Raw genomic sequence first — 115343 nt, 5'->3', positions numbered from 1 at the left:
ACCAGAACGCGCACTTATTTAATTACCGGGATTATTTAGCAAAGCAAAACATTTACTGGGTGATGTCAGCTGATACGGTGATTTTAAAAGGGGATTTAGAGGATGGTCAATATTGGCTGGCCAACAACAGGCAAGCTGTAACGAATTGGCTAGGCAACTTGGCTAATTCAACTGTTTCAGCTTATGCCTTATCGCTCTTTTTTAACCAGATGGATGCGCTTGAAGGAGAAGTTTTAAAAGCTTATCAAATGATTGGGTTAATTCATTTATTCTCTATTTCTGGCTTTCATGTGCAATATTTTCTAACTTTTTTAAAGAAAATACTCCTTCGAATCGGTATGACAGTGGAAGTCTTTGATTACTTTGCCATACTAATATTACTGATTTATACCATCTTTTTGGGTTGGCCATATGGGATGATTCGGTCTTTTGTAGCCTATACTTATAACGTTTTAAAGAAAAGGCGAAATCAACGGCCGTCATCTTTGATCGGTACCTCTTGGTCCATGATCATATTACTCCTCGTAGATCCAAGAGTCATTTTTACTTTGTCTTTTCAACTAACCTATGCATTAGCTTATACCGTACTGTTCTCCGGGAAATATATCCTAGCAAAATGCAAAAATGTCATACAAGTGGAATTATGGCAAAGTTTTATCTGTAGTCTTGTGACCATTCCATTTTTAACGACGACTTACTTTGAATTTTCATGGGTATCCCTCATTTTAAATTTTACTTATTCTTTTATATTTTCAAGCTTTTTATTTCCTGGATTATTACTGATCTTACTCATCCAACTGATAGGGTTAGGCCCTTACTTTACCTGGCTACAAGCTGGGCTGGCTTATTTGATTCAGGGGATAGAAATGCTTGCTTTGTTTGCCGAGAAATGGACATGGTTTCAATGGGTGACGGGCAAGTTAAACACGTGGGTATTGGTTTTCTTTGTGGTTAGTTTACTGCTTTATTTGGCAAACTTATCGACAACAATTAATAAACGTAAAGACTTGCTGATAAGGTGTTTACTAGCCGTTAGCTTGTTTTTTATTTACCTAAATCCTTATTTACACAGCTATGGGCAAGTAGCCATGTTAGCTGTTGGACAGGGGGATAGCTTTTTTATCGAGACGCCATACCAAAGGCAGGTTTATCTAATTGATTTAGCGGGTAAGATAAACTTTACCGATATATCAGCAGAAGCAGATCCTAGTAAACATTGGCAATTACGGGATAGTGACAGTCTCGCAGAAAGACAAATTATCCCCAGTCTAAAAGCTGCCGGCACTAGAACAATTGCCGGTGTCTTTTTAACTCATGGAGACTTTGACCATATTGGGTCATTTGAAGAAGTAGCCAAGACGTTTAAAATTCAAAAACTATACTTACCTATCGGTATGCAGGAGGACAAAACATCATTAAAGACCATACAAGCCGCCATAGCAACAGGGCGGAACCCTGATATGCAGGTTATTTGGCTTAAAAGTGGCGATCAGGTGACATTAGATAAGACAAGTAGACTACAAGTTTTAGCGCCTAAGAAAATAGGAGAAGGAGAAAATGCTGATTCCCTAGTTTTATATGGTAAAATAGGGCTTCATCATTTTCTATTTACTGGAGACATTGAAGGCGTAGCAGAGGATGATTTACCCACGCTTCCAGTGGATATTTTAAAGGTTGCCCACCATGGATCAGAACATTCAAGTTCAAAAAGCTTCATTGAGCGAATGGATCCTAAAGTTGCTTGGATTTCAGTAGGTAAGAATAATCGGTATGGCCATCCAGCAGATCGAGTGGTAGCTGACCTTGAAGCGAATGAAAGCAAAATTTACCGGACAGATACAATGGGCGCAAGCCACTATATTTATTGGTCCAAATCCGCTAAAATAGAGCATGTGCAATCAAAATAGGAGGTAGGTTATGGAATTACAAAAGGCTATACAGGCGCTGAATAAGGGGCAAATTGACCCTATATATGTACTACAAGGGCCTGAAACCTACTTAATCAACCGGTTTTTAACAACAATTGAAAGCCAGTATTTACAAGAAGATGCTAATGCGATGAATTATATCTCTTTTGATATGGAAGAAGATAGCTTAGCTGACGTCATGATTGAAGCCAATACCATTTCATTTTTTAATGAACCACGGCTGATTTTAATGCGACAACCCGCGTTTCTAACCGGGACACAAAAGAAAAATGCCATGAAACAAGATGACAGTTCACTACTGGAATACTTGGATAACCCAGCAGAAGGTGTTGTTTTAGTGATCGTGGCAGATTATGAGTCATTAGATGGTCGTAAGAAAATCGTTAAGCAATTAAAGAAAAAAGCGACATTTGTAGATACCTCGATAATGACTGAGCCACAAGTAAAAGATTACATACAAAGATATGTCGCTGCTGAAGGTGTGGATATGACACGCGAAGCTTTGGCATTATTTTTGAAACGAACCAATTATCAATTAACACAATCGATTCGAGAAATGGATAAGTTAATCTTGTATGTTGGCGAAGAGAAAAGGATCCACCAGCGAGATGTAGACTTATTGGTGACACCGTCATTGGATGACAATATCTTCCATCTGACAGACCATATTATGCGCCAAGATTCGGCATCCGCTTTGCGCTTATACCGTGAATTAATCGCACAAAAAAATCAACCAATTGCAATCCTTGGCTTATTACAGTCTAATTTCCGTTTATATACACAAATTATTCAACTGAAAAAAGCTGGGTATGACCAGGGGTCCATGGCGCAAACAATTGGTGTACATCCTTACCGGATTAAGATGGCTGGACAGGCGATTAATCCCTATTCACCCAATTTATTGATGGTTGGTTATATGAAGTTGGTTGAATTAGACTTTGATATTAAACAAGGGAAAGTAGACCAAAATCTGGGGATTGAGTGGTTTATTTTAGATTTTTGTTCTGGTAGTGTAGCTAGTTAAGAAAAAGAAGGTAAGAAAAAAGCAGGAAAATGCGTACGTCATTTTCCTGCTTTTTATAATGATCAATTTTGGTAACACCATTTACCAATGTTGATTATACTTTTTTTGCTAAGCGAGCTTTTTCACGAGCAGCTTTGTTAGCGTGGATTAATCCTTTGCTAGCAGCTTGATCTAACATTTTAGAAGCGTGACGTAATAATTCGTCTTTGTTATCTGCGTTTTCTGCAACTGCTTGTTCAAAGTGTTTCATAGCTGTACGTACAGAAGCGATTTTCGCACTGTTACGAGCGTTAGCAGTTTCGTTTTGACGAGCACGTTTGATTGCTGATTCAATATTTGGCATTAAAAACACCCACTTTCCTGTCAAATTATAAAAGTGAACTTGTCACTAACAGACAATATTATACAGAAATAACAAGGGATAAGTCAAGGTAAATTTGTGATAGTAGGGAATGTGGTTACGTATTTCTAAAAATTGACTACTAGTAAGAACTGCAACGTTACTTTGTATACGCATATCAACAAAAAGGGTTAACCAAGTCGCGTGCCCCCTTTTTCAAGGGGTAAAGTTTCGGCTTTATTGGGATAGGTGGTATAATAAAAAGGTATGAAATAGTGTATTTTAAAAGGAAGAGAGGTTCATGATGATAGACCAATTCGATTTAGTTTCGGAATATGAACCGAGTGGTGACCAACCGGAAGCCATTAGAAGAATTGTAGAACAGGTGGAGGCGGGCGACAAGGCACAAGTCCTATTGGGTGGTACGGGTACTGGGAAGACCTTTACCATGGCGAATGTGATCCAACAAACCAATCGACCGACTTTGGTATTAGCCCATAATAAGACCCTTGCTGGGCAATTATACGGGGAATTAAAAGAATTCTTCCCGAATAATGCGGTAGAATATTTTGTGTCTTATTATGACTACTATCAACCAGAAGCTTATGTGCCATCAAGTGACTCCTACATTGAAAAGTCAGCTTCTGTGAACGATGAGATAGATAAGTTGCGGCATTCGGCAACGTCTGCTATTTTGGAGCGTCGTGATACGATTGTAGTAGCTTCTGTTTCTTGTATATATGGGTTGGTGAATCCTACAGAATATCGTGATCATGTCATTTCTGTTAGACAAGGACAAGCATTATCTAGAGATGACTTTATGCGTCGTTTAGTTGAAAATCAGTATGAACGAAATGATATTGACTTCCAGCGTGGGACTTTCCGTGTACGTGGGGATATTGTGGATGTTTTCTTATCATCTCACGATTCTTCATCTGTTCGAGTGGAGTTTTTTGGTGACGAAATTGACCGCATTCGTGAAGTCGATGCTTTAACAGGTGAAGTTCAATCTGAAGTAGAACATTATCCTATTTATCCGGCGACGCACTTTGTGGTGGACCATGAACAAGTGGAAAAATCAGTCAGATCGATTGAAGCTGAATTAGAAGAACGTTTGAAAGAGTTGAACGATGAAGGGAAGTTGCTTGAGGCCCAGCGACTTGAACAACGTACCCGCTACGACATGGAAATGCTCCTTGAGATGGGGTATTGTAATGGGATTGAGAATTATTCTCGCCATATGGACGGACGTAAACCTGGGGAGGCACCTTATACCTTGCTAGACTTCTTCCCGGATGATTTCCTATTAATGGTGGATGAGTCACATATGACCATGCCACAGGTGCGTGGAATGTATAATGGGGATAGGGCTAGAAAACAAGTTTTAATCGACCATGGCTTCCGTTTACCTTCAGCCTTAGATAACCGACCATTAAAATTAGAAGAGTTTGAAGAAAAATTAAACCAGACCCTATACGTATCTGCGACACCAGCGGATTATGAAGTAGAGAAATCTGGTCAAGATGATATTGTAGAGCAAATCATTCGACCAACCGGCTTGCTAGATCCTACTGTGGAAGTACGCCCGATTGAAAGTCAAATTGATGACATTATTAGTGAGATTAATGATCGGATTGAACGAGAAGAACGGGTATTTATCACCACTTTAACGAAACGAATGGCAGAAGACTTAACAGATTATTTGGAAGAAGTAGGCATTAAGGTAAAATACCTGCATTCAGATATCAAGACTTTAGAGCGGACGGAAATTATTCGTGACTTACGTTTAGGTGTCTTTGATGTATTAATTGGGATCAACTTGCTACGTGAGGGGATTGATGTGCCAGAAGTATCTTTAGTCACGATATTAGATGCAGATAAGGAAGGTTTCTTACGTAATGAACGGTCACTAATCCAAACTATTGGACGGGCAGCACGTAATCAAAATGGGCATGTTATTATGTACGCTGATGAGGTCACCGATTCAATGCGACGGGCCATAGATGAGACAGCTCGTCGTCGTAGTATCCAACAAGCCTACAATAAGGAACATGGCATTGTACCGCAAACCATCAAGAAAGAAATACGTGATGTTATTCGAATTACGCACGTAAATTCTGAAGAAATGAGTAATTCTTTAACAGAGCAATTACGGGCCTTAAAACGGGATGATAGAGAACAGGCCTTACGGAATGTGGAATTAGAAATGCAACAAGCTGCCAAGGACTTGAACTTTGAAAAAGCTGCTGAACTTCGTGATATTATCATGGAATTAAAAGCAGAAATGAAGAAATAGCGATTACTTGACTTAGCTACAAAGAAGAGTCGCTCGTGTTAATTATAGGATAGAATTTTGAATAGCAAAAAAGGCATCGCTTTGTGTGCGGTGCCTTTTCTATGAGCTATTTTTCTTTTAAGTGCGCTGTTTGTATATCATTTTCCGCTGATGTTTTATTTGCGATAAATAGATTAAAGTAATTCAAGCAAAGGATGAACCAAGTCGCGCCTATAGACCAACCGGCGATGACATCAGAAAGATAATGGACACCAAGGTATAAGCGAGATGCACTGATGGCAACCGCCATGAATACGCTAAAACCAATTAAGTAGGGCATCATTTTTGGATACCGATCTTTAAAATAATACCAAGTTAAGAAAGCTAGGGTTGCCCATGTGAGTACTGCACCAGTTGCATGTCCAGAAGGGAAGGCATAACCACCTTGGTCGACAAGATGTGTCAAGTAGGATGGACGCGGTCTTTGGATAATATTTTTAATGATGTAAACAACAGGACCAACGCCAACTAGAATAGTGAAAACTGTCCAAAGTAACACTTGCCATTTTCGGCTGATATAATAGAAAGCACCAGCTATCACCAACGTGAGGGGAATGATTCCTTGGGCATTACCAATAAGCGTAAAATATTGTACAAAGCTTGTAAAAGGTGCTGGGCCCCAGTGATAGAGATGTTGGCCAATATTTTGGTCGATAACTGTCAAAAAATCAATGTCAATCATTGCGGTTAAACAGATTAAAATAAAGGGTATTGCAGTGATGGCGGACGCCATTAAATAAGGGTGAATTGGATCTTTTTTCATTGCCTGCCTCCATGTCGATATTATGCTCTATTGTATATATAGTATGAATATTTCGCAAGAGACTAAAGGCTGAAATTTACCTAAAGAATTTATTTGCATTCAAAGCTTACGGTGTGTATAATGTTTAATGACCGTTTACTTCGCAAGTTGAATCACCAACGCTTGGCGCGGTTTACGGCGAATATGAAGAGAGAGGTGTTGTCACATGGCAATTTCAAAAGAACGTAAAAACGAATTAATCCAACAATTTGCGCGTCACGAAGGAGATACTGGTAGCCCAGAGGTGCAAATCGCTATCTTAACTGAAGAGATCAATGCGCTTAACGAACATGCACATACGCACAAAAAAGACCACCATTCATACCGTGGTTTAATGAAAAAAGTTGGTCACCGTCGTAACTTGTTATCTTACTTACGTAACAAAGATGTTCAACGTTACCGTGAATTAATCAAAGCTTTAGGCTTACGTCGTTAATACTTATAAATATAAATTTAAAGCGAGATGCGTTTGTGTCTCGCTTTTATTGATTTTTCATCCTTTTTATAGGAAAATGGACAGGTATGGAATAAACACGCCAACAGTTGATTACTACTATACAAATTTGTGAGCATCAAAACTTGATCTTAGAAATTTGTTTAGTAGCAAACTTGTTGGCAGTAAGCAAGTAAAGGAGCATGTTAAGACATGGAAGAAAAGCAAGTTTTTAAAATGAATTGGGCTGGTCGCCCATTATCAATTGAATACGGTCAAGTAGCTAAACAAGCTAATGCAGCAGTCTTGGTTCGTTACGGGGATACTGTCGTATTAACTGCCGTAGTAGGGGCGAAAGAAGCTAAGCCAGGGCAAGACTTCTTCCCATTACAAGTGAACTATGAAGAAAAAATGTACGCAGTAGGTAAAATTCCTGGTGGTTACATTAAAAGGGAAGGACGTCCAAGTGAACATGCAACATTAACTGCACGATTGATTGACCGTCCAATTCGACCAATGTTTGATGAAGGATTTACCAACGAAGTGCAAGTTATCAATACTGTTTTATCAGTGGATCCAGACTGTTCACCAGAAATGGCTGCAATGTTTGGTTCATCAGCGGCGCTAACAATCTCTGATATTCCTTTTGACGGTCCGATTGCAGGGGTAAATGTTGGTCGTGTAAACGGTGATTTTGTCATCAACCCAACTGTGGAACAACAAGCCCAATCTGACTTAGATTTAATTGTTGCAGGTTCTAAAGATGCCATCAACATGGTAGAGTCTTCAGCTGCTGAATTATCTGAAACAGAAATGCTTGAAGCCTTAATGTTTGGACACACTTCAATCCGTGAATTATGCTACTTCCAAGATGAAATCCGTGAAAAAGTTGGCCAAGAGAAGATGGATGTCCAATTAAATACACCGGACCATGTATTGGTTGCTGAAGTAACAGCACAATATAACCAACAAATGGTAGAGGCGATCCAAACCTTTGATAAATTGGAACGTGAAGAAAGCATTGAAGCAGTGAAAACGGCAATTATTGATTACTACAGTGAATTATATGCAGAACATGAAGATGTTGAGACCTTAATGGATCAAGTCCGTCAAATTGCTGATCAATTAGAATATAAGGAAGTTCGTCGTTTAATTACTGACGATAAAGTACGTCCTGATGGTCGTAAAATTGACGAAATCCGTCCCCTAGCTTCAGAAGTAGGCTTATTACCACGTACTCACGGTTCTGGTTTATTCACTCGTGGACAAACCCAAGCTTTATCAGTAGCGACATTAGCACCATTATCTGAAGAACAACGTATTGATGGTTTATCTGGTGATGTTACCCAACGTTTCATGCACCACTACAACTTCCCTCAATACTCTGTGGGTTCAACTGGTCGTTACGGTTCACCTGGCCGTCGTGAAATTGGTCACGGTGCTTTAGGCTACCGTGCCTTAAACGAAGTATTGCCGAGTGAAGAAGACTTCCCTTATGCCATCCGCTTAGTTGCTGAAGTATTGGAATCTAATGGTTCATCATCACAAGCATCTATTTGTGCAGGTACTTTAGCGCTTATGGACGCAGGTGTGCCAATTAAAGCGCCAGTTGCTGGGATTGCTATGGGGCTTATCATGGATGAAGACGAAGAAAACTATACAGTCTTAACCGATATCCAAGGTCTAGAAGATCATTTAGGAGACATGGACTTTAAAGTAGCTGGTACAGAAAATGGTATTACTGCTTTACAAATGGATATCAAGATTAAAGGTATTACAGAACAAATCTTACGGGAAGCTTTAGACCAAGCCCATAAAGCACGTATTGAAATCTTAGGTCACTTAGCGACTGCAATTGATGCACCTCGTAGTGAATTAAGTCCTTACGCACCAAAAATTGAGCAAATGCAAATTGATCCAGAGGACATTAAAGTGGTTATCGGTAAAGGTGGCGATACCATCAACAAAATTATCGATGAAACAGGTGTTAAAATTGATATCGACCAAGAAGGTAGTATCAATATCGCTTCAGATAACGCAGAAATGATTCAACGCGCTAAAGAAATTATCGCTGAATTAACCCTGAAAGTTGAAGCAGGACAAGTATACGAAGGTACTGTCAAACGCATTGAAAAATTCGGTGCTTTTGTAGAAATTGCTAAAGGTAAAGACGGTTTAGTGCATATTTCTCAACTACAAAAAGAGCGTACCAACAATGTTGAAGATGTTGTTTCACTAGGCGATAAAGTCCGTGTGAAAGTGACAGAAATCGACAACCGTGGTCGTATCAACTTGACAATGAAAGATCTAGACGCAGAATAATAGGCGAATATTTTAGTCCGCATCCAATTTTTATTGGGTGCGTTTTTTATATTGGGATATTGAAAATAGCGCATCTTTTGTGTTATTTGAGTGTTTTCTCATTTTTATTTCATAATTTTGTCATTTTCATTGAGAAATAGACTAAGCTTTGATAGAATAATAAAGTGAATGCGCATGCTATCGAATATAAATAAAAGGATGAATCAATTATGGCAAAAGAGTATAATGTAGCAATTGTTGGGGCAACAGGTGCAGTTGGGGAACAATTACGGCACTTACTTGCAAAAGCAAATTTCCCAGTAAAAAATATTAAATTATTAGCATCAGCACGTTCAGCAGGTAAAACGTTACCAGTAGGCGATAAGCACTATGTTGTTGAAGAATTGACGAAAGATGCTTTTGAAGGCGTGGATATTGCCTTTTTCTCAGCTGGTGGAGACCGTTCAATTGAATTTAGTCAAGCAGCTATTGATGCAGGTGCAGTTGTAATTGATAATACATCTGCCTTCCGTATGGATGAAAATACGCCGTTAGTAGTGCCAGAGGTAAATCCACAAGCATTGAAAGACCATCATGGCTTGATTGCGAACCCTAACTGTTCAACCATTCAAATGGTTGTGGCTTTAAACCCAATCCGGGATGCTTTTGGTTTAGACCGTGTGATCGTATCTACTTACCAAGCGGTATCAGGTGCAGGGACGACAGCTATTGAAGAAATGCGTCAACAATACCGTGATATTGAAGCAGGTAATGACATTCAATCTCCTGGTATCTTACCAGTTGGTGGTGATGAGAAACATTATCAAATGGCTTATAATGTATTGCCGCAAATCGATAAATTCCAAGACAACCACTATACTTATGAAGAAATGAAGATGACCAATGAAACCAAAAAGATCTTAGGTGATGATACAATAGGGGTATCTGCAACATGTGTGCGTGTACCGGTTGTTTATGGTCACTCAGAGTCTGTTTACTTTGAAGTAGATAAGGATGACGTGACAATTGAAGATATCCAAAATGTTTTACGAAACGCACCTGGTGTTGGATTGGAAGATGATATCAACCAACAACTTTATCCTCAAGCGGTGAATGCTGAGAAGAAAACTGAAACATTTGTTGGGCGAATCCGTAAAGATTTAGACTTCCCACGTGGATTCCATATGTGGGTTGTTTCTGACAACTTATGGAAGGGTGCAGCGTTGAATTCAATTCAGATTGCAGAACAAATGGTAGCTGATAAATTAATCTAGTTTATGTTATACTTAAACTAGCGATGTGCGGGCAATGTAGCGAAGCGTCATTGCACCGCATTTTTTTTGAGTGAAGAATATATCCAAGCTGACTAACAATTTGCGTCAGCTTGGATACAGGTTGCATTAACTATTTAGCGTGCAGCCAGACTTAATTAAAAATCCAATATATTAGGAGGCAAAAGGATGAGTGATATCAATATCATCGCTCTGGGTGGTGTCCGTGAAAACGGGAAAAACATGTACCTAGTTGAAGTTGACGAAGCAATCTATGTCTTAGATTGTGGTCTTGTATACCCACCAGATGAATTATTAGGAATCGACATGATGATTCCAGACTTTACATACTTAAAAGAAAACCAAGACCGTGTAGCAGGGGTATTTCTAACCCACGGTCATGCGGATGCTATTGGCGCTTTACCGTATTTACTAAAAGATATTCAAGTACCTGTGTTTGGTACTGAATTAACGATTGAATTAGCGAAAATTCAAGCAAAGAAAATTGGTTTGAAGAATTATCAAGATTTTCATATTATTTCAGAAGAGAATGAAATCGATTTTGGTAATGTCGTGATTAAATTCTTTAAAACCACCCATTCTGTACCTGAATCAGTAGGAATTGAAGTCGTTACACCAGAAGGGTCAATCGTTTATACTGGTGACTTCAAGTTTGATATGACCGTTTCAGATGCCTATAAAACAGACTTTTCTCGTATTGTTGAGATTGGTCGTGACGGCGTATTCGCCTTACTATCCGATTCTAATGCAGCAGAAAATATGAGACCAAACGCCACTGAAATTGAAATTGAACAAGGTTTGTTGACGGAAGTGCGTAATGCTAAAGGTCGTGTGATCGTTGCGGCAGTAGCTTCAAACTTGATGCGTATTCAACAGGTTCTAGATGTTGCAAGTAAACTAGGGCGCCGTGTTTTCTTAGATGATACTGAACTAGAGGAAATTATCGACGTTGCTATTCGCTTAGGCAAACTATCGATTCCGTCAAAAGACTTGATTGCCAACTTAAAGGACCTGGATCGTTTTGAAGATGATGAGATTATTTTCCTAGAAACTGGAAAATCTGGTGAACCATTAATCACCTTACAAAAAATGGCTTCAAATCGCCACACAACAGTCTCTATTAAAGACGGGGATAAGGTTATTATTGTGACAACACCTTCTTATGATATGGAGAAAGTGGTCGCAGAAACGAAAAATGATGTCTACCGTGCAGGCGGTGAAGTGGTTGAATTAGCGCAAGCTTACGCATCAAGTGGCCATGCGAGTCCAAAAGACTTACAATTAATGATTAGCTTATTGAAACCACAATATGTGGTGCCTATTTCAGGTGAATACCGTCTAATGTCAGCCCATAAACATTTGGCGACAGAGGTAGGTATTCCAGAAGACCATGTCTTCTTATTAGACAAAGGGGATATCTTGACCTATAAAGACGGCAATATCCATATTGGTGGTGTTGTACCGGCTTCAAATGTACTGATTGATGGTTCTGGTGTCGGCGATATTGGCAATATTGTTCTTCGTGACCGCCGTATTTTATCTGAAGACGGTATTTTCTTGGTTGTTTTAACCATTTCGCGTCGTCTAGGTAAGATTTTATCTGGTCCAGAAATTATTTCTCGTGGTTTTATCTATATGAAGGCTTCTGAAACCTTATTAGATGAATCAAAAGCGGTGGTCGTTGAAGTGACAGAGGAAAATCTTAAAGACAAGAACTTCGAATGGTCTAAATTGAAAGGTGACATTCGTGATGCACTAAGTAAGAAATTATATAGTGAAACACAACGTCGTCCGATGATTTTACCAGTCATTATGGAAGCTTCAAACTATCATCCTGACAAAAAAGATAAGAAAAAAGGGAAACATCACTAAGGGGGTTCGGTATGAACGCGTCACAAAAATTAGTCGTCTGGGTTGAAGGATTATTATTTGTCATCCTAGCTTTATTAATTGAAAGCATCTTCCCAGAGACCATTACAAGTGCCAATATTACCGTAGCGATTTCATTAACCCTATTGGTTTTCTATTCATTTAGAAGAGGATCAACAGCAGGCTTTATCGCTGGTTTTGTACTAGGTGCAGTAGTGGGGTATTTACAAGTAGAGCATGTAGAAACAGAGTGGATGGTGCTAGTGGCTAATGCCATTCAAACATCTATGGTTGGATTATCAGGTAAGTTTGCCCGAAACTTACAGCGAACTTTATTTAACCGACGTATGTCTAGTGTATACCTAAACTTGATTACTGGGACAATCATGACTTTTGCCGCATTTTTCATCCTAAAATTCATCTTTAATCAATATGTACTAAATGTCGGTCAAGTGGCTGATGGTACATATGCGATGAGTATGCTATGGTCATTCTTGGCTAACTTAGCTTTAGCTTTAATTATCCTAGTATTGATTTTAAACATTTCCGCGAAATATTGGATTCCCAAAAATACACCATATATTTCGCGCAAAGAACGTTCACGTTTATTAAATGATTAAGTGAACTTAGTCTAAAGATACGTTGTCATAATCAATAATAAGAAAGAGCAAACAACCAGTCTTTGAAATTCTCAATCGACCATTTTGTTTGCTCTTTTACTTTTCAAAAAGGGGAAAATATGGGTTTATATATTTATTATGGTATTTTAATTTTATTTGTATTAAATACGATTGCGGCAGTAATTACAGTCTTGAGACAGCAACGTCCAGTAGCGACAATTTGGGCTTGGTTATTGGTGCTCATATTATTACCAGGTATTGGTTTTATCATTTATTATTTTGTCGGCCGAAAAATTTCTGATAAAAATATCTTTAGAATCCGTAACCAGGAAGTCTATGGTTTAAACGGACTAAAAGAAAAGTACTTGAATGGAAATGGTAAGCAGAAAAATGTTGGCCACTACCCACGTGATATTCAAAAGATGATGCGGCTTTTATTCAAGAGTGATTACTCAATCCTCACTGAGAATAATCAGGTAGAAATCTTTATTAATGGTCAAGAGAAAATGGATAGACTAGTAGCAGATATCTATGCTGCAACAGATTCAGTTCACGTACAGTATTACATCTTAACTGATGATGAAGTGGGGATGCGGGTAGTAGAGGCTTTAATCGACCGAGCAAAAGCGGGATTAGAAGTTAAACTGATGGCAGACGCTGTGGGGAGTCGATCATTAAGTAAGAAATCGATTAAAAGAATGGAAGAAGCAGGGATACAGTTTGAAAGTTTCTTCTCAAAAAGTCCCTTCTTTATTTTTAACTTTCGCCTAAATTGGCGTAACCACCGAAAAATTGTGGTCATCGACGGGTTAGTTGGTTATGTTGGCGGATTTAATGTGGCCAAGGAATATATTGGTAAAGGGCCTTTAGGTTATTGGCGTGATACGCATTTTCGCCTTACAGGAGACGCTGTAAAAACTTTACAAAGTCGTTTTATGGTAGACTGGTTTGCTTCTAAGAAAGCTAAACCAAGTGACTTTGACCATGAATACTTCCCGGATCCAGAAATCACGGGTGATACTGCGATGCAGATTGTCTCATCTGGTCCAGACGAAGAATCTGACCAAATTAAAATGGGTTATCTACAGATGATTAACATCGCTGAAAAATATATTTATATTCAAACCCCTTATTTTATTCCTGATGAAGCCGTATTTGAGGCAGTGGAAATGGCCGCCTTGTCAGGTGTAGAAGTACATATTATGATACCTTCAAAGCCTGATCACCCATTAGTGTATCGGGCTACGGAATACTATGTAAAATCTTTATTACCAGCAGGGGTTCATGTGCATAAATACCGTGAAGATGGCTTTCTACATGCCAAAACAGTGTGTGTTGACGGTCATGTGGCTAGCGTTGGTACGGCAAACTTTGATATTCGGAGTTTTTCTTTGAATTTTGAAATCAACGCTTTTGTATATGACCAAAAGCTTGTGACTAAACTAGAAGAAATTTTCCAAAATGACCTAAAGGTATCAACACATGTAGATATGGAACATTTTGAAAACCAAACTAAATGGAAGAAATTCCGTCAAGGATTCTCGAGATTGTTCTCACCAGTCCTATAATAGTCAAAAGAAAAACCAGCTATCTAATGGCTGGTTTTTTGGTCCTATAAAGTTGTTGGTGATAATGTTTGTTCTTTTATTCGGTATAAACAGAACGAACAGCCATGATTTCATCTACTTTAATGATTCGCATCACATCATTATCCACGTCTTCAAATAGTACAATGTCTTTATCCGTATATTTTGAACGGAAGATACCAAATAAAACATCTTTGGTATTCAAAGAACCGATTTGACGAGTGACAGTAATATATAGGGGTTCAGCTAATTCATTTGAATAGTTGATCTGTTGAATAATGTCTTTGATGGGCATAATTGTTGAAAGTACGTTGCTTTTTTTGTTCGTTTTGCGTTCTTCACTATTGAAAGAAAGGATATTGGACTGACTAGATTGTTCAGCATCAAGCAACATTGGATCAACTGGAATGAATAGACTACGGATGGAGTGATAAGATAATGGGTTTTGCATGATAAGCCTCCTCATATTGAACAGTAGTTAGAAAAATGGATACGTCTTGACGTCATTCACTTAAGCAAACGTCTGTTCGCTTTACAATTTACATTATAAAGAACGTCAGTTCGGTATGCAAGTCTTTTTCGAACATTTGTTCACTTTTTACTTAGGGGCTTAAATATGGTATGATTTTAATTGAAAATTAATCCGAACATTAAAGAAAATCTTCAGGACATTGAGAAAAATAGTAAAATTTGTGGTACTATTAATGCTATATAAAAATGTGAAGGGTGAAAGGTGTTCTATGAAATCGAAAGGACTATTAGTTGTATTATCCGGTCCCTCTGGTGTGGGGAAAGGAACAGTGCGCCAAGCGCTGTTTGAGACTGATACAAATCATGATCAGTTTTATTATTCAGTTTCTGCAACAACCCGACAACCACGTCCAGGTGAAGAAGATGGGAAGGACTACTTCTTCGTATCGCGTGATCAATTCGAAGGTATGATTGAAGACGAACGTTTATTGGAGTATGCTGAGTATGTAGGGAACTACTATGGAACACCCCTTCAATACGTTGAAGAAATGACTGAACAAGGTAAGGATGTTTTTCTTGAAATAGAGGTTCAAGGGGCCTTGCAGGTTAAACGACGTATGCCGGATGGCGTATTCATTTTCCTTGCACCACCGACTATGCATGAGCTAGAATCTAGAATAGTGAATCGTGGAACTGACGCACCAGAAGTTATTGAAAAGCGGATGCGTCAAGCACGAGAAGAGTTACAACTAGTCACACAATATGACTACGTTGTAGAAAACGATAATGTGCAATCAGCTGTAGAACGTATTCAAACGATTATTAATGCTGAACATTTAAAAACAGACCGCTTTATCGACGATATTGTAGAAAATTATTTAAAGGAAGGCGACGAAATATCATGATCATCTATCCATCAATTGACAAATTATTAGACCGTATCGATTCAAAATACTCATTAGTGTCCATTGCGGCAAAACGCGCAACTGAATTACAAGTTGAGAAAAATCCAATGTTAAATGAATACCAATCACCTACATATGTAGGTCAAGCTTTAGAAGAAATCGCTTCTAACGACTTAGTGGTTGACCCAGATTCTTTATCACAAAACTAAAGATTCCTTTTATAAATATAACCTTCTTTAAGCCAAGTAGCTTCCCGTTGCTTGGTTTTTTGCTTATGTAATTTAGATATCTGAAGTGACTAAGCCAAAGCTAGTGAATGACAGCAGCGAAAAAAGAGGTGTAACTATCAAGATAATCACGCCTCTCATTAATGGATGATTATTTTTCAAATACTAGCTTCCCTTGGACATATACTTGTTGGATATTAACTGGGTTAGCTAGGTATAGGATTTTTTCAAAGATTTGTTCTAGATCTTCAAAGACACCAAATCCTTGGATAGGGTTTTCTTTGGCTTTCGTATCAATAACTTGGAAATCAGCTGTATACCCTTCTTTGATTAAACCAATAGGTAAGTCAAGCGCTTCACCACCACCAAGCGTTGCTAGAGAAAAGGCCTCTACAATAGAAATGCGAGAATCTGGCACACCACGTTCAGTTTGTGGTAAACGCGTATCGACCCCGTCTTCTAATTGGCGTGAACTCATCACAGCTTGTTTAATCCCGTCATATAAAGAAGGAGAGAAACCACCTGAAATATCCGTTCCTAACCCAACTTGTACGTTTAATTCTTTTAGGTGTTTAATAGGAATAATACTATTCGCAAAATAAACGTTAAAAATCGGGCAGTGGGCAACCGCTGTTTGGTTTTCTGAAAAAATTGCGGCATCATTGTCATTAATAAAATTAGAATGGGCCATCACTGATTTTTTACCGAATAAACCAAAGTCTCTAAGGGCTTCTGTGTCGGTTTTACCAAAGCGGTCATAAGTAAAATCATGTTCCCATTGGCCTTCGCTACAGTGGGTATGGACATGGGTATCATATTTTTTGGCTAAAGCGCCTAGACCAGCCAAGGCTTCATCCGTACAAGACGGGGCGAAGCGCGGCATTACGACAGGGTAAACACCTTGGATAACGTCTTTCCCGAAGGCAGTCACTTCTTGGATGAATTCTTCAGTTTCTTTTAAGGCGCTTGCTGTTGACGCATCTCGGTAAAAATCAGGATTAGCTTGTGGGTCGTCCATCACTACTTTCCCAACTAAAGCGCGTTGACCTTTCTCTGCAGCAATCTTCACCAATTCAAAAGAAGCTTCTTTATGAATGGTGCCAAAATATAAAGCGGTTGTCGTCCCACGAGCCAGCAAGGTCTTTACTAAGTCTGTGTAAACTTCTTTGGCAAAGTCGATATCGTTATATTTAGCTTCTAATGGAAAGGTATGTTCATTTAACCAAACATCTAATGGGGCGTCTAATGCAATACCCGCTTGCGGCCATTGTGCGGCATGAATATGGGTATCAATAAAACCTGGTAACAAGTATTGGTTGTCTGTTAGGCGAATTAAAGTGCCACGTTCTTCAAATAATTGAATGAGCGGTAGATAATCCCCGTCATCAGCCTGTACAATTCTATCGATTACCCCATCTTGATTAATGGTAATGAGTGCATCTTTTTGGTATTCAAGTCGACCATATACTGGCGTATGAAAAAATGTCCCTACGATTGCTTTTTCTAATCCAAACATATTTTGCTCCCTTTAAATAAAATATTGCTTCTTTGTCATTCTAAGCTAAATTAACGAACAAGTAAATAGGATTCATGTATAATGTTCGTAAATAACTCATATAACACGTTTTGAAAAATAATAACTTAAAAATTTCATAAAATTAACGAACAAATATGCGAAATAAATAGAATAATGTATACCACAGGCAATTAATGTTAAATTGCAATCAAATATTATACAATAGGTAGATGAATACGATAAAGGAGGCGACTGGAATGGTAGCGGCAAATGTGATAGAAGTGATTGTGGATGTCCCCACCATGCAGACGGACCATCCTTTTGAATACCAAATCCCTGAAGAAATGGTGAATATTATTCAACCAGGCATGCGGGTACAGGTGCCATTTGGCCAACGTAACCTCTTGGGTTATGTCATTTCACCAGCTAAAAAAGAGGCTGATTTTACCGGTGAACTGAAACCCATCACGGCACTGCTAGATGACGAACCAGTATTAAATGAAGAAATGTTGCAATTAGGGAAGGATATGGCCAAGCAAAATTTTTCTTTCTTAGTTGAAGCCTATCACACCATGTTGCCTAACTTGCTCAAGGTTAATTATGAAAAGTTCTTCCTGCCAACGCCTGAAATAGCTTATCTTGACCACCAGCATTACTTCGATGACCTTAGTGAAATCGCCTGGTCACAAGCAGAGAAAAAAGGTGTCCTCACTGAGCTGATTGCCCTTAAGAACAAAGGCCACGTCACCATCGACTACCGGGTAGAAGACCGCAAGCGCTATAAAACTCAACAATGGGTACAACCCTTGATGGATTTTGACCAACTAGAAGAAGAAGCCACCAGCATTCGAAAAACAGCTAAGAAACAGCTTGCCTTGGTGGAAGTATTAATGGAGCTGGACGGGAAGAAAGTACCTGTTAAATACTTACGAGATGAATTTGATTTGCATACAGCTACCTTAAAAGTGGGGAGTGAAAAGGGTTGGCTGAAACTATACGACCAACAAGTAAACCGTGATCCTTATGCAGACATAGCGATTGAAAAATCCGAAAAGCTTCCCTTACAGACCCAACAAGAAATTGCCTTTAATGCGGTGAAACAAGCCATAGATAACCATGCAGACGAAGTATTCTTACTTCAAGGGGTAACAGGGTCAGGAAAGACAGAAGTTTACTTGCAATTGATTCAAGAAGCATTAGATATAGGTAAAGACGCCATTTTACTGGTACCAGAAATTTCTTTAACGCCGCAAATGGTCAATCGGTTGAAGAGTCGCTTTGGTAATCAAGTAGCGGTTTTACACAGTCAATTATCCACTGGGGAACACTTTGATGAGTGGCGCAAATTAAAAAATGGCCAGGCTAAAATCGCCGTTGGAGCGCGGTCGTCTATATTTGCCCCACTAGAAAATATCGGGTTGATTATTTTGGATGAAGAACATGAAGCAACCTACAAACAGTCAGATAATCCTCGCTATCATGCAAGGGAAGTAGCCAAATGGCGTGCGACTTACCATCATTCGCCAGTAATTCTAGGATCAGCAACCCCTAGTCTAGAATCTAGGGCACGCGCTCAAAATGGCGTTTATCAACTGCTTGAAATGCCTGAGCGGTCAAATCAAAAGCCACTACCGCCTGTTAAAATTATTGATATGCGTGAAGAATTTAAGCACAAAAATTATTATCAATTTTCTAGGCAATTACGTGATCAAATGCAGGCTACAATGGATCGTGGTGAACAGGTGGCTTTGATGTTAAACCGGCGTGGTTTCGCTAATTTCATGCAATGTAGGGACTGTGGGTATACCTTCCAATGTCCAAATTGTGATGTATCACTGACTTATCACTACCACGACAAGCAATTGCAATGTCATTATTGTGGCTACAATGAAGCAAGACCACAGCGTTGTCCAGATTGTGGGCAAACGCACTTAAGAGAATTTGGTACGGGAACAGAAAAGGTGGAGCAAGAAATCCATGAGCTGTTCCCAAATAAAACCGTGGTCCGGATGGATATGGATACTACTCGACGTAAAGGGAGTCATGAACGGCTATTAAAGCAAATTGCAAATAAGAAAGCTGATATTTTATTAGGTACTCAGATGATTGCGAAGGGATTAGACTTTCCAAATATTACTTTAGTAGGCATCATCAACGCCGATACGACGCTCTATTTACCGGATTTTAGGGCAGCCGAACGGACTTTTCAGCTCTTGACCCAAATGTCTGGACGGGCAGGGCGAGGAGACCTAGATGGGCAAGTGTTGATTCAAACTTATAATCCAGACCACTATGCCTTAACCTTGGCTAAAGATCATCATTATGACCGCTTTTATCAAACGGAAATGCAATACCGGAAACGCAACCAGTATTCGCCGTATTATTATACGGTTCGCTTTACCATTTCGAATTTTGATGACCATACCACCCAGGTAACAGCCGCTAAGGTAGCTAGTATTTTACAACAGGCCGATATTCAAGGGACTAAGGTAATTGGCCCCGCTCAGTCAACTATTTCAAGAATCAATAATCAATACTATTACCAACTCTTGTACCAGCACCGAGGCAATCAAGATATCCAAGCTGTTTTACAAGTCATTCAAGACAAGGCGCAAGATTGGGCTAAGGATAAAATTTACGTATCCATTGACGTAGACCCACAGAGCTTTATGTAAAAGAGGGCAAGTAATTTCAAGCGAAATCTAACGTTGATCAGAGAAAATCTCAGCTTGAAATATTGGTATAGAAATAATGGTATAATAGGACAAAAGCACAGGATTTATTTAAAGGAGACACATTTGAAACGTATTGTATTTATGGGGACACCCGCATTTTCAGTAAATATATTAGAAGCACTCGTTGAAAAAAAGGACGAATATGGATTGGTGGCCGTGGTGACACAGCCCGATCGTCCAGTAGGGCGTAAACGGAAATTAACACCGTCACCCGTTAAAGAAGCTGCATTAAAACACCATATTCCCGTTTATCAACCAGAAAAAATTGGACAAGACCAAGAAGTAAAAGACCTATTAGCGGATAACATCGATTTAATTGTAACGGCTGCTTTTGGTCAATTTCTACCAACTAGTATTTTAAATGCACCAAAATACGGTGCGGTAAATGTTCACGCATCATTATTACCTAAATACCGTGGTGGTGCACCAGTTCACTATGCCATTTGGAATGGGGATAAGGAAACAGGCGTTACCATCATGCGGATGGTGAAGAAAATGGACGCAGGGGATATCTTAACGCAGGTAGTCGTACCTATCGAAAGCGATGACACAGTGGCCACGATGTTTGATAAATTGTCACTTGCAGGGACAGACCTATTAATCGACACACTACCGAAATTATTTGCCGGTGAAATTGAACCGCAGGCCCAAGTTGAGGAAGAAGCGACCTTTTCCCCAAATATTACGAGCCAACAAGAACAAATCGATTGGCATCAAGAAGCGAGACAAATAGAAAACCAAGTTCGCGCTTTTAATGCTTGGCCTGTTGCCCATACAAAGGTGAATGGTCAACGTTGGAAAATTTGGCAGGTGAAAGCACTTGACGAAGAAACGAGTGAAGCGAAACCAGGTACAATCATTAAGATTCAAAAGAAACCGGCGCAATTTTGGGTAGCAACTGGTAAGCAAACTGTCTTAGCTATTGAGCAATTGCAACCAGCAGGTAAAAAACAAATGGATGTGGCTTCATTTATTAATGGTGGTGCAGGGAATTTAACAGTTGGTGATACATTTGACCAGGTGGAGGTAGCAGATGGCGAATAATCAAGCACAACCAGGGTCAGATGCACGTAAGGGAGACCATACCAAGGGGGATAAAACCCCTTTAAAATTATCAGCACGTTTTCAAGCGATGGCATCAGTGAATCAAATTATACGTCACAACCAATTTATCAACCAAGAAGTCAATCGCGTGTTGACGTCTGAAGCTGTAATCGAAACAGACCGGAATTTATATACGAATTTGGTTTATGGCTCCGTACAAAATTACTATACATTAGATGCTTTTGTACGCGATTTTGTGGCAAAACCCAATAAGGTGAAACCATGGCTTTGGTCATTGTTAGTGGTCTCAGCTTACCAGATGTATTATTTAGATCACATTCCAAATTATGCCGTTGTTGACGAAGCAGTACGGATTGTACGAAAACGTGGCAACCAAACGTTAGCTAAGTTTGCCAATGGGGTCTTACGGAATTTTACCCGTCGTTATGAAACCATGGCTGACTTTATTCATACGAAAACGGATCCCAAAGAACGCTTAACGCTACAAGCTTCATTACCGCCTGTTTGGGTAGATTACTTTGTGGATCGTTTTGGTTTAGTAGAAGCGGAGAAGTTAGCAAATTCATTAAATCAAACGCCTTTTATTACGGTACGTGCAAATAATAGATTAAATCATTTAAACACCGAAAAGATGGCTGAGTATCAAAAGATATTAGAAAGAGAAGGGTATATAGTATCACCTAGTCCCATATCACCATTTGCCTTACGGGTACTTAAGGGGAATCCAGCTCATTCATCCTTATTTATGAACGGAGAAATCACCATTCAAGATGAATCAGCACTGCTGGATGTAGAGGCTTTGAACCCACAAGTAGGCGAAACCGTCTTAGATGCCTGCGCCGCACCAGGCGGGAAGACGGTGCAAATCGCTGAAGCCGTTGGCCAAACTGGTCATGTGATAGCTTGTGATATAGCAGAAAATAAATTGCCACTCATTCAAGAAAATGTCGACCGGATGCAGGTAGCTGACCAGGTAGAAATTCTCCACCAAGATGCAACAAAATTACAAGAGCGTTTCGGGGCGAATGGTAGCGAACCAAGAAGCTTTGACAAGATTTTAATCGACGCACCATGTTCAGGTGTTGGCCTATTCCGTCGTAAACCGGATACGAAATACCATAAAACATTACAAGATTTGGATGCCTTACATGACATTCAAGTAACAATTATGAATCAAGCATTACCTTTATTGAAAAAGGGTGGCGTGATTACCTATTCAACATGTACAATTACAAAAGAAGAAAATGAAGATGTGGTCAAAGCCATCTTAGACCAACATCCAGACCTAACATTGAAATCATTTAAACATTGGCGAGATAATCTTGATCAGTCAATAGGTAAAGATGGAACGATTGAAATCTTACCGCATACCTATATGTCTGATGGTTTCTTTATCGCCAGCTTTGAAAAAAACTAGCGAAGGAAAGTGAGCATACATGGAAATCGCAAGCAAAACTGATGTCGGTGTTGAACGAAAACAAAATCAGGACCAAGTGGGCGTTTTTTACAATCAAGACCAAGTAGCTATCTTATTACTTTGTGATGGGATGGGTGGTCATAATGCAGGAGATGTTGCTTCCGAAATGGCTATTTATCATGTAGGACATGCTTGGGAAAGCACTGAAAACTTGACAGATGCCCATATCATTTCTGATTGGTTAACCGACCAAATCAAGGCAGCCAATGCCCATATATTTGACAAAGCCAACCAATACCATGATTTATCAGGTATGGGGACAACAATCGTTGCAGCTGTGCCATTAGAAGATTTGGCACAAGTGGTTTTAGCCCATGTAGGGGATTCACGTATTTATATCCATCAAGTGGATGCATTTAAACAAATTACTAAAGACCATTCATTTGTCCAAGAATTATTAGATATGGATATGATTACGAAAGAAGAAGCAGAGGTACATCCGCAAAAGAATATCGTGACCCGGGCAGTGGGTATTGCTGCTGATGTTGAAGTAGATATTGAAGTTGTGGACTTTTTATTAGGTGAAACATTATTATTATGTTCAGACGGCTTAACCGATATGATTGAGGAAAAAGAGGCTTTGACTATTTTGAGTGATACAAGTCTTACTATTGAAGCAAAAGCAGATCAATTAATTGCGCTTGCCAACGACCATGGAGGCCGAGACAATGTTTCGGTGGTTGTCGCACATAGAATACAAGCAAATTTAAAACAGGAAGAAACATACGCACATGACATTAAAAATGAAAGAGGTGAAATCTAATGAAATCTGGTCAAATCATTGATGAACGCTATGAAATTGTGAACCATATTGGTTCAGGTGGTATGGCGGATGTATACCTTGGTTACGACCCTATTTTAGCGCGTGATGTAGCCATCAAGTTCTTGCGTGTAGGGAAAACAGATGCCATGGATGCCACCAAACGATTTGAGCGTGAAGCCTTATCTGTGTCAGAATTAAACCATCCAAACGTAGTCAGTTTATTTGACGTTGGTGAAGACGAAGAAGGTAAGTTTATCGTCATGGAATATGTGGACGGTTTGGACTTAAAAGCTTATATCCGTGAAAATCATCCCATTCCAGTAGATATTATCCAAAACTTGATGATTCAAATCTTATCAGGGGTCCAAGCTGCCCATAATATCGGTATTGTCCATCGGGATTTAAAACCACAAAATATTATGGTCAACCATGATGGTACAATTAAAATTATGGACTTTGGGATTGCTATGGTGACTTCTGAAACCAGTATTACCCAAACCAATTCGATTATTGGTTCTGTTCATTACCTATCACCAGAGCAAGCACGTGGTTCAATGGCAACCAGTCTCTCAGATATTTACGCATTAGGTGTGGTTTTATTTGAAATGCTCACAGGTCGTGTGCCATTTGACGGTGAATCAGCTGTCTCCATTGCCTTAAAACATTTCCAAGAGCCACTGCCACCAATCGAAGCCTACCGGGATGATGTGCCGCAAAGTCTAATGAATGTAGTGGCCAAAGCAACAGCTAAAGAACCATCTGCTCGTTATCAAACGGCACAAGAAATGATCGACGACCTAGAAACAGTCTTTTCTGATAACCGGAAGAATGAGCCCGTATTCGTCCCAGCTAACATGGCCAATGAAACGATTGTCATGGCCAAGGAAGATATCGAAAATCAAATGCGTCTAGCAGAGTCCGATGAAGAACAGTTACTGGCAGCTGGTGAAAAAGCAGTTGATGACGATACAGATCCGGGTACGACAGATGAAAATGATGAAGATACTGTTTTAGATGATTCAGATGAATATGATATTTCTGATAAGGGTGGCTTGGCTGCGAGCGCTGGTTTAGCTGGCGCTGCCTTAGCGGGTCAAGGAACGGCAAAAGCTGCTGAAAATACAGGTAGTGTTGATGATTTACACTCAGAACCATCTCCAACCACCAGTGAGAATAGTAGCGATAATGGCGATGGCAACCAGCCAACAAGTCAATCGAATCAAAAAGTTGGAAAAGCAAGTCATAAACAGCCGAAAAGTCGTAAACCACTTGCCATTATTGCTGGCGTGATTGTCGGACTTATTTTAATTGCTTTCCTTGGTTTTAACTATATGGCCGGTCGTAATATTGCTGTACCTGACTTAGCGGGTATGACAGAGCAAGAGGCATCTTTAACTTTAGAAAGTTTAGATTTAGTTTTAGGAGATGTCACGGAAGTTTATGATGAAGAAGTTGAAGTTGGTCGTGTGATCAATTCAAGTCCATCAGCAAATACAGAAGTAAAACATGATACGGCAGTTGACGTCAATATTTCCAAAGGTCCTGAGCCTTATGAAGTAAAGGATTATACTGGGCAACCATTTACGAAAATTGAAAAAGAATTAACAGCTTTAGGTTTTACCGTCACCCAAGAAGAAGACTACTCTGATTCCGTTGAAGCAGGCAACATCTTGAGTCAATCTATCGAACAAGGTGAAGCCGTTATACCTGGTGAAACAACGATCAATTTTGTGGTTTCTGCTGGAGTTGAAACCTTTACGATGGCTGATTTATCTGGTTGGAACAGAGCGTCAATTCAACAATATGCTGAATCAAATGGTTTGATTGTTTCATTTGATTCACAATATTCAGGATGGGTACCGGATGGTGTGATGATCTCCCAATCCATTACACCAGGTACGGAATTTGTAGCAGGAGATGAATTATATATTGTGATGTCTGATGGACCAGAACCAGTATCAAGTTCATCAAGCTCATCAAGCTCTTCAACTTCGTCTTCATCTCGAAGCTCATCATCCAATGATGATAATGATGAAGATGATGATGAGAGTTCATCTTCATCATCTAACAGTAGTTCAAGTTCTTCAGCATCAAGTTCATCATCAAGTGCTAGTTCATCATCTAGCCAACGTGAAAGTTCAAATGTAGAAGATTAGGAAGACAAATACCAATCAGTGCAAGGCGTAGACATCATTGTTTACGTCTTTTTTGGAATTATGTAGTGATAAAGTATTTTAGTAATCTAGAAGCGTTTGGATGCTGATTTCACTATAGATCACTAAGATTTGCTGATTTAAATTGTGTTGGAGTGTTTTTTATAGGGAATTTGGGGTAAAATAGGGCATAAGTATCCAGACACAAATTTCATAGCGATTAAAGGTATATACAATTGACCCAATAAGGAGGTATTATTCCAAAGCATGAAGAAACAAACCACACAAAATCCATCCAATACACCAACTTATACCGGCCAAATTATTAAATCCCTATCTGGTTTTTATTATGTAGAAGAAAAAGAAAGCCAAGCAATTTATACAACACGAGCACGTGGCCAATTTAGAAATACCCAAACCACACCATTGGTAGGTGATTTTGTGGAATTCCAAGCAGAAAATCCCCATGAAGGCTATGTGATGAAAATCTTACCACGCTATAGCCAAATGATAAGACCAGCAGTAGCTAATGTGGACGTGGCCTTATTGGTAGCATCTGTTACAGAACCCCAGATACAACCAAAATTATTAGACCGTTTTTTAGTTTATTTAGCGTCAGAGAACATTGAACCGATTCTTTATTTCTCAAAAATGGACTTAACTGACCAAGCTAGTCAAGAGGATAAAGAGCGGATCAACCAGTTTATTCAGATATACCGTGAAATTGGTTACCAAGTGATCTTATCAACCGACCTAGACGAAAATCTGAATCAATTAAAAGAAATTGTTGCCAACCGGACAATGGTGGTTGTAGGACAATCAGGGGTTGGGAAATCGACCCTACTTAACCGCTTATTACCGGATTTAGCGATTGAAACTGGGGAAATCTCCACATCACTTGGTCGCGGTCGTCATACTACCCGCCATACCGAATTACATGATATATTTGAAGGGAAAGTAGCGGATACACCAGGATTCTCTAGTATCGATATCGACCAATTAGATAAAGTGCTACTATCTAACTACTTCCCAGAAATGCGGGCCATTCAAGACCAATGTAAGTTTCGGGGGTGCACCCATATTCAAGAACCTAAATGTGCAGTGAAAGCCGCCTTAGAAGCTGGTGAAATCGCACAAAGTCGCTATGACTCTTATCTACAAATCTTCCAAGAAATTGACAATGCCAAACCCAAATATTAGAAAGTAGGAATGTACATGTATATTGCACCATCTATTTTATCTGCTGATTTTGGTAAATTTATTGATGAAGTAAATCGAATCGAAAAAGCTGGCGCTGACTGGGTCCATATTGATGTAATGGACGGCCATTTTGTACCCAATTTAACTTTTGGTGCTGGTGTCGTTGAAGCCTTACGACCAAATACAAAAATGACCTTAGATTGCCATTTAATGGTCGCTCATCCTGAAGCATATGTTGAAGCATTTGCTAATGCGGGGGCAGATTACTTTACGGTTCATTATGAAGCCACTAACCACTTACATGGCTTAATCCAAACCATTCACAAACATGGTATGAAGGCCGGTGTTGCCATTAATCCTGCCACACCAGTATCGGCAATTGTACCCATTCTAAAAGATGTTGACATGGTTTTAGTGATGACTGTCAATCCTGGATTTGGTGGCCAATCATTTATCGCGTCCACTGTTGATAAGATGGTTGAATTAAATGCATTCAGAGCAGACCATGATGCCAAATTCTTAATCGAAGTGGACGGTGGCATTAACGATGAGACAGCTAAAATCTGTGCCGAAAAAGGGGTAGATGCCTTTGTGGCTGGTTCATACATCTTCAATCAAGATGATGTTAAAGTACCCATTGATGCTTTAAGAATGGCGTTGAAATAGGTGTATTTAGCTTTTATCTAATTAAGCCCGCACTAGAAAGAAGTGAGCCCATGCAAGTTTATCTTATCGGGTCTGGTCCTTTTGACCCAACGTATTTTAAAACCTATATAGCAGAAAGAAAAGCAGCCCTTAACGATACAGAAACAGTCTTTGTTGGGGTCGATTTAGGGGCTAAACAACTATTAGACCTTAATCTCCCCATTGACTTAGCAGTAGGCGATTTTGATTCAATTGAAGAAAGCGTCCTCAAACAAGTTGAAGATAAGGCCAAAAGAATTGAAAAGTTGCCGCCAATGAAAGATGAAACGGACACTGAACATGCTTTGGGCACAGTTGCTGACTTATATCCACAGGCTGAATACCATCTCTTTGGCATGCTAGGGGGGAGAGTAGACCATTTATTATCTAATTTATGGCTTATTTATCAAGACCGCTTTGCATCCATTATTGATCGTATTCACTTGGTTGAAGAAAATAATGCTGTATCATTTTTAAGACCAGGACAATATCAAATTGATCGTTTAAAAGACATGAAATATTTATCTTTTGTTGCGATGACGCCAGTAAAGAATTTATGTTTAGAAAATGTTGTCTATCCCTTAGATCAGTATCAAATGCCCGTACCTTTGGCTTTGATTTCAAATGAGTTTTTACCAGGCCAAAATACCATGACCATTGCCTTTAGTGAGGGGCTTATCCTCGCTATTCAAGCCAGAGATTAAGTACAAGCATTATTTTTATCATAAATAGGTTTGATTTATGACATTAAATATAGTAATATATTATGGTATGAAATTTGTAGAGGAGGATTATGACAATGGCTAAAGAATGTTATTACACAGGACGTAAAGCGACTACAGGTAACAACCGCTCACACGCATTGAATGCTACAAAACGTAAATTTAAAGCAAACTTACAAAAAGTTCGTATCATCGACGAAAATGGTAACAAAAAGCGTGTATGGGTTTCTGCACACGCAATCAAAGCTGGTTTAGTAAACCGTGCTTAATTCACTTATGATGATAATCAAATAAGGTCGTAATTTTCCAAAGTGGAAGATACGGCTTTTTTTGTGCCTATATATGGGTTTGCGACTTGTCAAATATTTAGGTATAATAGCTTGGTATGTGGTAAAATGAGTGTTATAAATGAAATGATATTTGTTTAGAACGATAAAGTTCTAGATAAATATAGCTAGACAACCCTTCAAAAGGAGGCTATTTTTTATGGCATTAAAAATGCAAACAGACTTCGGTGAAATTGATATTACAAATGAATCTATCGCAACAGTCGTAGGTATGGCTACAACCCAAAACTACGGTGTCGTTGGTATGGCAAGCAAGCATCAAATCCGTGATGGTATCCAAGAGATTCTTAAACAAGAAAACTATACCAAAGGGGTACTTGTTTCAGTAGATAACAACGATTTAGTAGTAGTGGATGTATATATTATCGTCAACTACGGAACGAAAATTTCTGAAATTTGTCGCAATGTACAAAGTTCTGTGAAATACGAATTAGGTCGTCAATTAGGTATTGCTGCAAATGTAGTGAACGTGTACGTACAAGGCGTCCGTGTGATTGAAGACTAGTTGCGGTAATCAAGGAGGATTTTTAGGTGAAAAGAACAGTATTAGACGTTGAAGCATTCATATCTATGCTGGAAGTTGGGGGTAACCGACTTTCAGAGAATGCTGAATATGTGAATTCATTAAATGTGTTCCCGGTGCCAGATGGTGATACCGGAACAAATATGAATTTAACATATACTTCAGGTATTGAACGAGTGATTAAACAACATTCCGATACCGTTGGTGAGGTTGGAGAAGACTTAGCTAAGGGCTTATTGATGGGCGCACGCGGTAACTCAGGCGTTATCTTATCTCAACTATTCCGAGGCTTTGGTAAGGCGATCGAAGGTAAAACGACCATTGAAGCAAAAGATTTAGCGAATGCTTTCCAACGTGGTATTGATACAGCGGTAAAAGCTGTGATGAAACCCGTAGAAGGTACTATCTTAACTGTAGCACGTGATTCAGCAGCAGCGGGTATGCAAAAAGCTGAAGAAACAGATGACATCATCGAAGTGATGACTGCAGTATTAAAAGAAGCGGAAACATCACTAGAAAACACACCTAACTTACTGCCAGTGTTAAAAGAAGTCGGTGTTGTCGATTCAGGTGGTCAAGGGTTAGTTTATATCTACCATGGCTTCTTAGAGTCATTAACTGGTGAATCTTTCCCAGTTAAATCAGCTGATCCAAACAAAGCGAATGTAACCGAATTGGCTCACCAAGAAAACTTCTTTAATACATCACATTCAGTAACATCAGAAGATATTCAATATGGCTACTGTACTGAAATTATGGTTAAAATCGGTGAAGGCGAAACAGTTACTGAAACGTTTGATTATGATACCTTCCGTGACTACTTGGATGGTATAGGGGATTCATTATTGGTTGTAGCTGATGACGAGATCGTCAAAGTGCATGTGCATACAGAAACACCAGGTGTAGTCATGAACTATGGCCAAAAATTTGGTTCATTAGTGAAAATTAAAGTAGATAACATGCGTCTACAACATGACGACATCCTAGAAGGCAAAGGCTCAAACCAAACAGCGTCAGCACCAGCAGTTGAGCGCACAAATTTAGCGATTATCGCTGTTGCTGCCGGTGAAGGTATTGAAAACCTATTTAAAGATATGGGCGTTAAATGTATCATCTCAGGTGGTCAAACGATGAACCCATCAACCAATGATATCTTAGATGCTATCGACGAAGCGAATGCAGATAACGTGATTATCTTACCAAATAATAAGAATATCATTATGGCTGCTAACCAAGCTGTTGAAGTATCAGAAACACCAGCTGCGGTAGTTGAAACTAAATATATCTCTCAAGGTTTAACAGCCATGTTAGGTTACAACCCAGATGGGACATTAGAAGACAACAAGGCGGCCATGGTTGCAGAATTAGCAAACGTTACGAGTGGTCAAGTCACAGTAGCGGTTCGTGATACAACAGTTGACGGCTTAGAAATCCATAAAGATCACTATATGGGTATCATAGACGGTAAAATCGTCTCTGAAGACGCTGACTTAGTCAAAGAAACCATTAATATGATTAATCAAATGGTGGATGAAGACAAGGAATTAGTGACTTTAATCTTTGGTGAAGAAACCGACCAAGCAACAGCAGCATTAGTCGCTGAAGCAGTCGAAGCAGCTAACGAAGATATTGAAGTTGAGATCGTAGACGGTGGTCAACCAGTTTACCACTTCTTAGCGTCAGTAGAATAAGCCTTTTATATCAAAACACAAATAAGCACAGAAGCTAGCGGAAAACATTTCACTAGATTCTGTGCTTTTATTCATTTCACATTTTGGAGCGATAACTATAAAGGAATAAAATATTAGAATGAGGCTTTTTTTACACCAGGGATTTTGCCTTGGTGGGCTAATTCTCTAAATCGAATACGACTCATGCCGAATTTACGCATATAACCATGTGGACGACCATCAATTCTGTCCCGGTTGTGGATACGAGTAGGTGAGGCATTACGTGGTAACTTACTTAAACCTTCATAGTCACCGGCTGCTTTTAATGCTTCGCGTTTTTCTCTATATTTTTCTACGGTTGCTAGTTGTTTTTGTGCTTTCGCTATCTTTGATTTCTTAGCCATGAATAAATCCTTTCTGTACCAAGTGTTGACAAATGCTGTGAAAATCGTTAATATAAAATCCTGAAATATAAATCGTAATCATTACGATTTTAACCACTTACTATTAAAAAGTCAAGGAGGAAGTATCATGGCAGAAAAAATGGATGCAGCAAGTGCACGACGCCGGATGAAAAGTCCAAACCGTAAAACACGTCAACGGGCACAAAGCGTATTAAAATCTTTAAATAAGTAAAAGCGAAAGCGTTGATTGAGATACAATTCAATCAACGCTTTTTGCTTTCTTATTTGTCTGATGCCATTTCTTGCTTAAATTTTTGATAACGTATCCTGTTTACAATGTTTTCTAAAGGCTGGAAGTTATGCTGATATGATTCACTTGTGATGGTATATATTTCCTTTCCGGGAATAGCTGGAATAGAGAAAAAACTACAAATAATATCATAAGGACTTTCGGACAGTAGTGGAATGGATATATCAAAATGGTTCCAAGTTTCAACATTTACTTTTGGTCCAAAAATACCTTTAATATTACTTTCTGCTTGCTTAGAACCTTCCCAAGTGATTTCAGACAATACTAGAATATTTACGGCTGGCATGTTATTGGATAGATTCATAAATAAATCTTCCCAATAATTAAATACAGAGTAAATAGTAGCATAAAGGATATGGGGATCATAATGCTCACCAAGAATGAGTTGACAATACTTATCCATACCTTCAAACACTGCATCATAGAAACTAGGATGAAAGTTGCGGATCATTTGGTTGTGTTCCAAGAAAAGGTCACGTAAAATAAATGGTTTTGAGCGTGCTTGCCCTTCGATTAAAACAATATTATATAGTTCTAGTATCAATGCTTCTCGATTTGGCAGGGGTACCTTAAATTGGTGAATTAATTGATCAAGTATTTCTTCAAGCGAATCTAAAATATCTGCTATATGTGCATCAGAACTCCTAAGTGCTTTAATTTCTGCATAATCATATTTAAAATCTTGTTCGATAAACAAGCCTAAAATTTGTTCAATATATTCCTGGTCAAGGTTTAAATCAAATTTTTTATTTAATTCATCTAAATTAAAACCGTAGACATCACTCACTTCTGACAGATTGTTATGTAGCCGTGTAAGGGGGAGCTGGTGTTTATGACCATAATTGTAGCGGATCTCATTCACAACTACACTGATAGAAAATGAACGTATACTATAGGTATCTAATTTGTATGGTGTAAAAGAAACCATATATAAAAGTAAATTTTGATAAAAATGCTGGTCATGGTCTGGAAATGGCCAATGTAAGATATCCGAAGACTCTATAAAAAAACGTTGCATAAATAAGCGTATATTTAATTCATCCCCTGTGAATTGATAAGGGTCAGAGTCAATGGAAAAACCATAGTTTTTAGTGAGTACTTCATTCATCTTTAATACTGCTCGGTAGGTTGTTGATTCAGAGACGAAAAGGATATTTGAAAGTTCAGCCAAAGAAACCTTATCATGAAAGAAGATATATTGAATAATGGTGAAATAGATGTTCGAGTTATAAAACTTACGGTAAACTTTATCAATAGATGTATTATGTTTATATTGAATACTGTATAAGTCATCAGTTTTAAAAATATCTATGAAGTCATACTTTTCATTAATTTCACGAATTGTTTCCATTACCATACGATGATTAATATTCGCGTAGGCTGCAATATCCTTCACTTGTTGAGCTGTACCAATATGTGTCAAAAATTCTAACACATCGATTTCTCGTTTTTGTTTATTTGTCAATAGATTTCGCATATATATCACTTCTAATTTAGAATTAGAAGACTCCTTTCTGCAAGTATATCACCTTTATATTATAAGATGTATAGATATTAAAGGCTATTAACTTGCAATGAAGTTTCCAATATTGATAAAAAGCAAGTGAATAGAACAAGAAAAACGAACAAAGTTAAACAATATTTGTACTTATGAAAAGAGAGGTAATGAATGAATTTCATTGAAATTGATTGATATTGACTGTTAAACGATACAACCTATCAACCAGATATATATACCAGTGAGACTTTACTCGCTAACAACTAGGAATCTGTTACAATTTAAACCATCATATTAAAGGAGCTTTCTTATGTTATATAAATATCCTTATTCATCTGAATTAGGCACCATTACCTTACTAGCAAACGACCATGGCTTATTAGGGGCATGGTTTGAAGACCAAAAGCATTTTGGTGGTCTATTTGACCTTGATAAAGCGATTAATCAACAATCAGTGATCATCGATAAAGCAGTAGAGTGGTTAGATGTCTACTTTGCTAAGCAACCACTTGAAACAATCGATTTTCAATTAATGCCACAAGGTACAGCTTTCCAACAAGATGTGTGGACTGAACTACAAAAGATTGCCTATGGACAAGTTATGACACTAGACCAATTAACTGATAGCATTGCAGCTAGACAAACTAAAGGACAAGGATCAAAAAAAGCAGTAATTGGCGCAATTGAAAGTAACCCAATAGCCTTGATGATTCCAAGTCACCGTGTAATACTTTCAATTGAAGAAACCAAAAATCGAGACAAGAATACAAATTTGTTTCAGCAATTGAGAGACTTTGAAATAAAATAACACCCAAAAACTTCAGAACGCTTGACGCCATGATTCTGAAGTTCTTTCTATGACTTTTATCCATGCTGTATAGATAGCATATGCATATATATAACAATTTTCATGCCAGTTAGCCACTAATGATATTGAAAATCAGATAAGAAAAAAATGACGCATAAAGGTTGAATTGAAGTGGTCACGAGGCTATGATTAAACGAAGATTGTTTTTAATGAGGTTGAATGAACATTGTTTGACTTTGGACAAATCGATGAATAAGAAGGGAAAATTGAAAATTATATCTAAATCGTAATATTTCTTTGCTATAATAATAAAGAATTATGCAAAATGGATTGGAGATCGTAAATATATGCCTAACTTGATGGAAACATTTATTGCTGAATATGGCACTTCAAATGACTTAAGAGCGGTAAAATCACCGTTAAGAATATGTCCAATCGGCGCCCACTCTGATTACCAAGGTGGAAGAGTAACAGGGATGACTCTGGATGCGAGCGTGGATATGGTGTATGCACCACGTGAAGATAACTATGTTCAAATTCAAAGTCTGGATTTCCCTGATAAGGAAATTTTTTCTTATGGACATGAATTAGAATATATTCCAGGTTTCTGGGGGACCTATATTCGAGGTGCTGTAAAAGCCTTACAACAAGACTATGTTTTAAAAGTAGGATTAAATGCGGTTGTGTCTGGTAAGTTGCCAATTGGAGGGCTTTCATCATCTGCGGCTGTAACAACCGCTTATTTAATGGCTTTGTGTGATGTAAATGATATCCAAGTATCTAAAATGGATATTATTATGTACAGTCACTGGGTGGAAACCGAATTTATCGGACTTAAAAATGGGATTTTAGACCAGTCTGCAAATGTTTTAAGTATGGACAACCAATTAATGGTCATGGACTGTTCAACCAACGAATATGAAATGATTAATAAAGGCGAAAATTTTAAAGACTTTGAAGTTATCGTTGTCTATTCTGGCATTTCTAAATCGCTTATTGGGACAGACTTTAACAATCGAGTAGATGAATCGCGCGTAGCAGGGTGGTTGTTACTTGAATTAGCAGGTTTACCATTACCTACATTAGAAGACGTTAAATTACGAGATGTACCAATTGAGGTTTATGAAGAGTATAAAGACCAATTACCAGAACGTTTCCGTAAACGGGCAGCCCATTTCTATACAGAACAAGCACGGGTACTCAAGGGTGCAGAAGCCTGGGCAAAAGGTGATATTGAGGAATTCGGTCAATTGATGTTTGAATCAGGTTATTCATCATTCTACCAGCAAGAAACTGGTATTCCTGAAATGAAGCAAATATTTGATATTCTGTATGGAGCAGAAGGTGTCTACGGTGCGCGTCCTAGTGGGGCTGGATTCCGTGGGGCAGTTATTGGGTTTATTGACCCAGCGTATAAAGAAAGTATCAAAGCGCAGATTGATGCAATATATCCGGTAAAATACCCAGAAATTAAAGATAAATACGAAGTGAATTTCTGTGTAACTGAAGATGGGGCAAGATTTGTAAATGTGGAGGAACTGATTTAATGAAGGCAATTTTATTGGGTGCGGGCTATGCAACGCGTTTATATCCACTAACTAAGAATAAAGCAAAGCCATTATTAGAAGTAGCGGGCAAGACCATTACTGACCATATCGTAGAGAAAATCATACAAGTTCCTGAAGTAGATGAAATTATTATTGTCACCAATGATAAATTTGCTCACCAGTTTGAAGAATGGGTTGACCAAGCAAACTATGATATGAAATTTACCGTAGTGAATGATGGGACTTTAACCAATGAAACCCGTTTAGGGGCAATTGGGGACATTCAGTTTGTAATTGATCAGTTAGGTATTCAAGATGATTTATTGATACTTGCAGGAGATAATTTATTTGAATTTTCATTAGCTGAATTTGTTGATTTTGCGAAAGATTATGATTCAGAAGCTCTAGCTATGTATTATGAACCAAACTTAGACCAATTGAAACGTAATGGAACAGCTGCTTTCGATGAAAATAAAACAGTAATAGATTTTATTGAGAAACCTGAAAACCCTACCTATCATCACTGTGTACCTACGTTTTACGTACTAAAAGAAAGCACGTTACCTTTAATTCAAGAGTATTTGAATGAAGGTAATAATCCGGATGCACCTGGAAACTTTATTCCGTATTTGATTCAACATAATCAAGTTAAAGCTTTCGTATTTGAAGGTAAGCGATATGATATCGGAACCGTAGAAAGTTACAATGCGGTTCAAGAAGTATTTAAATAGAATAGATTAGAGGAAATTTATGTATAAATATTTAAAAAGACCACTAGATTTTTTAATAGCCTTAATAGCTTTAATATTATTGAGCCCTCTTTTCTTATTGATTGCAATATGGATAAAAATAAATTCTAAAGGTCCAGTCTTTTTCCGACAAAAAAGAGTAGGTAAAAATAAAGAATTATTTGGAATCTACAAGTTTAGATCGATGAGAACTGATACGCCAGCGGATATGCCTACTCATCTATTAAATGACCCGGAAGCATTTATTACTAGTTCAGGAAGATTTTTAAGAAAAACTAGTTTAGATGAATTACCACAGTTAATTAACATTGTAAAAGGGGAAATGGCCATCATTGGTCCAAGACCTGCTTTATGGAATCAATATGACCTAATAGAAGAACGAGACAAATATAAAGCAAATGATATTCGTCCTGGATTAACGGGATGGGCACAAATCAATGGGCGAGACGAATTAGAAATACCTGTAAAAGCAAAACTTGATGGAGATTATGTAGAAAAAATGAATCTTATATTTGATATTAAATGCTTCATTGGAACTATTTTTAGTGTGCTTAAATCAGATGGTGTAGTTGAAGGTGGTACTGGTGTCATCGAAGAAGCTAGAAAAGAAATTGTGGAGGAAGAACCGAGGAGAAAAGCATGAAAAGTGTATTAGTGACAGGAGAAAATTCATATATAGGGAATTCCTTTGAACAATGGGTAAAGCTGAATCATCCAGAGATTAAAGTATCTAAAGTATCTTTAAAAGATGATAACTGGAAAAATCAGAGTTGGAAATCTTTTGATAGCATTTTGCATGTAGCAGGAATCGCTCATAATTCTTCAAGAAAAGATATGGAAAATCTTTATTATTCGGTTAATCGTGATCTAACTATTAAAGTAGCTGAAAAAGCAGAAAATGATGGCGTAAAGCAATTTGTAAATTTAAGTTCTATGATTGTTTATGGTTCAAATGTGAGTAAAATTACAAATGAAACTAAACCTAATCCAGATAATTTTTATGGTGATAGCAAATTGCAAGCAGATCATTATTTGGAAAAACTTGATTCATCGACATTTAAAGTCGCTATTATTCGTCCACCAATGGTGTATGGCCCCAAATCTAAAGGCAATTATCCATTATTGGCTAAATTAGCAAAAGTTACTCCTATATTTCCTAAATACAAAAATATTAGAAGTATGATTTTTATAAATAATTTAACGGAATTAATTAGTTTGATTATCAAAAATCAATCTAATGGCTTCTTCTTCCCACAAAATAAAGAGTACGTGGTAACGAGTAATTTGGTGAAAGTTATTTCAAAGGATACATATTTAACTAAGTTATTCAACCCGTTAATAAAATTAACAATAAATTTTAAGATAACAAAAAAAATATTTGGAAATTTATATTATGATAAAAATATGAGCAAACACTTCAATGCAAGTTATCAACTCTTTGATTTGGAAAAATCTGTAAAATTGACAGAAAGATAGGTGTTTAATTTGAAAAGGGCATTGATTATTACTTCAGTTGCTTCAATGATTTATCAATTTAATAAAGAAAACATAAAAATATTAATTGAGTTAGGCTATGATGTAGTGGTTGCTACAAATTTTTTAGAACCAGGAAACCTATCAAGTGAAGATGTAAATAATTTAATTGCATGGTTAGAAGATAATAATGTAGGGATTGAACAATTAGATTTTCAAAGATCTCCATTCGGGAAAAAAAATTTAACAACATATAGAAAAATAAAAAAACTTATAAACAAGAATCAGTTTAATCTAATTCATTGTCAATCGCCTATTGGGGGAGTATTAACAAGAATTGCAGCTAGAAAATTAAGAAAGAACGGTACTAAAATAATATATACTGCTCACGGTTTTCATTTTTTTGAAGGAGCACCGAAAAAGAATTGGATGATATATTTTCCAATTGAAAAATTTTTATCAAGATGGACCGACATTTTGATTACTATTAATAAGGAAGATTTTAGTCGGGCGAAACAGTATTTTATTCACCCAATAGTGAAGTATATTCCTGGTGTGGGATTAGATACTTCCAAATTTAAATCGGAAGAAATCAACGTTAATACTAGTTCTAAAATTAATTTAATTTCAATTGGTGAATTAAATGAAAATAAAAACCATGAAATAGTAATTAGAGCACTAAAAAAAATTAATGATCCTAATATTCAATATTCAATTATTGGATTAGGTGAAAAGAAATATGAATTACTTAACCTAGTAACTAAACTAAACCTACAAAATACCGTATTTCTTTTAGGATACAAGCACAATGTAAGGGACTATTTGATTCAATCGGATGCCTTTGTTTTTCCGTCATTGCGAGAGGGGTTAGGAATGGCAGCTTTAGAAGCCATGGCATCGGGTACACCGATTCTTACATCTAAAATACATGGTATAAACGATTACTCGGAGGATGGAAGAACAGGTTTTACTTTTGATCCAAGTGATATTGACTCGGTTGCAAGAGCAATTATAAATTTTACCAGACTAAGTAATAGTGAAGTAGAAGCAATGAAAAGGTTTAATATAAGAAAAGCCGAAGAATTCGATAAAAGTGTTGTCAACAAAAAAATGTTTGAAATATATAAATTAGGAGAAAACAATGGATTTACGGAAAAAAATTAGTAAAAACATTTATTTGTATAAGTTTTATCATAAATTAATTAAAATAGATGATCAATTAAAAAAAAATAAATATACAAGATACACTGATGATAAACGTAAGGAACTACTTTCTAAAGAATATGAAACAAAAACTGGTCAAAGTTTAGACTGGGATAATCTACAAACTTATACAGAGAAACTGCAATGGTCTAAATTATTTGATAGAGATCCTCTGAAAACAAAACTTACAGATAAGTACTTGGTACGAGAATGGATAACAAAAAAAATTGGTGAACAATATTTAATCCCATTGCTCGGTGTGTGGGATTCTTTTGAAAGTATTAATTTTGAAGAATTACCAAATAGTTTTGTATTAAAAACAAATAACGCTTCAGGTACAAACATCATAGTTAAGGAAAAAAAATATATGGATGTACAAATAGCAAATATTTTATTTGATAGATGGTTAGCCAGAGATTATTCAACTGTTGGTGGCTTCCAAATGCAATATCAAAATATTAATCCCAAAATTATTGCAGAAAAATATATAGTTGATAGTGAGAATCAATTAAATGATTATAAGTTTCTATGTTTTAATGGAAAAGTTTACTATTGCTGGGTAGATTTTGATAGATTTTCTGTCCATAAAAGAAATATTTACGATTTGGATTGGAATTTACAAAACTGGAACCAACATAATTATGGAAATTCATTTGAAAATATTTCAAAACCAGATAATTTTGAAGAAATGGTCAAGATAGCGGGTATCTTATGTAAAGGTTTTTCTCACGTACGTGTAGATTTATATAACGTTGATGGAAAAATCTATTTTGGGGAAATGACGTTTACAAGTGGAAATGGTTTTGAACTAATCAATCCTCATAGCATGAATGTTGAATTAGGTAAGCTATGGAAGCTACCTATTTTGTAATTATGTAGAAAGAAGACCTGATAATATGGAAAGAACTCAAAAATTAAAACTAAATACTTATAGTTCCCTTCTATCAAAAATTTGCATTATGCTTAGTGGTTTAATACTACCAAGACTGATTTTAAGCCAATATGGTTCCCAAGTAAACGGATTAGTAAACTCAATAACTCAATTTTTAAGTGTTATTACATTTTTGGATTTAGGTGTAGGGTCCGTCGTTCAGGCAGCTTTGTATAAACCATTAGCTGAACAGAATAAAGTACAAATTAATAAAATTATAACTTTTGCAAAAAAATATTTTAAGAATATAGCTCTAATTCTGGTTTTCTACATATTGTTGTTAATGATAGTCTATCCTAGGATTATTGATAATAACAATTTGGATAATATAGGGACAATTTTACTAATTATTGCTATATCTATTAATCAATTTGGCCAATATTATTTTGGCATTGTTAATGAATTATTATTAAATGCCAATCAAAATGCATATATTCAATTAAATACAGAAATTGTAGTTATTATTTTGAATCTTATTGCTAGTATTGTTTTAATTTTAAATGGTGCTGAAATCTATACTGTTAAATTTATTAGTGGATTGATATTTTTAATTAGACCGTTATATCTAAGTTACTATGTGAATAAAAATTTTTCGATTGAATACTATAAAAATTTAAAGGAAGATCCTCTACCTCAAAAATGGAATGGCGTGGGACAACATATTGCTTATTCTATACAGAATAGTACAGATATTGTAGTTCTTACTCTTTTTTCAACATTAGAAAGTATTTCTGTCTATGGTGTTTATAACATGATTGTAAGTGCAATTAAGTTAATTATCCAATCATTTACCATAGGATTACAATCTTTTTTTGGCAGCTTATTAGCCGAAGAAAAATATGGAATGTTGAACGAGTCTTTTTTTAAAATTGAGTGGGGAATTCATAATTTAGCAGTTTTCCTTTATAGTATGTGTGCAATTTTGATTACAGATTTCGTTTTAATATATACTACTGGTGTTTACGATGTTAATTATAATGTTCCAGATTTTGCATTGCTCTTGTTGCTAGGTGGTTTGGTATATTCTATACGAATGCCTTATCAAGCAATAGTATTTGCTGCAGGGCATTTCCGGGAGACACAGATCAGTTCTATTATAGAGGCAGCTTTAAATATATTTTTATCAATAGTTTTAGTAAACTACCTAGGATTGGTTGGAGTTGCTATTGGATCTTTTGTTGCGATGCTATATAGAACGGTATACTTATCTAATTATTTGTCAAAAAATATTTTAAATCGAAAAAGAATTTTTTTCTGGAAACAAGTATTGGTAGATGTATTTAGTATAGCTTTAATAATAATTCCAGGTATATATGTAGTTAATATTTACCAAATCAAGAACTTTTCAGAATGGATTATCGCAGGTGGTATATTTAGTATTTATTCACTAATTGTTCTAATTATAATAAATGCACTATTTTATAACTCTCTGCTTAGAAATATATTTATACCCCTAATAAAAAAATGAATATAATGAAGAATTACCAAAAGTCAATTAATGAGAGGTAAACATGGAAAAAGTTAGTATTATTATGCCTGCATATAATTCAAATAAAACAATACAGAGAGCGATAGATTCTGTTATAAATCAAACATATAAAAATATTGAATTAATAATTATAAATGATGGATCAATTGATAATACGAATGAAATAATTAATAAAAATTGTTTAGAAGATAGTCGAATCAAAAAATTTGAAATTCAAAACTCAGGGTCGGCAGTTGCACGAAATATTGGTTTAGATAATGCTAGTGGAGACTACATAGGTTTTGTAGATTCGGACGATGAAATTGAAATTGATATGATAGAAAAATTGATATCGATAGCTACAGAGTTTAATACGGATATTGTCAGTTGTAGTTTTAAATGGGTATATCCCAAAAATACAATACCAGAAAAAACTTTGTTACGAAGTGGATATTTTTCAAAACAAAATTTGATAGAGGAAATTTATCCATATATTTTTTCAACAGAATCCTTTGAAGATTACATTCCTAAAACGATGTGGACAAAGTTATTTAAAAAAGAATTAATTATGGATAACGAGATACGATTTGTACCCGAACTAAAAATGAGTCAAGATATAATTTTTAGTATCACTGCTTTCTTGAACAGTAATAGTTTTTACTATTTACCTAGTGAAAAATTATATAATTACATAATGAATGTTAACTCCAGAACGAATACTTATTTGAAAAATGGTTGGTCAATTTTGAAATCAAATTATTATCAATTAGAGAATTTAAGTAAAGCATTTCCAAAAATATATGGCTTAGAAAAACAACTTCCATACGCATTATTGAGAAATGTTATGACTGCAATTGCTAATGAGGGGAGGAACAAAAATGCTAATTTAAAAATTATTGGACAGAATATTCATGAAATAGTAAACGATGATGAAGTACAGCAAAGTCTACAATATGTAGAAATAAAAAACATACATTATATAAGGTTGGTAATTTTATATCTTATTAAATGGAAACAAACAAAGTTGCTTACTTTATTAACATCATTTTATAAAAAATAGAATGGGAGGTGATTATTATGGAGACAAAAGTACTAGTAATGGGTTTTAATGTAGGCATGGGTGGCGTTCAATCATATCTTATGAACTTAATAAGGTATATTGATAGAACAAAAATAAAATTTGATTATATAGTTCCAGGAGAAAATACTGTTTATGAAAATGAAATAAGTAGTCTAGGTGGAAAAGTTTATTATGTAACTCCTCAAAAAACAAATGTCTTCAAAAATTTATATGAAACTTTCCGGATTTTAAAAAATAATAAATCAAAATATGATATTATTTATTTTAACCACAGTTTACTTTATTTTATATTTCCCTTTATATTTGCTTACTTATTAGGTTATAAAAAAATTTTGTCGCACGCACACAGTGCCGGGCCTTCAAATCCCCCTCAAAATTTACGGTATGGATTACATAACTTTAATAAAAGAATCATTGTTAAATATTCAGATTATTTATTAACTTGTTCAAATGAAGCTACTAGATGGGTTTTTGGTGATTCGAAAAAATTTGATAAAAAAGTTCAGCTAATACCAAATGGCATAAATGTTGAAAAGTTTCGGTTTAAAATTGATACAAGAAGTCAATATAGAAATTATTATAACATAGACAAGGAAACTATTGTTTTAGGGACTGTTGGTAGATTATCTGAAGAAAAAAATCATAAGTTTTTAATTGAAATTTTTGAAAAATTTCTTTTATTAAACCCAGACTCTAAGTTATTTATAGTTGGTGATGGGCCAGAAAAAGATAGACTATTTGAGATAATTAGTGAGAAAAAGTTAACAGAATCAGTAAAGTTATTTGGTTCTCGGTCTGACATTTCAGAATTTCTTCATATGTTTGATGTTTTCATATTACCTTCACACTATGAAGGGTTAGGTATTTCATTAATAGAAGCGCAAGCAAGTGGGTTATTGTGCTTCGCTTCAAAGGATAAAGTTCCAGAAAGTGTTAATTTGACAGGAAATGTTATATATTTGGATTTGGATTGTTTATCACCAAATGAATGGGCAAAAGAAATTGATCAGTCTTTGAAAAAATTTAATAGAACAGACAAATCAGAAGATATATATTCAGCAGGCTATGATATTGAGTCTGTAACCAATCAATTTGAAGAATATATACTAAAAATAGAGTAGTTAGAGAGGGCTTATCATTGTTTAAGAAAATACTATTATTTTTATACGGATTTTATATAATTTACCTGCCTAATTTGGTTTCTATATCACCAATCCTTAGTATAGCAATTGTTTCCTCTTTTTTATGTAGTATTAATATAATATTTTTAAATAGAAAATTATTCAGATGGTTAAGAGTAGTAAAAATTTTCCCTGTTTTTGCTATTTATTTGTTGTTAATTATATATATAGTTGTTTTAGGGTTATATAATAATACATTTACTTTTGATAACTTCACTAGTGAATTATTATTCATTATATATATCATCAATATAATATCTCTATTAATTTATTTTCGTAAAATCTATGGTGATAGTACTTCTTTATTTGATTACTTGATAAAAATCGGTCTAGTTCAGAGCATAATAATTTTTTTGATGTTAATTATTCCATCATTTAAAGATTTGGCCGTTTTATTGTATTCAGAAGGAGATGTCTTAGCAGAAAATTTAATGGCACTAACAGGTTATAGAATATATGGAATTGGTTCTGCTTATACTTTTACACTTCCATTAATTCAAGGTTTTTTATCTTTAATTGCTTTATTTAAATTTGACGAGACCTATGAATATAAATACATTTTTTATTCTATAGTTCTAATAATTAGCTCTGTTTTTAATGCTAGAACTTCTATATTTATATATATTTTAATTGTTGGACTTTACCTCTTACAATATTTGTTCAATAAAATAAATAAAAGAGTTTTATTTTTAATGATTTTTTTAATTGTAGTACTTCCACTCTTTATAGTTTCAATTTCTAATGTTCAGGGTGAGGCCATCAGTTGGATTGCGCGAGGATTTACTGAACTAACCTCGTTTATTTTTCAAGATAATGCAACGGGTAATGTTGCCGTATTAATACAAGATCATTTATTCTTTCCAGAAGGTTGGCTATTAATATTTGGTCTAGGATTTACGATCTCAGGACAAAGAGGTCGAAGCATGATTGGAAAATCTTCTGATATTGGTTACGTAAATCATATTTACAAAGGTGGAATTATCTATACCTTAACTATGTATATCTCTCATTTAGTTTATTTGTGGAAGGGTATTGACGGGAAATTTCAAAGAACTACTATATTGATATTTTTACTAATTGCAAATTATAAGGGAGAAATATTAGTTAATAATATGATTTTAGTTTTGAGTTATTTAATAGTATTTAATACTAGAACAAGAGGTTTAATTCAATCAAAGTAAGGAAGAAGTGGTCGTAGTATGATATCTGTTATTATGCCGGTTTATAATGTAGAAAAGTATTTAAAAAGATCCATTGAATCCGTTATTAACCAGACATATAAACATTGGGAATTGATTATTGTAAATGACGGTTCTACTGACAATTCATTAGATATTTGTCAATTATATGCTAACAAGGATAAAAGGGTTAAAGTGTTTAATCAGTCAAATTCTGGATCAGGTGTTGCAAGGCAAAATGGACTTAATCGTGCAATTGGCGATTATATTTGTTTCATTGATCCGGATGACTTTATTCATGAAAATGCATTCTATCATAATATTACAATTTTACTTGAGTATAGTCCTGATTTAGTAGTAAATGGATATTTCAAATATGCAAAACATAGTAAAGGTAGCCCCTTCGTTGAAAGACAAATGCATAAACTTGAGGGTATGTTCAATAAAGAAGAATTTATATCGAATTTTAACGAATTTGAATTTGTTAGTCCACGAGCATTATGGAACAAACTTTATAGAAGAGATTTTCTTATGAGGAATAATATTAAATTCTCCTCACAAAGAACAGGACAAGATGCAGTTTTTAATTATAATGTGTTGAAATATATAAATAATATATACATAGATAAAGACTCATTTTATTATTATGACATGAGCAGAGAAGGATCAGCTGTTAAGAAATATAATAAAAATAAATTTAAATATGAAATGAATATTGCAAAAGCATACCAAGAAATGTTTGATAGTTGGGGTGTATCAGATATTTATAGTAATAATATACTGTATACATATTGGTTAGCGGTTCAAAATGAGCTGATTAATATGACCACTTCTACTAGTCCACTTGCTTATAAAGATATTAAATTCAAATTGAAGAAAATATTAGAACATTCAGATATTTCGACAATGTTTCAAAATAGTAATATATCAGTGGTTAAAGGGAGTTTTGCAAAATTTTTGTATTTTATGTTAAAAAGAAATTATACTTCGATACCTATTTTGTTGATGATTATATATAATAAATATAAATTGAAGTATTAATTTAATTTGTTAATTTCTGTCAGTGGAACTTCACATGGGGCTCATCTTCGTATTTCACAAAAAACTGCTCAAGCTAAATATGGTAGCTTGGTCAGTCTGCTACACTTGGCTTGAGTAAACTTAAATAAGTGAAAGACTGTAATGTTAGCCTCTAGTTGCGAACATAGGGATACAGATAAGGATGTAACCCTATGTTTTTAATTCTTTTTTTTACGATATTAATACCATACCATAAGTAGCTATAGGATATAAGGGCTCTTCGTCAAATAGGACTGATGAGAAAATTTCGGTTCTGTGTCAAATAGTGTTGGTGACCAAAAATAAATAATCACCATTAAGATTTAAATAAAAATTTTAATAACAGAGGGTCATGTTTGTTTATAAGATAAGCATGACCTTTTTTCTCGCCCTTAGGCGAGAAAGTCGGATCAAGAGTTAGATAATTAATAATAAAATCTGATAAGAGTTATCGTCTAATATTTAAGCTGCGACTGGTTGGAAAGTCGCAGGTAGTGGATTAGATGGTTTAAAGATCAGTTTAAATTGTAATAGTATTCTAGCTCTGAAATTTCTAAAGCTTGCATAGCCATAGCCTGTACGTTTGATTAACTTAATCTTGTTATTCATACCTTCGGTAGGACCGTTAGAAACACGATAAATTAAAGCATTTTCGACATATGGTAAGAATCTTTCCATTGTATTAATCGTTTTTCTTACCTTTTTATTTAATCTGACTTTCTTTAATTCCTGTAAAGTGGCTAGTAAGTAACTGTAGTCTCTTGTTTCTATCGCAAATTTAAGGTCATTCATTACTTGATAAGCTTCTTGTAATTTCGGAGAAAGACTTAATAAATAATCTACCATACGTTGCTCAGTCGTCTGTTCATGGTATAGACGATGATAATAATAGTTTGAAAAATCGAGATGATCGGCATTTTTTAATATTAGTTTCCATTGATTTTTCAATTTTCGATAATCTGTAGGGCGACTGTTTTTGATTTCATTCATAACTTCAATCCGCATTGAGTTGATTGTATTATTTAGTAATTGTACGATATGAAAACGATCAATAACGATTTTTGCATTAGGGAAATAAGCCTTCACAACGCCTATATATGGAGAATATAGATCCATTGAAATCGTCTTTACTGCAGCTCGAGCTTCTATAGAATAACGATGGAAATACCGAATTAACGACTGCTGTTTTCGATCTTCTATAATGTCAATCAAACGTTTATTATGAGGATCTACAAGGATTGCACTCATCGCTCCTTCTACATCATCTACAGATTTAAATTCATCCAAGGAAAGATGTTCAGGTAGATAATTACCTTTAGGATTTAATGCACTAGCTGCTTTTAATGGGATTCTTGATACAGTATTTGAAGAGACGTGATACCGTTGTCCAATAAGCTTCATTGACTGTGTCTCTGTTAATTCCACCGCTATTTTATTTTTAGATAGTATAGAAATAGAATCGAATTTTTTAATGATTGATGATTGCGCAATGAAAGTAGCTTCGCAGTGTTTACACTTAAATCGTTGTTTTTTAAGTGTAAACTTAATAGGCTTTCCAGGACCATCAGGCAACCGCACACCTGTCTCTTTAAAACCATATTTAATGATGTCTTGAGTAGATTCATTTTTAACTCCACACATGTCACAAGCCTTAGGCTTGTAGGTAAGGATGCCCATAATTGGAATGTAAGCTAATCTATCTAAAGTTTCCTCATCAGGTAACTCACTAATCGTAATATTTTTATCGCTAATACCGCAAAGTTGTTTTATAATAGGTGAATAGGTCATGAATTTTCCTTCTTTCAAGTGTATTGTGATGATTTACTTTATTTTAGGATTTTATGGCCTTTTTGTATACCCAAAAATAGTGCTGGCGGAAATTCCTAAGAATTTCCCACCAACACCATTTAGCATGGAACGGCGCCTTCTTGTAGAACCACCATATTAAACTCATTGTTATTTTACGGTGCATCTGTGAGGGTCCATTTTATAGTAGTTGTATAGGGTTTGTAGTACTCAAAATTTTGTTCGATTGGATTTAATTGTAATAATAAACCACTATCTTTATTCCAGTTTATGAAAGTTTCGTTTGAACCATTTTTATCTTGTTGGTAGATTAGTACTTCTTCGGTTAAAGAAGCAGTTTTTCCATTTTCCTTAAATACTAGGCCGTTCTCAATAGTATTTCCGTTAGCTGTTGATAGTGCTGCTGTTTCCTTAGCGGTAAGTTTCCAAGATGCCTCCTTCGTATTGATAACTTTTATTTGCCAATTTGGATCTTCTCTTGGGATGGTCATTAATGTATCTTCTGTAGCTACTTGTTTGAATTTCAATTGGTCAGGCACGTTGAATGAAAGACGGTTCCCTTGAACAGTGACTATCATATCCTCACTTGTGTGCCCGTAATTATCAGATACCGTAACGATTATTTCTGAGCCAACTTTATATGGTGCAAACTTACCTAAATCGATATTAAATTTACCAGTTGCTTCATCAGCGGTCGTATGCCATTTGTTGTTGAAAGAATCAGATGCTGTTACGGTAAGACCTGGCTCTGCCGTTCCCCTTAAAGTCACATCAGTATCGGTTAATTTGTCTACTGTTGGTTGATCGATATCAGTAATATGGGATATGGTCATTTTTTTAAAGCTAGAAAGGCTATGTGCGGCTAAGAAAGACGTTAAATCTTGTCCATGGAAATGACTATTGTCTGAATGGGCACGCGAAGAGCTAGCATCCAAATCAATAGTATTTTTATTATCTTGTCCAAAACCTATACTAGCTTGATAAATTCTTGGAAAGCTGACTGTGTTACCAGCAGTATCTTCAAGTGCTAATTTATTGCCATTTGGAAAGAATTCTAGTGAGCCTTCCATCGAGATTAGGGAACCTGGCGTCCGTCTACGATTATTTTCAATATTTAAGCTAGTTCCCCCAGATAGCTTAATAGAAGATTGCTCACCGGATAAGTGAATAAGTGGTTGACCATCGGTAGTTCGAGCATCCCCAGCAATCACATTCAACTTAGCGCTAAATGAGCTAATATGGATAAAACTGATGAAGTGTTTAAAACGGCTTCAATTGAAAGTGGGCAATTTGTCCCTAACTCTACTATGGAATTTGTGATTGATTGGGAAAATCAATACTTAGAACTAGGCGATTATCGCTTAGAGTTGACCGCAAGTGATGGGAACCCAAAATGGACCTGGGACGAACCTTTCACAATTACCGATGAAGAAAGAAAAATCTCTGAGCATGTAGTTGAATTGAAAGAGAATACCTGGTTAACACCGCAATTATTTATCGATGTTGTAGTGGTATTATTGATCATCATTGTAGTATAATTATATCAAAATAGAAATAAATCATAATAAAGAAAAAGTTTATATTGAGAGAATAAAATACTTTTGTGAGACAGTTTTTATTTAAATAAAAACTATGTTATAATTGGTCGTCCGTAGTATTTTGGATTACGGGATATATAAGTTAACGATGTCAATCATTGTGTACTGCTGGATATTTAATACAATCTTCACGTCGAGGAGTACCTCCAAAGCGTTTAAGACTTGATTATTATACAGTAGGGTCAACAAAGTCATTATTGTACATCCTTTCTTATAGTAACATATTAAGTATGTCGCCATATTTTTATAGACATAATGTTGGTCGAAGTCTATATAACATACGACCGTCTGCAGGAAAGGGATGATTTCTAGGCTATGGCCCTAGTTCCTTTTCCTGCTGCTTTTTATAAGGAGAGTTCTGTGGAGAATAAATTTCCTTTTGATAGGAGTAAATATCGTCCAAAAAATTATATACATATTGATAAAAGTCTTGAATTTAAAAAGGTTGAAGGATATGTTTGTGATCCTGATAAGATTGCTAAACATAGTTTTTTGCCATTAATCCACTATATTATAGAGACACCTAAATATAAGGTAGATAAAATTAAGCAAAGACATATAAGATATGCGGGACATTTAGATTCATATATATATAAATATTATGCGGATCAACTGAATAGTTATTATAATCTATACTGTGAAATGAGTGATATTGATGAATGTTCTATAGCATATCGAAATAATAAAATAGGAAAGGCTAATGTAGATTTTGCTGCTGAGATCTTTAATTTAATTAAAAAACAGAGTAGTTCATATATAATAGTTGGAGATTTTAAAAGTTTTTTCGATACTTTAGATCATAAAATGATAAAAGTTAGGATGAAAGAAGTCTTAAACATTGATACTTTACCAAGTGATTGGTTTAATATATATAAGTCTATTATTAAGTATGGATCAATAAAAAAAGAAGTTTTAGAAGAACTTCCTCATGTTAAAAATGACTTCGGTAAAAAACAAAGTTATTTTTCTTCAGTTAATGAGTTTAGAAAAATAAAAAATAAAAAGAAGAATCTTCAGATGGAAGTTAATACTAATAGTTTTGGTATTCCTCAAGGAACTCCAATTAGTGCAGTGATTGCTAATGTATATTCTATAGGTTTTGATAAATCTATGAAAGAATTAGCGGATAATTATGAGGGGGTTTATAGAAGATATTCTGACGACTTTATATTAGTCATACCTTCAAAACAGGATTCTATTATAAATGTAAAAGAAATCTATAAGCAAATTGAGAAATACTCGATTTTAAATAAAATGAAATTAGAAGATAATAAAAGTAAAGTACTTAAATGTAATAATGGACAAGTAATTGATGCTAATACAAATGAATCGTCAAAAATTGACTATTTAGGTTTCATTTTTGATGGAAAAACTGTTAAGTTGAGAGATAAAAGTATTAGTAAATTTTATAAAAAAGCTAATAAATTAATAAGACATGCTAAAAAGATTCAGAAAAATAAAAATTTAAAAAAGTTACCATATAGACGTTCTATTTATAATTTATATACTGATATGGGTAAAAGTTCTAGACGTGGAAATTTCATTAGCTATGCAAAAAGAGCGCAAGAGGTGTTCGATAAAAGATCTCCTGAAACTGATAATCAAATTTTGAAACAAATCGAAAACAGAAAAAGAAATATTGAAAAAAGATTGGGATATAGAATTCATGTGAAATTATAATTCAAGTCGATTACAAAGTGTAGTCGGCTTTTTATTATGCATTTGAATTAGTAAATATGATGGGAATATCGCATAATGTTGGTGAATGTGATAATTATTAATAATATTTGTAGGTTATCTTTTTAAAATATTGAGTTGTTTTCTAGGGCCTTATCTTTAATCAAGAAATTGTGGATTACTTGTAGAAAATTTTTGATGCAAATCATATTTCTCCGTACTCCTGGTTAGAGCCTTGGTCGGATGAAGATTTTAAGGGTGGCAGCAAGAAATCATATATACTCAAAAATTTAGCTTGATCAGCTACTAACACCGTATGAGGCAACTTTTATACCTGATGACTTGCTTTTCTATTATTACATATTGGAAGTGATGGGACTAATTCGAGACGCTTCTTGAAAGAATGCCTAAAATGACTTTAATTTATTACTCAGATAAGAGTTATTGATTAATTCAAGATACCCTATGTATTTTTTAAACTGTACTCACCATATACACCATCATTCTACCAACAAAAACATCATTGTACTGAATAAATTACGTTTAGACAATATAAATGCATATTTGACAAATAATACTGTATAAATACGAAAAAGGCTATCTTTCTAAATATATTTAAGACTATAATGTAAGGGGTTACAAGGGCTGCATAGCCATAATAATAACAGTATGATTGCGAGTAAGTTATACCTATATCTTCGAAACTTGGGAAGTTTGTCTTAATATTTGCTTAGCTACTGATTTTGACCATAATTCCATTTCAAATATCCGTTTCATATACACGATTATGAAGAGAAAAAGTGCAAAGCGTATGTTATTGTTATGTTGTATTTTTAGACAGTTTAAATTTTTATGGGATGTCTTTAGAATTTTTATTGAAAGATAGCACATAATTGTGGGTTTTATTGATTGAAAGATCAATAACAGTTGGTGAGTGGCGTCTATATTTATAAGGGAATTTTGGTGGAGAGAATGAATAAAGTAGCAATTATCGGTGCAACGAATATGATAGGACGTCAGGCGGTAGAACAATTTTCTATGGCGGGGTATGAAGTGATCGCTGTACATGATGAAGATGTTGTGTTACCAGATTTACCTGGTGTGGAATATATATTTATTCAACCAGGGGATACAGCGATGATTGAAGATATCTTGGAGCAATCGCGGATAGTGATATTGCCGGTAATTACAAAAGTTTGTGATATTCAAAAACTTATCCATCATGAGGAACACTTATTCAATATTATTGATATCTGTGAAGACTTACCAATAGATGAATTTTGCTATGCAGTTGCGAGTGCTAAACATCCAGATGAAATTGATTTTGAAATGAAACAAGTACAAAAGCGGTTAAAAGTATATATTGAGGACGCTGATTTAAATCAACAGCCACTCGATATGTTTAAATATGAAGATCAATTTAGTGAAATCATCCAAAGAGACCTCGTATCACTTGCTAGAAAACATCATAATACGATCATGTTTGATTTTGGAAAATAATACTTTACTTTTCATCCGGTAATGCCCATGTGGTAAGATAAGACAAAAGGAAAATGCTTATCAAAATGGGGAATGCAGATGAAAGGAAATAATGTTGTGCGACTGTTGGGCTTTCTTGCTGGTATCAGCATTGCTATTGGATTAGTTTGTGTGATCACCATCAGTAACCTCATTGTTGATGAGGAACCGAAAGTATCAGATATTATCGTTGTACCAGAAGGGGCTAGTGAGCGGGCTGGTGAAGCAGTTGATTTGCTTAAAGCCGGTTATTCACGTTCAGGAAAAATTATCGTAAGTCCACTAACCCAGTCAAATTATGATTTTTACGTGGGAGCAGGTGCACCAAGTGATGCTTTAATTAACGAGGCAAATGCGACGTCCACTTATACCAACGCAAGAAATACCTTGAAGATGATGGAAGAAATGGGTTATGATTCAGCCATCATTACGTCATCTGACTACCATATGTTACGGACCAAAATGATTTATGAACGACAAAATCGCCACTATAACTTTGATTTAACTTATGTCGCGACCTATCATGATGTTGGTGGCGAGGAAGTGACTTGGTGGCAAGCCAACCGTCAAGCCGGCTTTAAAGAAATTAAGAAATTTTGGGGCTATATGTTCTTCTTATACCATTGGGTAGATGAAGAATAGTTAGCCGACAGCAAGTCATCCAGGTAGGGTGGCTTTTTTTAACGGCATAATTCTACATAAATGATACGACCTTTGTTATATAAGTGACGCGTTTGGGAATATTCAAAGGGGACGCCATTTTTAAGGAAAGCGACTTGTTCGATTTCTAGAATTGGTTTGCCTATTTCTGTTTGTAAGTACTGACTGTCAAAGGCATCGGCTTCATCTGCTGATATGATACGAAAAGATTTACCTAAATCAAGATTTAAAGTATCTTGGATATGCGTATAAATAGAATTTTTTAATATTTCTATTGTAATATTAGGAATCACTTTTACTGGCATGATCGTATATTCAATAATAAATGGCTGACCATTTAAGTTTCTCACACGGATGATATCGTATACTGCATCTGTTTCTTTGATGTGTAGTTTTTGCTGCTCATCTTCTACAGGTAGTCGTTGTTCAAAGGAAATTATGGTAGAGGTTAGTTGACCTTTACCACCATAGTTATAACTAGCACCAGAGGGGGTATTAATCATATGGTCAAAGAACTGATTCTCGGTATTTATTCGATTAATCTTTGTGCCGCCACCAAATTCGGTAGACACTAAGCCCTCTAGTTGCAAAATACCGATAGCACGCGAAATGGTTACCCTACTTGTATTGTATAAGTCTGCTAGGTTTGATTGCTTGGGTAATTTATCTGAGTCTTTATATCTTCCTATAAGTATTTGATCACGTAAATCATCAGCTATGCTTGTATATTTTGACATATGAATCACCTCAAATAAATTATAGAATCCGCTGACAACTTTGTAAACAGGTATGTTTACAAAGTTGATTAGACGTCTTTCTCCTATTGGAAATTTGTTTTAATATATATTTATAAATGTAAACGCTTACTATATTTTAAGGAGGAGTATTATGAAATTCTTTTGGGGAAATTCTGTCTCAAGTATGCAAACTGAAGGTGGCTGGAATGAAGGCGGTAAGTCTCTATCAGTATATGATGTCAGAGAAGCAAGTGAATTTGCGAGTGACTGGCATTTTGCCAATGATAATTACCATCACTTTGAGGAAGACTTTGATTATATTCAAGATTTAGGGATGAATATGTATCGGTTCCAAATTTCCTGGTCACGTGTAGTAAAGGATGGCGACGGTGATTTTAATCAAGAAGGTATCGATTATTATCATCGTATTGTAGACGCATTAATTGAACGTGGTATTGAACCGATGATTTGTTTATACCACTTTGATATGCCACTTCACCTTGCTGAAGAATACAATGGCTTTACTTCAAAACATGTAAAAGAAGCATTTGTTCGTTACGGTCAAAAGATGATTGATGAGTTTTCAAATAAGGTGAAGTATTGGATTATCTTTAATGAGCAGAATCTGTATTCTGAACCGAATATTAGTTATGTGATTGCTGGGGCAGAAAATGGTAAGCAAGATGTTCATGAATTATATCAAATCATGCATAATGTGATGGCTAGCCATGCAGAAATTACCAATTATTTGCATGAAAATTCTGATGCGAAGATGGGCGGGATGTTGGCCTATAGTGAGGTGTATCCAGCTAGTTCAAAACCTGAAGATATCTTAGCTGCTCGTAAATGGGATGAATTCATTAACTATAATTTATTAGATGCATATGCAAAAGGGCAATATTCAAATGAAGTGTTAACTTATATTAAAAATAATCAAATTGATTGGAAAGCGACAGATGAAGAACTTGAAGCCATTGCAAGTCATTATAACGATTATTTGAGTTTTTCTTATTATGCGTCAACAACTATCTCGGCAAATGAAATACCATCAGATACGGCACCTAACTGGTACTTAGTTGAGGGTAAAGTGGACAATCCGCATCTTGATACAACTGAATGGAACTGGCAAATTGATCCATTAGGTTTCCGTGATGTAATGAATAAAATGTATCAAAGATATCAATTACCAGTTTTTCCAATTGAAAATGGTATTGGTGTGCAGGAAGAATGGGATGGGGAAAATCCAATTCAAGATGACTATCGTATTGCTTATCATGAAGCACATATAAAAGCGATGTTTGATGCTATTCATGAAGACGGTGTAGAAATCATGGGTTACCTAGGTTGGGGATTAATTGATATTCTATCCTCTCAAGGTGATATGCGAAAACGTTACGGACTAGTATATGTCAACCGTACCAATCATGATTTAAGAGATATGAAGCGGGTACCGAAGAAATCCTATCAATGGTTTAAGGAAACTATTCAGGAATACAATGAAAAATATGGTTTGAATAAAGAATAGAGAGGGGCGAAAGAGATGGCTCAAAATAAAGTTCAAAATAATGCTTTTATTGAAAAATTTACGAATTTCTCTGTTAAGATTGGAAATCAAGTTCATCTACGAAGTTTGCGAGACGCTTTCGCGAGTATTATGCCTATGTTTATTCTAGCTGGGCTTGCTGTCTTGGTGAATAATGTGATCTTCCCGATATTCTTGAGTGGTGAGACACTAGCTAATTTTCAAACTTTTGGGAATGTAATCACAAATGGTACTTTGAATATTGCGGGACTCTTGATTGCACCAATGATTGCTTATTCATTGGCTACCAATAAAAACTTTTCAAGTCCGATTTCGGCGACTTCTGTTGCAACTGCTTCTTTATTTATTATGATGGCTATTTCCAGATTGGCAACACCGATTGATGGTAGCGATCCGGTAGAGGTTTCGGGAGTAGTATCTTTTAATGAATTAGGAACCCAAGGGATGTTTGCTGGGATTATCATGGGGTTATTAGCTACAGAAGTTTTTATGAAACTAGCAAATAATAAAAAATTACGCATTAACTTAGGTGATCAAGTTCCACCAGCAGTTGGTCAAGGTTTTTCAACAATGATCCCCACCATTGTGACTTTATCATTTTTTGCGATCATTTCTGCGCTATTAAGTGTTGTTTTTCATACAGACTTAGTAACCTTAATATCAACACTTATTCAAGAACCATTACGTGCGGTCAATTCATCTATATTCGGCTATCTGTTGATTTATTCAACTGGTAATTTCTTATTTACATTAGGTATTCATCAAACAGTCATTAATGGGGTATTAACAGAACCATTATTACTTGTGAATATGAACGAAAATATGAATGCTGTTGCTAATGGACAAGAGCCAATGAATATCATCAATACCTCATTCCAAGCGGTTTACGCACAAATGGGTGGTACAGGTGGTACTTTAGCTTTAATTATCGCGGTATTTTTAGTAAGTAAGTACCAACCTTACCGGGAAGTATCGAAACTTTCTATAGCCCCTGGATTATTCGAAATTAATGAACCGATGATTTTTGGTTTGCCAATTATTTTCAATATTCCGATGATGATTCCATTCGTCTTATCTCCTGTAATTGGTGCTTTAATTGGCTATATTGCAACTGTAGTTGGCTTTGTAGAACCATTAATTGTGCTAGTTCCTTGGACAACGCCACCATTAATTTCGGGATTCTTAGCGAGCGGTGGGGACTTGAAGGTTGTTTTACTACAAATCATTATTTTAGCTGTAACAACTTTATTCTATATGCCGTTCCTTAAGATCTCTGAACGTGTGGCGAAGAAACAAGCAGAGATTGAACAAAGTAAGAATGATAGCAACCAAGTTGAAGATGACGACATGGATTGGACAGTTTAAATATAGCAATCGTTAAAAGAATCTCCAAATGAAGCTGGAGATTCTTTTTTCTTTTTCGACTAATGAGCAGCAAGTATTCAGAAAGGTAATGTTTAAAATAATTGAATGAACCTCTTAGTTATTTATCTCATTTCGGTTATGTTTGTGGTTATGCTAAAATATAGTCATCATATGAGTAAAGGGGTTTAATGATGAAGTTAATTTCATGGAATATTGATTCTTTAAATGCGGCCTTAACTGGTGCGTCTCCACGCGCAGAACTATCACGTGAGGTTTTAAAGATGATTCGTGAACATCAACCAGATGTGATTGCGATTCAAGAAACGAAATTATCGGCGAAGGGACCTACGAAAAAGCACCTTGAGATAATGACAGCGAATGTGCCGGATTATGAGATTCAGTGGGTGTCTAGTGTTGAGCCTGCCCGTAAAGGTTATGCTGGTACCATGTTCTTGTACAAGAAAGACTATACGCCAGAAGTCACTTTCCCACAAATTGGGGCACCGACGACGATGGATTACGAAGGTCGTATGATTACATTAGAGTTTCCTGATTTCTATGTGACCAATGTCTATACACCAAATGCCGGATCTGCTTTAGCACGTTTAGAAGACCGACAAGTTTGGGATGTGCAATATGCAGATTATTTGGCAGACTTAGATGCGAAGAAACCTGTATTGGCTTGTGGTGACTTTAATGTTGCCCATACAGAAATTGACTTGGCACACCCTAAAAATAATCATTTTTCAGCTGGTTTTACCGATGAAGAACGTGCGGGCTTCACCAACTTATTAAACCGCGGCTTCACCGATACTTTCCGTCTGATCCACGGTGATGTTGAAGGGGTTTATACTTGGTGGGCACAACGTGTGAAAACAAGTAAAATCAACAATTCTGGATGGAGAATTGATTATTGGCTAGTGAGTGACCGGATTGCGGATAAAGTCCAAAAATCTGAAATGTTGGATTCTGGTACCCGACAAGACCATACACCGATTTTGTTAGAAATCGATATCTAATGACATAGTTGAAATAATGATTAGGCTGAGCGAGTGATAGCTCAGCCTTTTTTCAATACCCATAATGCATAAAGGGTTTGCTTAATGCACTTGGTTCATCCCTCTTTGAATTCTCCGTATCTTATTCTGGGTGCTTTTATTCGCGATTTTCATTAATTTGTCGGCCCCAAAGAGATAGTGAAGTATATTGATGAAAAGTTGGTAAACAGTATCTAGCTGCCCGAAGTTTTCGTAAGCTTTAATAGGTTGGTAATCCGATTCACTCACCAAATATTGTTCATTCTCTAGTGGGTGGTTAGTAAAATGTTGCCGGTGATTGAATAAATTCAATTGACTATAAAAGGCCATTTGATTAAAGAAATGAAGTTGCTGTTTTCGGAAGGTAGCGTAAATAGCCATTTTTTCGCTTAAATATCTACACTTTAGTTGGATTTTATACTTAAAGTGGTTGTCTACTTCAATCCAGGTATTCTTCTTGCACTGGGCGTCTGCATAGTATATTTGGATATTATGTAAGGCTAAGATATGGTTGACATCTTGTTGGTCATCAAAGCGTTGGAAGGCGAACTTACCTAAGGTAACGGGTAACCGCTTATAACTATCTAAGATATGCCCATGGGATTGATTAAAATAAGTAGCGAGAAAACCGTATTGGTCGTGCCAGTTTCTTAACAGACTCATAGGATCTAACTCACTGATACCAAAACTTTGATCTGTAAAGAGAATAATCGTCTTAAAGGGGAGGTTAAATTCAGATACATTGTATAATAGCGACATATTTTGGAGTAATTGATTAAATTGACGGGGCTCACCAAAGGTTGCTTTTTCAATTAACGTGTTGAGATAGTCTGGCCAATTGCATTTCGCTGGGACTGTTTCAAGTTTGTTGTTATATGCTGTCATTTTCTACCACCTCTAAACTTTTTTGCTTATCTTATTTATAGCATTGTATTTATTTTTAATAAACAGTATATTTTGTTTCATTTGAAAAATGTTTGTTTTATATCAAACGAGTAATAATTTATGGGTATTTAACGGATTTTACGTAATGTTTTTAATTTTTAAATGATAATTCTGCCTAAAAATATGAGGTAATCAGCGTGACATGGGCTTGCCTTTTTCTGAGTAATAAACGTATTTTAAGTTACCTGCAGGTGATGATAAGAAACTTTAGATTCGTTGAGGGAGGAATGGACGTTTATGTTTGATCAGTATCGGTATCCGGAGTTGTTGGACCAGTATCATGGCGTGATTGTGCATGTCTTGAATCGGTATCATGTGGATGTGTATAAGTCTTATTATGATGATGTATACCAGATCGCACAGATTGCTTTGTATCAGGCAGCGGAGGATTTTGACGGAGACCCGCTAAGTGAAGCTGATCGTTACCGGTTTGTCGCTTATGTGAAGCGCGTGATGGGATGGCGGGTTTTGGATGAGTTGCGTAAGCATACGCGTTTGAGTGGTCAGGAGTTTTCAACCATGGATGAGTGGGTATTTGAAGCTGGTTTAGGTGAAGGGGAAACGATTGAAGTCACGGCAGATATTCAGCACTTTCTAGCTGAGGCGGCGAAAATACTCCGTTACCGTGATTTGGATTTTCTCTACCAAGTGATTGCTTGTCAGGGGAAGACTAAACTATTACTTGAAATTTACCCGATTTCTCGCCAAGCGATTTACAATAAGAAACGCAATTTGATGGATAAACTACAGTCTATTCGCCATTTATTGGTGGGTTAGGAGGCAATATGAAAGCAACAACATTTAAAGAATATAAAGGACTTTTGATTGCATTTGGTCATGGGAACGGGGATCCAGGCGCTGTTTCAGGTAGTTATACAGAAGCAGAAATGGTACGGAAGTTGAAGCCCTATATTGAAAAGTGGGCCAAAAAAGCAGGCATTAAAGTAGCCTTTTATATGGATAATCTTTACCAACATGCATCGGACATGAAGACTTATGCGGATTGGGTGGTCGTTGAATTGCATATGGACGCAGCGGCTAAACCGCAAACTGGTGGTCATGTGATTATTCATGCTGATTATGTAACGGATGCCATGGACGATAACTTCATCGCCATGATTCAAAAGCATTTTGGCCTCGTAACTCGTGATCGTTTAGGCTTATCTAAGAGAGGGGACTTGTTAAACTGTAATAATGCGCGTCGTTGGGGGATTAACTACCGGTTATTGGAATTATTCTTCCTTGCAGATGCAACCGACCGCAATTACTATTTAGCGAATTTAGACTTAGTCGCTAAAAATATGGTGGAAGCTGTTATTGGCGTCCAAATTGCTGATGATACTGTTTGTCAGTGTACTTGTTAGTATATGGTCATAATATGTAGAAAAATAACTAAAGTAATTTAAATCAACATAAAAGAAAAGCCATCGTGGTAGGGGATGAATCCTTACCAAGATGGCTTTTTTGTATCAATTTATCATCTATTGATTTTCTTCAGGGATAATCCAAAATTCAGTCCCAATTTCTTCATTACGGTCCATTACTGCTTGGTTGAAGTCTTCTGATTGGTAGATAGCTTTAATATCTTCTACCCAAGCTTGGTCCATTTTATCTGCAGTGGTAATAGCTTCAAGTAGTAAACCATCGATAGGTTCTTCTGTCACTAGACGAGATTCTAAATCCATGCCTGCATCATAAGCGATTGAACCAGCAACTAAAGCATAAGAAACATCTTGGATTGCTGGTGGAATAGCAGCACCTTGCATTTCGACAATTTCAATGCCTACATGATTTTTTTGAATATCATCGGCGGTTACTTTGGCTGGTTCAACGTTTGGATCTAATGTAATCCAACCAAGGTCTTGCATCAATAATAAACCGCGCATCATAGAAACTGTACCATTACCGATAGCGATGGTATCTCCTTCTTCAACGTCTTCTAAACGGTCTTTTTGTCCTGGATAAATAGCAGCCGGTACAGTTGGAATACGGACAATTTGTTCAAAGTTAGCGTCCAAAGTGTCATTATAGCTTTCAGTGTTTAACCGGTTACCATCCACGTTGATATCTGCTTCGCCTTCATCAACAGCTATCATGGCTTGGCGTAGTTCAGAAAATTGAATTTCTTCAACGGTATAGCCCTGTTCTTCTAATCTTGGTGCCACTTCTTCCATAAAGAGAATGGAGTAAGGGCCAGGTGAGGTGGCAACTTTGATGGTTTGTGCGTCTTCAGTATTTTGACCACAAGCTGCAAGCACCAAGCTGATGAAAGCCAGTCCAAGATAACGTAAATATTTTTTCATTTTTCTACCTCCCAAAAGGGTTTTTTATTCATTGTCTTAAACATATCACATATGGGGAGCAAGAGAGATACGATATGCTTAAAAGGGATTACTAGTTGGCGATCATTACTGATAGCACACGTGATCCTTTCATTTTTTGTAAATCTAATTGGGCAGTTTATTCTTATTTTACATATGGTAAAATAGGATTATTGAATTCAGTAAGAGGAGTGACAAAATGTCTTTAGGGATCGGTATTTTAGATTTTATACCTCGGGATAAAAATACATCGGTATTGGAATCCTTTGAGCAGTCCATCCAATTGGCTAAATTGGCGGATGAAAAGGGCTTGGACCGGTACTGGTTAACGGAACACCATTCAACGCCAGCTGTCCTATCTTCAACACCCCAGTTATTATTAGCACGTTATGGTGCAGCAACCAAACAGATTAAGTTAGGTACAGGTGCGGTGATTATCAATAACTCCACCCCTTATCAAATTGCAGAGAACTATATGGTGCTTGAAGCAATGTATCCTGGACGTGTTGAAGCAGGGGTCGGCCATTCTATGCCAAAAGAAGTGACCCGTCAGGAATCATTAGGGATGCAGATTAACCGCGGACTTGATTATGAAAAGACGGTTTCACAAATTGCCGGTTTACTTTATGATGATTTATCATCTGAAGATGAAATGCATGGTCTACGTGTCATGCCAGCTTACTTTGATGCCGTGACGCCACTTTATACCATGTTAGGTTCACGCCGTAATGCCAAGTTTATCGCCGAAAAAGGCTTAGGTATGGTATTTGGCTTATTCTTTTCTGGTGATTTAGAAGAGTGTATTGAAACCATTAAAATCTACCGGGAAAACTTCAAACCTTCAAAAGGCATGTCAAAACCATCAGCATTAGTAGCTACCTATGCAGTTACGTCTACTAAACGTAATGTAAAGGAAGCGTTGAATTATGCTTTAAATGACTGGATCGATGCGCTGGATGATGATAAGCGGGCATATTTAGAGTTGATGGAGGTTTCTGAAGCGAGAGATTTTGTCACAATAAGTGACCCGAATGAAGAAGATAGATATGCGTCAAGAAAAGTATATGGTACGCCTAAACAGGTAGAAATGCAGTTACGTCGGTTGAAAGAAGCAACCAATGCCGATGGTTTCTTAATTGCCAACCAATTATCAGGATTTGCTAACCGACGCGCTTTGATTGAAATATTGAGTCAGATGAACATTTAATGCATCTGGTTTGAGATTTTTTTCATTCATATTAATGATTTTTAAGCTAAGGGGGATGATGATGGCACGTGCTTTATCCGATTCAGTGACCGTTTTGAAAGGTGTCGGCCAGAAAAAAGCGGCATTATTAGAAAAGGTTGGGATTTCTACGGTAGAAGATTTGTTGTACCATTTCCCTTTTCGTTATGAGGATGTTTCTGTAAAATCGGCCGGAGAATTAGTGGATAATACCAAGGCCTCGGTAAAAGGCGTGGTTGTGACGGCACCTGTTGTCCAATATTTTGGGCGCAACCGTAACCGTTTGACCTTTCGCTTAGCTATGGATCATGAGGTATTGCAGGTGATCTTCTTTAACCAGCCCTACTTAAAAAAGCATATTCAAGTTGATCAAGAAATCGTTGTTTATGGAAAGTTTGAAGCGGCGAAACAGCAAATTGTTGGGATGAAACTTTTCTCTAATCAACAAAATGTGGGCGATAAGGACAATGATTTTGAAGCAATTTACCACTTAACGCAAGGTTTATCGACGAAATCGTTAACCGATTTAATTAAGCAAGCGCTTGATTTATATGGGGACTTGATTGTGGAATTATTGCCTGAAGCATTGCGGGAGAAATACCAACTTATGCCACATAAGTTAGCCATCCAGCAAATCCACTTTCCAGATAGTCAAGAAAATAACCGGCAAGCACGCCGGCAATTGAAATATCAAGAACTCTTCTTGTACGCCTTGAAATTACAGTGGCGTAAATTGCAACAACGTCGAATGGCCAACGGTGCCCAGGTACTTTATGATAACGATCACCTGCGTGACTTTATCCAGACGATCCCTTTTGAATTGACAGCTGGTCAAAAGGCTGTGGTCAATGAGATTTGTGCAGATTTAAGGCAACCATTCCAGATGAACCGCCTCCTTCAAGGAGATGTTGGGTCCGGGAAGACGGTAGTAGCGATGATTTCCTTAGTGGCAACAATTGATGCTGGCTTTCAAGGGGCCATGATGGTGCCAACTGAAATTTTGGCTGACCAACATTATGCCGCAATTTCAGGCTTTTTTGAAGAAACGGATTATAAGGTAGCTTTGTTAACGGGTTCGACGAAAACGAAGGCACGACGGGAAATCTTAACCGACTTAATAAACGGGGATATTGACCTGTTAATTGGGACGCATGCCTTAATTCAAGATGATGTGCAGTTCGCTGACTTAGGGATGGTTGTGATTGATGAACAGCACCGGTTTGGGGTTAACCAACGGTCTAAATTAGTGGCTAAAGGTGAGTTCAAAGCGCCTAATGTCTTGTATATGACCGCAACGCCAATCCCCCGTACACTGGAGATTACCATGATGGGGGATATGGATGTTTCGAAGTTAAAAGAAATGCCATCGGGTCGTATACCTATTGAAACGTCTTGGGTCCGTCCTAACCGCCAAGCCCAGGTAGATGAACAAATTTGGCGAGAAGTCAAAAAAGGACGGCAAGTTTATATCATCTGTCCTTTGATCGGTGAATCAGAAGCCTTGGAAGCACAAAATGCTGAACATATTTATGAAACTTATCTGGCGCAATTTGGCGGGCAATTTTCTGTAGGTTTATTACATGGGCAAATGAGTACCGAGGAAAAAGACCAAGTGATGGAAGCTTTTAAACATAATGATGTGCAAATATTAGTGTCTACAACGGTTATCGAAGTAGGGGTTAATGTACCCAATGCGACTTATATGGTGATTTTAGATGCTAATAGGTTTGGTTTAGCCCAGCTCCATCAATTGAGGGGCCGGGTAGGACGCGGTGTGCATGCTTCATACTGTGTATTAGTAGCTGATCCAAGAACAGAGAACGGTAAACAGCGGATGCGTATCATGGTTGAATCGACAGATGGTTTTTATCTTAGCCAGCAGGATTTAGAATTACGTGGTGCTGGTGATTACTTTGGTACTCGCCAATCTGGTCTACCGGAATTTAAAGTAGCTGATCCAATAGAAGATGGTGTGATCTTAGAAGTCGCTCGTGAAGATGCCATTCAATTTATCCCTTACTTTGAAGGTAGGCAATCTGAATTCGCGCATCTAGCAAAATGGCTAGACAATCAAACGATAACCATCAATGCTTAGGTGAATTGTTGTTCTAGCGATTCTAAAGTGTCATGACGATTGATGGGTGATGTGCGGATCTTAGGGCCAAGAAGAGTTCTGATTAAAAAGCTAAAGCCCTTTTGCCTATATAGGCTACAAGTGGCTTTGGGGTATGCTATAATAAGGGTATTATATTGAATTTATTGAATGTAGAAAGTAGGCATAGAAATGAGAATTGCAGTAGATGCAATGGGTGGCGATAATGCACCTAAAGCAATCGTCTTAGGTGGCTTAAAAGCTGCAGCTGAACGTAAAGACGTCACCATCATGTTTTATGGGGATGAAGAGGCGATCAAAGCAGAAATTGAAGGGCCTACACCTGAAAATGTAGAAATTATTCACGCAGGAGATAAGATTTTATCTGAAGATGATCCAGTCAGAGCTGTACGGACAAAACGTGAATCATCAATGGTGATGGCAGCGCGTGCAGTACGAAACGGTGAAGCAGATGCCTTGATTTCAGCAGGTAACACAGGTGCTTTATTAACAGCAGGCTTACTAGTGGTTGGCCGGATGAAAGGTGTTGAGCGTCCAGCCTTAATGGCTGCTCTACCAAACCTAGCTAATATTGGAGATTCTGTATTATTAATTGATTGTGGTGCTAATGCGGAATCGAAAGCGTCCTATTTAAATCAATATGCAGTCATGGCGACAGCCTATGCCCGTGCGGTATTGAAGAAAGCTGCACCTTCAGTTGGTTTATTAAATAACGGTACTGAAGAGAATAAGGGGAATGATTTAACGAAAGAAGCTTTTGGTTTATTAAAAGCCAATGATCAGATAAACTTCACTGGGAATATCGAATCTCGTGAAATTTTAAACGGGGTTTCTGATATTGTCGTTGCTGATGGATTTACAGGCAATGCCGTATTAAAATCAGTGGAAGGAACAGCAGCTGCTGTGATGAAATTGGTTAAAAATGCGATTATGGACGGTGGCATTAGCGCTAAACTTGGTGGTTTACTCATCAAAGGGTCATTAAAAGAGTTGATGACTAAAATTGATTTAGACCAAGCAGGTGGTGGTATTTTATTTGGTGTTAAAGCACCAGTATTAAAAGCCCACGGTTCTTCAAATGCAACGAGTGTCTTCCATACAATATTACAAGCAGTGACAATTGTAGAATCAGGTATTATTGAGGAATTGGCGACAACATTTGAAAAAGAAATGCCTGTGAAGAAGGCAGAATAATTTTACTGAAAGTGGGGCTAGCTCGATAGCACTTCCCCATTTTCAAAAATAAAAGGTTTTAGTTGATGTGTAACTTAGGATTTTATTTAGGAGGATTTTCATGGTAGAGGGTACAACTTTTGAACAAGTAGCGGCTTTAATTGTGGAACGTTTCGGTGTGGAGGCTTCTAGTGTGACGCCTGAGATGTCGTTTACAGAGGATTTAGGTGCGGATTCGTTGGATGTTGTGGAATTGGTGATGGAATTGGAAGATAATTTCGGTATCCAAATTTCTGATGATGATGTGGAAGAGATTAGAACTGTTGAGGATATTGTAAAATATATCGATAGCCATCAGTAGGCGTATGGTTTGATGTTTGAGGAGGCTGGCAGTTGGTTGTCCAGCCTTATTTTATTGAAATTGAAGAAGGAGGAATTTTCATGGATTTATCAGGTGTGAAGGCCTTATTGAAAGACCGGTTTGATTTGAAGATGCAGGATGAAAGGCATTATATTGAGGCATTTACCCATTCTTCGTATGTGAATGAGAACCAAAAGTTATCTTTAGAAGATAATGAACGAATTGAATTTTTAGGGGATGCGGTTTTAGAGTTAGTGGTGTCTAATTATTTATACAGACATTATCCTGAAATGGATGAAGGACGGATGTCGTCTTTACGTGCTTTAATTGTTCGTGAGGAGTCATTGGCTAAACGTTGTGTGGAGTGTGGTTTCGACCAGTTTGTCCGTTTGGGTAATGGTGAGGAAGCAAGTAATGGCCGCAAGCGCCCATCTTTATTATGTGATTTATTTGAGTCGGTACTTGGTGCAATTTATCTTGATCTTGGGTTAGATGCGATAGAGCATTTGATGTCCCTAACCATTTATCCTAAGATCAAGAATGGGGAGTTTACACGTTTGTCAGATGCGAAGACTGCTTTACAGGAAGAGTTACAAAAAGATGGTGCGATTCAATTGACCTATGAACTTGAGCGTGAGTCTGGTCCAGCACACAGTAAAGAGTTTCATGTGGCTGTTCGTTTATCTGATGAAATTATTGGAAGAGGTGTGGGCCATTCTAAGAAGGCGGCGGAGCAAGCTGCTGCGGCTAATGCCTTAACGATGTTGAAGAAATAGTGGGAGAAAGGAATTAGCCTGTGTACCTAAAAACAGTTGAAATGGTCGGCTTTAAAAGCTTTGCGGATAAGACGACAATCGAATTTGATAATGGGTTTACAGCTATTGTAGGACCAAACGGCTCAGGGAAGTCGAATATTACAGAGGCCATTAAGTGGGTTTTGGGGGAGCAATCTGCCAAGACCTTGCGTGGGTCTAAGATGTCTGATGTTATTTTCGCTGGTGCTGAAGACCGTCGTAAGGGGCAGTATGCGCAAGTCACCCTAACTTTTGATAATAGTGACCGGTCTTTAGCTTTTGATACCGATGAAGTAGCAGTTAGCCGGCGCTATACAGCGGCTGGGGATTCTGAATATATGATTAACCGTCGTCCATGTCGTTTGCGTGATATCACGGAGTTGATGATGGATACTGGGATAGGCCGAGATTCATTTTCAATTATTTCTCAAGGTAAGGTGGAACAAATTTTCACCCAGAAACCTGAGGATAGACGGGGGATTTTTGAAGAAGCTGCTGGGGTTATGAAGTACAAGTCGCGTAAGCATGAAGCTGAGCGGAAGTTGAAACATACCGAAGAGAATTTACACAGAATCTATGATATTTTATCGGAGATTTCTGACCGGATTGAACCCCTAGAAGCACAGAAAAACGCTGCTTTACATTACAAGGAATCAAAGGCTGAGCTATCTGAAATTGAGATTGCGCTAACAGCTGTTCAGATTGAAACCTTAAACGAACAGTGGCAAGTTGCGAAGAATGATATCCAAGCTTATGGTGAGGATATCTATAAACGGCGGGCTAATTTAAACGAGACGCAAGCACTTCTTAGTGAGTATAAAGATAAAGCGAGTCAAGCAGATGCATCTGTGAATGCATTACAAGCCCAGTATGTAGATTTGGTCAAAAATGCTGAGCAATTACAAGCTAAAATTCAAGTTCACCACCAAAAAGTCCTTTTCAAGGAGAATAATCAAGCCAGCCAAGCTGAAAACCTTGATAGTTTGAAGGCTTTGGTGAAGGACATTAAAGCGACCATTATCCAATTAAAAGCCCAATTAGGAGATATGGAAAAGGAAATCGCTGAAAAAGCGTCTGACCGTGATCGTTTACTATCTGCCCTTGAAGACCTTTCAGATGATTCTGAAGCAGCAGTTCAAGCTAAACGGACTGAGTATATTACCGCCTTGCAAAAGCAATCTAGCTTACAAAATGACTTGAGCCAGCTTGAAAAAGATATGGCCAATGAAGCGGCCACACTGAAAAAAGACCAATCAGACCAAACAGAAAAAGAAACGACCTTAGCTGATTTAAAAGATCAATTCACTCAGTCTGAAGCGGATAAGGAAACTTTGGGTCAGGAGATTGAAACCTTACTTAGCCAATATCAAGCTAAAAACCAAGCGGTAAAAGCCAAGCAAGATGAGGCTTACCGAGCGAATGAAGAAATGAACCAAGTCAATCAACGGTTGATGCAGGCAACTGCCCGCAAGGAATCGCTAGAAGATTTGGACCGTGACCATGCTGGTTTCTATCAAGGGGTGAAGGCTGCTTTAGACTTATCGGATAAAATACCGGGTGTCCACGGGGCAATCGCCCAATTGCTACGCGTGCCAGATCAATATACTGGAGCCGTAGAAACCGCGTTAGCTGGGGCTATGCAAAATATCGTTACCCAAAATGGTCAGGTCGCTAGCCAATTAATTGGTGAATTGAAACGGCAACGTGCAGGACGGGCGACTTTCCTTCCACTTGATGTGATTAAGGGTCGGTCAGTGAATCCTAATGACTTGAATAAAATTCAGTCAATGCCCGGTTTTATCGGTGTGATGGTTGATTTAGTTGATTTTGATCATCAATACCAACAAATTATGGCAAATTTAATGGGGAATGTCATTGTCGCTGATCATCTTGATAATGCCCGGGCCATAGCGAAAACCTTATATTCTCGCTATCGCATTGTGACGCTCGAATCAGATGTGATCAACGCTGGTGGGTCAATGACTGGTGGGGCAACGAAACGCAATCACAATGCTGGCCTATTATCAAGAAAGACAGATATCGACCATTTAAGTCAGGAAATCAAGTCCTTGACCGCTTCCGTAACAAACTTACAAGAAGCGACACAACAAGCATCACAAGAAGCTGAAGCAATGGTGAAAGAACTTGAAACAATTAAAGCACAAGGGGATGAAGCCCGCTTTAGTGAACGGGCGTTAACCAATGAAATTGACCAGTTAACCGGACAAATCGCAGCCCTTACTGAGGCTTTAAAAACGGGCGAAAGTCTGCAAGCTTCTGCTTTAAAAACGAAGACGAAACGCGAAAAAGCGAAAGAAAAATTAGTAGCGGAATTAAAAGATATTAATGAACAAGTAGATCAATTAAAGCACCTGATTGAAGATATGAATTTATCGGCTACTGATAAAACCGAAAAACGGCGGCAATTACAAGGGCAATTGCAGACTGCTGAAACAGATTTAGCGGTCTTAAAATCCCAATACAGCCAAGTTGAAAGTCAATTAACAGGTCAAGAAGCGGAATTAGCGGCAAAAGAAAATCAGGTAAGTCAAGTGGAAGCAGAACTTAAGTTGATGCAGGAAGCTATTCTATCCAATTCTGAAACTTCTGGTAGCTTGGAAGCTGACTATCAAGCAGCAGTGAAAGCACAGAAAGCTTGTGAAGATGAACTAAAAGCGGTACGAAAAACCCGCAATGAGGCGCAGAATAAGGCCGACGCCTTAGACCAAGAAGTCAAAGAAATGAATACCCAGCTCCAAGAATTGCTTGAAAAGCAAGCTAAAGTGGAGGCAACAGCTTCACGATATGAAGTATCAATTGACAATCATTTAACCCATCTTAGGGAAGCATATGGCTTGACCTTTGAACGGGCAAGGGCGACATCAGAATTAACCATGTCTATGGAATCAGCTTCCTTAAAAGTTCGTCAGTTGAAAAAGGAAATTGAGCAGATTGGACCGGTTAATTTAGCAGCGATTGATGAGTTTGAAGAAGTAAATGAACGGTTTATCTTTATGCAAAAGCAACGAGATGACGTGTTAGCGGCTAAAGAAAAACTTTATCAAACCATTTCTGAGATGGATGAGGAGGTGGCTGAACGATTTGAGCAAGCTTTCATCGCTATTCGAGATGCTTTTGAAAGTATCTTCCCTAAATTGTTTGGTGGCGGCCGTGCGAGTCTGAAATTGACGAGACCAGATAATCTGTTAGAAACTGGTATTGATATTGAGGCCCAACCACCGGGCAAGCGACTTCAACACTTATCCTTATTATCTGGTGGGGAGAAAGCCTTGACTGCGATTGCTTTGTTGTTTGCGATTTTAGATGTGAAAACTGTCCCATTCTCTATCTTAGATGAGGTAGAAGCGGCACTTGATGAAGCGAATGTAGCGCGTTATGGTCAGTTCTTACGTGATTTTGCGAATAAAACACAATTTATTGTGATTACCCATCGCAAGGGGACAATGGAATCAGCGAATATCTTGTATGGGGTAACTATGCAGGATGCTGGGGTCTCTAAGTTAGCGGCAGTTCGTTTAGAAGATTTCGATGAGAATTTACTAGAATAATCAAATTAAAGTGGGTTTAGTCGTTTTTCCTTTTGAAGTATGGCAAAATGTAAGTAAAGAAGTAAAAAATATGAAATAGAAATATGAGGGTATTATGATTGAATTAATTGCAATTGATTTAGATGGTACTTTGTTACGGGATGATAAGACCATTAGTGAGGGTAACCGTGCTATGGTTAGAAAGGCGATTGATAATGGTGTGGATGTCGCTATTTGTACTGGGCGACCACTTGAAGCGATTCAACAATTCTTGGATATTTTAGAGACCAATACTAGTGATCACTATTCAATTACCTATAATGGGGGACTCGTCGTTGAAAATAAGACGGGGAAGGTGGCTAGTCAAGTGACCATGTCTATGGCGGATGCTAAACGGTTATATGACGTGATGGCGTCTCTTGAATTACCACTTGAAGCGGTATTGATTGATGCGGTATACCAATTCCCATTCCCTGAAAATCATCCAGGTCTTTATCAAGAAACAATGAATTTTTTACCATTCAAACAATTTGATATGGACAATTTAGATCCAGAAACAGCCATTTTTAAAGTAGTCGTAAATACAGAAACGGATCATTTAATGGGTGTGATTGATCAAATTCCAAGCTGGGTATATGAAGATTTTGAAGTGATGCGTAGTCATCCATTCCAATTAGAAATTATGCCTAAAGGGGTTGATAAAGGGACTGGTGTGAGTCATTTAGCCGATATTTTAGAATTAACTAAAGACCAAGTGATGGTCATTGGTGACGAAGAGAATGACTTAGCGATGCTTAAGTGGGCAGGTACATCTGTCGTAATGGCAAATGGTCGACCAGATGTCAAAGAGCTCGCTGACTACATCACAGACTCGAATGAAAATGATGGGGTTGCTAAAGCCATTGATCATTTTGTTTTCTTTGAAACGGACAACTAATAGTTATAATAACTATTTTAAATTTCTAAAATTGTAAGTAAGCCGTAGGCTTTCACTACTTCTAGCATTGCCTTAAATGCAGTGGGACCGGAATTAGCTAAGGTCTAATTCCTTGCCTGACGATTCATTCTGTAAGGAATAAATTCCAAACAGAATGATATGGGTCAGTCATCCTTTTTCACTGCGAAGGCATGCTAGGATAGTTCCAGCCTCATGCTGAGTATAGCAATTATTATTTAATACAATATATATTGAGTTAATTAAATTTAAAATTTGTAACATAATGTCAACTTTATCTAATGGCATTTGCTTCTTGAAAATCTATTTGAATAGTTTTCAGGGGATAATATTTAAAACAATTTTAATCAGGAAGACTACTTTTACGATACGATATAAGTAGGTTTGTTGAAATATTATTTAACCTATATTTTACGAGATTTTATTTTAGTAAAGGAGTGATATGATGGGATTATTTGACCGTATTAAACGCGCGTTTACGGGTGAGGATGAGATTGTTGAGCAACAGCGTCAATCTGAATCACCTAGCCAAGAACAGATTGTCTTTGAAAAGTACGATAAGGGTGTTGAGAAGACACGTCGTTCTTTCTCTGAGCGTATGAATGAATTATTTGCTGGTTTCCGTCAAGTAGATGATGAATTCTTTGATGATTTAGAGGAGACTTTCATTTCTTCTGATGTTGGTTTTGATATGACACTTGCCTTATCTGATGCAGTGCGTGAGGAAGTGCAACGTCGCGGTGCTAGATCAGGTGAAGAAGTAAAGGATGTCATCATTGAGAAGATGGTGGATATTTACGACAAGGGTGGCGAGCCGGATGTTGAAATCAATGAAAATCCAGATGGTCCAACTGTTGTTTTATTTGTTGGGGTCAATGGTGTCGGCAAAACAACTACCATTGGTAAAATGGCTTACCAATTGAAACAAGATGGTAAAAAAGTCTTGCTTGCTGCAGGGGATACTTTCCGTGCGGGTGCGATTGAACAATTAGAAGAATGGGCACGCCGTATTGATGTGCCAATTGTCACTGGTAAAGCGCAAGGAGACCCAGCTTCTGTAGCCTTTGACGCGGCTAAAACTGCGCGTGAAGGTGGCTACGACTACTTATTAGTAGATACCGCTGGACGTTTACAAACTAAAATTAATCTAATGAACGAATTAGATAAAATGAAACGTATCTTAACAAGAGAATTACCAGGTTCGCCACATGAAATTTTATTAGTACTCGATGCAACAACAGGTCAAAATGCGCTAGTCCAAGCTAAAGAGTTTGATAAGACTGTGGATATTGACGGTATCGTCTTAACTAAACTTGATGGAACGGCTAAGGGTGGCGTGATCTTTGCGATTCGCTATGAAATGGATATTCCGGTTAAATTTATCGGACTTGGTGAAAAAGTGGATGATCTGCAAGTATTTGATGCAGAGAAATTTATTTATCAATTGATTAAAGATGTAATAGAAGTTTAACTTTAATAGATAGCAATAGACTAACTTAAGCCATAGATGAATGGCTAAGTTAGTCTATTTTTTTTGGTTCTATAATAAATAGTGTTGATGAAAAGTTTGATTCTATCGAAAAATATTTTAGGACTTTACTGCGTCGATACTTTTTTTAAGACCTGGTTATTTACATTTCTTTCTTTATGATTGCGTAGTACATTTTAGAGGTAATGAGGTAACAGATGGCATAGATGGCGATGAATACGACAATCACAATACCATAAGCTGTAAGTACGGTTGTAGGAGCAATTAGGCCTAGTGTTCGTAATAGCGACATGACAATTTTATATGCCATGATGGCGTTTAAGACTGCTACGATACTTGGTAGGGCGAATATCCAAAAGACTTGTTTTTGGATAGTTTGCTTGATCAAGCTATCAGGTAGACCAACTTGGTCCATGATATCGAATTTTTCTTTGTCATCATAACCTTCTGAAATTTGCTTAAAGTAAATCATTAGGATTGTACCAATAATGAGTACAATACCAACAATCATACCTAGGAACAAGAAACCACCATTTAAACTGTATAGTTCTTTGGTCATACTTTGTTTTGAGGAGATGCGATAAATATGATTGCCAAGGGTCAATGAATCAGGATTATCCACAATCATTTGTTCAATTTCTTTGGCTTGTTCTTCATCATCTACATCAAAGTAGAGACTTTGACTAGGCTCAGCTTTAATTGGTTCGTCACTACCGTAGACACTGATTAAGAAGTTTTCACGGATTTCATTTAGGACGTCTTCATTAGGAACAACTAGATACATAATGTCGCCAACGTAATTGGTTGGCATGTAGGTTTCGTCGATAGCCTGTAAGTCTAATACTTGCTTGTTGTCGTCTTCAGCTAATAGGGTAATTTGGTCTAACTCTTTTGCGTTTTTAATTTGACTAGCATACAGTGCTTGATTTTCTTCAAGTTGATAATCTTCTCCGTACAGTTCATTGAAGTCATCCACTGTTGTGAGTAATAAGTAAGCGAGCCATTCTGGTTCATCACTTTCTGGCTGGAAAACACCATTATTAAAGCGTGCACTAATTATGGTTAGGTCATAGCCCGATGCGAAGCTTGTATTGATGTCTTCACCTAAGTAGTTTGATATATCAGTAAGAAAATCTTCCTCAGTAAGTTTTTCCTGTTCACCATTTTCTGACACAATATAAGTCAATTCAAATTGACGGGGGGTTGCGCCTTCAATAATAGATGACATCCCCATATATAGGGATAGGGTTGTACCAATAGTAACGATGATACCTGTACAAAGGATGGCGATAGATGCTAGTGAAACGGCATTTGCCCGCATCCGGTATAACATGCCTGAAATCATTAAAAAGTTCTCTGGTTTATAGTAGTGTTTTTTATTTTTCTGTAAGGATTTTAAAACAAGAATTGAAAGACTGATAAATAGGCAGTAGGTACCAATGATAATCAGTAGAATTGTACCAAATAGGAGTGGCAACTGACTCATAGCGTTTGAGATTGTTAAGGCAAAATAGTAACCAGCCCCCATTGTCACTAAGCCGATAAGTAGGACAAGTATATTTGCTTTAGGCTGTTTTTCCCCAGCTTTTTTTGCTTGTAATAGTTCTGTTGCTTGTAACCGATTAAGACGAATATTATTGATCAAATATACGAAGAATATAATTAAACCACCGACAGCAACTGTATAACCAGCAACACCCAGAGAGAATGGATAATCCATTAGGGTGGCACCGGTGTCTTTCATCAGTTTGTTGATCATAATGAAGACTATTTTTCCAAAGATAAAACCGATACCTGTGGCTAAGGTGGTACTAGTGATCCATAAGATGCATTGTTCAATCAACATCATCAGTGAAATATGCTTACGCTCTAGACCGAGGACGGTGTATAAACCGTATTCAAGCCGCCTTTGTTTTTGGATGAAGTTATTGGCATAAATGGTAAAAATAGTAATTAAAATCGTAGATAGTAAGATGGCAAAGGCAATGATTGTTGGAAGTTGTGCATTTCGTTCTTGAACAAAATCATTGGTCATTAAGGATGCCATAATGTATTCCAAACCCATCAATAAGGTAAAGGATAGAAAGTAGGGAAAGTATACAGTAGCACGATTCTTAATATTGGTCACTGCCAGTTTTGTTAGCATTCCTAGGCGCATGTTACACACCTCGATTCGTTAACATGGTTAAACTTTGTGCAATTCGTTCGCGCATTTCTTGGTCATTTGCTTCACCGCGGTATAATTCATGGTAGACAACGCCATCTTTAATGAAAAGTACTCGTCCGGCACTTGCTGCAGCGGGGATTGAGTGGGTAACCATTAAGATAGTGTTACCACTTTGATGGATTTGCTTAAAAATGTCTAGAATTTGCTCTGATGATTTTGAATCTAAGGCACCCGTTGGTTCGTCCGCTAATAATAAGTTAGGTTGGGTGATGATTGCTCGGGCAATAGCTACCCGTTGTCGTTGTCCACCAGAAATTTCGTATGGGAATTTATCTAATAAATTAGCGATACCAAGTGGTTGAGCAATTTCCTCTAGTAGCTTTTCCATTTCACCTACAGGTACATTGGATAAGACCAATGGCAGTAAGATATTGTCTTTATTTGAGAAAGTATCTAATAAGTTAAAATCTTGGAAAATGAAACCTAATTTTTCCCGACGGAACTGGGCAATTTCCTTACTTTTAATGGTTGTGAGGTCTTGGCCTGCTAAGGTTACTTTACCTTCGGTGGCTTTATCGAAAGTGGCAATGATGTTTAATAGGGTCGATTTACCTGAACCGGATTCCCCCATGATTGCAACATATTCACCTTCATTCACGGCAAAGTCAATATTTTGTAGGGCAGTTGTTTCATTCCCCTTAGTTTTATACATTTTTTTAACGTTTTCTACATCTAATAACATGTGATTTCCTCCTTTTCATGTGACAAATTTGCTTATAGTTGTATTATGCCGAAGATAAGCCATGTCTACATTTATCTATTCTTACAAAACAAGAAAGAAACCTTACAAAATTGTAAGGTTCATTCGATAAAGGTATTTTTCAATAGATAGAGGGTACATGTTGGTGTAAATAGATGGTAAAAGTTGTGCCTTCATTCACTGTGGAAGTGACAGTGACGCGTTGGTTAAGCCGTGTAGCAATTGTTTTAACCAAATATAAACCGATACCGGATGATTTTTCATTTAACTGACCATTAAAACCTGAAAAGCCTTTGTCAAATATCTTTGGTAGATCACTTTCACGAATTCCTTTGCCATTATCTTTAATCGATAACGACATATTTTGAGCGTTAAATTGAATCCAAATATCACCATCACTCGTATATTTTAAGGCATTATTTAAAATTTGTTCAATCATTAAACTGGTTAAATTAGCTTCAGTAACAATCGATTCGTTAATGGCTTCATAATGTAATTTCACCTGTTGTTGAATAAATTGTACCCGGTATTTCTTGATTAAAGGTCGAATGATTGTATCTAGTGAAACATTTGTAAATGTTAGGTCACGATCGGGATTGACTAGTCGTAAATAATGCAATGCCATATTAGTATAGTTTTCAATTTCTACCATTTTTTGTTTTAAGTAACTGGCGCTTTGCTCACTTGATTGGTTGAGGATAAGTTGGCTAGCGGTAATGGGCGTCTTCATCTGATGTACCCACATTAAAAAGAATTCCTCCGTATCAGCTTGTTGTTGGAGGGCACTATTCTTAATCGTAGTTATTTGCATTTTTAATGCTTCATTCTCAGCTAGTAAATTTCTCTGTTCTTTTTGATAGAGCATTCGACCAGTAAAATAAATAATGCTGATAATGAAGAGTAACCATAGTAATAATTCTAGTACTGACTTAGATAAGTCAAACAAGAAAAATATTAATATAATAGTGGCAAAAAAGATGGACAAAAAGAGTAAGGTCATGCCTTCTTGACGGACAAAACGTTGAATCAATTGTTTCATTTATAGGTTACCTCTCTTTTATTATCTGTTTTTCTTATTAGATGTTAGGCATTTAATATGATTCCGCTTTGATGCGGTAGCCGTATTTTTTCTTCGTTTGAATAAAATTATCTAAGCCAATTTGTCGTAATTTTTTGCGAATTCTAGTCATATTTACGGCTAAAGTGTTGTCGTCAATAAATTGATCATTTTGCCAACAAAAATCTAAAATCCTCTCACGGGCTACATAGTCTCCCTTAGCTTGAAATAGGACCAGAAGAATTTGTAGTTCGGTAAAGGTGAGGCTAACTTCTGCCTGGTTGAAAGTAATTTTGGCTTTATTGGCATCAAGTGTGGCCCCCGAGAGTTGATAAGTATTAGCACCTATTTCCATAGAAAAGGTATAAGTTCTTCTAAGCAAAGCTTGAATCTTACTAACTGTAACCTGCATATCAATTGGTTTTGTAATATAGTCATCAGCGCCCATTTGAATTGCCATCACCATATCAACCGGTTCGCCAACTGAGGAAATAAAGATAATGGGTACTTGGGAAAACTTTCGAATTTCCTGGGTCCAAAAATAACCATTATAATTAGGCAAGTTTAAATCCATTAAAATTAATTGTGGATTATGGTGCTTGAATTCACCAAGGATATCTTCGAAATTCTCTGTAACGATTGTTTCATATTGCCATTTATTTAAAGCGGTGGCAAGACTTTGGGCAATCACTAAATCATCTTCTACTAACATGATCTTCATTATTTCACCTACTTTAGACAGTCTTTTCTACATTTTACCATAAGCAATTTTTGAAATTTAACCACAAAAAAACAGGCCTGGAATGAGTGCAGGCCTGTTAGTGTTGAAGAAAAATGTTTTAGCTGTTGCGCTAAAGTAGATTGATGTACTGAAAATTGTTGGGATGTATTTTCAGTACACTTCTATTATAGCGATTTCAGATTCGTTATTGGTCATCATTTTTACGTTTCTCAACCAGATTGTTGCTTGTCACGGATGGTATCAATTGCGAGAATGATCGCAAGCACAACAATGGGATCTACTTCAGTGTCATCAATGGTGATTTCAAAAGTGTCTGACCAAGATAGCAATTTTGCTTCAACCTCTGCAATTGTTTGGTGATCTGCATCTTTAATGACATAATGCCAATCTAAAAAGTCTCCTTCAATTGTCCAACCTAAATCTTGAATGGCCATCTTGGTTTTAAAAAATGTCAATTTTTGTTGGATAGTAGCCACATAATCATTGTCTCGGTAAATCTTTAGTTGGGTTAATAAGCGAAAGAGTGTTTCTTTTACATAAGCCAGTTCTTCATCTGTTAGGGCATCGTAGATCCGTAATTGACGGCCAAGTGAAAATAATTTACCTGATATACGAAATAAGGGTGTTTGATTGTGGTCGTAAATATTAAAATCTTGCTTCAACGAAAATACCTTTTGCTTCATATACAATTTCATGCGCTCACTCCCTTAAAGTCTTTTATCAAATTATAACTTATAAAATGTAGAAAGGACAATATATGTACTAGTTGGTGAGCATTCAGAATTTAAGTCTACTTTCTAATACACGAACGTTGTATATATATGTTTGTGAATGATCGGTTTATAAGCGTATAAAAAGTATAAAATTAAGGAATATATTCGATTTTTAATATGCACAAAGTGTTGTTTAGTATAAAAATGAGAGAAAAATAAGTTTAAATAAGGGTAGATTAAAATTAGATGAAAGCATATAATAGTGGTGACGATGTGAAGTCGTTCAAAACATGTAAACCTATAGATGGAGGAAATGAAATGACAACTGTTTATAATTTTTCAGCAGGTCCAGCAGTCTTGCCTAAGGCTGTATTAGAACAAGCACAAGCGGAACTTTTAAATTACAACGGTACAGACATGTCCGTAATGGAATTGAGTCACCGCTCATCCTCCTTCGTTGATATTATCGAACGAGCTGAACAACAATTACGTGATTTAATGCATATTCCTGATCATTATAAAGTTTTATTCTTACAGGGTGGGGCAACACAACAATTCTCAATGGTCCCAGCAAACTTGGCGAAAGGACAGAAGATTCAATACGTGAATACTGGTTCATGGGCCACAAAAGCCATTAAAGCTGCCCAAGTGTTAGAAGATGTGAGCGTTGAAGAAATTGCGTCTTCTAAAGCGGATGGCTATACTTCTGTACCTGATTTTGCTGCTGAAGCGGTTGATCCAGAAGCTGCTTACTTACATATCACCACTAATGAAACAATTGGTGGCGTGACTTTCCATGAAATCCCGAATTTTGATGGGGTGACTTTAGTAGCGGATATGTCATCTAACATTTTAGCGAATGACTATAATGTAGAAGACTTCGGTTTAATTTATGCTGGTGCCCAAAAGAACTTGGGTCCTTCAGGGGTAACAATTGTTATTGTGCGTGAAGATTTATTAAAGGAAGATACATCTCTACCAGACTTCTTCTCTTATGCAACACAAGCAGATAAAGGGTCTATGATCAATACACCACCAACATTTGCGATTTACATGGTTGGTTTGGTATTAGAATGGGTAGCAGCACAAGGCGGACAAGAGGCAATGTATAAGCATGCTAAAGAACGTGCGAACTTATTGTATGACTACATTGATCAATCTGATTTATTTGTAAATAATGTAAAAGTAGAAAACCGTTCATACACCAATATTCCGTTTTTAACGAATGATCCAGGATTGGATAAGAAATTTATTGCTGAGGCAGATGCTGCTGGCTTTAAGCAATTAAAAGGTCATCGTTCAGTGGGTGGTATGCGTGCTAGCTTGTATAATGCTTTCCCGTTGGAAGGTGTAAAAGCATTAGTCGAATTTATGAAAGCATTTGAAGAAGAAAATAAATAGAAATGTAATGAGCCTTCGGCTTGCACTACTTCTAGCATTGCCTTAAATGTAGTGGGACCGGAATTAGCCAAGGTCTAATTCCTTGCCTGACGATTCAGAGAGTAAGGCATAATCAGGCTCCAAAAGGCAAACTCAACGCCACTTCGCAAATAGTCTACGTGATTTGTTATCACTCCGACGATTTACTCCAGTGTTCTGAGTCTGAGCGCCTTTTGTTACACTTTCCCTCAAACTCTCTGATATGGGGCAGACATCCTTTTTCACTGCTAAGGCATGCTAGGTAGTTTCAGCCTCGGCTTTACCTTAGCTCATTTTGTTAGCTAATCATGCTTTTAGAATTTAGTTTTTGCTTAGCGTTAAATTTTACAAAAATGATTAAATTAATATTTACTAAAATAGCTATTGATACACTAGGGAAATGATTGACTTGCTATTATTCTTCCAAATTTAAAAATTGAATAAGCAATTACCTGTCTAATTATACTTTATTGAGGGATAATCGAATTTTAATGGCTAGATGGTAAAATTGTTTAATTTTAATTTTTGTAGAATAAATCATATCAATAATAATAGTCAAACATATATCAAGACATTGTCCCTGCTTTAAGGTATGGAGGAATTTAAAAATATGGAATTAAAAGAGAAAGTTTATCAATTAAGGACCTATAATGCGATTGCAGCTGAGGGTATGGCGCGTTTTGAGCGAGAGAAATATGCTATAAATGAAAATGATGATCCGGATGCATTAATTTTACGTTCTAAAGATTTGCGTGATATGACCTTTAACGATTCATTAAAAGCGATTGCGCGTGCTGGTGCGGGTACTAATAATATCCCAACTCAACGTGCTACTGAGGCAGGTATTGTGGTCTTTAACACACCAGGTGCAAATGCGAATGCGGTGAAAGAGTTAGTATTAGCTAATTTATTATTATCTGTTCGTCCCATTATTCAAGGACATGAATGGATTCAAAACTACAAGTTTGGTCCAGATGATGATGTTGAAGCGATTGTTGAAGCGAATAAGAAACAATTTGCTGGTAATGAATTAGAAGGAAAGAAATTGGGTGTTATTGGTTTAGGTGCTATTGGGGCCATGATTGCTAATGATGCTTACCGTTTAGGCATTGAAGTGTACGGTTATGACCCATATGTATCTGTAGATACAGCTTGGAGTATTTCTCGTCGTGTTAACCGTGTGATGGAATTAGAAGATTTATTGAAAACCTGTGATTTCATTACTGTTCATGTACCTTTAATGGATTCAACTCGTGGTATGATTGGTGAGCGTGAGTTGGCTATGATGAAGGAAGATGTCCAATTATATAATTTTGCTCGGGGGCCAATCGTAGATAAAGCGGCAGTTTTAAAAGCCGTTAATGAAAACCGTATTGGAGGTTATACTACGGACTTTGCGGATGCAGATTTATTACACCATGAAAAAATCCGTGTGTTACCACACTTAGGTGCGTCTACTGAGGAAGCAGAGATCAATTGCGCCCGTATGGCAGCTGGAAACTTAAAACGCTTTTTACAAACTGGGGATATTGTTAATTCAGTTAACTTCCCATCTGTACAAATGAGCTTTAACTCACCAGTTCGTATTACAATCATTAACCGGAACATTCCAAACATGATTGGTAAGATTTCAACCTTTGTTGCAGAACAAGGAATGAATATTGCGAATATGGTGAACCGTGGTCGAGGGGACTTTGCTTATACATTAGTAGATTTAGAAGAATTAGACCATGAAAAAGTGGCTAATTTGGTTGCGAAGTTAAACGAAATGCCAGAAATTGTTCGTGTCCGAGCAATTGAGCATCCTGGTCAATTTTTTGAAGAAGCTTAGCTAATAGTAGATAGTATAAAAATATTTAACCAAATTTGAAGAGAGGTGATGGCAAAAGTGTCATACCTCTTTTTTACAATTGTAGAAAGTATTGTATAATGTTGGAAACGATATCAATAATTGGAGGCTTTAAACGATGACAAAAGATTTATTATACGGCGGTATTGAGGCTGGTGGGACGAAATTTATCTGTGCAGTAGCTGACCAAGACTTGAATATCATTGATCAAGTACGGATTGATACAACAGTTCCAGAAGAAACGATGGGTGAATTAAAAGCCTTCTTCGATCAATATGAATTGGCAAGTTTTGGGATCGCATCCTTTGGACCAATTGATGTGAACCATGATTCAGCAACTTATGGTTACATTACCTCAACACCCAAGTTATCTTGGCAGAATTATGATTTTGTTGGGCAAATGCAGACGTGGTTTGGCGATAAACCGATTGCTTGGACGACTGATGTGAACGGGGCATCACTTGCTGAAAACACGATGGGTGCAGCAAAAGGGGCTAAATCTTGTCTTTATTTAACGATTGGGACTGGTGTTGGTGGTGGATTCTCTATGAATGGGGAAATTTACCATGCATATAGTCACCCTGAGATGGGCCATATTAAGGTTGCTCAAGATCCGTATGACCACTTTGAAGGGGCTTGTCCTTTCCACGGTAATTGTATTGAAGGATTAGTATCAGGACCAGCGATTGAAAAGAGAACAGGCATCAAGGGTGCTGATTTACCTGCTGACCATGAAGTTTGGGATTATGTGGCAAATTATTTAGGTCAAGCCATTGCTAACTATACCTTAACTTTAGCGCCAGAACGCGTAATATTAGGTGGTGGTGTAATGCATCAAGCGCAATTATTGGATAAGATTCGTACACAAGTGGCTAAAGCGGTTGCTAATTATGTGGAATTGCCAGCTATGACAGATTATATCCAGTTACCAAAGCTTGGTGATGATGCTGGGATTACAGGGGCATTGTTGTTGGCTAAGCAAGCTTTAGCGAGTGCTGAGTAAATCGAAGGTGAGACAAAAGTCGTTAAGCATTGACGTACTGGACCAAAAGGCGAACAATAATGAAATATTATTGGAGACATTTGGGAAGTATCGGACAATGCTGACTTTTGGAATCCAATGATAAACGTTCTTATATAGTAAAGAGAGGCTGAGACATTTTGTCCCAGTCTCACCAACTAAAATAGTTACGCAATTTTACAAGGGCATGCGGTAGATTTTTAAGTAGCAGAAAATTTTATAAAAAATATTGAGGTTGGAGGGAACGCTTCCAACCTTTTTATCTTGGGAAAATACCTATTTATATTTTTTTATTATACCTAATTAATAAGTTATCGGTAGCCTTTATGACTTTTAATGAATAAAATATTATGTTAACATGATTTACAAATAGAGTTGAAAGTTCTATTAAAGAAAGGAAGAGGCGATGAGTAAAAACATTTATCAAAAAAAGTTACAAGACGTCATCGATGAATTAGAAACATCGAAGACTAAAGGATTGAGTGACCAAGAAGTTTCTGAACGTTTAGAAAACTATGGGGAAAATAAGTTACAAGAATCGGATAGTAAGTCTAAGTGGGAGATCCTATTAGATAATTTAAATAATATTATCGTTTATTTACTAGCCGTCGCAGCCATAATTTCAATCGCAATGGGTGATTGGATTGAAGCTATAGCCGTGATGCTGGCTGTTCTTATTTCGGTTTTGACTGGATATTTTGTAGAAATTAAAGCGCAAAAGTCTGTAGAAGCCTTGCAGGATATGGTCAATACTAGTGTACATGTGATCCGAAACGGGAAGAGGTTGAGATTGATTCTTCTCAATTAGTCCCAGGTGATGTGATGGTTCTTGCTGAAGGAGATGCTATTGCAGCAGATGGTCGTTTATTAACGAGCAACAACTTTGCTGTGATGGAAGCTTCATTGACTGGTGAGTCTGAAGCGGTAGATAAGGATCCAGAAGCGACTTATGATGAAGAAGCGTCTATTGGTGACCGATTAAATATGGTCTTTTCAGGTACTGCAGTGACGCGTGGTAAGGCGCAAGTTGTTGTAACTGGTACAGGAATGGCAACTGAAGTTGGCCGTATTTCTGAAATGATGACCGGTGACAAAGATCAACAAACGCCTTTAGGTAAAGAAGTTGACCAGCTGGGGAAAGCCTTAATTTTTGTGGCATTTATAGCAGCAGGTCTAGTCGTTGCTATCGGTTTATTTAATGGTAATCCAGTGAATGAAATCTTACATATTGCGGTTATTCTAGCCGTAGCAGCGATTCCAGAAGCTATGCCAGCTGTTCAAACGATTACCTTATCAAATGGTATGCAGACGATGGTAAAGCACCAAGCTTTAGTTAAGACACTTTCTGCAGTGGAAACCTTAGGGTCTACGTCAATTATTGCGTCAGATAAGACCGGTACTTTAACAGAAAACCAGATGATGGTTGAAAGTTTAATTATTAAAAATGATAGGCAATATGAAGTTTCAGGGTCAGGCTATACCCCTGAAGGCGCTATTACACAAGATGGGGAAAAAGTAACTTTTGAGATTGAATCAATTGAAGATGTCGACAAGTTAGATGATGACAAAGCGATGATATTGAAATTGATTACGGATGGTTACTTATCATCTGATGCTCGCTTAATTGAACGGGATGCCGTAGTAGATGGTGAAGAAGAAGCAGAGTTGGCAGATGAAGATGAAGACAATCAAGATCCTTATACGATTAAAGGTGACCCAACGGATGGGGCTTTAACAGTTCTGGGCCATAAAATTGGTTTATCACCTCAGTGGGAAAGGGATAATGACTATCAACTTGTTGCAGAAATCCCATTTGATTCTGAAAAGAAATATATGGCAGCCCTTTACCATTTTCCAAATGATATTCACCGTTTAATTGTGAAAGGTGCGATGGACGTTGTCCTAGATTTAGTGGCCACTGAAAAAGATGAAGTTGATTTCTGGCAAGTGAAGAATAATATTTTAACAGAAGATGGCAACCGCGTGATTGCGCTTGCTTCATATACGGTTAAAGATCAAGCTGAAGCGGATGAATTAGCTGACGACATGGAAGCGTGGTTAGAAAATCATACGAATACTTTAACGATTGATGGTTTATTCGGTATTATTGATCCACCACGTCAAGACGTGAAAGATGCTGTCGCCCAAACACAGGCGGCTGGTATTCAGGTGAAGATGATTACGGGAGACCACCCAAGAACTGCTTCGGTGATTGCGAGTGATATTGGGATTGAAAACCATGAAAATACCATGACTGGTAAAGAATTAGATGCTATTCATGAAGATAAAGACTTTATTGATAAAATTCGTGATGTCGCTGTTTTTGCCCGGGTTTCACCGGAAAATAAATTGCAGATTGTTCGTGTCTTCCAAGATGAAGGGGATGTTGTGGCGATGACCGGTGATGGTGTCAATGATGCACCGGCTTTAAATGGTGCAGATATCGGTGTAGCTATGGGTATTCGTGGTACCGAGGTTGCTAAAGAAGCTTCTGACATGATTTTAACCGATGATGCTTTTGGGACAATTGTAGATGCTGTTCGTGAAGGCCGAATCATTTTTGAAAATATCAAAAAGTATATTTCCTTCTTATTCGCTTGTAATATGGTAGAAATTGTTGCGATTTTATCAACAATTGTCTTCATGTTACCAATGCCAATTCAACCACTACATATCTTATTCTTAAACCTACTAGTAGATATTGGACCAGCAATTGCTCTGGCTTATGAAAAAGCAGAGAACAATGTCATGGATCATCCACCAAGAGATCAAGAATCTGGTTTAGTGAATAAAACTTTCTTGAGTCGCATCATTATTTCAGGTGTCATTATTGGACTAGGTGCATTTGGCGTATTCTTCTTATTCCATAACATATTTGACATGGGATTAATGTATGCCCAAACAGCCACCTTTACCTACATGGCGATAGCACAACTATTCCATATCTTGAATGTTCGTCGTTTAAATGGTTTTGGGTTAGATAAAACCTTCTTCCAAAGCAAATTATTACTTGCAGCAATTGCTTTCTCAGTTGTGTTACAGTTATTGGTTGTTTATCTACCCTTCTTAAACAATGTCTTTGGGACAGAACCGTTGACGCTTGTAACTTGGGGTATTATTCTTTTAATCGTGCTAGTGATTACGGGACTAGTATATATCGTGAAAAAATTAGCTGGATTTAAAGATCCAAAAGCTTAACTATTCAATAAAATGGAAAGGTCGGGGGCTATAATGTAGTCCTCGATTTTTTCTTATTTTATCGTATATAAATGTTGACGTTAATTTGTCAAAGGGCGTGAATCGACTTGGGACGTTTCGTTGATTCAGTGAGTTTGATAGTGTATACTAAACACTTGTAAAGGAAAACTGCTTGACAAATTTTAGACAGATAGAAGAGGATTAGATGGAGATTCAAAAAACAAATGAAATGAATACCCTTTTGATTTTCTACGGGGATTTATTAACTGAAAAACAACGTGTTTATATTGAACTGTACTATGCTGAAGATTTTTCTTTAGGAGAAATCGCAGAACATTTTGATGTGTCAAGACAAGCAGTTTATGATAACATTCGACGGACCGAAAAAAGTTTGTTGAAGTATGAAAATCATTTGCATTTAGCGCGTGATTATTATGCTAGAGGAGCAGTAGGGGAAAAAATGGCCTCTTATGTAGCAAAAAAATACCCTAATGATACACAGCTAGCGGACTATATGAAGCAATTCATTGCAATCGATAACCGTGATGAAGCAAATGAGGAATTTTAACAAATCACCATCCGAATTGAATGGCTAAGATGAATAAATAAGGAGTGTTATTAAGAATGGCTTTCGAAAGTTTATCGGATAGACTACAAGGCGCTGTCCAAAACATGGGGAAGAAAGGTAAGATTACCGAGGGCGATTTAAAAGAAATGATGCGTGAAGTACGTCTAGCTTTATTAGAAGCTGACGTAAATTTCAAAGTAGTGAAGAACTTTGTTAAGCGTGTCAATGAACGTGCGTTAAATAGTGAAGTATTACAATCATTATCGCCAGCGCAACAAGTCGTTAAAATTGTAAACGATGAATTAACTGACTTAATGGGTGGAGAGCACGAAGATATTCAATTTGCAACCGCACCACCAACAGTAATTATGATGGCTGGTCTTCAAGGTGCTGGTAAAACCACTACTGTTGGTAAGCTAGCAGCCTTTTTAAAGAAAAATGATCACAAGAAACCATTATTAGTAGCGGGGGATGTCTACCGTCCGGCTGCTATTAACCAATTACAAACAATTGGTCAACAATTAGATTTACCAGTCTTTACTTTGGGTGATCAAGTTAGTCCGGTTGAGATTGCTACTAAAGCAATTGAACATGCTAAAATGAATGGTCATGACTTAGTATTCATCGATACAGCTGGTCGACTACAAATTGATGAACGATTGATGACTGAGTTAAAAGATATCAAGGCGGCAGTGGAACCGGATGAAATCTTACTAACGGTTGATTCAATGACTGGTCAAGAAGCAGCTAACGTTGCCAAGGCCTTTGATGACGAGTTAGATATTACTGGGGTTGTCTTAACTAAACTAGATGGTGACACTCGTGGTGGTGCTGCATTATCTATCGTTTCTGTAACTGGTAAACCAATTAAATTTACTGGTACTGGTGAGAAATTAACTGAGATTGAGCGTTTCTATCCAGACCGTATGGCGAACCGTATCTTAGGTATGGGGGATATGTTAACCCTTATTGAGAAAGCACAAGCGGAGTTTGATGAAAATGAAGCAGAAGCGATGGCAGCTAAGATGCGTGAAAATACCTATGACTTCAATGACTTCATGAAAAATATGGACCAAATGAATAAGATGGGTTCAATGAAAGATATCTTGAAGTTAATTCCAGGAATGAATAAGTTGGGGAATTTAGATGATTTGAATATTGATCCAAAACAAATGACCCAAACCAGAGCGATGATTCAGTCGATGACGCCATTTGAACGAGAAAATCCAGATTCAATTAGCCAATCTCGTCGTCGCCGAATTGCAAAAGGTTCAGCTACTACATTACAGGAAGTGAACCGGTTGATTAAACAATTTAACGAGTCACGTAAAATCATGTCAGCGATGTCTAATGGCAACATGGGTGCCCTTCAAAACATGATGGGTGGCCTAGGCGGTGGTGGCTTCGGTGGATTTGGTGGCGGCGGTAACCGCAACAAGAACCGTGTCGCTGAATTACAAGCCAAACAAATGGCTCGTAAACTGAAAAAAGCAAAGAGAAAAGGGAAATAAGGTCATTTATAAAATTAATTCCCCCTGTAAAGAGAAAATACTTTACAAGCTGATGAAAACTTGTTATCATGTTTACTTGTGATGAGCTTTTAAGGCTTTAAATATATAAAAATACTTAATTTTTAGGAGGAACTTACTCATGGCAGTAAAAATTCGTTTAAAACGTATGGGTGCTAAACGTAACCCATTCTACCGTATCGTTGCAGCAGACGCACGTGCACCACGTGATGGTCGTATCATTGAAAAAATTGGTACTTACAACCCAACAACTCAACCAGAAACTATCGAATTAGATGAAGAGTTGGCTTTAAAATGGTTAAAAGATGGTGCGCAACCAACTGATACAGTTCGTGACATTTTATCTCGTCAAGGCGTTATGAAAAAACATCACGAAAGTAAATTAGAAGCTAAATCAGCTAACAAATAAGCGTAAACACTATGAATGATATGCCAAACATTGAAGATTTATTGTTAACAATTGTAAAACCATTGGTGAATCATCCTGATGAAGTCCAATTGAACATTGTTGATGGAGATGAATTTTTAGAATACCATTTGTTGCTACATCCTGATGATGTTGGCCGGGTGATTGGCAGGGGTGGCCGCGTTGCAAACGCAATCCGTACAATTATCTATTCAGTTCGAGTAGAAGGACCAAAAAGAATTCGCTTAATAATAGATAAAGAAAACTAAAAAAGGATGTGACAAATGTCGTTTAGACTCGTAATAGTGGAAGGATTAGACGGAGTGATTGAAAATCATGTAGCCTAATCCTGAAGTAGCACGAGTCTGACATTTGGAGCTCAACTTCACAGGATGTGAGCTTTGGCGCTCAGGCAGGTACCACTGGAAGGAATATGTCGTAGCAAGTTTACTTGCTACAAATATTTCTGAAGTGGAGACCGGACTGCCAAAGCGAACTCAACTTCACAGGGTGTGAGAGTCGACGTTCAGAAAGAAAACGTTGGAAGATTAGCGCAGTGACTGACAAAGTCAGTTACAAACTAATCTGAAACGCAGTTCTTTCTGGAGACACGAACCCGACTAAATAGGATGTGAGACAGGGCGTTTAGACAGGAGACGATGGAAGAATAGTGCCGTATCACACAAAGTGTGATGCAAACTATTCTGAAGCGGACACCTGTCTGCCCTAGCGAACTCAACTTCATAGGATGCGAGCTTTGGCGCTTAGGCAGGTACCACTGGAAGGAATATGACGTAGCAAGTTTACTTGCTGCAAATATTTCTGAAGTGGAGACCGGACTGCCAAAGCAAACTCAACTTCACAGGGTATGAGCGTCGCACCTATTTATACGATGTTTGCAACAAAGCAATCCGCTTTTTGAGGGCGTGGACAGAAATGTCTGCGTCTTTTTTATGGCATTTTAAGGGCATTTTTATTGGCGCAATGCCTTAGGATTTATCGTGTTATCTTGGTTTTTCTGGTGTATTCATGTAAAATAAGACTGACGTTTGACCATGGTAGCTTTTTTGGTTACAGTGGTCGCTAGAAATGGGTGGCGTGTCCTTTTTTCAATTATTGGTTTAAAAGTTGGCAGATAGGCACGTAAGAAGGGATGGCAATAGATATGGTGAAGATTGAGGGCATGGCTGAAGAACAGTATTATTTGGTCGGGAAAATTGTGAATACGCAGGCCTTACGCGGTGAAGTACGGGTAATGGCGATAACTGATTTCCCAGAAGAACGTTTTAAAATAGGGTCTACTTTGGCGATTTTTAATGGTGATAAATTGGTGGAGAATGTTGAAGTAGATGGTCGCCGCCTGCATAAAAATTTCAATCTCTTACATTTTAAAGGTAAGGATCATATTAATGATGTGGAGAAATTTAAAGGTTTTGACCTGAAAGTCGCTGGGGCTGAACGTGAAGCTGACCAGTTGGATGAGAACGAGTTTTACTATGATGATATTATTGGTTTAGAAGTATATACTACGGACAATGACTATTTAGGTAAGATTCGTGAAATTACGTCTTTACCATCGAATGATGTGTGGGCGATTCAACGTCCAAATAAAGGACAAGATATTTTGATTCCTTATATTGAAGATATTGTATTAGAGATTGATTTGGCTGGTAATCGCGTGGTGATTGAACCGATGGATGGCTTAATTGAAGATGTGGACACAGAAAAAGGTGACGCCTAATGCAGATTGATGTCTTAAGCCTTTTCCCGGAGATGTTTGAAGGGCCAATGAATACGTCGATTATTGGGAAGGCCCAGGAAAAAGGGGTAGCCAATATTGATATTACGGACTTTCGTAAGTTTGCAGTAAATAAACACGGTCATGTGGACGATTACCCATATGGCGGTGGTGCTGGGATGTTGCTTCGGGTTGACCCGATCCATGATGCTTTAGAAGAAATTGAGCGTAAGCATCCTGATACCAAAAAACGGGTTATTTTGATGGATCCAGCTGGTGAAACGTTTACGCAAAAGCATGCGGAATCATTTGCAGAAGATGCGCATTTGATTTTTATTTGTGGCCATTATGAAGGCTATGACGAGCGGATTCGGTCATATGTAACCGATGAGATTTCAGTTGGAGACTATGTGCTCACTGGTGGCGAATTAGGGGCTATGATTGTGATTGATGCGACTGTTCGTTTGCTTGAAGATGCTGTTGGAAACGAAGCGTCTATCACTGGTGATTCTTTCTCAACTGGACTACTAGAATACCCACAATATACGCGTCCAGCTGAATACAAAGGGATGAAGGTGCCGGATGTGCTAATGTCTGGGAACCATGCTAAGATTGCGGATTGGAAAGAGAAAGAATCTTTACGCCGGACCTATGAACGCCGTTCAGATATGTTGAAGAACTATCCATTAACGCCCAAGCAAGCGAAGTGGCTTGAAGAAATTAAAGCAGAAACTGAGTAGGGCTGTTTGTTAGCGTGGTCTATTGTGTGGGTCCCAGTTTCATGCTAGATTGAACATGGCTATCCTTTTTATTTATTCCCTATTCTTGATACAATATGAGTTAAGGATGGAGATGATGTTATGCCATGGAATATGCAAGATTATCCTAACAACTTAAAAAATTTTGATGAGGTTGAACGTAAGAAGATCATTGAGATCATGAATGCTATGGAAGCTGCGGGTTACAAGGAGGAAGATTTAATCCCAATTGCGATACAGCAAGGGAAAGAATGGTATCAGAATGCTTCTGATAAAGAGATTTCGGAAGTTAAACATGCAAGCAATCCTAAAAAGAGCGACAAGCATGATACTGAATCGGCTAATCCTGAATTGATGGATGAAGACGTGCAGGTGAAGTTTGATCATGAGCTTGAACAATGGCAAGTGATTACCGTGAAGGCGGAACGCGTTGCGGATACTTTTGACTTAAAAGAGGATGCTGTGAAGCGGGCTAAGGAAATTGCTGATAACAAAGGAACCAAAGTCATTGCTTATACCAAGGATGGTAAGCGGCAATAAAAGTCAAAATATTATAGTTAGACATCATAAAACACCTACCTTTAGGATATTAGAGGTAGGTGTTTATTTTTATTCGAAAATGGTATTGGCTACGTTCAATTGTTTCATTAATGGTGTCTTTTTGAATTGGTGTTCATCAATGTCTGCTAAAATTGACCGTAAAAGATTGATTCCTTCAAGGATATGTTCACCTTTATTTAACATGACACATTCAGCTCGTGACCCCATAGATACATCCGAAATTTCAGCTCTTGAAGGTACGCCGGATTTTACCAAGGACTCAAGAACCTGGGTGGCCCAGATTACAGGGATTTGCGCAGCTTCGCAGAACCAAAGGATTTCTTCTTGAACAACAGATAGTCGTAGATAGCCAACTTCTACAGCTAGGTCTCCTCTAGCAATCATAATGCCTGTTGGTCGGTAGCGGTTAGCCTCGATGATGATATTGATGAGATTCTCAAATCCAGAAATGGTTTCTAACTTGATAGTAGCTAGTTTATCTTGATCTTCACTTACTTTTTCTGCCATTACTTGGTTAATATGGCGAACGTCATCCAAATTGTGGACGAAGGAGAAGCCAATCACGTCAGCAGCTTCTTTTGAAAAAGCTAAGTCGTCAATGTCTTTATCGGTTAATACAGGGATATTCAATTCACGGTCAGGAAAGTTGATCCCTTTTGTCGCTTTTACTTTCTTACCATTTGATGCCATTTGGGTGATGGTAATTTTTACCCCTTCAGGATAGACTTTTTAGACTTTACCTTGAATTTTCCCATCATCAAGGGACACCACTTCATCAACCTTTAAATCTTGAATCAGTTCTGGAATTGGACAGGATAAGACTATTTCACAGTCATAAAAGTCCTTTAACACCGTATCACTCGTTAGGAAGAAGACATCCCCTTCATAAAGCTTAGGATTTTGTAAAGTGGTATAGATAGCTTGGATACGCACTTTAGGACCAGCGATATCAGTGAAAATTTTAATATCGCGCTGGTATTTCTTGCCAGATTGATGAATATTTTTGACCATTTTCCGCCAAGTAGTTACATCATCATGGGCACAGTTAATACGGGCAACGTCTAAACCAGCTTTCACCATGCGGTCTACTAGGTCTTGGTCAGTGGCGGCTTCATTGGGCATGGTAACCATGATACGGGAATAGCGGTCTTTAGCGCCTGGGCCAAAGAAATCATTGGTGAGTTGGTCAAGTGTAGAGCCGTGACCTTGACTGGTTTTGGTCATATGTTCAGGAATATCGACTGCGGGCATGTCCGCGCTTTTTGCTAAATGATAAGCGACTAAATCAAGGGTAGATAGTACATGTCCTTCAAGACGACCGAGTGAAGAAAGGCCCAGATTTCCTAGTTTTAATTGTAAGTCGCGAATATCACGGCGACGAAGGGCAACATAATAGGCAAAATTTAAGGCTGCTTCCTTAAAATCTTCACGGAGGGTGGCAGGATTCCAAGATGTATAAATTTGTTGCCCCTCTTGGTAAACGGTTTCACGTAAGTCGGCTACTTCTAAATATAAATCCTTGTAAATATTGTTTACTTGTTGTTTGTCATTTGTCATTACGAGATCTCCTTTATCTATTCTGTAACCGTTTCCTATTCATCTATTATTGTATCGTGAAGTGGCGTAAGGAACAAATATTTGTATAGTGAGGGTGGGAGATTTTCCCTTATTAATACCTATGACATTATTACTTGTTAATAACAATTTATATCAAGAAATGTTCAACTTTCTATTTACAATAAGTGATAGATTTGTTACAATATTTAAGGTGTTGTTTGAACACATACTTTATGATATTCCGCTGTGGCAAAATTGTCATATGAGTGTTGTTGAAAGGAGAGAATCTACATGAGTAATTTAATTGATCAAATCACTTCAGAACAACTACGTAACGATGTACCTGACTTCCGTCCTGGTGACACTGTTCGTGTACACGCGAAAGTTGTTGAGGGTGAACGTGAACGTATCCAGTTATTTGACGGTGTTGTTATTCAACGTCGTGGTGCTGGTATCAGCGAAACTTACACAGTTCGTAAAATTTCAAACGGTGTTGGTGTTGAACGTACTTTCCCAGTACACACACCACGCGTAGCTAAAATTGAAGTATTACGTGAAGGTAAAGTTCGTCGTGCTAAATTGTTCTACTTACGTGACTTACATGGTAAAGCTGCACGTATTCCAGAACGTCGCCGTAACAAACAAAAATAAGGCTACTGCAGTAGCTATACAGAAAATCCCGATCGAGCTTATCCTTGGTTGGGATTTTTTTATTTGGGAAAGAAAATAAATGCATTATTGTGAAGAAGGGGTATGGTTGTGATGCATGAAGGGCGATTGAATTATCGTTTGGTGTTATTGAGTGTTATTTCAGGTATCCTAGTGGGCATTGTTGTTTCATTATTTAGAGTCGCTATACCGTTTTTGATGGGGCTAGTAACGTGGCTTTTAAATTGGGGACAGGCTTCAATCGGTCATAGTTTTTTATTTATACTGGCTTTAGGATTGATTGGTTGTTTCGTGGCTTGGACGGCACAAAGAGAACCTATGATTGGTGGATCAGGTATTCCACAAATTGCTGGAAAGTTGAGTGGGCAGTTAAATTTTTCTTGGCCATCTGTTTTATTTTATAAAATAACTGGTGGATTACTCGCGATTGGGTCAGGACTTACACTAGGGCGAGAAGGACCCTCAGTACAAATTGGGGCAGCCATAGGTCAGGGAGTAGCAGAGGTGACTAAATCATCTAAAGAATCTACGAAATATTTGATTGTCGGCGCTGCAGGAGCCGGTTTGTCTACAGCTTTTAATGCCCCTGTATCTGGTATTATTTTCTGTTTAGAGGAATTATTGAAGAAGGTTACCCGTCGTGGTTTTCTATCTGCCACTTTAACGATTATTACTGCAACTCTCGTATCGATTGCGTTGATTGGGAATGATGCTGTGATGACGATTCCTCGAGCCTTACGGGTGGAAATGGCAACTTATCCGTATTTACTAATTTTAGGGGTATTGTTAGGTTTATCAGGTGTGTTGTTTAATACCGTTATCTTATGGTCTAAAGCGATTTATCGTCATTGGCAGCTAGCATCTTTTTGGAAAATGGTTTTTCCTTTCCTCATCACAGCCGTGGTATTGTTATTTGATGCGCGGTTAATTGGTTCTGGTGAACAATTGATTCTATTACCATTTTTAGACAACCCTAGCGTATTAACACTGGTTTACTTATTCGTGTCAAAAATACTGTTACTTGGTGTGGCTTTCGGGTCAGGAATTCCAGGGGGGATCTTTTTCCCGTTGTTATCTCTTGGCGCTTTAGTAGGGAATATTTATGCGAGTGGATTGCATGCCTTAGGTCTAGTGGACGCGTACACGATTATGGTCTTTACTGTCATTGCGATGGCTGCGCATTTTGCAGCGATTGTACGTGCGCCATTAACGGGTATTTTCTTGATTCTAGAAATGACAGGGGGATCTATCCAGTATCTACTCCCAATTGCCATTGTCACTTTTATTGCTTATTTCGTGGCAGAAATATGTCAATCTAAACCTGTATACGAATCATTATTAGGGTTGATGGTGAATGATTGAGAATAGCGTCTTTGGTGTAGGCCTTTAATCGCAGAACATGGCTTTGATGGCCTTATATTTTTCAAAGGTATATCACTAAAAGTTAAAAAACAGCTACTAAGAGATTGATATCATCTAGTAGCTGTTTTATTTATCTAAAATTTGCTTATTTATTTTTTCTTAGATATAGTTCTTTAATCTTCTAAGAAGATCGCTTTTGTTTCTAAGTAGTCTTCAACACCGTATAGACCGTTTTCGCGTCCTAATCCGGATTGTTTGTAACCACCAAATGGGGCAAGGGGATTACGTCCCGCTTTATTCACAAAGATATTTCCAGTGCGTAATTGCTTAGCGACTTCATAAGCTCTTTCATCTGGTCCGACTACAGCACCTGAAAGGCCGTAAATTGAGTCATTAGCAATTTCAATAGCTTCTTCTTCAGTTTCATATGTGATGATGGCGAGTACAGGACCAAAAATTTCTTCTTGGGCAATCGTCATATCATTTGTGACATTTGTAAAGACAGTAGGTGTTACAAAATGACCAGTTTCGCTGGCTGGTTTTTTATCACCGACTAAAACCTTTGCGCCTTCTGCTTTACCTTTTTCAATATATTCGAGCGCAGTTTGTTTTTGATTAGCGGATACCATTGGCCCTACAAGGGTATTTGGATCAGCAGGGTCACCTAAAATAACATTCTTTTCATAGTAAGATTTTACTTCTGCTTCCACATCTGCTAATTCGTCTTTAGGAACCAATAATCTTGTCAGTGCAGTACAAGTTTGCCCTTGGTTATTTAAAATCGTCCCCATGGCTTTTTTAACGGCAAAGGATAAATCGCCACCTGGTAAATAAACGAGTGCTGATTTGCCACCTAATTCAAGAATGATATGTTTAATACCTTTAGCAGCGTTTTCATATAGTCCTTGACCAACTTCGGTTGACCCGGTAAAGGAAACAACAGCAACATCTTTATGTTCAGCTAGATAGTTCCCAACACCGCTACCGCTACCAAGGATTAGGTTGAATACCCCTTTTGGAAAGCCTACTTTTTCAGCTAATTCAAATAGTTTTACTGCAGTGAGTGGTGTATCAGATGCTGGTTTCACAACTACGGTATTCCCAGCTAATAGTGCAGGGGTGATTTTTCGTTGGATTTGATTTAACGGGTAGTTCCAAGGAGTAATTGCTGCAACTACACCATATCCTTCTTTAATGACTTTAGTGTTTCCAACTTGGTTAGTTAAGTCGTAGTCTTTGATTGCCTCTATTGTGGCAGACATTTCATCAATGGCTAAACCAACTTGTCCTGACTCAGAGAAGGTCTTGGCAGCACCAAATTCTTCAACAATAATATCTCGTAATTCATCTTTGTGTGCCTTAATTTCAGTTAATAATTTTTCTACATAACTGGTTCTTTCCTCAAGGGATAATTTATTCCAAGTAGGGAAGGCTTTTTTTGCGGCTTCAACTGCTTGGTCAACATCTTCATTAGAAGAGTATGCGACTTGGGCAATGGTTTCTTCAGTTGTTGGGTTTTCTACGTCTTTGAATTCATTATTGGTAGGGCTTGTCCACTCACCATTAATGAAATTAGTATATTGTTTCATGAGAAATCCTCCTTTAAGCTCTTGCCTATCTACCTTACATGATAAAGGAGATTTGAAAAGCTGGCTAGTAAAATGAATTGGCACTAGCCTATATTACATCCATAGTGCGGTGAAAAAGGCTTTTTATTTTAAAAAGAACGGTAATCGATTACTTTATTTGAAATAAAAATGCACTTTACATCAAATAGCGCTAGAATTTATAGGTTTAGACGCTTATAATTAGCTATCAGAAGAATGTTGATACCGAATTCTACGGTATTTTCAGGTTTATGGAGGAGCAGATATGAAATTAGGGATAGCGGGAACTGGGAAAGTTGTGGCGCAATTTTTGCCAGTAATTGCCGAGTTACCAGAAATTCAAGTAACAGCAATTAATTCAACACCCAAAAGTGTTGATAAGGCTATAGCCTTTCAAAAGCAATATGGTATTGATCAAGTATATAGTGATTATAATCAATTTTTGATGAAAGCAGATATCGATACGGTATATGTTGCCGTCATTAATAACTTACATTTTCCTTTTGCGAAGGAAGCATTACTTCATGGTAAGCATGTTATCTGTGAGAAACCTTTCACGATGTCACAAAAGGAATTAATCGAATTAGAACGACTATCTATTGACTATGATTTAGTATTGGCTGAGGCTGTAACAGGTCAATTTGTCGAAAATTATGGTAAAATCCGTGAACTTTTACCACTTATTGGTGATATTAAGTTAATTGAATGCAATTTCTCAAAATATTCGAGTAAGTATGATGCTTTCACAGCAGGGAACATTTTGCCGGCCTTTGATATCAAAAATGGTGGCGGTGCCTTGATGGATTTAAATTCATCCAATATACATTTTGTCGTTGGTTTAATCGGTAGACCAAAGAAAGTGGCTTACTACCCCAACATTGAAAATGGGATTGATACATCTGGTGTGTTGATCATGGACTATGGCTACGCAAAAGCCGTATGTATGGCTTCAAAGGATTCTACAGGGAAAAACGGGGCAACAATTCAAGGGACGAAAGGTACTATCAGGGTAAATAGTGCAACGAATAGGGTCACATCATTTGATATCTGGACAAATGACGGGTATACAGACCACTTTGAATTAAATACATACGACCATAAGATGGGTGCAGAATTTGAGATTTTTGCCAATTGGATTGATCACGGTGATACGACGTTTGCAGAAGAGCACTTAGCCCAAAGTTTAACTGTCATGGAAGTTTTAGACATGGCTATCGCAGATTCAGACCTCAAAGAAGACCCTCTTTGGGAGCCAAAACTGACATTTTAATTAGGTAAGATGTCATGCCTTTATTTAATTTTCTTTGGAATATAATGGGAAAAGCTTAGTTTATGCAACATAGAAAATGCCACAAGGAAACATTTAAGTTTTGACCTATATTTTAATGATTCTGCCAATTGCTATGACCGTTGAGTTTAGAGAGATGACGATAGCTTGATAATGAATTGGCCTTTTTAGTTACTAAGTTTATGATCAGCTTATGTTACAATAAGGATAGTAATGAATTTAGAGGATAAACGGAGGAATACCATGCCATCAATTGAACCAATTTTAGAGAAAATGTTTAAAGATAAGAAAGTACCCGTTAAGAAGAATAAATTCAATGAAGACCAAGTTGTTTTCTCAGGTGCTTACCGTATTGCTGAAGATAAAACGATTCCTTTTAACGTCGTAGCACGTGAGTTTAAAGAAGGTTCATCCGTAACGGAATACCAAATTACTTATCGTAAACTAGTCCAAGTTGAAGATTTCAACAATCAAACAAAAGCTTTAGCTGTTATTAATGAAATTAACTTAAAACGTGCAGGCTACTATACCTTGATTTTGACTGGTGACGGAGAAATTTATCTACGCTTATTATCAAGAACAACTGAAGATCCACAATTATTATATGAATTAATGGTCTTTGGTTCAGCGACCGCACGCCTTGTTTACCCTGAATTAGAAGAGAAGATCAATGGGAAAAAGGTACAAGTCCTACAAACACAACCTAAAGCTGAATAATAAAGGAAACAAATTCAATAGGAACCACCTAAAAATGGATGCCAAACCGGCTTTCGTTTTAGGTGGTTTTTTACTTGTATTAATTATTTGCAGCAAACATAAAAAGTACAATTCAGATACAATTTTGTAAAATGAATTAAAATATTAACATTTATCGTATGGTTGAATTAGAATGTTCGTTTTTAATTCGAGAAATACGGTGTTTTACGATATTTTTATTTTAAATGTTCATCTTTTGCTTGAGTTTATACAAAAATTCCTTTAAGGTAGTCATATGATTATCCGAAAAACGAATATTCATAAATAATTCAGTGGAAACGTATGTTTTTTAAAAGGAGCGGTTTTTAGTAATGCTTATTTATACAGGAAAAACAAAAAATTTATGCCAAGATGATAACGGCCAATATTATTTCCAATTTAAAGACGATGTTACGGGTAAAGATGGGGTATTTGATCCAGGTGAGAATCAAGTTGGCGCAACAATTGAAGGATCAGGTCATAGTAATGTTGTGCTTTCAACATACTTTTTTGAATTATTTAAAGAAAAACAAATTCCCACACATTATATTTCTTCAAATACAACAGAGAATACGATGCAAATTAAAAAAGCTTCTGTCTTTGGAGAAGGATTAGAAGTGATTTGTCGGTTTAAAGCAGTAGGGAGCTTTATTAGACGTTACGGTGCTTATATTGAATCTGGTACGCCACTTGATGCCTATGTTGAATTCACTTTAAAAGATGATGACCGTCAAGATCCATTAATTACGCAAGACGCGCTTGAACAATTAAATATTTTAAAAGCTGGCGAATACGAACAATTAAAAAAACTAACTCAAGATATCTCATTGGTGATTAAAGAAGCTTTGGCGGATAAAGGATTAACATTATATGATATCAAATTGGAATTTGGTCGCTTAGAAGGTAGTGATGAAATTATTTTAATTGATGAAATTTCAGGCGGAAATATGCGTGTTTATAAAGGCGATGAGTATATTGAACCTTTAGCCTTAGTTCATTACTTTGAATAAGTGGAGGACCGAAATGCAAGTCATTACAAAAAATAATGCCCAATTTGATGTTGAAGGACAAAAGTATAGAAAAGAAGCAGTAGAATTCCTTCAGTTTGATGAAAACACTGAGATTACTTTTTATAATCTGTACCAATTTGAAAACACTTCTAAAGTAGCATTGGAACAGATTCAACACGCTTTATTTGATACAGAAAAATTAAGCTTTATTGAGACTATACCAGCAGCTGATTATACCTTTCGCTACCGCCAAGTAACGGGCCAGTATAATGAAAATGAACAAATGATGAACGAAATGATTCAACACATACTTGGCTTAAGTGAAGTTAAAGTCTTCCATTCAAAAGTAGTGACCTTAAATCATGTAAGCCAAGATCAAGGTCAAAAATTTGAAAACTACCTTATTAATCCAGTGGAAAACACGGTTATTGCTATGGATGAACCCCCATTTGAAATTCATCCATCATCAACAACAGAGTTAGAAGAAGTGTCAGGCTTCACTGAAATGACTCAAGCAGAATTGTTAGATTTAGGCAAGCATTTCTCAATGGATTTAGATGATTTACGCTTTTGCCAAACTTACTTTAAATCTGAAAACCGTAATCCTAACCTAACAGAACTTAAAGTGATTGACACTTATTGGTCGGATCACTGTCGTCATACGACTTTTAACACGCAGATTGACATTGTCACTATTGACGCTGGTCAATATGAACCGCTTTTCAAAGCTGCTTTAAATGATTATTTAGAAAAAAGAGCCCAATTAGGTCGAACAGATCGACCAATTACTTTAATGGACTTAGGTACAATCCAAAGTCGCTACCTACGTGAAAATGGTATCTTGGACAACGTGGAAATCTCTCCAGAAGTCAATGCTTGTGCTTTAGAAATTAAAGTAGATGTAGATGGCACTGAAGAAGATTGGATTCTATATTTCAAAAATGAAACCCATAATCACCCAACTGAGATTGAACCATTTGGTGGTGCATCTACCTGTGTTGGCGGTGGGGTTCGTGACCCATTATCAGGTAGAAGTTGGGTATATCAAGGTATGCGTATTTCGGGTGCTAAAGATCCTAATATACCATTTGAAGACACATACCCAGAGAAATTGCCACAAAGAACAATTTCAAAACGGGCCTTAGAAGGTAATAGTGATTATGCGAATCAAATCGGACTGACTGGTGGTTATGCTGAAGAAATTTATCACCCAGGATATGAAGCCAAACGATTAGAGACAGGGGCTTTGATTTCAGCAGCCCCAAAGGATCATATTGTACGGGAAGCACCAGTTGTTGGAGATAAGATTATTTTATTAGGTGGCCGTACTGGCCGTGATGGTTTAGGGGCTGCAGTCGGTTCTTCACAAATTCAAACAGAACAATCACTAGAAAATGCCGGGGCTGAAGTGCAGAAGGGTGCAGCAGCAATTGAAAGAAAAATTACCCGCTTATTTAGAAGAGAGGAAGCCACACGCTTAATCAAACGCTGTAATGACTTTGGTGCTGGTGGTATTTCTGTTGCAGTAGGAGAACTTGCAGATGGTTTAAACATTCAACTAGATGATGTACCAGTGAAATATCCAGGTATGCATGGTGGTGAAATTGCCCTTTCTGAATCACAAGAACGTATGGCTGTTGTTGTAGCTGAAAAGGATATTGAAGCCTTTTTAAGCTATTGTACTGAAGAAGATGTCGAATCTACTGTTATTGCATCAGTAACAGAAAATGACCGTATGCAAATGACTTGGGCTGGTCAGCAAATTATTGATTTAAGTAGAAGTTTTTTAGATTCTAACGGCGCTGCTAAGCATGCGAATGCTATTTTGACGCAACCAACAAGTATTTTTAAAAATGATGTTCACTCGGATACGACTTGGAATGAAGCGTCATTAAATGCCTATATGTCTACTTTAAATAGAGCAGGTCAAAAAGCTATGGCTGAACAATTTGATGGTTCTATTGGTCGTGCTTCTGTCCTCTTCCCATTTGGTGGTAGATACCGTTCTACACCTGAATTAGGTATGGTATCTAAACTACCAGTACACGGCGGTAAAACAACCACCACGTCTGGTATGGCTTATGGTTTTGATCCTTATCTTTCTGAGCAATCGCCATTCCATGGTGGGTTCTATTCAGTGATTGAATCGGTTAGCCGGATGGTGGCTTTAGGTTTTGACTATAAAGATTTACGATTATCTTTCCAAGAATTCTTTGAAAACTTGAAGGATGACCCTAAACGTTGGGGAAAACCAATGTTATCTCTATTGGGTGCTAATCTGGCTATGTCTGGCTTAACTTTAGCAAGTATCGGTGGTAAAGATTCTATGTCAGGCAGTTTTGAGGATATCGATGTCCCACCAACCTTATTATCTTTTGCAGTTGCACAAGGGCATATTGATGAAGTTGTCTCACGACCGTTTAAGCAAGTAGGGTCCAAAGTCGTTTTAATCGAAAATCCGTTACAAGATGATTTCACGATTGATTTACAAAAAGAAAAAGAAATCTATGAAACGATTCATCAATTGGCTAAAGGGGATGCTCTACTGGCAGCTTCTACTGTTGGTTTTAATGGCATGTTAAAAGACCTCATTGAAATGTCTTATGGGAATGGTATTTCTGTTCAAGTGTCAGAAACTTTAACCAACCGTTTAGCTGAACCGTTAATGGGTGCCTTTATTTTAGAATTAGCTGATGATCCAGCAACGCTATTAGCAGATATCCCTTATCAAGTGATTGGTCAGACACAAGCAGATGATATCCAAATTGCTGGACAAAATTATTCAGTGCAGGCAATTGAAGCAGCGTCAAATGAAGTTTTCGCCTCCGTATTTGATCAAACTGAAAATACCGCGCGTGAATTACCAACAACACTATCTAAAACGAATGCTTCGACTACAGTTGATAAAACAACGAAAGATGTTCAAGCATTCATACCAGTTTTATATGGTACGAATGGGGAATTTGATTTGCAGTTTGCTTTAGAAGCGGCTGGATTTAATTGTCAAATGATGGTCATTGCAGATTCGTCTCATGAAAAATTTGAACAATCTATTCAAGTATTTATTAAACATTTAAAAGAGAGCCAGCTATTAGCCTTACCAAATGGTGCAGTTTTTGGTAACCAAACTGATGAAGAAGGGCGTGCTTGGGAGTTAATTTTAACAAGACCGGATGTGCGTCAAGCAATTGAAGCACATTTACAAGCTAATCGCTTGATTACAGGTAATGGGGCTGCTTTCTCCGCTTTAATCCGTACAGGGTTAATTGAATTTGGAGAAGTCACAGGTCATTCAGCTATCCGCATATTACCTAACAAAAACGGTAAATTTATTTCTGATTTATATACTGGTCAAGTGCTTTCTGAAAATAGCCCGTTCACTAAGGGGCAAGGTAATCAAACCTATACAGCACCCATTGCAACTGCATTTGGGCGCGTAGATTTAGGAGAGGCCAGTTCAAAAATGAAAGCCCATGGGCAAGTTGTTGCTGGTTTTAAAACTTATTTTGCAGAAGAAAATATTGATGCGTTAACCAGTCCAAATGGTCTAGTATTTGGTTCTATTTCTTCATTTGAAAGAAGTGGAGAAGACTTATTCCAAAATGTGCCTAGTCAAGGCGAAAATCAATTTTTAAAACAAGCTTTTGCATATTTACAAGCCAAATAGGAGGATTTTATGTTCGTTAGAATTATTATGGGTAGTTCAAGTGATGTTGAAATTGCTCGAAAAGTAACTAGTAACTTAAGTAAATTTGAAATTCCTTATCAAGTATCCGTGATTTCTGCCCACCGTGCTTTAGATGATTTACAAGCCTTAGTTGGTCAAGATGATGCGGATGTCTATATTGGGATTGCTGGTAAAGCAGCCCATTTACCGGGTGTGATTGCAGGTATGACTATTAAACCAGTGATTGGTGTACCTGTTAAATCTTCTACGTTGTCTGGCTTAGACGCTTTATTATCCATCGTTCAAATGCCAAAAGGTGTACCAGTAGCTACAGTTGCCTTAGATGGTGGTGAAAATGCGGCAATACTGGCTACACAAATTCTAGCAGTTCAAGACCAAGATTTAAGTCAAAAATTAGCAGCTTATAAAAAAGAATTAAGTGCTGGTGTTCGTGATATGAACAATGAAGCAGCTGTTCAAGCATTGTAGTAGGTGAGTAAATGAGTGGTATTTTAGGTATCTATAGCTTCAAGGCTATCGAAGCTTTTCCACACCTATATTACGGTCTGTATGCCTTACAACATCGCGGTCAAGCTGCTGTTGGAATGGGAACAATTTTACCTAATGGGGAGGTAGCACTTCTCCGTAAAAATGGGCTAATTAGTGAACATTTTGGTGCTGGTTTAATTGAGCATATGGCGGGTAACAAGGGGATTGGATTTGTCCAATATCCCTTTGAAGACCGTGAAAGTGAACCAATGCCGTTTTTTGATAAAGGGGCTTTAATGGCGATTGATGGAGAAATTGAAAATCCCGATTTCACTTTTCAAGCCTGTATTGACACATTAGGGAAAGATGTGGAAGAAATTAAGGCTTATCTAGAACGATTAGTCGGGAAATTTACGTTAATTTACATGAATAAAGACCGCTTCATTGCTTACAAACATCTAGATGGTGTGAAACCTTTAGCGATTGGGAAGATGGACGATATGATTATTGCTAGTTCGGAAACCGCTGCTATTGATAGTATTGCTGGACAAGTGATTCGTGAAATTCAACCGGGTGAGTTATTTGTGCAAACTAAATCACAAAGTATTTCTTATTACTTATCAGCAAATATGGAAGCAACTGAAAACCTGGACGCTTTTGAATTTATTTATACTGCCCGCCCTGATTCGATTTTGGATGGGATTTCTGTATATGATGCGCGTTACCGTTTAGGTGAAATTTTGTGGCAGGAAGATCAATTACGTAAAGGTGTGGTCATTGGTGCGCCTGAATCGGGTATCATTTCTGCATTGGGCTATGCAAATGCTTCCGGTTTACCTTACCAACAAGGTTTCGTTCGTAACCGCTATATTGGTAGAACTTTTATTCAATCTTCTCAAGTTATTCGAGAGCGCGATATTGAAATTAAACTAACGCCTATTAAAAGTATTGTGGCTAATAGAGAGATTATCTTAGTAGATGATTCTATTGTACGTGGTTCAACGATTAAACGGACGGTCAATACGTTAAAAGAGGCTGGGGCAAGTAAAATCCATGTCCGAATTGCTGCACCGCCAGTTGTAAAGGATGAATCGATGACGGTAGATATTCCAGATAAACAGCAACTAGTAGCTTATAACCGTAGTGTTGATGAAGTAAGAGACCTTATTGGTTGTGATAGTTTGAAATATATTAGTTTAGATGGGTTCCACCGCGCTATCGGACGAAATAAACTTTATGAATCTTATTTTACTGAAGAGTAGGAGAGAAAAATGGGATTAGATTATAAGTCTGCTGGTGTAAATAAAGAGGCTGGCTACCAGCAAGTGCAATTAATTAAAGACATGATGAAAGCCACTTATACAGATCAGGTGATGACTGAAACAGGCGGCTTTTCAGGTATGGTTGAACTCAGCGCCCATAAAGTGAAAGAACCGGTCCTTGTTTCAGGAACGGATGGCGTAGGGACTAAGTTAATGATTGCACAAGCCTTGGGTATTCATGATACCGTGGGCATTGATTTAGTTGCTATGTGTGTCAATGACATCATTTGCCAAGGTGCTAAGCCTTTATTTTTCCTAGATTATATTGCTACAGGTAAATTGATTCCTGAGAAGATGGCTAACATTGTTGAAGGTGTCGCGAATGGTTGTAAGCAAGCTGGTGCTGCCTTAATCGGTGGAGAAACAGCTGAAATGCCAGGTATGTATAGCGAGGATGAATATGACCTTGCTGGATTTGCAGTGGGGCTAGTAGATAAGCAGCAAATAATCACAGGAAAAGATATTAAAGCTGGTGATATTGCGATTGGCTTACCATCTTCAGGTGTACATAGTAATGGTTTTTCTTTAGTTAGAGCGATATTAGCGAAGAATAATATGACTTTTGACCATCCATATCCAAATACTGACCAAACTATTGGGCAAGTATTATTAACACCTACTAAAATCTATGCGAAAGATATTTTAGCGCTAATTGAAGCAGTTACCATTAAAGGGTTAGCCCATATCACTGGTGGTGGTTTATTTGAAAATATCCCACGTGTACTACCAGAAGGATTAGGTCTAACTGTTCAACGTGAAAAAATGCCAAGTTTACCTATTTTTGAATATTTACAAGAACTTGGTCAAATTACTGATGAGGAAATGTTTGCAACCTTTAATATGGGGGTCGGTATGGTGATTTTTGTTGATCCATCTGATTTAGATACGGCTTTGAAGGTGTTAGCAGATAATGACGCAAAAGCTTTTATATTAGGTCAGGTGAATGTGCAAGAGGCTGAGGTAAGTTTTGTATGATCAAAATTGGTGTATTAATCTCTGGAAATGGTACAAATCTGCAAGCGGTGATGGATGCTTGTCGTTTGGGAATTTTACCAGCAGAAGTAGCTGTTGTGATTTCTAATCAGGCAGATGCTTATGGATTGAAAAGAGCGGAAATGGCGGGTATTGATCATTTATATGCCAATGATGATCAGAAAATTTTAGCTAGCTTGAAAAACCATCAAGTGGATATTGTTGTCTTGGCTGGTTACTTAAAGCTTATTTCTAAAGAGTTGGTTCAAGCTTTTGAAGGCCGGATGATAAACATTCATCCCTCATTAATTCCTGCATTTTCAGGTAAGGGATATTATGGATTAAAAGTCCATCAAGCAGTGATTGATCGAGGCGTTAAAGTAACAGGGGCTACAGTACATTTAGTGGATGAACGGTTTGATGAGGGAAAGATACTCATTCAAGAACCTGTTCAAGTTTTAGCAAGTGATGATGCCAAAAGTTTACAAGCAAGCGTTTTAAAAGTAGAGCATCGCATATTAATTACAGCGATTGCTGATTTAATTCAAGAAATGAATAAATAATACGGAAACATAAGGAGATATGTATGAAAAGAGCTTTAATTTCTGTTTATGATAAGACTGGTATTGTAGCATTTGCAGAAAAATTAGATCAACTAGGATGGGAAATCATTTCTACTGGCGGGACAAAAACCTTACTAGAGGAAGCTGGTATCAAGGTAATTGCTGTTGAAGAAGTGACTAACTCTCCTGAGATTTTAGAAGGCCGTGTAAAGACCTTACATCCTCATGTTCATGGCGGTATTCTTTTTAATCGTGATATCGCCAGTCATCAAGCAACTGTAGATGAAATGGGTATTCATGCCATTGATATGGTGGTGAATAGTTTATACCCATTTGAAGAAACAGTGAAGAATGGCGTAGCAAGTAAAGCAGAAATTATTGAAAAAATTGATGTCGGTGGACCTTCAATGATTCGTGCAGCTGCTAAAAATTATAAAGATGTGTTAATTGTTACCGCTACTGAGGATTATGAGCGAGTAGCTGATGCTTTGGAAAATGACCAAAATACGCTTGAATTACGCGAAAGTTTAGCTGCAAAAGCTTTTAGATTAACAGCTTTTTATGATGCCATGATTGCTGAATACTTTACAGCTGAAACAAATGAACAATTTCCAGAGTTATTCACTAAGGGATACCGCTATAAAGAGTTATTGCGTTATGGTGAAAATCCTCATCAAGCAGCGGTTTATTATGAAAGCCCGCTAGAAGAGGATTTTGATTTAGAACAACTTCATGGTAAACAGATTTCTTACAATAATTATAATGACATGCGGGCAAATATGGACTTAGTGCAAGAATTTGATGAACCAGTGTGTGTGGCTGTTAAACATGCAAATCCTTGTGGGGTAGCGGTTGGAAAAACACCTGCTGAAGCTTATCAAAAAGCCTTTGAAGGTGATCCTATTTCCATTTTTGGTGGTATTATCGGCTTTAACCGTACGGTTGATGCAGAAACTGCTGATCAGTTAGCTAGAATTTTCTTAGAAATTATTGTGGCTCCTGACTTCACTGAAGAAGCGTTTGCTATTTTAAGTAAGAAAAAGAATATTCGTTTAGTGAAGTCCACTAAATTAGGTGAATTCAAAGGTAAAAAGACCACCTATAAAGAAACAGTAGGTGGATTATTACTTCAAGATAAAGATTTAAGTATTTATGGTGAAGATGGGATCGTATTGAAATCTGACCGCCAAGTAACGGATAAAGAGTTAGAAGATATGGACTTTGCTTGGAAGGTGGCGAAACACTGTGCATCAAACGCTATGGTTATTGCTAAAGATAAACAAACCTTAGCGCTAGGCCATGGGGAAGTGCGTCGTGTCTGGGCTTTAGAAGATGCACTAGAGCGGTCTGAATTCCCATTAGCTGGCGCTGTCGTTGCTTCTGATGGTTTCTTCTTCCCAGATACCATTGATACTTTACATGAATATGGCATCAAAGCGATTGTTCAACCGGGTGGATCAGTACAAGATGAAAAAGTCATCGAAGCAGCTAAAGCTTATGATATTTCAGTATTGTTCACAGGTATGCGTCATTTTAAACACTAATAAGCTGAGGAGATATCATGAAAATTCTAATTATTGGTGCGGGTGGTAGAGAACATGCGATTGCTTGGAAATTGTCTCAGTCTAAGCGACCAGTTGATATTTTTATTGCACCTGGAAATGCGGGGACGGCTAGCGACTTTACGAATGTTGATATTGACGTGATGGATTTCGATCATTTAGTGAAATTTGCCTTATCTGAGCATATTGAACTAGTGATTGTAGGTCCAGAAGATCCCTTAAGTGCGGGCATTGTTGATGCCTTCCAAGCGGTTGATATTCCTATTTTTGGTCCTAACCAAAAGAGTGCTCGACTTGAAGCGAGTAAGGATTTTACCAAACAATTTTTGAATAGGTATCAAATTCCGACCGCTCAATCATTTACTACAGATAATTATTTGGAAGCCAAGGATTATATCAGCCAGTCTGCTTTACCGATTGTGATTAAAGCGGATGGCTTATGTAAAGGGAAGGGCGTTGTGATTTGTCAAACTTTTGAAGAAGCAGATGCCACTTTGAAGGATATGTTGCTCGATCAAAGTTTTGGTACTAGCGGTAGCCAGGTCGTGATTGAAGATTATCTAGAGGGGCATGAGCAGTCATTATTGTGTTTTGTGTCGAATAACAGATTAGTGCCCATGGATACAGCCCAAGATTATAAAAAGGCCTTTGATGGTGATTTAGGTCCTAATACAGGTGGTGTGGGGGTTTATTCCACACCAGACAATGAAGATGACGTCCTACAAGCTAAGATAAATGCTATTTTAGGTCAAATTGAAGCTGGATTAGTGGCGGAAGATTTTGCTTTTTATGGGATTTTATTTATCGGTTTTATGATTCAAGATGGCGAACCAATGGTACTTGAATTTAACGTCCGTTTTGGAGACCCTGAAACAGAAGTATTGTTACCGAGATTAGAGAGTGACTTATTGACAGTCTTTGAAAAAACGCTAGATGGGACTTTGGATTCAGCTGATTTGACTTGGTCTAATCAAGCAGCTGTCGGTGTTGTGTTGTATTCAAAAGGTTATCCTGGACCCTATGACAATCATCAATTGATTCAAGCCTTACCTGATGATGCCCTTATTTTCCATAATGGGACATCCAGAGACGAAAAAGGGCAATTGCTGACCAACGGTGGGCGAGTATTAACTCCCGTTGCCTTAGCGGATGATCTTCAAACAGCACGGCAAGCAGTATATGATGTGGTTGCAGAAATCCATGGGAAATCCTTAACTTACCGGACAGATATTGCTTTACTTTAAAATTGAATACTTTTCATGAAACTAGTATATGGTGTCTATGCCTTTGGGTAAGCATGATGTACTAGTTTTTGCTATTATTTTACCCATGAAAAAACTGACAAAAAAATGGTATTTTAGAAACTTTTATTTTGACATTGATTTGAGTCTTAGTATAATAGTTAGCGTGCGAACTATATATCAATGATAGAGAAGGTGACAAGAATGAAAGATGAGCATCAGCCAATGTACATAGGTGGCTTGCTAAGGGAGTTAACAATTGCAGTCCATCGAAATATTGGTGTCGAACTTAGTGAGCACGAATTGGGAGATATGAAGGGTCCGCAATCAATGGCTTTGGGTTATATTATCCATGCATCTACCAAAGATGAGCTGTATGTGAAAGACCTGGAAAAATATATGAAGATTCGTAAATCAACAGCTTCTGAATTGGTGAGCCGATTAGAGAAGAATGGGTATGTGAGAACGGAGAAATCACAAAAAGATGGTCGTTTAAAAAGACTCATTGTGACAGAGGAAGGGCATGAGGCCCATGACCGCATTCTCTATTTACTACAGGAAGTAGACGATAGACTAGTTGCTGGTTTATCACAAGAAGAAGTCGACACATTTGTTCGTATATTGAACAAATTAATTCAAAATATGCAATCTTAAGATAGGTTGTGATTAGGGGGAAATGAAAGGTGCTAAAACTATTAGCAAAAGCAAATAAAAAGGAAAGACTGCTTGCTTTACTAAGCTTGTTACTGATTATGCTGCAAGTTTATTTAGAGTTAGAAATCCCTGACTACATGTCAGAAATTACAGCGTTACTACAGATGCCAGATACGGTGACTTCAGATATTTGGGAACCTGGGTTGGTAATGGTTGGTTTATCATTAGCTTCCTTTGCCTCTGCTATATTGGTAGGTTACTTTGCCGCACGAATTGCAGCCAGTTTAACTGCCCGTATTCGTGGTGAAGTTTTTGATACGGTGATGAGTTATTCAGCTAATGAGATTAATCAGTTCTCTGTACCAAGTTTAGTGACGCGTTCTACCAATGATTTGACACAAATTCAAATGTTAATTGCCTTAGGTCTTCAAGTGGTATTACGTGGACCAATCATGTCTATCTGGGCGATTGCCAAAATTTCCGGTCAAAACTGGCAATGGTCAGTGACGACAGCAGCTGCTGTTGTTGTCTTACTCATTATGATTAGCTTTATTATGTATTTTGCAGTACCGCGTTTCAAAAAAATTCAAACCATGACTGATAACCTAAATGCGGTAACGCGTGAAAACTTAACTGGTTTACGTGTCATCCGGGCGTATAATGCAGAAGATTACCAAAATAAAAAATTTGCTAAAGCCAATGATGATTTAACCAATACACAAATCTTTGTCAACCGGATTATGGGGATTATGCAACCAGGGATGACTTTAGTCTCTAATGGGCTAACTTTAGCGGTTTACTGGACAGGTGCTTATCTAATTGCGGATGCAGCACAAGGGCCAGAGCAAATTGACTTATTCTCTGACATGGTTGTATTCACATCCTACGCTATGCAAGTGATTATTGGTTTCTTATTAATGATTATGATCTTTATGCTTCTACCTCGTGCCATTGTTTCAGCAAATCGGATTAACGAAGTGTTAGATTTAATACCTTCAATCGCTTTTAATTCGGATAGTATTGAAACAAGTGAACAAGGTAGTGTTGAATTTAAAAACGTCACGTTTAAATACGGTGATGATGCTAAACCCGCCCTTAAAGATATTGACTTTAAAGTCAACAAGGGTGAAACCTTAGCCATTATTGGTTCAACTGGTTCTGGTAAATCAACATTAATCCAAATGATTCCACGTTTATATGACGTTTCTGAAGGGCAAGTATTGGTTGATGGGCAAGATGTTAAAGATTTTGACCATATGACTTTGAATAATATTGTGGGTTATATGCCGCAAAAACCAGTTCTTTTCTCAGGGACTATTCGTTCAAATATGAACCTTGGTGAAAGTAATGAACATTTAGAAGATGAAGCATTAACAGACGAAGAAATTTGGTATGCACTAGATACTGCACAAGCGAGAGACTTTGTTGAGAGTGAGCCAGACCGGTTAGATACCCGTGTTGCTCAAGGAGGTAATAACTTCTCTGGTGGTCAAAAACAACGTTTAGGGATTGCTCGCGTGCTTGCGCGTAAACCAGAGATTCTGATCTTTGATGATTCATTCTCTGCATTAGATTACCAGACAGATAAGACATTGCGTGCCATTTTAGCGGAAAGAATGGCTGACACGACAAAAATCATTGTGGCGCAACGTATTTCAACGATTATGGATGCAGATGAGATTTTAGTTCTAGACCGTGGAGAAATTGTTGGTCGCGGTAAACATCAAACGTTATTGGCAGAAAATAAAGTATATCAAGAGATTGCTTATTCACAATTATCAGAGGAGGAATTAGCAAATGCGTAAGAAAAAAGATGCAAATCAACCTTCATTGATGGTGAATATGATGAAATATGCCAAGGAATATAGATGGCCCTTTGTTGTGGCAGTTATCCTAGCAATGGGTGGCTCTATAGCATCTATTATCGGTCCTGACCGGTTAGGGGATATGACGGATAAGATTACAGAAGGGTTGATGTCACCGGATGGGATTGACTTGGCGGCAGTTTCAAAAATTGCCATAACCCTTGTGATTATCTATGTAATTGGGGCCATATTCACTTATATTCAAACTTTTGTGATGGCAACGATCATTCAAAAGTTTTCAAGAAAGTTACGGAAGAATGTATCTGATAAAATTGACCGCTTGACTTTACGTTATTTTGATAGTCATAGTCACGGGGACACTTTAAGTCGGGTAACCAACGACTTGGATTTGGTTGGTCAGTCCTTAAACCAAACCATGTCTTCATTCATACCATCTGTGACTTTATTGATTGGGACTTTGGTGATGATGTTCTACAATAATATGATGTTGACCTTCGTCACTTTAGTTTCTGTGATTATCGGATTTGTTGGCATTGTTTTAATTCTACGCCGTTCACAAGGTTATTTTATTTCACAACAAAAGAATTTAGCAAATGTGAATAGTATTGCTGAAGAGTCTTACTCTGGTCAAAGTGTGTTAACGACAATTAATGCACGTCAGCAGATGACACAAACCTTTAATGAAGCGAATGAAGCTTTGTATGATAGTGTTTGGCATGCCCAATTCCTATCAGGTATCATGCAACCCTTGATGCAATTTATTGGAAACTTCGGTTATGTGGCGGTATCTGTTGTCGGATCTATCATGGCTTTAAATGGCGATATTACCTTTGGGGTAGTGGTATCCTTTATGGTTTATGTTCGGATGTTCACCCAACCATTAGGCCAATTGTCACAATCATTTTCTTCTTTCCGATCTGCGTCAGCAGCCTTAAATCGTGTATTTGAGTTCTTAAATGAAGAGGAAATGACAGAGGATGCGAACTTATTACGTGAGTTACCAGATGTGCATGGGGATGTCACTTTTGAACATGTACACTTTGGTTATGAGGCAGACCAACCGATTATCAAAGATTTCTCAGTAGCGGCCAAATCTGGGCAAAAAATTGCAATTGTAGGACCTACAGGGGCTGGGAAGACAACCATCGTGAACTTGCTGATGAAATTCTACCCAATTGATTCAGGTGAAATTTATATTGATGGGATACCAACAAGTGACATCTCACGGGCAACTATTCATGATCAATTCTCTATGGTATTACAAGATACTTGGTTATTTGAGGGCACAATTCGTGAAAATCTAATCTTTAACCAAGAAAACATTACTGATGAGATGGTTGAACAAGCAGCTGCAGCTGTAGGTATTGATCACTTTATTAATACGCTACCTGAAGGATACGATACAGTATTGGATGATTCAGTTACTTTATCAGTTGGGCAAAAACAATTATTCACGATCGCGCGTGCTTTACTGAAAGATGCACCGCTATTGATTTTAGATGAAGCGACATCTTCGGTTGATACACGTACGGAAGTCGTTATACAAGAAGCAATGGATAAATTGATGGAAGGCAGAACATCATTTGTGATTGCGCACCGTTTATCTACTATCCGTAATGCAGATATTATTTTAGTCATGGATCACGGTAATATTATTGAACAAGGTAACCATGATGAATTAATGGCTGAAGGTGGCTTCTATGCAGATCTTTATAACAGTCAATTTGCAAAATAAAATATCACTTTAAATATTAAAATAAGAGAACAGGTTGTTAAACTTCCTGTTCTCTTATTTTTTTACTGAATTTCTATCCAAACCATAAGTTAGCTTAAGTTTTCTCCTTATTCAAACCTATTGAACGCTGTTTTGTAGTTTGGTATCCAGGTAGAAACTATCAAAAATATTATGTCACATTATGCATTATGCGCTACAAAAAACCTTTACAGAAAATACCGGTAGAGGTATAATAGGTATACGGGTTGGGGTATGTGGAGACGTAAGGACATGATATGATCAACGTCCGTTTCGGTATGATGACCTAGACAAGCGCAAAGCAAGACGCTATTAATGAGCAGTGTCATTATAGGTAGTGTAACAGGCGAAATTATCAAAAGATCAATCAATCAATTATTATCGGCTGTCACAGTGGACGACCTAGCTATATAGCAGAAAGCATACTGAAACAAAATAGCTAGCAAACTAAAATTTAGATGGCGTCTTTGCGCTTTACTCAGCAGTGAAACTAGAAAAGGGGATAACATCATGTATCATTCAATATCAATGTCAGCATTTGAACAAAAGTGGCAAAACGAGAAACTGCCTTTAGTAGACGTGAGAGAAAACAACGAATGGGAAAATGGACACCTAAATGGTGCAATCCATGTTCCTTTAAGTAATCTTTCAGCTGAAAAAAATAAATTGGATAAAAAACAAACTTACTATGTCATGTGTCATTCCGGAGCACGTTCTGCAAAGGCTTGTCAACAATTAACACAAGAAGGATACGACGTGATAAATGTAAAGGGCGGCATTTCTGCATGGAATGGAGAAATTGTTTAATGGCATACGATAAAAAAATTGTAAACCGTTTGAAACGTTCTGACGGTCAATTGCATGGTGTTTTGAATATGATTGAAGAAGGAAAAGATTGCGTGGATATTGTTACGCAATTATCAGCGGTGCGCTCTAGTATTGATCGTGCGATTAGTTTAATTGTTGCTGAAAATTTAGTAGAATGTGTGCAAGAAAATATTAAAAATGGTCGCACAGGTGAAGAGCGTATTCAACAAGCCGTTCAGTTACTAATGAAGAGTCGCTAGTCATGTGTGATGGTTCATATTACATCATAATATATTGACTTCTAAAGTATTCAAAACTTCATTGGCTTAGTATTTATTTTGTAGATACCATAATGAAAGACTATAACCCAAAATGCCAACAGATGTGTAAATTACAGTGTTGGCATTTTGGGTTTATATATTTTTTATCAATAAGTATAGGCCAATCAGGAGTAAAGATAGGGTCAAGAAACTATGGAGAATTTTTGTTGATTGAAATTCTTTGGGGTATTTTATCAGGATGATATATCCGTTAATGAGACCAGCGATAATGAGCACGATAGCAAAAATGGTTAAATACATGATGACTCCTTTATTTATAGTAGTACTTTTGTCTATTATACATGAGTATTTATCGATTTCGGTCTGAAGTATGAGGGATATGATGTGAATTTATTATTTTAGTATAAAGGTATACTTATCTATAATTTAACAGCAGAAAGGTTGATAAAATAATGAAATTATATATCAACTACTCTCTGTTAAAACAGAGAGTTTGTCCTAAACATAGTGGTTGTACAAACGATGTAATATCTCCAACCGTTTAAAGACACTAAGGGATGGTTGACTGGCACCCCATCAGTAAGCGGTCTGTAGACACTTACCGTATATTGTTTTATGTTTAATAATTTTGTATTGGCACAACTTTTTCAAACCGCGGTTTTTTCTCACTCGACAGATATCGGTGACCCAATTCTTGAATATTGATAGCTGCCACACGATCATCATTAGATTGATACCCACAATTCTGA

The 115343-nt window shown here is 37.2% G+C and carries 96 protein-coding genes and 2 pseudogenes (1 of these 98 running past the window's edge); 80 read left to right on the top strand and 18 right to left on the bottom strand.

What is annotated here, in order from left to right; all coding sequences use genetic code 11:
- Both CJ191_RS02130 and holA read left to right on the top strand, forming a co-directional pair.
- Nucleotides 1–1907 carry the 3' portion of a DNA internalization-related competence protein ComEC/Rec2 gene (locus tag CJ191_RS02130; RefSeq protein WP_102198847.1) on the top strand. The gene continues 433 nt to the left of window position 1, outside the view, so 1907 of the gene's 2340 nt are visible here — the last part of the coding sequence; its start codon lies off the left edge, out of view; the stop codon is at nt 1905–1907.
- Between the two features lie 10 nt (nt 1908–1917).
- A complete protein-coding gene (gene holA / locus CJ191_RS02125; protein ID WP_070468343.1) occupies nt 1918–2952 on the top strand; it encodes a DNA polymerase III subunit delta in 1035 nt (344 codons plus the stop codon).
- 94 nt (nt 2953–3046) lie between these two features.
- Here the strand turns inward: holA and rpsT are convergent, their stop codons facing one another.
- Nucleotides 3047–3295: a 30S ribosomal protein S20 gene (gene rpsT, locus CJ191_RS02120; protein WP_102198846.1), complete on the bottom strand. Its 249-nt coding sequence runs from the start codon at nt 3293–3295 to the stop codon at nt 3047–3049.
- 298 nt (nt 3296–3593) lie between these two features.
- Here rpsT and uvrB point away from each other — a divergent pair, with 298 nt between their 5' ends.
- On the top strand, nt 3594–5588 hold the full coding sequence (gene uvrB / locus CJ191_RS02115; RefSeq protein WP_102198845.1) for an excinuclease ABC subunit UvrB: 1995 nt from the start codon (nt 3594–3596) through the stop codon (nt 5586–5588).
- A gap of 106 nt (nt 5589–5694) precedes the next feature.
- Here uvrB and CJ191_RS02110 read toward each other — a convergent pair whose 3' ends face one another.
- Nucleotides 5695–6390, bottom strand: coding sequence for a phosphatase PAP2 family protein (locus CJ191_RS02110; RefSeq protein ID WP_102198844.1), 696 nt, complete (start codon nt 6388–6390; stop codon nt 5695–5697).
- A gap of 205 nt (nt 6391–6595) precedes the next feature.
- Here CJ191_RS02110 and rpsO point away from each other — a divergent pair, with 205 nt between their 5' ends.
- From rpsO to cls, 6 genes are all read left to right on the top strand, one after another.
- Nucleotides 6596–6865 (top strand): 30S ribosomal protein S15, encoded by a 270-nt coding sequence (gene rpsO / locus CJ191_RS02105; RefSeq protein WP_070468351.1) that lies wholly within the window; start codon nt 6596–6598, stop codon nt 6863–6865.
- Nucleotides 6866–7075: 210 nt separating this feature from the next.
- Nucleotides 7076–9184 carry a polyribonucleotide nucleotidyltransferase gene (gene pnp, locus CJ191_RS02100; RefSeq protein ID WP_102198843.1) on the top strand — a complete coding sequence of 703 codons (2109 nt, stop codon included), beginning with the start codon at nt 7076–7078 and terminating at the stop codon, nt 9182–9184.
- Nucleotides 9185–9393: 209 nt separating this feature from the next.
- Entirely contained in the window at nt 9394–10437 is a 1044-nt protein-coding gene (locus CJ191_RS02095) for an aspartate-semialdehyde dehydrogenase (protein WP_102198842.1), read from the top strand.
- 186 nt (nt 10438–10623) lie between these two features.
- Nucleotides 10624–12327: a ribonuclease J gene (locus tag CJ191_RS02090; RefSeq protein ID WP_102198841.1), complete on the top strand. Its 1704-nt coding sequence runs from the start codon at nt 10624–10626 to the stop codon at nt 12325–12327.
- 11 nt (nt 12328–12338) lie between these two features.
- Nucleotides 12339–12944, top strand: a complete 606-nt coding sequence (locus CJ191_RS02085; protein ID WP_102198840.1) for an energy-coupled thiamine transporter ThiT — start codon at nt 12339–12341, stop codon at nt 12942–12944.
- A gap of 119 nt (nt 12945–13063) precedes the next feature.
- Entirely contained in the window at nt 13064–14512 is a 1449-nt protein-coding gene (gene cls / locus CJ191_RS02080) for a cardiolipin synthase (RefSeq protein ID WP_070468360.1), read from the top strand.
- A 76-nt stretch (nt 14513–14588) separates the two neighbouring features.
- On the opposite strand, the gene CJ191_RS02075 is transcribed toward cls, so the two are convergent.
- Nucleotides 14589–14981 (bottom strand): hypothetical protein, encoded by a 393-nt coding sequence (locus tag CJ191_RS02075; RefSeq protein WP_070468362.1) that lies wholly within the window; start codon nt 14979–14981, stop codon nt 14589–14591.
- A gap of 289 nt (nt 14982–15270) precedes the next feature.
- On the opposite strand from CJ191_RS02075, the gene gmk reads away from it, so the two are divergent.
- A complete protein-coding gene (gmk, locus tag CJ191_RS02070) occupies nt 15271–15906 on the top strand; it encodes a guanylate kinase (RefSeq protein WP_070468364.1) in 636 nt (211 codons plus the stop codon).
- Nucleotides 15903–16115 carry a DNA-directed RNA polymerase subunit omega gene (rpoZ, locus tag CJ191_RS02065; RefSeq protein ID WP_070468366.1) on the top strand — a complete coding sequence of 71 codons (213 nt, stop codon included), beginning with the start codon at nt 15903–15905 and terminating at the stop codon, nt 16113–16115. The genes gmk and rpoZ overlap by 4 nt, the downstream gene beginning before the upstream one ends.
- A 169-nt stretch (nt 16116–16284) precedes the next feature.
- Here the strand turns inward: rpoZ and guaD are convergent, their stop codons facing one another.
- A complete protein-coding gene (gene guaD / locus CJ191_RS02060) occupies nt 16285–17649 on the bottom strand; it encodes a guanine deaminase (RefSeq protein WP_102198839.1) in 1365 nt (454 codons plus the stop codon).
- A 257-nt stretch (nt 17650–17906) separates the two neighbouring features.
- Between guaD and priA the strand changes: the two genes are divergently transcribed.
- The 11 genes from priA to CJ191_RS02005 all read left to right on the top strand — a co-directional run bounded on the left by priA (nt 17907) and on the right by CJ191_RS02005 (nt 31009).
- Nucleotides 17907–20324, top strand: coding sequence for a primosomal protein N' (gene priA / locus CJ191_RS02055; RefSeq protein WP_102198838.1), 2418 nt, complete (start codon nt 17907–17909; stop codon nt 20322–20324).
- Between the two features lie 123 nt (nt 20325–20447).
- Nucleotides 20448–21428 (top strand): methionyl-tRNA formyltransferase, encoded by a 981-nt coding sequence (gene fmt / locus CJ191_RS02050; protein ID WP_102198837.1) that lies wholly within the window; start codon nt 20448–20450, stop codon nt 21426–21428.
- Complete coding sequence (gene rsmB, locus CJ191_RS02045; RefSeq protein ID WP_102198836.1) at nt 21418–22866, top strand: 16S rRNA (cytosine(967)-C(5))-methyltransferase RsmB; 1449 nt, start codon at nt 21418–21420, stop codon at nt 22864–22866. Before fmt ends, rsmB begins: the two co-directional genes overlap by 11 nt.
- 19 nt (nt 22867–22885) lie before the next feature.
- Nucleotides 22886–23689, top strand: a complete 804-nt coding sequence (locus CJ191_RS02040; protein ID WP_102198835.1) for a Stp1/IreP family PP2C-type Ser/Thr phosphatase — start codon at nt 22886–22888, stop codon at nt 23687–23689.
- Entirely contained in the window at nt 23689–25845 is a 2157-nt protein-coding gene (locus CJ191_RS02035) for a protein kinase domain-containing protein (protein ID WP_102198834.1), read from the top strand. The genes CJ191_RS02040 and CJ191_RS02035 overlap by 1 nt, the downstream gene beginning before the upstream one ends.
- Before the next feature lie 264 nt (nt 25846–26109).
- Nucleotides 26110–27042: a ribosome small subunit-dependent GTPase A gene (gene rsgA, locus CJ191_RS02030; RefSeq protein ID WP_102198833.1), complete on the top strand. Its 933-nt coding sequence runs from the start codon at nt 26110–26112 to the stop codon at nt 27040–27042.
- A gap of 15 nt (nt 27043–27057) precedes the next feature.
- Nucleotides 27058–27708 carry a ribulose-phosphate 3-epimerase gene (gene rpe, locus CJ191_RS02025; protein WP_070468377.1) on the top strand — a complete coding sequence of 217 codons (651 nt, stop codon included), beginning with the start codon at nt 27058–27060 and terminating at the stop codon, nt 27706–27708.
- Between the two features lie 50 nt (nt 27709–27758).
- On the top strand, nt 27759–28430 hold the full coding sequence (locus CJ191_RS02020; RefSeq protein ID WP_102198832.1) for a thiamine diphosphokinase: 672 nt from the start codon (nt 27759–27761) through the stop codon (nt 28428–28430).
- Nucleotides 28431–28525: 95 nt separating this feature from the next.
- Nucleotides 28526–28717, top strand: coding sequence for a 50S ribosomal protein L28 (rpmB, locus tag CJ191_RS02015; RefSeq protein ID WP_070468381.1), 192 nt, complete (start codon nt 28526–28528; stop codon nt 28715–28717).
- A gap of 217 nt (nt 28718–28934) precedes the next feature.
- The gene (locus tag CJ191_RS02010; protein WP_003143306.1) at nt 28935–29300 is read left to right on the top strand and encodes an Asp23/Gls24 family envelope stress response protein; all 366 of its coding nucleotides are present in this window, start codon (nt 28935–28937) and stop codon (nt 29298–29300) included.
- A gap of 26 nt (nt 29301–29326) precedes the next feature.
- Nucleotides 29327–31009, top strand: a complete 1683-nt coding sequence (locus tag CJ191_RS02005) for a DAK2 domain-containing protein (protein ID WP_102198831.1) — start codon at nt 29327–29329, stop codon at nt 31007–31009.
- A gap of 113 nt (nt 31010–31122) precedes the next feature.
- Here the strand turns inward: CJ191_RS02005 and rpsN are convergent, their stop codons facing one another.
- On the bottom strand, nt 31123–31392 hold the full coding sequence (gene rpsN, locus CJ191_RS02000) for a 30S ribosomal protein S14 (RefSeq protein WP_070468385.1): 270 nt from the start codon (nt 31390–31392) through the stop codon (nt 31123–31125).
- A 127-nt stretch (nt 31393–31519) separates the two neighbouring features.
- On the opposite strand from rpsN, the gene CJ191_RS09115 reads away from it, so the two are divergent.
- Complete coding sequence (locus CJ191_RS09115) at nt 31520–31624, top strand: putative metal homeostasis protein (protein WP_168125804.1); 105 nt, start codon at nt 31520–31522, stop codon at nt 31622–31624.
- Between the two features lie 49 nt (nt 31625–31673).
- Here CJ191_RS09115 and CJ191_RS01995 read toward each other — a convergent pair whose 3' ends face one another.
- On the bottom strand, nt 31674–33179 hold the full coding sequence (locus CJ191_RS01995) for a helix-turn-helix domain-containing protein (protein ID WP_102198830.1): 1506 nt from the start codon (nt 33177–33179) through the stop codon (nt 31674–31676).
- A 331-nt stretch (nt 33180–33510) separates the two neighbouring features.
- Between CJ191_RS01995 and CJ191_RS01990 the strand changes: the two genes are divergently transcribed.
- The 12 genes from CJ191_RS01990 to CJ191_RS01935 all read left to right on the top strand — a co-directional run bounded on the left by CJ191_RS01990 (nt 33511) and on the right by CJ191_RS01935 (nt 45860).
- Entirely contained in the window at nt 33511–34008 is a 498-nt protein-coding gene (locus CJ191_RS01990; protein WP_070468389.1) for a methylated-DNA--[protein]-cysteine S-methyltransferase, read from the top strand.
- Between the two features lie 347 nt (nt 34009–34355).
- Nucleotides 34356–35555, top strand: coding sequence for a GHMP family kinase ATP-binding protein (locus CJ191_RS01985; protein ID WP_102198829.1), 1200 nt, complete (start codon nt 34356–34358; stop codon nt 35553–35555).
- The gene (locus CJ191_RS01980; protein WP_102198828.1) at nt 35555–36286 is read left to right on the top strand and encodes a nucleotidyltransferase family protein; all 732 of its coding nucleotides are present in this window, start codon (nt 35555–35557) and stop codon (nt 36284–36286) included. The genes CJ191_RS01985 and CJ191_RS01980 overlap by 1 nt, the downstream gene beginning before the upstream one ends.
- 19 nt (nt 36287–36305) lie before the next feature.
- Nucleotides 36306–36947 carry a sugar transferase gene (locus CJ191_RS01975; RefSeq protein ID WP_102198827.1) on the top strand — a complete coding sequence of 214 codons (642 nt, stop codon included), beginning with the start codon at nt 36306–36308 and terminating at the stop codon, nt 36945–36947.
- Nucleotides 36944–37780: an NAD-dependent epimerase/dehydratase family protein gene (locus CJ191_RS01970; protein ID WP_102198826.1), complete on the top strand. Its 837-nt coding sequence runs from the start codon at nt 36944–36946 to the stop codon at nt 37778–37780. The genes CJ191_RS01975 and CJ191_RS01970 overlap by 4 nt, the downstream gene beginning before the upstream one ends.
- Before the next feature lie 9 nt (nt 37781–37789).
- Nucleotides 37790–38941, top strand: coding sequence for a glycosyltransferase family 4 protein (locus tag CJ191_RS01965; protein WP_102198825.1), 1152 nt, complete (start codon nt 37790–37792; stop codon nt 38939–38941).
- Nucleotides 38919–39851, top strand: a complete 933-nt coding sequence (locus tag CJ191_RS01960) for an ATP-grasp fold amidoligase family protein (RefSeq protein ID WP_102198824.1) — start codon at nt 38919–38921, stop codon at nt 39849–39851. Before CJ191_RS01965 ends, CJ191_RS01960 begins: the two co-directional genes overlap by 23 nt.
- Before the next feature lie 25 nt (nt 39852–39876).
- A complete protein-coding gene (locus CJ191_RS01955; RefSeq protein WP_102198823.1) occupies nt 39877–41379 on the top strand; it encodes a polysaccharide biosynthesis C-terminal domain-containing protein in 1503 nt (500 codons plus the stop codon).
- A 43-nt stretch (nt 41380–41422) separates the two neighbouring features.
- Nucleotides 41423–42439 carry a glycosyltransferase gene (locus tag CJ191_RS01950; RefSeq protein WP_102198822.1) on the top strand — a complete coding sequence of 339 codons (1017 nt, stop codon included), beginning with the start codon at nt 41423–41425 and terminating at the stop codon, nt 42437–42439.
- 17 nt (nt 42440–42456) lie between these two features.
- Nucleotides 42457–43581 carry a glycosyltransferase gene (locus CJ191_RS01945; protein ID WP_102198821.1) on the top strand — a complete coding sequence of 375 codons (1125 nt, stop codon included), beginning with the start codon at nt 42457–42459 and terminating at the stop codon, nt 43579–43581.
- Between the two features lie 17 nt (nt 43582–43598).
- Entirely contained in the window at nt 43599–44822 is a 1224-nt protein-coding gene (locus CJ191_RS01940; RefSeq protein ID WP_102198820.1) for a hypothetical protein, read from the top strand.
- Nucleotides 44823–44840: 18 nt separating this feature from the next.
- A complete protein-coding gene (locus CJ191_RS01935) occupies nt 44841–45860 on the top strand; it encodes a glycosyltransferase family 2 protein (protein WP_102198819.1) in 1020 nt (339 codons plus the stop codon).
- Nucleotides 45861–46340: 480 nt separating this feature from the next.
- Here the strand turns inward: CJ191_RS01935 and CJ191_RS01930 are convergent, their stop codons facing one another.
- Nucleotides 46341–47666 carry an ISL3 family transposase gene (locus CJ191_RS01930; protein ID WP_102198818.1) on the bottom strand — a complete coding sequence of 442 codons (1326 nt, stop codon included), beginning with the start codon at nt 47664–47666 and terminating at the stop codon, nt 46341–46343.
- A 173-nt stretch (nt 47667–47839) separates the two neighbouring features.
- The gene (locus CJ191_RS01925) at nt 47840–48895 is read right to left on the bottom strand and encodes an Ig-like domain-containing protein (RefSeq protein WP_102198817.1); all 1056 of its coding nucleotides are present in this window, start codon (nt 48893–48895) and stop codon (nt 47840–47842) included.
- A gap of 27 nt (nt 48896–48922) precedes the next feature.
- On the opposite strand from CJ191_RS01925, the gene CJ191_RS01920 reads away from it, so the two are divergent.
- The 4 genes from CJ191_RS01920 (at nt 48923) to CJ191_RS01905 (ending at nt 53119) form a co-directional block, all read left to right on the top strand.
- A complete protein-coding gene (locus CJ191_RS01920) occupies nt 48923–49222 on the top strand; it encodes a WxL protein host-binding domain-containing protein (protein WP_102198816.1) in 300 nt (99 codons plus the stop codon).
- Nucleotides 49223–49642: 420 nt separating this feature from the next.
- Nucleotides 49643–50962 carry a reverse transcriptase domain-containing protein gene (locus CJ191_RS01915; protein ID WP_219721549.1) on the top strand — a complete coding sequence of 440 codons (1320 nt, stop codon included), beginning with the start codon at nt 49643–49645 and terminating at the stop codon, nt 50960–50962.
- A 969-nt stretch (nt 50963–51931) separates the two neighbouring features.
- Entirely contained in the window at nt 51932–52459 is a 528-nt protein-coding gene (locus tag CJ191_RS01910; protein WP_102198814.1) for a hypothetical protein, read from the top strand.
- A 78-nt stretch (nt 52460–52537) separates the two neighbouring features.
- Nucleotides 52538–53119 carry a YdcF family protein gene (locus CJ191_RS01905; RefSeq protein ID WP_102198813.1) on the top strand — a complete coding sequence of 194 codons (582 nt, stop codon included), beginning with the start codon at nt 52538–52540 and terminating at the stop codon, nt 53117–53119.
- 38 nt (nt 53120–53157) lie between these two features.
- Here the strand turns inward: CJ191_RS01905 and CJ191_RS01900 are convergent, their stop codons facing one another.
- Nucleotides 53158–53874: a GntR family transcriptional regulator gene (locus tag CJ191_RS01900; RefSeq protein ID WP_102198812.1), complete on the bottom strand. Its 717-nt coding sequence runs from the start codon at nt 53872–53874 to the stop codon at nt 53158–53160.
- Between the two features lie 148 nt (nt 53875–54022).
- Between CJ191_RS01900 and CJ191_RS01895 the strand changes: the two genes are divergently transcribed.
- From CJ191_RS01895 to CJ191_RS01885, 3 genes are all read left to right on the top strand, one after another.
- Nucleotides 54023–55399 (top strand): glycoside hydrolase family 1 protein, encoded by a 1377-nt coding sequence (locus CJ191_RS01895; RefSeq protein WP_180960916.1) that lies wholly within the window; start codon nt 54023–54025, stop codon nt 55397–55399.
- A gap of 15 nt (nt 55400–55414) precedes the next feature.
- Nucleotides 55415–56782 carry a PTS sugar transporter subunit IIC gene (locus CJ191_RS01890; RefSeq protein ID WP_102198810.1) on the top strand — a complete coding sequence of 456 codons (1368 nt, stop codon included), beginning with the start codon at nt 55415–55417 and terminating at the stop codon, nt 56780–56782.
- Between the two features lie 191 nt (nt 56783–56973).
- Nucleotides 56974–57801: an exodeoxyribonuclease III gene (locus CJ191_RS01885; RefSeq protein ID WP_070468265.1), complete on the top strand. Its 828-nt coding sequence runs from the start codon at nt 56974–56976 to the stop codon at nt 57799–57801.
- Nucleotides 57802–57882: 81 nt separating this feature from the next.
- Here the strand turns inward: CJ191_RS01885 and CJ191_RS01880 are convergent, their stop codons facing one another.
- On the bottom strand, nt 57883–58704 hold the full coding sequence (locus CJ191_RS01880) for a hypothetical protein (RefSeq protein ID WP_070468263.1): 822 nt from the start codon (nt 58702–58704) through the stop codon (nt 57883–57885).
- A 297-nt stretch (nt 58705–59001) separates the two neighbouring features.
- Here CJ191_RS01880 and CJ191_RS01875 point away from each other — a divergent pair, with 297 nt between their 5' ends.
- Both CJ191_RS01875 and CJ191_RS01870 read left to right on the top strand, forming a co-directional pair.
- Nucleotides 59002–59541, top strand: a complete 540-nt coding sequence (locus CJ191_RS01875) for a sigma-70 family RNA polymerase sigma factor (RefSeq protein WP_070468261.1) — start codon at nt 59002–59004, stop codon at nt 59539–59541.
- 8 nt (nt 59542–59549) lie between these two features.
- Nucleotides 59550–60128, top strand: a complete 579-nt coding sequence (locus tag CJ191_RS01870; RefSeq protein WP_070468259.1) for an N-acetylmuramoyl-L-alanine amidase — start codon at nt 59550–59552, stop codon at nt 60126–60128.
- Between the two features lie 117 nt (nt 60129–60245).
- On the opposite strand, the gene CJ191_RS01865 is transcribed toward CJ191_RS01870, so the two are convergent.
- Nucleotides 60246–61067 (bottom strand): MetQ/NlpA family ABC transporter substrate-binding protein, encoded by an 822-nt coding sequence (locus CJ191_RS01865; RefSeq protein WP_070468257.1) that lies wholly within the window; start codon nt 61065–61067, stop codon nt 60246–60248.
- A gap of 217 nt (nt 61068–61284) precedes the next feature.
- Here CJ191_RS01865 and CJ191_RS01860 point away from each other — a divergent pair, with 217 nt between their 5' ends.
- The 8 genes from CJ191_RS01860 to ftsY all read left to right on the top strand — a co-directional run bounded on the left by CJ191_RS01860 (nt 61285) and on the right by ftsY (nt 72725).
- A complete protein-coding gene (locus CJ191_RS01860; RefSeq protein ID WP_070468255.1) occupies nt 61285–62292 on the top strand; it encodes an MsnO8 family LLM class oxidoreductase in 1008 nt (335 codons plus the stop codon).
- 61 nt (nt 62293–62353) lie between these two features.
- Nucleotides 62354–64405, top strand: coding sequence for an ATP-dependent DNA helicase RecG (recG, locus tag CJ191_RS01855; RefSeq protein WP_070468253.1), 2052 nt, complete (start codon nt 62354–62356; stop codon nt 64403–64405).
- A 189-nt stretch (nt 64406–64594) separates the two neighbouring features.
- The gene (gene plsX / locus CJ191_RS01850; protein WP_070468251.1) at nt 64595–65617 is read left to right on the top strand and encodes a phosphate acyltransferase PlsX; all 1023 of its coding nucleotides are present in this window, start codon (nt 64595–64597) and stop codon (nt 65615–65617) included.
- Between the two features lie 100 nt (nt 65618–65717).
- Nucleotides 65718–65957 (top strand): acyl carrier protein, encoded by a 240-nt coding sequence (gene acpP, locus CJ191_RS01845; RefSeq protein WP_102198809.1) that lies wholly within the window; start codon nt 65718–65720, stop codon nt 65955–65957.
- An 80-nt stretch (nt 65958–66037) separates the two neighbouring features.
- Nucleotides 66038–66733 (top strand): ribonuclease III, encoded by a 696-nt coding sequence (gene rnc, locus CJ191_RS01840; protein ID WP_070468287.1) that lies wholly within the window; start codon nt 66038–66040, stop codon nt 66731–66733.
- Nucleotides 66734–66753: 20 nt separating this feature from the next.
- Nucleotides 66754–70320 (top strand): chromosome segregation protein SMC, encoded by a 3567-nt coding sequence (smc, locus tag CJ191_RS01835; RefSeq protein WP_102198808.1) that lies wholly within the window; start codon nt 66754–66756, stop codon nt 70318–70320.
- A gap of 94 nt (nt 70321–70414) precedes the next feature.
- Nucleotides 70415–71236: a Cof-type HAD-IIB family hydrolase gene (locus tag CJ191_RS01830; protein WP_102198807.1), complete on the top strand. Its 822-nt coding sequence runs from the start codon at nt 70415–70417 to the stop codon at nt 71234–71236.
- Nucleotides 71237–71699: 463 nt separating this feature from the next.
- The gene (gene ftsY, locus CJ191_RS01825; RefSeq protein ID WP_102198806.1) at nt 71700–72725 is read left to right on the top strand and encodes a signal recognition particle-docking protein FtsY; all 1026 of its coding nucleotides are present in this window, start codon (nt 71700–71702) and stop codon (nt 72723–72725) included.
- A 160-nt stretch (nt 72726–72885) separates the two neighbouring features.
- Here the strand turns inward: ftsY and CJ191_RS01820 are convergent, their stop codons facing one another.
- The 5 genes from CJ191_RS01820 to CJ191_RS01800 all read right to left on the bottom strand — a co-directional run bounded on the left by CJ191_RS01820 (nt 72886) and on the right by CJ191_RS01800 (nt 78164).
- A complete protein-coding gene (locus tag CJ191_RS01820) occupies nt 72886–74901 on the bottom strand; it encodes an FtsX-like permease family protein (RefSeq protein WP_070468242.1) in 2016 nt (671 codons plus the stop codon).
- A gap of 1 nt (nt 74902) precedes the next feature.
- The gene (locus tag CJ191_RS01815) at nt 74903–75652 is read right to left on the bottom strand and encodes an ABC transporter ATP-binding protein (RefSeq protein WP_102198805.1); all 750 of its coding nucleotides are present in this window, start codon (nt 75650–75652) and stop codon (nt 74903–74905) included.
- 139 nt (nt 75653–75791) lie between these two features.
- Complete coding sequence (locus CJ191_RS01810) at nt 75792–76709, bottom strand: sensor histidine kinase (protein WP_102198804.1); 918 nt, start codon at nt 76707–76709, stop codon at nt 75792–75794.
- Nucleotides 76710–76761: 52 nt separating this feature from the next.
- Complete coding sequence (locus CJ191_RS01805; RefSeq protein WP_102198803.1) at nt 76762–77448, bottom strand: response regulator transcription factor; 687 nt, start codon at nt 77446–77448, stop codon at nt 76762–76764.
- Nucleotides 77449–77678: 230 nt separating this feature from the next.
- On the bottom strand, nt 77679–78164 hold the full coding sequence (locus CJ191_RS01800; protein ID WP_102198802.1) for an LURP-one-related/scramblase family protein: 486 nt from the start codon (nt 78162–78164) through the stop codon (nt 77679–77681).
- Nucleotides 78165–78500: 336 nt separating this feature from the next.
- Between CJ191_RS01800 and serC the strand changes: the two genes are divergently transcribed.
- From serC to CJ191_RS01745, 11 genes and pseudogenes are all read left to right on the top strand, one after another.
- Nucleotides 78501–79583, top strand: coding sequence for a 3-phosphoserine/phosphohydroxythreonine transaminase (gene serC, locus CJ191_RS01795; protein WP_102198801.1), 1083 nt, complete (start codon nt 78501–78503; stop codon nt 79581–79583).
- Between the two features lie 628 nt (nt 79584–80211).
- Nucleotides 80212–81432, top strand: a complete 1221-nt coding sequence (locus tag CJ191_RS01790; protein ID WP_070468231.1) for a 3-phosphoglycerate dehydrogenase family protein — start codon at nt 80212–80214, stop codon at nt 81430–81432.
- A 136-nt stretch (nt 81433–81568) separates the two neighbouring features.
- Nucleotides 81569–82453 carry an ROK family protein gene (locus CJ191_RS01785; protein WP_070468229.1) on the top strand — a complete coding sequence of 295 codons (885 nt, stop codon included), beginning with the start codon at nt 81569–81571 and terminating at the stop codon, nt 82451–82453.
- Between the two features lie 424 nt (nt 82454–82877).
- Nucleotides 82878–85669 (top strand): annotated as a pseudogene (locus CJ191_RS01780) (cation-translocating P-type ATPase).
- Between the two features lie 205 nt (nt 85670–85874).
- Entirely contained in the window at nt 85875–86237 is a 363-nt protein-coding gene (locus tag CJ191_RS01775; RefSeq protein ID WP_102198800.1) for a putative DNA-binding protein, read from the top strand.
- A gap of 56 nt (nt 86238–86293) precedes the next feature.
- The gene (gene ffh, locus CJ191_RS01770) at nt 86294–87748 is read left to right on the top strand and encodes a signal recognition particle protein (RefSeq protein WP_102198799.1); all 1455 of its coding nucleotides are present in this window, start codon (nt 86294–86296) and stop codon (nt 87746–87748) included.
- A 139-nt stretch (nt 87749–87887) separates the two neighbouring features.
- Nucleotides 87888–88175 (top strand): 30S ribosomal protein S16, encoded by a 288-nt coding sequence (rpsP, locus tag CJ191_RS01765; protein WP_070468224.1) that lies wholly within the window; start codon nt 87888–87890, stop codon nt 88173–88175.
- Nucleotides 88176–88195: 20 nt separating this feature from the next.
- Entirely contained in the window at nt 88196–88441 is a 246-nt protein-coding gene (locus CJ191_RS01760) for a KH domain-containing protein (protein ID WP_070468285.1), read from the top strand.
- A gap of 896 nt (nt 88442–89337) precedes the next feature.
- A complete protein-coding gene (gene rimM / locus CJ191_RS01755) occupies nt 89338–89913 on the top strand; it encodes a ribosome maturation factor RimM (protein ID WP_102198798.1) in 576 nt (191 codons plus the stop codon).
- Complete coding sequence (gene trmD / locus CJ191_RS01750) at nt 89913–90650, top strand: tRNA (guanosine(37)-N1)-methyltransferase TrmD (RefSeq protein WP_102198797.1); 738 nt, start codon at nt 89913–89915, stop codon at nt 90648–90650. Before rimM ends, trmD begins: the two co-directional genes overlap by 1 nt.
- Before the next feature lie 120 nt (nt 90651–90770).
- Nucleotides 90771–91208 carry a DUF2188 domain-containing protein gene (locus CJ191_RS01745; RefSeq protein ID WP_102198796.1) on the top strand — a complete coding sequence of 146 codons (438 nt, stop codon included), beginning with the start codon at nt 90771–90773 and terminating at the stop codon, nt 91206–91208.
- Nucleotides 91209–91277: 69 nt separating this feature from the next.
- On the opposite strand, the pseudogene CJ191_RS01740 reads toward CJ191_RS01745, so the two are convergent.
- Nucleotides 91278–92351, bottom strand: a pseudogene (locus tag CJ191_RS01740) (pyruvate kinase).
- A gap of 726 nt (nt 92352–93077) precedes the next feature.
- On the opposite strand from CJ191_RS01740, the gene rplS reads away from it, so the two are divergent.
- Nucleotides 93078–93437 carry a 50S ribosomal protein L19 gene (gene rplS, locus CJ191_RS01735; protein ID WP_059348695.1) on the top strand — a complete coding sequence of 120 codons (360 nt, stop codon included), beginning with the start codon at nt 93078–93080 and terminating at the stop codon, nt 93435–93437.
- A gap of 102 nt (nt 93438–93539) precedes the next feature.
- Complete coding sequence (locus tag CJ191_RS01730; RefSeq protein WP_257994099.1) at nt 93540–94817, top strand: ClC family H(+)/Cl(-) exchange transporter; 1278 nt, start codon at nt 93540–93542, stop codon at nt 94815–94817.
- A gap of 173 nt (nt 94818–94990) precedes the next feature.
- Here CJ191_RS01730 and CJ191_RS01725 read toward each other — a convergent pair whose 3' ends face one another.
- Complete coding sequence (locus CJ191_RS01725; RefSeq protein ID WP_102198795.1) at nt 94991–96406, bottom strand: aldehyde dehydrogenase family protein; 1416 nt, start codon at nt 96404–96406, stop codon at nt 94991–94993.
- Nucleotides 96407–96689: 283 nt separating this feature from the next.
- On the opposite strand from CJ191_RS01725, the gene CJ191_RS01720 reads away from it, so the two are divergent.
- From CJ191_RS01720 to CJ191_RS01650, 15 genes are all read left to right on the top strand, one after another.
- Nucleotides 96690–97694: a Gfo/Idh/MocA family protein gene (locus CJ191_RS01720; protein WP_102198794.1), complete on the top strand. Its 1005-nt coding sequence runs from the start codon at nt 96690–96692 to the stop codon at nt 97692–97694.
- Between the two features lie 261 nt (nt 97695–97955).
- A complete protein-coding gene (locus CJ191_RS01715) occupies nt 97956–98429 on the top strand; it encodes a hypothetical protein (RefSeq protein WP_102198793.1) in 474 nt (157 codons plus the stop codon).
- Between the two features lie 350 nt (nt 98430–98779).
- A complete protein-coding gene (locus CJ191_RS01710) occupies nt 98780–99457 on the top strand; it encodes a phosphoribosylaminoimidazolesuccinocarboxamide synthase (RefSeq protein ID WP_102198792.1) in 678 nt (225 codons plus the stop codon).
- A gap of 13 nt (nt 99458–99470) precedes the next feature.
- Entirely contained in the window at nt 99471–103124 is a 3654-nt protein-coding gene (locus tag CJ191_RS01705; protein WP_102198791.1) for a phosphoribosylformylglycinamidine synthase, read from the top strand.
- A gap of 9 nt (nt 103125–103133) precedes the next feature.
- The gene (gene purE, locus CJ191_RS01700; protein WP_070468207.1) at nt 103134–103613 is read left to right on the top strand and encodes a 5-(carboxyamino)imidazole ribonucleotide mutase; all 480 of its coding nucleotides are present in this window, start codon (nt 103134–103136) and stop codon (nt 103611–103613) included.
- 11 nt (nt 103614–103624) lie between these two features.
- On the top strand, nt 103625–104875 hold the full coding sequence (locus tag CJ191_RS01695; RefSeq protein WP_102198790.1) for an amidophosphoribosyltransferase: 1251 nt from the start codon (nt 103625–103627) through the stop codon (nt 104873–104875).
- 9 nt (nt 104876–104884) lie between these two features.
- Nucleotides 104885–105910 carry a phosphoribosylformylglycinamidine cyclo-ligase gene (gene purM, locus CJ191_RS01690; RefSeq protein ID WP_070468205.1) on the top strand — a complete coding sequence of 342 codons (1026 nt, stop codon included), beginning with the start codon at nt 104885–104887 and terminating at the stop codon, nt 105908–105910.
- Entirely contained in the window at nt 105907–106470 is a 564-nt protein-coding gene (purN, locus tag CJ191_RS01685; RefSeq protein ID WP_070468204.1) for a phosphoribosylglycinamide formyltransferase, read from the top strand. The genes purM and purN overlap by 4 nt, the downstream gene beginning before the upstream one ends.
- A gap of 23 nt (nt 106471–106493) precedes the next feature.
- Nucleotides 106494–108014 (top strand): bifunctional phosphoribosylaminoimidazolecarboxamide formyltransferase/IMP cyclohydrolase, encoded by a 1521-nt coding sequence (purH, locus tag CJ191_RS01680; RefSeq protein WP_102198789.1) that lies wholly within the window; start codon nt 106494–106496, stop codon nt 108012–108014.
- A 17-nt stretch (nt 108015–108031) separates the two neighbouring features.
- Nucleotides 108032–109276 (top strand): phosphoribosylamine--glycine ligase, encoded by a 1245-nt coding sequence (gene purD / locus CJ191_RS01675; protein ID WP_070468202.1) that lies wholly within the window; start codon nt 108032–108034, stop codon nt 109274–109276.
- Nucleotides 109277–109477: 201 nt separating this feature from the next.
- Nucleotides 109478–109927 carry a MarR family winged helix-turn-helix transcriptional regulator gene (locus CJ191_RS01670; protein ID WP_180960913.1) on the top strand — a complete coding sequence of 150 codons (450 nt, stop codon included), beginning with the start codon at nt 109478–109480 and terminating at the stop codon, nt 109925–109927.
- A 29-nt stretch (nt 109928–109956) separates the two neighbouring features.
- Entirely contained in the window at nt 109957–111732 is a 1776-nt protein-coding gene (locus tag CJ191_RS01665) for an ABC transporter ATP-binding protein (protein WP_070468201.1), read from the top strand.
- Nucleotides 111725–113488: an ABC transporter ATP-binding protein gene (locus tag CJ191_RS01660; RefSeq protein ID WP_257994098.1), complete on the top strand. Its 1764-nt coding sequence runs from the start codon at nt 111725–111727 to the stop codon at nt 113486–113488. The genes CJ191_RS01665 and CJ191_RS01660 overlap by 8 nt, the downstream gene beginning before the upstream one ends.
- Nucleotides 113489–114016: 528 nt before the next feature.
- Entirely contained in the window at nt 114017–114313 is a 297-nt protein-coding gene (locus CJ191_RS01655; protein WP_070468199.1) for a rhodanese-like domain-containing protein, read from the top strand.
- The gene (locus CJ191_RS01650; protein WP_070468198.1) at nt 114313–114573 is read left to right on the top strand and encodes a metal-sensitive transcriptional regulator; all 261 of its coding nucleotides are present in this window, start codon (nt 114313–114315) and stop codon (nt 114571–114573) included. Before CJ191_RS01655 ends, CJ191_RS01650 begins: the two co-directional genes overlap by 1 nt.
- Nucleotides 114574–115343: the final 770 nt, after the last annotated feature.

The sequence above is a fragment of the Aerococcus viridans genome, assembly GCF_002871935.1.
GTDB lineage: Bacteria > Bacillota > Bacilli > Lactobacillales > Aerococcaceae > Aerococcus > Aerococcus viridans_B.
The sequence above is the reverse complement of the archived record's forward strand: the minus strand, read 5'-3'. Positions and strand labels throughout refer to the sequence as shown.

What these genes read in the sequence shown, in the direction of transcription:
- CJ191_RS01660 (WP_257994098.1), top strand. Translation starts at nt 111,725, where the DNA reads ATGCGTAAGAAAAAAGATGCAAATCAACCTTCATTGATGGTGAATATG.
- CJ191_RS01970 (WP_102198826.1), top strand. Translation starts at nt 36,944, where the DNA reads ATGAAAAGTGTATTAGTGACAGGAGAAAATTCATATATAGGGAATTCC.
- CJ191_RS01805 (WP_102198803.1), bottom strand. Translation starts at nt 77,448, where the DNA reads ATGAAGATCATGTTAGTAGAAGATGATTTAGTGATTGCCCAAAGTCTT.
- priA (WP_102198838.1), top strand. Translation starts at nt 17,907, where the DNA reads ATGGTAGCGGCAAATGTGATAGAAGTGATTGTGGATGTCCCCACCATG.
- CJ191_RS01995 (WP_102198830.1), bottom strand. Translation starts at nt 33,179, where the DNA reads ATGCGAAATCTATTGACAAATAAACAAAAACGAGAAATCGATGTGTTA.
- CJ191_RS02110 (WP_102198844.1), bottom strand. Translation starts at nt 6,390, where the DNA reads ATGAAAAAAGATCCAATTCACCCTTATTTAATGGCGTCCGCCATCACT.
- CJ191_RS01885 (WP_070468265.1), top strand. Translation starts at nt 56,974, where the DNA reads ATGAAGTTAATTTCATGGAATATTGATTCTTTAAATGCGGCCTTAACT.
- CJ191_RS01900 (WP_102198812.1), bottom strand. Translation starts at nt 53,874, where the DNA reads ATGTCAAAATATACAAGCATAGCTGATGATTTACGTGATCAAATACTT.
- CJ191_RS01715 (WP_102198793.1), top strand. Translation starts at nt 97,956, where the DNA reads ATGCCATCAATTGAACCAATTTTAGAGAAAATGTTTAAAGATAAGAAA.
- cls (WP_070468360.1), top strand. Translation starts at nt 13,064, where the DNA reads ATGGGTTTATATATTTATTATGGTATTTTAATTTTATTTGTATTAAAT.
- CJ191_RS01935 (WP_102198819.1), top strand. Translation starts at nt 44,841, where the DNA reads ATGATATCTGTTATTATGCCGGTTTATAATGTAGAAAAGTATTTAAAA.
- uvrB (WP_102198845.1), top strand. Translation starts at nt 3,594, where the DNA reads ATGATGATAGACCAATTCGATTTAGTTTCGGAATATGAACCGAGTGGT.
- CJ191_RS01905 (WP_102198813.1), top strand. Translation starts at nt 52,538, where the DNA reads ATGAAAGGAAATAATGTTGTGCGACTGTTGGGCTTTCTTGCTGGTATC.
- rpmB (WP_070468381.1), top strand. Translation starts at nt 28,526, where the DNA reads ATGGCTAAAGAATGTTATTACACAGGACGTAAAGCGACTACAGGTAAC.
- CJ191_RS01865 (WP_070468257.1), bottom strand. Translation starts at nt 61,067, where the DNA reads ATGAAAAAATATTTACGTTATCTTGGACTGGCTTTCATCAGCTTGGTG.
- ftsY (WP_102198806.1), top strand. Translation starts at nt 71,700, where the DNA reads ATGGGATTATTTGACCGTATTAAACGCGCGTTTACGGGTGAGGATGAG.
- CJ191_RS01790 (WP_070468231.1), top strand. Translation starts at nt 80,212, where the DNA reads ATGGAATTAAAAGAGAAAGTTTATCAATTAAGGACCTATAATGCGATT.
- CJ191_RS01650 (WP_070468198.1), top strand. Translation starts at nt 114,313, where the DNA reads ATGGCATACGATAAAAAAATTGTAAACCGTTTGAAACGTTCTGACGGT.
- CJ191_RS01710 (WP_102198792.1), top strand. Translation starts at nt 98,780, where the DNA reads ATGCTTATTTATACAGGAAAAACAAAAAATTTATGCCAAGATGATAAC.
- serC (WP_102198801.1), top strand. Translation starts at nt 78,501, where the DNA reads ATGACAACTGTTTATAATTTTTCAGCAGGTCCAGCAGTCTTGCCTAAG.
- rpsO (WP_070468351.1), top strand. Translation starts at nt 6,596, where the DNA reads ATGGCAATTTCAAAAGAACGTAAAAACGAATTAATCCAACAATTTGCG.
- CJ191_RS01705 (WP_102198791.1), top strand. Translation starts at nt 99,471, where the DNA reads ATGCAAGTCATTACAAAAAATAATGCCCAATTTGATGTTGAAGGACAA.
- CJ191_RS01870 (WP_070468259.1), top strand. Translation starts at nt 59,550, where the DNA reads ATGAAAGCAACAACATTTAAAGAATATAAAGGACTTTTGATTGCATTT.
- purM (WP_070468205.1), top strand. Translation starts at nt 104,885, where the DNA reads ATGGGATTAGATTATAAGTCTGCTGGTGTAAATAAAGAGGCTGGCTAC.
- CJ191_RS01760 (WP_070468285.1), top strand. Translation starts at nt 88,196, where the DNA reads ATGCCAAACATTGAAGATTTATTGTTAACAATTGTAAAACCATTGGTG.
- CJ191_RS01990 (WP_070468389.1), top strand. Translation starts at nt 33,511, where the DNA reads ATGTTATATAAATATCCTTATTCATCTGAATTAGGCACCATTACCTTA.
- ffh (WP_102198799.1), top strand. Translation starts at nt 86,294, where the DNA reads ATGGCTTTCGAAAGTTTATCGGATAGACTACAAGGCGCTGTCCAAAAC.
- CJ191_RS01890 (WP_102198810.1), top strand. Translation starts at nt 55,415, where the DNA reads ATGGCTCAAAATAAAGTTCAAAATAATGCTTTTATTGAAAAATTTACG.
- CJ191_RS01725 (WP_102198795.1), bottom strand. Translation starts at nt 96,406, where the DNA reads ATGAAACAATATACTAATTTCATTAATGGTGAGTGGACAAGCCCTACC.
- acpP (WP_102198809.1), top strand. Translation starts at nt 65,718, where the DNA reads ATGGTAGAGGGTACAACTTTTGAACAAGTAGCGGCTTTAATTGTGGAA.
- CJ191_RS01980 (WP_102198828.1), top strand. Translation starts at nt 35,555, where the DNA reads ATGAAGGCAATTTTATTGGGTGCGGGCTATGCAACGCGTTTATATCCA.
- plsX (WP_070468251.1), top strand. Translation starts at nt 64,595, where the DNA reads ATGAGAATTGCAGTAGATGCAATGGGTGGCGATAATGCACCTAAAGCA.
- purD (WP_070468202.1), top strand. Translation starts at nt 108,032, where the DNA reads ATGAAAATTCTAATTATTGGTGCGGGTGGTAGAGAACATGCGATTGCT.
- CJ191_RS01820 (WP_070468242.1), bottom strand. Translation starts at nt 74,901, where the DNA reads ATGCGCCTAGGAATGCTAACAAAACTGGCAGTGACCAATATTAAGAAT.
- rimM (WP_102198798.1), top strand. Translation starts at nt 89,338, where the DNA reads ATGGTGAAGATTGAGGGCATGGCTGAAGAACAGTATTATTTGGTCGGG.
- CJ191_RS02010 (WP_003143306.1), top strand. Translation starts at nt 28,935, where the DNA reads ATGGCATTAAAAATGCAAACAGACTTCGGTGAAATTGATATTACAAAT.
- CJ191_RS01745 (WP_102198796.1), top strand. Translation starts at nt 90,771, where the DNA reads ATGCCATGGAATATGCAAGATTATCCTAACAACTTAAAAAATTTTGAT.
- CJ191_RS01830 (WP_102198807.1), top strand. Translation starts at nt 70,415, where the DNA reads ATGATTGAATTAATTGCAATTGATTTAGATGGTACTTTGTTACGGGAT.
- CJ191_RS02020 (WP_102198832.1), top strand. Translation starts at nt 27,759, where the DNA reads ATGCAAGTTTATCTTATCGGGTCTGGTCCTTTTGACCCAACGTATTTT.
- CJ191_RS01985 (WP_102198829.1), top strand. Translation starts at nt 34,356, where the DNA reads ATGCCTAACTTGATGGAAACATTTATTGCTGAATATGGCACTTCAAAT.
- pnp (WP_102198843.1), top strand. Translation starts at nt 7,076, where the DNA reads ATGGAAGAAAAGCAAGTTTTTAAAATGAATTGGGCTGGTCGCCCATTA.
- guaD (WP_102198839.1), bottom strand. Translation starts at nt 17,649, where the DNA reads ATGTTTGGATTAGAAAAAGCAATCGTAGGGACATTTTTTCATACGCCA.
- rsgA (WP_102198833.1), top strand. Translation starts at nt 26,110, where the DNA reads ATGAAGAAACAAACCACACAAAATCCATCCAATACACCAACTTATACC.
- CJ191_RS02090 (WP_102198841.1), top strand. Translation starts at nt 10,624, where the DNA reads ATGAGTGATATCAATATCATCGCTCTGGGTGGTGTCCGTGAAAACGGG.
- CJ191_RS01670 (WP_180960913.1), top strand. Translation starts at nt 109,478, where the DNA reads ATGAAAGATGAGCATCAGCCAATGTACATAGGTGGCTTGCTAAGGGAG.
- CJ191_RS02085 (WP_102198840.1), top strand. Translation starts at nt 12,339, where the DNA reads ATGAACGCGTCACAAAAATTAGTCGTCTGGGTTGAAGGATTATTATTT.
- CJ191_RS01860 (WP_070468255.1), top strand. Translation starts at nt 61,285, where the DNA reads ATGTCTTTAGGGATCGGTATTTTAGATTTTATACCTCGGGATAAAAAT.
- CJ191_RS01930 (WP_102198818.1), bottom strand. Translation starts at nt 47,666, where the DNA reads ATGACCTATTCACCTATTATAAAACAACTTTGCGGTATTAGCGATAAA.
- CJ191_RS01975 (WP_102198827.1), top strand. Translation starts at nt 36,306, where the DNA reads ATGTATAAATATTTAAAAAGACCACTAGATTTTTTAATAGCCTTAATA.
- CJ191_RS01960 (WP_102198824.1), top strand. Translation starts at nt 38,919, where the DNA reads ATGGATTTACGGAAAAAAATTAGTAAAAACATTTATTTGTATAAGTTT.
- rpe (WP_070468377.1), top strand. Translation starts at nt 27,058, where the DNA reads ATGTATATTGCACCATCTATTTTATCTGCTGATTTTGGTAAATTTATT.
- CJ191_RS02095 (WP_102198842.1), top strand. Translation starts at nt 9,394, where the DNA reads ATGGCAAAAGAGTATAATGTAGCAATTGTTGGGGCAACAGGTGCAGTT.
- CJ191_RS01920 (WP_102198816.1), top strand. Translation starts at nt 48,923, where the DNA reads ATGGATAAAACTGATGAAGTGTTTAAAACGGCTTCAATTGAAAGTGGG.
- gmk (WP_070468364.1), top strand. Translation starts at nt 15,271, where the DNA reads ATGAAATCGAAAGGACTATTAGTTGTATTATCCGGTCCCTCTGGTGTG.
- rsmB (WP_102198836.1), top strand. Translation starts at nt 21,418, where the DNA reads ATGGCGAATAATCAAGCACAACCAGGGTCAGATGCACGTAAGGGAGAC.
- CJ191_RS02040 (WP_102198835.1), top strand. Translation starts at nt 22,886, where the DNA reads ATGGAAATCGCAAGCAAAACTGATGTCGGTGTTGAACGAAAACAAAAT.
- rpsN (WP_070468385.1), bottom strand. Translation starts at nt 31,392, where the DNA reads ATGGCTAAGAAATCAAAGATAGCGAAAGCACAAAAACAACTAGCAACC.
- CJ191_RS01785 (WP_070468229.1), top strand. Translation starts at nt 81,569, where the DNA reads ATGACAAAAGATTTATTATACGGCGGTATTGAGGCTGGTGGGACGAAA.
- CJ191_RS09115 (WP_168125804.1), top strand. Translation starts at nt 31,520, where the DNA reads ATGGCAGAAAAAATGGATGCAGCAAGTGCACGACGCCGGATGAAAAGT.
- rpsT (WP_102198846.1), bottom strand. Translation starts at nt 3,295, where the DNA reads ATGCCAAATATTGAATCAGCAATCAAACGTGCTCGTCAAAACGAAACT.
- CJ191_RS01730 (WP_257994099.1), top strand. Translation starts at nt 93,540, where the DNA reads ATGGTTGTGATGCATGAAGGGCGATTGAATTATCGTTTGGTGTTATTG.
- CJ191_RS01880 (WP_070468263.1), bottom strand. Translation starts at nt 58,704, where the DNA reads ATGACAGCATATAACAACAAACTTGAAACAGTCCCAGCGAAATGCAAT.
- CJ191_RS01950 (WP_102198822.1), top strand. Translation starts at nt 41,423, where the DNA reads ATGGAAAAAGTTAGTATTATTATGCCTGCATATAATTCAAATAAAACA.
- CJ191_RS01720 (WP_102198794.1), top strand. Translation starts at nt 96,690, where the DNA reads ATGAAATTAGGGATAGCGGGAACTGGGAAAGTTGTGGCGCAATTTTTG.
- CJ191_RS01910 (WP_102198814.1), top strand. Translation starts at nt 51,932, where the DNA reads ATGAATAAAGTAGCAATTATCGGTGCAACGAATATGATAGGACGTCAG.
- rnc (WP_070468287.1), top strand. Translation starts at nt 66,038, where the DNA reads ATGGATTTATCAGGTGTGAAGGCCTTATTGAAAGACCGGTTTGATTTG.
- CJ191_RS01815 (WP_102198805.1), bottom strand. Translation starts at nt 75,652, where the DNA reads ATGTTATTAGATGTAGAAAACGTTAAAAAAATGTATAAAACTAAGGGG.
- CJ191_RS01875 (WP_070468261.1), top strand. Translation starts at nt 59,002, where the DNA reads ATGTTTGATCAGTATCGGTATCCGGAGTTGTTGGACCAGTATCATGGC.
- rplS (WP_059348695.1), top strand. Translation starts at nt 93,078, where the DNA reads ATGAGTAATTTAATTGATCAAATCACTTCAGAACAACTACGTAACGAT.
- rpoZ (WP_070468366.1), top strand. Translation starts at nt 15,903, where the DNA reads ATGATCATCTATCCATCAATTGACAAATTATTAGACCGTATCGATTCA.
- purN (WP_070468204.1), top strand. Translation starts at nt 105,907, where the DNA reads ATGATCAAAATTGGTGTATTAATCTCTGGAAATGGTACAAATCTGCAA.
- CJ191_RS01955 (WP_102198823.1), top strand. Translation starts at nt 39,877, where the DNA reads ATGGAAAGAACTCAAAAATTAAAACTAAATACTTATAGTTCCCTTCTA.
- recG (WP_070468253.1), top strand. Translation starts at nt 62,354, where the DNA reads ATGGCACGTGCTTTATCCGATTCAGTGACCGTTTTGAAAGGTGTCGGC.
- rpsP (WP_070468224.1), top strand. Translation starts at nt 87,888, where the DNA reads ATGGCAGTAAAAATTCGTTTAAAACGTATGGGTGCTAAACGTAACCCA.
- CJ191_RS01945 (WP_102198821.1), top strand. Translation starts at nt 42,457, where the DNA reads ATGGAGACAAAAGTACTAGTAATGGGTTTTAATGTAGGCATGGGTGGC.
- holA (WP_070468343.1), top strand. Translation starts at nt 1,918, where the DNA reads ATGGAATTACAAAAGGCTATACAGGCGCTGAATAAGGGGCAAATTGAC.
- CJ191_RS02075 (WP_070468362.1), bottom strand. Translation starts at nt 14,981, where the DNA reads ATGCAAAACCCATTATCTTATCACTCCATCCGTAGTCTATTCATTCCA.
- CJ191_RS02035 (WP_102198834.1), top strand. Translation starts at nt 23,689, where the DNA reads ATGAAATCTGGTCAAATCATTGATGAACGCTATGAAATTGTGAACCAT.
- CJ191_RS01810 (WP_102198804.1), bottom strand. Translation starts at nt 76,709, where the DNA reads ATGAAACAATTGATTCAACGTTTTGTCCGTCAAGAAGGCATGACCTTA.
- purH (WP_102198789.1), top strand. Translation starts at nt 106,494, where the DNA reads ATGAAAAGAGCTTTAATTTCTGTTTATGATAAGACTGGTATTGTAGCA.
- CJ191_RS01655 (WP_070468199.1), top strand. Translation starts at nt 114,017, where the DNA reads ATGTATCATTCAATATCAATGTCAGCATTTGAACAAAAGTGGCAAAAC.
- purE (WP_070468207.1), top strand. Translation starts at nt 103,134, where the DNA reads ATGTTCGTTAGAATTATTATGGGTAGTTCAAGTGATGTTGAAATTGCT.
- CJ191_RS01800 (WP_102198802.1), bottom strand. Translation starts at nt 78,164, where the DNA reads ATGAAATTGTATATGAAGCAAAAGGTATTTTCGTTGAAGCAAGATTTT.
- trmD (WP_102198797.1), top strand. Translation starts at nt 89,913, where the DNA reads ATGCAGATTGATGTCTTAAGCCTTTTCCCGGAGATGTTTGAAGGGCCA.
- CJ191_RS01695 (WP_102198790.1), top strand. Translation starts at nt 103,625, where the DNA reads ATGAGTGGTATTTTAGGTATCTATAGCTTCAAGGCTATCGAAGCTTTT.
- CJ191_RS01775 (WP_102198800.1), top strand. Translation starts at nt 85,875, where the DNA reads ATGGAGATTCAAAAAACAAATGAAATGAATACCCTTTTGATTTTCTAC.